This window comes from Tsukamurella strandjordii (assembly GCF_039525985.1).
Lineage (GTDB): Bacteria > Actinomycetota > Actinomycetes > Mycobacteriales > Mycobacteriaceae > Tsukamurella > Tsukamurella strandjordii.
Genome location: NZ_BAAAII010000002.1, coordinates 750719 through 862449, shown reverse-complemented (window position 1 = coordinate 862449; position 111731 = coordinate 750719). Strand labels below are relative to the sequence as shown.

General features: G+C 69.8%; 121 protein-coding genes and 1 pseudogene (2 of these 122 running past the window's edge). 82 read left to right on the top strand and 40 right to left on the bottom strand.

Annotation, left to right across the window (positions count from 1 at the left end; genetic code table 11):
* Positions 1-533: the 5' portion of a DNA repair protein RadA gene (gene radA, locus ABD108_RS05040; protein ID WP_220658477.1), read on the bottom strand. Its footprint begins 853 nt before the window's first position; only the first 533 of its 1386 coding nucleotides appear in the window; its start codon is at positions 531-533; the stop codon falls past the left edge of the window.
* Between the two features lie 53 nt (positions 534-586).
* Complete coding sequence (locus ABD108_RS05035; protein ID WP_305110208.1) at positions 587-1180, bottom strand: hypothetical protein; 594 nt, start codon at positions 1178-1180, stop codon at positions 587-589.
* A 290-nt stretch (positions 1181-1470) separates the two neighbouring features.
* On the opposite strand from ABD108_RS05035, the gene ABD108_RS05030 reads away from it, so the two are divergent.
* The 3 genes from ABD108_RS05030 to ispF are packed head-to-tail and all read left to right on the top strand — an operon-like array spanning position 1471 to position 3088.
* On the top strand, positions 1471-1959 hold the full coding sequence (locus tag ABD108_RS05030) for a CarD family transcriptional regulator (protein WP_220656670.1): 489 nt from the start codon (positions 1471-1473) through the stop codon (positions 1957-1959).
* Positions 1956-2618, top strand: coding sequence for a 2-C-methyl-D-erythritol 4-phosphate cytidylyltransferase (ispD, locus tag ABD108_RS05025; protein ID WP_343929708.1), 663 nt, complete (start codon positions 1956-1958; stop codon positions 2616-2618). The genes ABD108_RS05030 and ispD overlap by 4 nt, the downstream gene beginning before the upstream one ends.
* Positions 2615-3088, top strand: coding sequence for a 2-C-methyl-D-erythritol 2,4-cyclodiphosphate synthase (gene ispF / locus ABD108_RS05020; RefSeq protein WP_343929628.1), 474 nt, complete (start codon positions 2615-2617; stop codon positions 3086-3088). The genes ispD and ispF overlap by 4 nt, the downstream gene beginning before the upstream one ends.
* A gap of 161 nt (positions 3089-3249) precedes the next feature.
* On the opposite strand, the gene rarD is transcribed toward ispF, so the two are convergent.
* Positions 3250-4173, bottom strand: coding sequence for an EamA family transporter RarD (gene rarD, locus ABD108_RS05015; RefSeq protein ID WP_255585535.1), 924 nt, complete (start codon positions 4171-4173; stop codon positions 3250-3252).
* An 85-nt stretch (positions 4174-4258) separates the two neighbouring features.
* On the opposite strand from rarD, the gene cysS reads away from it, so the two are divergent.
* From cysS to ABD108_RS05000, 3 genes are read left to right on the top strand one after another with little or no spacing between them, the layout of a single operon-like run.
* Positions 4259-5656 carry a cysteine--tRNA ligase gene (cysS, locus tag ABD108_RS05010; protein ID WP_343929626.1) on the top strand — a complete coding sequence of 466 codons (1398 nt, stop codon included), beginning with the start codon at positions 4259-4261 and terminating at the stop codon, positions 5654-5656.
* A gap of 15 nt (positions 5657-5671) precedes the next feature.
* Complete coding sequence (rlmB, locus tag ABD108_RS05005) at positions 5672-6646, top strand: 23S rRNA (guanosine(2251)-2'-O)-methyltransferase RlmB (protein ID WP_220656667.1); 975 nt, start codon at positions 5672-5674, stop codon at positions 6644-6646.
* A gap of 55 nt (positions 6647-6701) precedes the next feature.
* Positions 6702-7289 (top strand): TetR/AcrR family transcriptional regulator, encoded by a 588-nt coding sequence (locus ABD108_RS05000; protein ID WP_343929624.1) that lies wholly within the window; start codon positions 6702-6704, stop codon positions 7287-7289.
* Here the strand turns inward: ABD108_RS05000 and ABD108_RS04995 are convergent, their stop codons facing one another.
* From ABD108_RS04995 to ABD108_RS04975, 5 genes are all read right to left on the bottom strand, one after another.
* A complete protein-coding gene (locus ABD108_RS04995) occupies positions 7290-8051 on the bottom strand; it encodes a LamB/YcsF family protein (RefSeq protein WP_305110203.1) in 762 nt (253 codons plus the stop codon).
* A 10-nt stretch (positions 8052-8061) separates the two neighbouring features.
* Positions 8062-8946, bottom strand: coding sequence for a metal ABC transporter permease (locus tag ABD108_RS04990; RefSeq protein ID WP_220658473.1), 885 nt, complete (start codon positions 8944-8946; stop codon positions 8062-8064).
* A complete protein-coding gene (locus tag ABD108_RS04985) occupies positions 8946-9689 on the bottom strand; it encodes a metal ABC transporter ATP-binding protein (RefSeq protein WP_220656664.1) in 744 nt (247 codons plus the stop codon). Before ABD108_RS04985 ends, ABD108_RS04990 begins: the two co-directional genes overlap by 1 nt.
* The gene (locus ABD108_RS04980; protein ID WP_255585534.1) at positions 9686-10582 is read right to left on the bottom strand and encodes a metal ABC transporter solute-binding protein, Zn/Mn family; all 897 of its coding nucleotides are present in this window, start codon (positions 10580-10582) and stop codon (positions 9686-9688) included. The genes ABD108_RS04985 and ABD108_RS04980 overlap by 4 nt, the downstream gene beginning before the upstream one ends.
* A 75-nt stretch (positions 10583-10657) precedes the next feature.
* Positions 10658-11098 carry a nuclear transport factor 2 family protein gene (locus ABD108_RS04975; RefSeq protein ID WP_343929622.1) on the bottom strand — a complete coding sequence of 147 codons (441 nt, stop codon included), beginning with the start codon at positions 11096-11098 and terminating at the stop codon, positions 10658-10660.
* A 98-nt stretch (positions 11099-11196) separates the two neighbouring features.
* On the opposite strand from ABD108_RS04975, the gene ABD108_RS04970 reads away from it, so the two are divergent.
* From ABD108_RS04970 to ABD108_RS04915, 12 genes are all read left to right on the top strand, one after another.
* Positions 11197-11754, top strand: a complete 558-nt coding sequence (locus tag ABD108_RS04970) for a PadR family transcriptional regulator (RefSeq protein WP_220656662.1) — start codon at positions 11197-11199, stop codon at positions 11752-11754.
* A gap of 4 nt (positions 11755-11758) precedes the next feature.
* Entirely contained in the window at positions 11759-12388 is a 630-nt protein-coding gene (locus tag ABD108_RS04965) for a LysE family translocator (protein WP_343929620.1), read from the top strand.
* An 80-nt stretch (positions 12389-12468) separates the two neighbouring features.
* On the top strand, positions 12469-13236 hold the full coding sequence (gene pcaH / locus ABD108_RS04960) for a protocatechuate 3,4-dioxygenase subunit beta (protein WP_425579760.1): 768 nt from the start codon (positions 12469-12471) through the stop codon (positions 13234-13236).
* Positions 13233-13835: a protocatechuate 3,4-dioxygenase subunit alpha gene (gene pcaG, locus ABD108_RS04955; protein WP_220656659.1), complete on the top strand. Its 603-nt coding sequence runs from the start codon at positions 13233-13235 to the stop codon at positions 13833-13835. Before pcaH ends, pcaG begins: the two co-directional genes overlap by 4 nt.
* The gene (locus ABD108_RS04950; RefSeq protein WP_343929618.1) at positions 13832-15172 is read left to right on the top strand and encodes a lyase family protein; all 1341 of its coding nucleotides are present in this window, start codon (positions 13832-13834) and stop codon (positions 15170-15172) included. Before pcaG ends, ABD108_RS04950 begins: the two co-directional genes overlap by 4 nt.
* Positions 15169-16371 (top strand): bifunctional 3-oxoadipate enol-lactonase/4-carboxymuconolactone decarboxylase PcaDC, encoded by a 1203-nt coding sequence (pcaDC, locus tag ABD108_RS04945; RefSeq protein WP_343929616.1) that lies wholly within the window; start codon positions 15169-15171, stop codon positions 16369-16371. The genes ABD108_RS04950 and pcaDC overlap by 4 nt, the downstream gene beginning before the upstream one ends.
* Positions 16364-17587, top strand: a complete 1224-nt coding sequence (locus tag ABD108_RS04940; RefSeq protein WP_343929614.1) for a thiolase family protein — start codon at positions 16364-16366, stop codon at positions 17585-17587. The genes pcaDC and ABD108_RS04940 overlap by 8 nt, the downstream gene beginning before the upstream one ends.
* Positions 17587-18249, top strand: coding sequence for a 3-oxoacid CoA-transferase subunit A (locus ABD108_RS04935; RefSeq protein ID WP_305110201.1), 663 nt, complete (start codon positions 17587-17589; stop codon positions 18247-18249). Before ABD108_RS04940 ends, ABD108_RS04935 begins: the two co-directional genes overlap by 1 nt.
* Positions 18249-18917 carry a 3-oxoacid CoA-transferase subunit B gene (locus ABD108_RS04930; protein WP_220656654.1) on the top strand — a complete coding sequence of 223 codons (669 nt, stop codon included), beginning with the start codon at positions 18249-18251 and terminating at the stop codon, positions 18915-18917. Before ABD108_RS04935 ends, ABD108_RS04930 begins: the two co-directional genes overlap by 1 nt.
* Positions 18918-18971: 54 nt before the next feature.
* Positions 18972-19778: an IclR family transcriptional regulator domain-containing protein gene (locus ABD108_RS04925; protein ID WP_343929612.1), complete on the top strand. Its 807-nt coding sequence runs from the start codon at positions 18972-18974 to the stop codon at positions 19776-19778.
* 167 nt (positions 19779-19945) lie between these two features.
* The gene (locus ABD108_RS04920; protein WP_343929610.1) at positions 19946-21223 is read left to right on the top strand and encodes an MFS transporter; all 1278 of its coding nucleotides are present in this window, start codon (positions 19946-19948) and stop codon (positions 21221-21223) included.
* Positions 21220-21366, top strand: coding sequence for a hypothetical protein (locus tag ABD108_RS04915; protein ID WP_220658614.1), 147 nt, complete (start codon positions 21220-21222; stop codon positions 21364-21366). Before ABD108_RS04920 ends, ABD108_RS04915 begins: the two co-directional genes overlap by 4 nt.
* A gap of 43 nt (positions 21367-21409) precedes the next feature.
* Here the strand turns inward: ABD108_RS04915 and ABD108_RS04910 are convergent, their stop codons facing one another.
* On the bottom strand, positions 21410-22381 hold the full coding sequence (locus tag ABD108_RS04910) for a pirin family protein (RefSeq protein ID WP_343929608.1): 972 nt from the start codon (positions 22379-22381) through the stop codon (positions 21410-21412).
* Positions 22382-22660: 279 nt separating this feature from the next.
* Between ABD108_RS04910 and ABD108_RS04905 the strand changes: the two genes are divergently transcribed.
* The 4 genes from ABD108_RS04905 to ABD108_RS04890 are packed head-to-tail and all read left to right on the top strand — an operon-like array spanning position 22661 to position 25982.
* Positions 22661-23266, top strand: coding sequence for an SMI1/KNR4 family protein (locus tag ABD108_RS04905; protein ID WP_343929606.1), 606 nt, complete (start codon positions 22661-22663; stop codon positions 23264-23266).
* 16 nt (positions 23267-23282) lie between these two features.
* On the top strand, positions 23283-24137 hold the full coding sequence (locus ABD108_RS04900) for an alpha/beta fold hydrolase (RefSeq protein WP_305110195.1): 855 nt from the start codon (positions 23283-23285) through the stop codon (positions 24135-24137).
* A gap of 10 nt (positions 24138-24147) precedes the next feature.
* Positions 24148-25464: a D-inositol-3-phosphate glycosyltransferase gene (gene mshA, locus ABD108_RS04895; RefSeq protein WP_220656648.1), complete on the top strand. Its 1317-nt coding sequence runs from the start codon at positions 24148-24150 to the stop codon at positions 25462-25464.
* A complete protein-coding gene (locus ABD108_RS04890) occupies positions 25461-25982 on the top strand; it encodes a type III secretion system chaperone family protein (protein ID WP_343929604.1) in 522 nt (173 codons plus the stop codon). The genes mshA and ABD108_RS04890 overlap by 4 nt, the downstream gene beginning before the upstream one ends.
* On the opposite strand, the gene ABD108_RS04885 is transcribed toward ABD108_RS04890, so the two are convergent.
* Positions 25927-27405 (bottom strand): MFS transporter, encoded by a 1479-nt coding sequence (locus ABD108_RS04885; protein WP_305110192.1) that lies wholly within the window; start codon positions 27403-27405, stop codon positions 25927-25929. The genes ABD108_RS04890 and ABD108_RS04885 overlap by 56 nt on opposite strands.
* Before the next feature lie 86 nt (positions 27406-27491).
* Here ABD108_RS04885 and ABD108_RS04880 point away from each other — a divergent pair, with 86 nt between their 5' ends.
* Entirely contained in the window at positions 27492-28028 is a 537-nt protein-coding gene (locus ABD108_RS04880; protein ID WP_305110191.1) for a hypothetical protein, read from the top strand.
* 59 nt (positions 28029-28087) lie between these two features.
* Positions 28088-28867, top strand: coding sequence for a glucosamine-6-phosphate deaminase (gene nagB, locus ABD108_RS04875; RefSeq protein ID WP_220656645.1), 780 nt, complete (start codon positions 28088-28090; stop codon positions 28865-28867).
* On the opposite strand, the gene ABD108_RS04870 is transcribed toward nagB, so the two are convergent.
* A complete protein-coding gene (locus ABD108_RS04870) occupies positions 28855-29517 on the bottom strand; it encodes a TetR/AcrR family transcriptional regulator (protein WP_343929602.1) in 663 nt (220 codons plus the stop codon). The two genes, nagB and ABD108_RS04870, sit on opposite strands and share 13 nt — an antisense overlap.
* A 60-nt stretch (positions 29518-29577) precedes the next feature.
* On the opposite strand from ABD108_RS04870, the gene ABD108_RS04865 reads away from it, so the two are divergent.
* Both ABD108_RS04865 and ABD108_RS04860 read left to right on the top strand, forming a co-directional pair.
* Positions 29578-31002 (top strand): MFS transporter, encoded by a 1425-nt coding sequence (locus ABD108_RS04865; RefSeq protein WP_343929600.1) that lies wholly within the window; start codon positions 29578-29580, stop codon positions 31000-31002.
* 9 nt (positions 31003-31011) lie between these two features.
* Positions 31012-32139 (top strand): YbfB/YjiJ family MFS transporter, encoded by a 1128-nt coding sequence (locus ABD108_RS04860; RefSeq protein ID WP_343929598.1) that lies wholly within the window; start codon positions 31012-31014, stop codon positions 32137-32139.
* On the opposite strand, the gene ABD108_RS04855 is transcribed toward ABD108_RS04860, so the two are convergent.
* From ABD108_RS04855 to ABD108_RS04840, 4 genes are all read right to left on the bottom strand, one after another.
* The gene (locus tag ABD108_RS04855) at positions 32136-33122 is read right to left on the bottom strand and encodes an aldo/keto reductase (protein WP_343929596.1); all 987 of its coding nucleotides are present in this window, start codon (positions 33120-33122) and stop codon (positions 32136-32138) included. The genes ABD108_RS04860 and ABD108_RS04855 overlap by 4 nt on opposite strands.
* Before the next feature lies 1 nt (position 33123).
* On the bottom strand, positions 33124-33606 hold the full coding sequence (locus ABD108_RS04850; protein ID WP_343929594.1) for a MerR family transcriptional regulator: 483 nt from the start codon (positions 33604-33606) through the stop codon (positions 33124-33126).
* A gap of 63 nt (positions 33607-33669) precedes the next feature.
* A complete protein-coding gene (locus ABD108_RS04845; RefSeq protein ID WP_220656639.1) occupies positions 33670-34257 on the bottom strand; it encodes a mycothiol transferase in 588 nt (195 codons plus the stop codon).
* A 132-nt stretch (positions 34258-34389) separates the two neighbouring features.
* Positions 34390-35181: an ABC transporter ATP-binding protein gene (locus ABD108_RS04840; RefSeq protein ID WP_343929705.1), complete on the bottom strand. Its 792-nt coding sequence runs from the start codon at positions 35179-35181 to the stop codon at positions 34390-34392.
* A 42-nt stretch (positions 35182-35223) separates the two neighbouring features.
* Between ABD108_RS04840 and ABD108_RS04835 the strand changes: the two genes are divergently transcribed.
* Entirely contained in the window at positions 35224-35982 is a 759-nt protein-coding gene (locus ABD108_RS04835) for a methyltransferase domain-containing protein (RefSeq protein ID WP_343929592.1), read from the top strand.
* Here the strand turns inward: ABD108_RS04835 and ABD108_RS04830 are convergent.
* A complete protein-coding gene (locus ABD108_RS04830) occupies positions 35972-36892 on the bottom strand; it encodes a LysR family transcriptional regulator (protein WP_343929590.1) in 921 nt (306 codons plus the stop codon). The genes ABD108_RS04835 and ABD108_RS04830 overlap by 11 nt on opposite strands.
* A gap of 29 nt (positions 36893-36921) precedes the next feature.
* Here ABD108_RS04830 and ABD108_RS04825 point away from each other — a divergent pair, with 29 nt between their 5' ends.
* The 3 genes from ABD108_RS04825 (at position 36922) to ABD108_RS04815 (ending at position 40666) form a co-directional block, all read left to right on the top strand.
* Positions 36922-38190: an MFS transporter gene (locus ABD108_RS04825; RefSeq protein ID WP_305110184.1), complete on the top strand. Its 1269-nt coding sequence runs from the start codon at positions 36922-36924 to the stop codon at positions 38188-38190.
* Between the two features lie 14 nt (positions 38191-38204).
* Positions 38205-38981 carry an LLM class F420-dependent oxidoreductase gene (locus ABD108_RS04820; RefSeq protein WP_343929588.1) on the top strand — a complete coding sequence of 259 codons (777 nt, stop codon included), beginning with the start codon at positions 38205-38207 and terminating at the stop codon, positions 38979-38981.
* Between the two features lie 209 nt (positions 38982-39190).
* Positions 39191-40666, top strand: coding sequence for a CoA transferase (locus ABD108_RS04815; RefSeq protein ID WP_343929587.1), 1476 nt, complete (start codon positions 39191-39193; stop codon positions 40664-40666).
* Positions 40667-40681: 15 nt separating this feature from the next.
* On the opposite strand, the gene ABD108_RS04810 is transcribed toward ABD108_RS04815, so the two are convergent.
* Positions 40682-41542, bottom strand: a complete 861-nt coding sequence (locus ABD108_RS04810) for a class I SAM-dependent methyltransferase (RefSeq protein ID WP_343929586.1) — start codon at positions 41540-41542, stop codon at positions 40682-40684.
* 74 nt (positions 41543-41616) lie between these two features.
* Between ABD108_RS04810 and ABD108_RS04805 the strand changes: the two genes are divergently transcribed.
* The 5 genes from ABD108_RS04805 to ABD108_RS04785 all read left to right on the top strand — a co-directional run bounded on the left by ABD108_RS04805 (position 41617) and on the right by ABD108_RS04785 (position 45315).
* On the top strand, positions 41617-42231 hold the full coding sequence (locus ABD108_RS04805; RefSeq protein WP_343929584.1) for a TetR/AcrR family transcriptional regulator: 615 nt from the start codon (positions 41617-41619) through the stop codon (positions 42229-42231).
* A 10-nt stretch (positions 42232-42241) separates the two neighbouring features.
* On the top strand, positions 42242-42988 hold the full coding sequence (locus tag ABD108_RS04800) for a phosphoglyceromutase (protein ID WP_220656634.1): 747 nt from the start codon (positions 42242-42244) through the stop codon (positions 42986-42988).
* 94 nt (positions 42989-43082) lie between these two features.
* Positions 43083-43379: a GNAT family N-acetyltransferase gene (locus ABD108_RS04795; protein ID WP_220656633.1), complete on the top strand. Its 297-nt coding sequence runs from the start codon at positions 43083-43085 to the stop codon at positions 43377-43379.
* Between the two features lie 62 nt (positions 43380-43441).
* Positions 43442-44629, top strand: coding sequence for a sensor histidine kinase (locus ABD108_RS04790; protein WP_344186860.1), 1188 nt, complete (start codon positions 43442-43444; stop codon positions 44627-44629).
* Positions 44626-45315, top strand: a complete 690-nt coding sequence (locus ABD108_RS04785; RefSeq protein ID WP_343929582.1) for a response regulator — start codon at positions 44626-44628, stop codon at positions 45313-45315. The genes ABD108_RS04790 and ABD108_RS04785 overlap by 4 nt, the downstream gene beginning before the upstream one ends.
* Positions 45316-45457: 142 nt before the next feature.
* On the opposite strand, the gene ABD108_RS04780 is transcribed toward ABD108_RS04785, so the two are convergent.
* Entirely contained in the window at positions 45458-46273 is an 816-nt protein-coding gene (locus ABD108_RS04780; RefSeq protein WP_220658467.1) for a DUF3109 family protein, read from the bottom strand.
* A gap of 48 nt (positions 46274-46321) precedes the next feature.
* Here ABD108_RS04780 and ABD108_RS04775 point away from each other — a divergent pair, with 48 nt between their 5' ends.
* The 9 genes and pseudogenes from ABD108_RS04775 to ABD108_RS04735 form a co-directional block, all read left to right on the top strand.
* On the top strand, positions 46322-47281 hold the full coding sequence (locus ABD108_RS04775) for a Ppx/GppA family phosphatase (protein ID WP_220656631.1): 960 nt from the start codon (positions 46322-46324) through the stop codon (positions 47279-47281).
* A gap of 170 nt (positions 47282-47451) precedes the next feature.
* Positions 47452-48660, top strand: a complete 1209-nt coding sequence (locus ABD108_RS04770) for a hypothetical protein (RefSeq protein ID WP_343929580.1) — start codon at positions 47452-47454, stop codon at positions 48658-48660.
* 17 nt (positions 48661-48677) lie between these two features.
* Positions 48678-49520: a sugar phosphate isomerase/epimerase family protein gene (locus tag ABD108_RS04765; RefSeq protein ID WP_343929578.1), complete on the top strand. Its 843-nt coding sequence runs from the start codon at positions 48678-48680 to the stop codon at positions 49518-49520.
* A gap of 31 nt (positions 49521-49551) precedes the next feature.
* A complete protein-coding gene (locus tag ABD108_RS04760) occupies positions 49552-50382 on the top strand; it encodes a thioesterase family protein (protein ID WP_343929576.1) in 831 nt (276 codons plus the stop codon).
* A 10-nt stretch (positions 50383-50392) separates the two neighbouring features.
* Positions 50393-51208, top strand: a complete 816-nt coding sequence (gene proC, locus ABD108_RS04755) for a pyrroline-5-carboxylate reductase (protein ID WP_220656627.1) — start codon at positions 50393-50395, stop codon at positions 51206-51208.
* Positions 51209-51336: 128 nt separating this feature from the next.
* The gene (locus ABD108_RS04750) at positions 51337-51579 is read left to right on the top strand and encodes a helix-turn-helix domain-containing protein (RefSeq protein WP_220656626.1); all 243 of its coding nucleotides are present in this window, start codon (positions 51337-51339) and stop codon (positions 51577-51579) included.
* 187 nt (positions 51580-51766) lie between these two features.
* The gene (locus ABD108_RS04745) at positions 51767-51868 is read left to right on the top strand and encodes a 30S ribosomal protein bS22 (protein WP_003402602.1); all 102 of its coding nucleotides are present in this window, start codon (positions 51767-51769) and stop codon (positions 51866-51868) included.
* A gap of 108 nt (positions 51869-51976) precedes the next feature.
* On the top strand, positions 51977-53062 hold the full coding sequence (locus ABD108_RS04740) for an NAD-dependent epimerase/dehydratase family protein (protein ID WP_220656625.1): 1086 nt from the start codon (positions 51977-51979) through the stop codon (positions 53060-53062).
* Between the two features lie 145 nt (positions 53063-53207).
* Positions 53208-53774: pseudogene (locus tag ABD108_RS04735) on the top strand (lysophospholipid acyltransferase family protein); the annotation flags it as partial.
* A 177-nt stretch (positions 53775-53951) separates the two neighbouring features.
* Here the strand turns inward: ABD108_RS04735 and ABD108_RS04730 are convergent.
* On the bottom strand, positions 53952-54839 hold the full coding sequence (locus ABD108_RS04730) for an HAD family hydrolase (RefSeq protein ID WP_220656623.1): 888 nt from the start codon (positions 54837-54839) through the stop codon (positions 53952-53954).
* 76 nt (positions 54840-54915) lie between these two features.
* Here ABD108_RS04730 and ABD108_RS04725 point away from each other — a divergent pair, with 76 nt between their 5' ends.
* The 8 genes from ABD108_RS04725 (at position 54916) to ABD108_RS04690 (ending at position 62527) form a co-directional block, all read left to right on the top strand.
* A complete protein-coding gene (locus tag ABD108_RS04725; protein WP_220656622.1) occupies positions 54916-55182 on the top strand; it encodes a glutaredoxin family protein in 267 nt (88 codons plus the stop codon).
* Between the two features lie 139 nt (positions 55183-55321).
* On the top strand, positions 55322-56659 hold the full coding sequence (locus ABD108_RS04720; protein ID WP_220656621.1) for a glutamyl-tRNA reductase: 1338 nt from the start codon (positions 55322-55324) through the stop codon (positions 56657-56659).
* Positions 56652-57596, top strand: coding sequence for a hydroxymethylbilane synthase (gene hemC, locus ABD108_RS04715; RefSeq protein WP_305110175.1), 945 nt, complete (start codon positions 56652-56654; stop codon positions 57594-57596). The genes ABD108_RS04720 and hemC overlap by 8 nt, the downstream gene beginning before the upstream one ends.
* Positions 57597-57689: 93 nt before the next feature.
* Positions 57690-59396, top strand: coding sequence for a bifunctional uroporphyrinogen-III C-methyltransferase/uroporphyrinogen-III synthase (locus ABD108_RS04710; RefSeq protein WP_305110174.1), 1707 nt, complete (start codon positions 57690-57692; stop codon positions 59394-59396).
* Positions 59397-59443: 47 nt separating this feature from the next.
* Positions 59444-60436: a porphobilinogen synthase gene (gene hemB, locus ABD108_RS04705; RefSeq protein ID WP_343929573.1), complete on the top strand. Its 993-nt coding sequence runs from the start codon at positions 59444-59446 to the stop codon at positions 60434-60436.
* Entirely contained in the window at positions 60433-61023 is a 591-nt protein-coding gene (locus ABD108_RS04700) for a hypothetical protein (protein ID WP_220656619.1), read from the top strand. Before hemB ends, ABD108_RS04700 begins: the two co-directional genes overlap by 4 nt.
* On the top strand, positions 61020-61493 hold the full coding sequence (locus ABD108_RS04695; protein ID WP_343929571.1) for a DUF3093 family protein: 474 nt from the start codon (positions 61020-61022) through the stop codon (positions 61491-61493). The genes ABD108_RS04700 and ABD108_RS04695 overlap by 4 nt, the downstream gene beginning before the upstream one ends.
* A gap of 182 nt (positions 61494-61675) precedes the next feature.
* Positions 61676-62527, top strand: a complete 852-nt coding sequence (locus ABD108_RS04690; protein ID WP_220656617.1) for an endonuclease domain-containing protein — start codon at positions 61676-61678, stop codon at positions 62525-62527.
* 57 nt (positions 62528-62584) lie between these two features.
* Here ABD108_RS04690 and ABD108_RS04685 read toward each other — a convergent pair whose 3' ends face one another.
* Positions 62585-63064, bottom strand: coding sequence for an NUDIX hydrolase (locus tag ABD108_RS04685; protein WP_220656616.1), 480 nt, complete (start codon positions 63062-63064; stop codon positions 62585-62587).
* A 94-nt stretch (positions 63065-63158) separates the two neighbouring features.
* Between ABD108_RS04685 and ABD108_RS04680 the strand changes: the two genes are divergently transcribed.
* The 6 genes from ABD108_RS04680 (at position 63159) to ABD108_RS04655 (ending at position 68050) form a co-directional block, all read left to right on the top strand.
* The gene (locus ABD108_RS04680; RefSeq protein WP_343929569.1) at positions 63159-63365 is read left to right on the top strand and encodes a heavy-metal-associated domain-containing protein; all 207 of its coding nucleotides are present in this window, start codon (positions 63159-63161) and stop codon (positions 63363-63365) included.
* Positions 63366-63407: 42 nt separating this feature from the next.
* The gene (locus ABD108_RS04675) at positions 63408-64031 is read left to right on the top strand and encodes a CYTH domain-containing protein (protein WP_343929567.1); all 624 of its coding nucleotides are present in this window, start codon (positions 63408-63410) and stop codon (positions 64029-64031) included.
* Between the two features lie 279 nt (positions 64032-64310).
* Positions 64311-66521, top strand: a complete 2211-nt coding sequence (locus ABD108_RS04670; RefSeq protein ID WP_343929565.1) for an MMPL family transporter — start codon at positions 64311-64313, stop codon at positions 66519-66521.
* Entirely contained in the window at positions 66522-67211 is a 690-nt protein-coding gene (locus ABD108_RS04665; protein ID WP_220656612.1) for a TetR/AcrR family transcriptional regulator, read from the top strand.
* 27 nt (positions 67212-67238) lie between these two features.
* A complete protein-coding gene (locus ABD108_RS04660) occupies positions 67239-67820 on the top strand; it encodes a DUF1266 domain-containing protein (protein WP_343929563.1) in 582 nt (193 codons plus the stop codon).
* Positions 67781-68050, top strand: a complete 270-nt coding sequence (locus ABD108_RS04655) for a DUF1266 domain-containing protein (protein WP_343929561.1) — start codon at positions 67781-67783, stop codon at positions 68048-68050. Before ABD108_RS04660 ends, ABD108_RS04655 begins: the two co-directional genes overlap by 40 nt.
* On the opposite strand, the gene ABD108_RS04650 is transcribed toward ABD108_RS04655, so the two are convergent.
* From ABD108_RS04650 to ABD108_RS04630, 5 genes are read right to left on the bottom strand one after another with little or no spacing between them, the layout of a single operon-like run.
* Entirely contained in the window at positions 68039-68662 is a 624-nt protein-coding gene (locus ABD108_RS04650; RefSeq protein WP_343929560.1) for a hypothetical protein, read from the bottom strand. The two genes, ABD108_RS04655 and ABD108_RS04650, sit on opposite strands and share 12 nt — an antisense overlap.
* Before the next feature lie 19 nt (positions 68663-68681).
* A complete protein-coding gene (locus ABD108_RS04645; protein ID WP_220656609.1) occupies positions 68682-70646 on the bottom strand; it encodes an acyl-CoA dehydrogenase family protein in 1965 nt (654 codons plus the stop codon).
* Between the two features lie 58 nt (positions 70647-70704).
* Entirely contained in the window at positions 70705-72216 is a 1512-nt protein-coding gene (locus tag ABD108_RS04640) for a carboxylesterase/lipase family protein (protein WP_343929558.1), read from the bottom strand.
* Positions 72217-72252: 36 nt separating this feature from the next.
* Positions 72253-73770 carry a carboxylesterase/lipase family protein gene (locus ABD108_RS04635; protein WP_343929556.1) on the bottom strand — a complete coding sequence of 506 codons (1518 nt, stop codon included), beginning with the start codon at positions 73768-73770 and terminating at the stop codon, positions 72253-72255.
* A complete protein-coding gene (locus tag ABD108_RS04630) occupies positions 73767-75236 on the bottom strand; it encodes a WS/DGAT/MGAT family O-acyltransferase (protein WP_343929554.1) in 1470 nt (489 codons plus the stop codon). Before ABD108_RS04630 ends, ABD108_RS04635 begins: the two co-directional genes overlap by 4 nt.
* Positions 75237-75411: 175 nt before the next feature.
* On the opposite strand from ABD108_RS04630, the gene hemL reads away from it, so the two are divergent.
* From hemL to ccsB, 6 genes are read left to right on the top strand one after another with little or no spacing between them, the layout of a single operon-like run.
* Positions 75412-76734: a glutamate-1-semialdehyde 2,1-aminomutase gene (gene hemL / locus ABD108_RS04625; protein ID WP_220656605.1), complete on the top strand. Its 1323-nt coding sequence runs from the start codon at positions 75412-75414 to the stop codon at positions 76732-76734.
* An 8-nt stretch (positions 76735-76742) separates the two neighbouring features.
* A complete protein-coding gene (locus ABD108_RS04620) occupies positions 76743-77390 on the top strand; it encodes a histidine phosphatase family protein (protein ID WP_343929552.1) in 648 nt (215 codons plus the stop codon).
* The gene (locus tag ABD108_RS04615) at positions 77387-77983 is read left to right on the top strand and encodes a TlpA disulfide reductase family protein (protein ID WP_255585520.1); all 597 of its coding nucleotides are present in this window, start codon (positions 77387-77389) and stop codon (positions 77981-77983) included. Before ABD108_RS04620 ends, ABD108_RS04615 begins: the two co-directional genes overlap by 4 nt.
* Positions 77983-78768, top strand: a complete 786-nt coding sequence (locus tag ABD108_RS04610; RefSeq protein WP_343929550.1) for a cytochrome c biogenesis CcdA family protein — start codon at positions 77983-77985, stop codon at positions 78766-78768. Before ABD108_RS04615 ends, ABD108_RS04610 begins: the two co-directional genes overlap by 1 nt.
* The gene (gene resB, locus ABD108_RS04605) at positions 78768-80390 is read left to right on the top strand and encodes a cytochrome c biogenesis protein ResB (protein ID WP_343929548.1); all 1623 of its coding nucleotides are present in this window, start codon (positions 78768-78770) and stop codon (positions 80388-80390) included. Before ABD108_RS04610 ends, resB begins: the two co-directional genes overlap by 1 nt.
* Positions 80391-81383, top strand: coding sequence for a c-type cytochrome biogenesis protein CcsB (ccsB, locus tag ABD108_RS04600; RefSeq protein ID WP_220656601.1), 993 nt, complete (start codon positions 80391-80393; stop codon positions 81381-81383). It begins immediately after the preceding gene.
* Positions 81384-81458: 75 nt separating this feature from the next.
* On the opposite strand, the gene ABD108_RS04595 is transcribed toward ccsB, so the two are convergent.
* Entirely contained in the window at positions 81459-81620 is a 162-nt protein-coding gene (locus ABD108_RS04595; RefSeq protein ID WP_019200932.1) for a BldC family transcriptional regulator, read from the bottom strand.
* A 177-nt stretch (positions 81621-81797) separates the two neighbouring features.
* Between ABD108_RS04595 and ABD108_RS04590 the strand changes: the two genes are divergently transcribed.
* From ABD108_RS04590 to ABD108_RS04580, 3 genes are all read left to right on the top strand, one after another.
* A complete protein-coding gene (locus ABD108_RS04590; protein ID WP_255585519.1) occupies positions 81798-82145 on the top strand; it encodes a DUF4229 domain-containing protein in 348 nt (115 codons plus the stop codon).
* Positions 82142-83236: an L-cysteine desulfhydrase Cds1 gene (cds1, locus tag ABD108_RS04585; RefSeq protein ID WP_220656599.1), complete on the top strand. Its 1095-nt coding sequence runs from the start codon at positions 82142-82144 to the stop codon at positions 83234-83236. Before ABD108_RS04590 ends, cds1 begins: the two co-directional genes overlap by 4 nt.
* Before the next feature lie 315 nt (positions 83237-83551).
* Positions 83552-84106: a helix-turn-helix domain-containing protein gene (locus ABD108_RS04580; protein ID WP_305110161.1), complete on the top strand. Its 555-nt coding sequence runs from the start codon at positions 83552-83554 to the stop codon at positions 84104-84106.
* A gap of 54 nt (positions 84107-84160) precedes the next feature.
* Here ABD108_RS04580 and ABD108_RS04575 read toward each other — a convergent pair whose 3' ends face one another.
* The 8 genes from ABD108_RS04575 to ABD108_RS04540 all read right to left on the bottom strand — a co-directional run bounded on the left by ABD108_RS04575 (position 84161) and on the right by ABD108_RS04540 (position 91692).
* Complete coding sequence (locus ABD108_RS04575; protein WP_220656596.1) at positions 84161-85036, bottom strand: 1,4-dihydroxy-2-naphthoate polyprenyltransferase; 876 nt, start codon at positions 85034-85036, stop codon at positions 84161-84163.
* A gap of 65 nt (positions 85037-85101) precedes the next feature.
* Positions 85102-86922, bottom strand: coding sequence for an acyl-CoA dehydrogenase (locus tag ABD108_RS04570; RefSeq protein ID WP_343929546.1), 1821 nt, complete (start codon positions 86920-86922; stop codon positions 85102-85104).
* 84 nt (positions 86923-87006) lie between these two features.
* Positions 87007-88152 (bottom strand): DUF3089 domain-containing protein, encoded by a 1146-nt coding sequence (locus ABD108_RS04565; RefSeq protein ID WP_343929544.1) that lies wholly within the window; start codon positions 88150-88152, stop codon positions 87007-87009.
* A 34-nt stretch (positions 88153-88186) separates the two neighbouring features.
* Positions 88187-89341, bottom strand: coding sequence for an o-succinylbenzoate--CoA ligase (gene menE, locus ABD108_RS04560; RefSeq protein ID WP_343929542.1), 1155 nt, complete (start codon positions 89339-89341; stop codon positions 88187-88189).
* A complete protein-coding gene (locus ABD108_RS04555) occupies positions 89338-89682 on the bottom strand; it encodes a DUF3349 domain-containing protein (RefSeq protein WP_220656592.1) in 345 nt (114 codons plus the stop codon). Before ABD108_RS04555 ends, menE begins: the two co-directional genes overlap by 4 nt.
* A 125-nt stretch (positions 89683-89807) precedes the next feature.
* Positions 89808-90122, bottom strand: coding sequence for a DUF3349 domain-containing protein (locus tag ABD108_RS04550; RefSeq protein WP_220656591.1), 315 nt, complete (start codon positions 90120-90122; stop codon positions 89808-89810).
* Positions 90123-90132: 10 nt separating this feature from the next.
* Positions 90133-90432: a hypothetical protein gene (locus tag ABD108_RS04545; RefSeq protein WP_220656590.1), complete on the bottom strand. Its 300-nt coding sequence runs from the start codon at positions 90430-90432 to the stop codon at positions 90133-90135.
* Between the two features lie 3 nt (positions 90433-90435).
* Positions 90436-91692 (bottom strand): inorganic phosphate transporter, encoded by a 1257-nt coding sequence (locus ABD108_RS04540; RefSeq protein ID WP_220656589.1) that lies wholly within the window; start codon positions 91690-91692, stop codon positions 90436-90438.
* Between the two features lie 207 nt (positions 91693-91899).
* Here ABD108_RS04540 and ABD108_RS04535 point away from each other — a divergent pair, with 207 nt between their 5' ends.
* On the top strand, positions 91900-93039 hold the full coding sequence (locus ABD108_RS04535; protein ID WP_220656588.1) for a BTAD domain-containing putative transcriptional regulator: 1140 nt from the start codon (positions 91900-91902) through the stop codon (positions 93037-93039).
* Between the two features lie 182 nt (positions 93040-93221).
* Entirely contained in the window at positions 93222-94307 is a 1086-nt protein-coding gene (locus ABD108_RS04530) for a YdcF family protein (protein WP_343929540.1), read from the top strand.
* On the opposite strand, the gene ABD108_RS04525 is transcribed toward ABD108_RS04530, so the two are convergent.
* Positions 94304-94723 (bottom strand): HIT family protein, encoded by a 420-nt coding sequence (locus ABD108_RS04525; RefSeq protein WP_343929538.1) that lies wholly within the window; start codon positions 94721-94723, stop codon positions 94304-94306. The two genes, ABD108_RS04530 and ABD108_RS04525, sit on opposite strands and share 4 nt — an antisense overlap.
* A 122-nt stretch (positions 94724-94845) precedes the next feature.
* Here ABD108_RS04525 and ABD108_RS04520 point away from each other — a divergent pair, with 122 nt between their 5' ends.
* The 9 genes from ABD108_RS04520 (at position 94846) to ABD108_RS04480 (ending at position 103878) form a co-directional block, all read left to right on the top strand.
* Complete coding sequence (locus tag ABD108_RS04520) at positions 94846-95421, top strand: hypothetical protein (protein WP_220656585.1); 576 nt, start codon at positions 94846-94848, stop codon at positions 95419-95421.
* A 444-nt stretch (positions 95422-95865) separates the two neighbouring features.
* Complete coding sequence (locus ABD108_RS04515; RefSeq protein WP_220656584.1) at positions 95866-96666, top strand: MspA family porin; 801 nt, start codon at positions 95866-95868, stop codon at positions 96664-96666.
* A 45-nt stretch (positions 96667-96711) separates the two neighbouring features.
* On the top strand, positions 96712-97047 hold the full coding sequence (locus tag ABD108_RS04510; protein WP_343929536.1) for a hypothetical protein: 336 nt from the start codon (positions 96712-96714) through the stop codon (positions 97045-97047).
* Positions 97048-97058: 11 nt separating this feature from the next.
* Positions 97059-98033, top strand: coding sequence for an nSTAND1 domain-containing NTPase (locus ABD108_RS04505; RefSeq protein ID WP_343929534.1), 975 nt, complete (start codon positions 97059-97061; stop codon positions 98031-98033).
* A gap of 217 nt (positions 98034-98250) precedes the next feature.
* Entirely contained in the window at positions 98251-98517 is a 267-nt protein-coding gene (locus ABD108_RS04500) for a DUF4333 domain-containing protein (protein ID WP_343929532.1), read from the top strand.
* A gap of 92 nt (positions 98518-98609) precedes the next feature.
* Positions 98610-98942 carry a hypothetical protein gene (locus ABD108_RS04495; protein WP_220656580.1) on the top strand — a complete coding sequence of 111 codons (333 nt, stop codon included), beginning with the start codon at positions 98610-98612 and terminating at the stop codon, positions 98940-98942.
* 120 nt (positions 98943-99062) lie between these two features.
* Positions 99063-99395 (top strand): hypothetical protein, encoded by a 333-nt coding sequence (locus ABD108_RS04490; protein ID WP_343929530.1) that lies wholly within the window; start codon positions 99063-99065, stop codon positions 99393-99395.
* 1581 nt (positions 99396-100976) lie between these two features.
* Entirely contained in the window at positions 100977-102758 is a 1782-nt protein-coding gene (locus tag ABD108_RS04485) for a hypothetical protein (protein ID WP_343929528.1), read from the top strand.
* A 733-nt stretch (positions 102759-103491) separates the two neighbouring features.
* Positions 103492-103878 (top strand): hypothetical protein, encoded by a 387-nt coding sequence (locus ABD108_RS04480; RefSeq protein WP_343929526.1) that lies wholly within the window; start codon positions 103492-103494, stop codon positions 103876-103878.
* A 37-nt stretch (positions 103879-103915) separates the two neighbouring features.
* Here the strand turns inward: ABD108_RS04480 and ABD108_RS04475 are convergent, their stop codons facing one another.
* Entirely contained in the window at positions 103916-104842 is a 927-nt protein-coding gene (locus ABD108_RS04475; RefSeq protein WP_343929524.1) for a 1,4-dihydroxy-2-naphthoyl-CoA synthase, read from the bottom strand.
* 164 nt (positions 104843-105006) lie between these two features.
* Here ABD108_RS04475 and ABD108_RS04470 point away from each other — a divergent pair, with 164 nt between their 5' ends.
* Together ABD108_RS04470 and ABD108_RS04465 are read left to right on the top strand one after the other, a co-directional pair.
* Positions 105007-105873, top strand: a complete 867-nt coding sequence (locus tag ABD108_RS04470) for a 3-hydroxyacyl-CoA dehydrogenase family protein (protein WP_343929522.1) — start codon at positions 105007-105009, stop codon at positions 105871-105873.
* Positions 105874-105898: 25 nt separating this feature from the next.
* Entirely contained in the window at positions 105899-106897 is a 999-nt protein-coding gene (locus ABD108_RS04465) for an o-succinylbenzoate synthase (protein ID WP_343929520.1), read from the top strand.
* On the opposite strand, the gene ABD108_RS04460 is transcribed toward ABD108_RS04465, so the two are convergent.
* Positions 106865-107329, bottom strand: a complete 465-nt coding sequence (locus tag ABD108_RS04460) for a hypothetical protein (RefSeq protein ID WP_343929518.1) — start codon at positions 107327-107329, stop codon at positions 106865-106867. The two genes, ABD108_RS04465 and ABD108_RS04460, sit on opposite strands and share 33 nt — an antisense overlap.
* 110 nt (positions 107330-107439) lie before the next feature.
* Here ABD108_RS04460 and ABD108_RS04455 point away from each other — a divergent pair, with 110 nt between their 5' ends.
* Positions 107440-107922, top strand: coding sequence for a hypothetical protein (locus tag ABD108_RS04455; RefSeq protein WP_343929516.1), 483 nt, complete (start codon positions 107440-107442; stop codon positions 107920-107922).
* Here the strand turns inward: ABD108_RS04455 and ABD108_RS04450 are convergent.
* Positions 107919-108083: a hypothetical protein gene (locus ABD108_RS04450; RefSeq protein ID WP_343929514.1), complete on the bottom strand. Its 165-nt coding sequence runs from the start codon at positions 108081-108083 to the stop codon at positions 107919-107921. The genes ABD108_RS04455 and ABD108_RS04450 overlap by 4 nt on opposite strands.
* A gap of 58 nt (positions 108084-108141) precedes the next feature.
* Positions 108142-110385 carry an MMPL family transporter gene (locus tag ABD108_RS04445; RefSeq protein WP_343929513.1) on the bottom strand — a complete coding sequence of 748 codons (2244 nt, stop codon included), beginning with the start codon at positions 110383-110385 and terminating at the stop codon, positions 108142-108144.
* Between the two features lie 124 nt (positions 110386-110509).
* On the opposite strand from ABD108_RS04445, the gene ABD108_RS04440 reads away from it, so the two are divergent.
* Positions 110510-110770 (top strand): metal-sensitive transcriptional regulator, encoded by a 261-nt coding sequence (locus ABD108_RS04440; RefSeq protein ID WP_220656570.1) that lies wholly within the window; start codon positions 110510-110512, stop codon positions 110768-110770.
* Between the two features lies 1 nt (position 110771).
* On the opposite strand, the gene ABD108_RS04435 is transcribed toward ABD108_RS04440, so the two are convergent.
* A protein-coding gene (locus ABD108_RS04435) for a saccharopine dehydrogenase family protein (RefSeq protein ID WP_220656569.1) crosses the window boundary here: on the bottom strand, positions 110772-111731 show its 3' portion. Its footprint extends 306 nt past the window's final position; 960 of the gene's 1266 nt are visible here — the last part of the coding sequence; the start codon falls outside the window, past its right edge; the stop codon is at positions 110772-110774.

The window sequence follows — 111731 nt, the reverse complement described above, 5'->3', positions numbered from 1 at the left end:
ACGGAGTCGACCACCATGAGGGTGGGGGAGATCTGCTCGACGTGGCCGAGCACGGTGCCGAGATCGGATTCCGCTGCGAGGTACAGCTTGTCGTTGAGTGCGCCGGTGCGTTCGGCGCGCAGCCGCACCTGGCCGGCGGACTCCTCGCCCGTCACGTACAGCGACTTTCCGCGGCCGGTGGACGCCCAGCGGTGCACCACCTCCAGCAGGAGGGTGGATTTGCCGACGCCGGGCTCGCCGGCCAGCAGGATCACCGAACCGGGCACGATGCCGCCGCCCAGCACGCGGTCGAGTTCGCCGATGCCCACCGGCAGCGCGCGGGTGGAGTTCGGATCGATCTTCGTGATCGGGACCGCCGGCGTCGTGGGCAATGTGAGCCCCACGTTGGCGGCGGGACCCGAAGCGCCGCCCGCGCGGACCGGGGTGCCCTCCTCCATCGTGGACCAGGCGCCGCACGACGGGCACCGGCCGACCCACTTGGCCACGGTGTGGCCGCATTCGGAGCAGGTGTACTGCACCTTCGGCTTGGCGATGGTGATCTACCTCGGGGTTCTCCGGCCGGTCGCCCGGCCTAGGAGGGCGCGGCTCAGTGGCCGCCGCCCTTGCCGCCGACCTCGGTGTCGCCGGTCACGGTGATGCCCGCGGCCGAGGCGGGAAGGGCACCGGCGTCGAGCGGCACGGCGATCTTCAGCGCGCCCGCCTTCTGCAGGTGGAAGGTGAGCTCGTTGGTGAGGCCGGGACGCCACGAGCCGTCCACCGGCAGGGTCACCTTGAGGCGGGTGATGTCGGAGCTCTCGTCGCTGTTCAGGGGCGCCGAGCCGTACAGCGAGGTACCGGCGGGCAGCGAGGTGTCGCCGCTGATGGTGGCGTTGCGGCCGTTCTGATCGGTGATCGCGACGAGGCGGTCGCCGCCGTTCTTGGCGTCGGGGTCGATGTTGCTCAGCACGAAGGCGAGCTTGCCCTGGCCGTTGGTCACCGGGTACAGCACGTGCACGTCGCTCAGGACCTTCTTCTGGTCGACGTAGTTGTGGTTGGCGCCGTTGACGGCGGCCACCTGGTTCGCGGTCTGCGAGATCTGCCCCGCACCGCAGGCGGACACCGACAGCAGGGCGCCGGTGGCGAGCAGGGCACCCGCGGCGGCGGTGAGGGTGCGTCGGGTCGAGACGGTGCGTGCGGACACGATTCCTCCAGTGTTCCCTCCGCGCGGCGGCACCCGCGTGCGGACGAGCTGAGTATGTCACCACGCAGCGTAGTAGAAGGCCGCTTGCGCCGCGCCGCCGGGCACCGGCGGCGGGTTCGCCGGGAGTCCGTCGGCCCCGGAAGGGGCGGGTTTCGGCGTTCGATGATTGCAGTGGAGAACATCCCGGACTGCGTTTGTCAAGCCCTGGATGACTCCTGACCTGCGGTGTTGCCGCGCAGCCCGATATCGCCCCGTGTTATCCTGGTCATATCGAAAGGGGCAAGGATCAGATGATTTTCAAGGTCGGAGACACCGTTGTCTACCCCCATCACGGTGCCGCACTGATCGAAGCTATCGAGATCAAGACCATCGGCGGTCGTGAGCGCGAGTACCTCGTGCTCAAGGTCGCACAGGGTGATCTGACGGTCAAGGTTCCCGCGGAGAACGCCGAGGTCGTCGGCGTTCGTGACGTGGTCGGCCAGGAGGGCCTGGACAAGGTGTTCGAGGTGCTTCGCGCGCCGCACACCGAGGAGCCCACCAACTGGTCGCGCCGGTACAAGGCCAATCTCGAGAAGCTCGCTTCGGGCGATGTGAACAAGGTGGCCGAGGTCGTTCGCGATCTCTGGCGTCGTGAGCAGGACCGCGGCCTGTCGGCGGGTGAGAAGCGCATGCTGACCAAGGCCCGTCAGATCCTCGTGGGCGAGCTCGCCCTCGCCGAGGCCACGGACGACGGCAACGCCGAGTCCCGGCTCGACGAGGCGCTGGCGGCGGCCTCCTGACGGTCGTCGCTCTCGTCCCGGCTGCGGGACAGGGGACTCGCCTCGGCCTGAATCGGCCGAAGGCGTTCGTGGAGTTGCGCGGTCGTGCGCTCCTGTCCTGGGCCGTGGACGGGCTCTTCGAGTCCGGCGCGGTCGATGAGGTGGTCGTCATGGTGCCCACCGACATGCTCTCCGATGCGCGGGCGCTCGTACCGAGCGCCCGCGTCGTCATCGGTGGGGCCGAACGCACCGATTCGGTGCGCGCGGGTCTCGCCGTGGCCGGCGCCCACGACCTCGTGCTCGTGCACGACGCCGCGCGTCCGCTCACCCCGCCCGCGATGATCGGGCGGGTGGTTCAGGCGCTGCGTGCGGGCGCCTCCGCGGTGATCCCGGTGCTGCCGGTGGCGGACACCGTCAAACAGGTCGACGCCGACGGCGCGGTGGTCGCCACCGTCGATCGCGCCCGGCTGCGCGCCGTACAGACACCGCAGGGATTCACCACCGAGGCCCTGCGCGCCGCCTACGAGGCCGCCCCGAACGAGTTGGCCACCGACGATGCGGGGCTGGTCGAGCGGGCCGGTGGCACCGTGCTCACGGTGCCGGGCGATCCGCTCGCCATGAAGATCACCACCGCCTTCGACCTGCGGGTCGCGCAGGCCCTGGCTCAGGAGCAGTCATGATCATTCCCCGCGTCGGCATCGGCACCGATGTACACCCGATCGAGCCGGGCCGCCCGTGCTGGATGCTCGGGCTGCTGTTCGACGGTGACGGCTGCTCCGGCCACTCCGACGGCGATGTGGCCGTGCACGCCCTGTGCGATGCCCTGCTCTCCGCGGGTGGCCTCGGCGACCTCGGTTCCGTCTTCGGGGTGGGTCGCAGCGACAACGTGGGCATCACCGGCGCGCAGATGCTCACCCAGGTCCGCGGGCTCCTCACCGAGGCGGGCTTCGCAGTGGGCAATGCCGCCGTGCAGTTCATCGGCAACCGGCCCAAGGTCGGGCCGCGCCGGGCCGAGGCGGAGCAGGTGCTCGGCGATCTGCTCGGAGCCCCGGTCTCGGTGTCCGCCACCACCACCGACGGTCTCGGGCTCACCGGTCGCGGCGAGGGCGTGGCGGCCGTGGCCACCGCGCTGGTCTACGCCGCCGGCTGATCACTGCCGGCCCATGCGCCGCCGCGCCCGGCCGGGCCGACCCGGTAGGGCGCATGTGTCGATCTCACGAGCCATGCGCCCCGCGCATACCCAGCAAAATCCCAGGTCACAGCAACTTTCCGCGCGCTCGGCCATGCGTGCCGCGCATCGCTCGCGGAGCGCTACCTCGCGGGCTGGCCGGACCGCGCGCGGCGCAACGTCCGCACGGTGTCGACCGTGAGCAGGATCAGCGCGATCCAGACGATCCCGAAACCGATCCAGCGTTCGGGGGAGAGGTGCTCGCCCAGGAAAAGCACCGCGCACAGCAGCTGCATGATGGGCGTCGCGAACTGGATCAATCCCACGGTCACGAGCGGGATCCGGCGCGCTGCGGCCGCGAAGAGCAGCAGCGGCACCGCGGTCGCGACACCCGCGAAGACCAGCAGCGCCGCGTGTCCGGCGCCGTGGCGCGCGAAGTCGAGACCGCCGCCCCACACGGCGATGCCCACGAGCACGGCGGCGGCGATCGGCGCCAGGATCGCCGTCTCCAGCGTCAGGCCCTGCAGCGCGTTCAGGTGCACTCCCACCTTGTTCTTCACCAGCCCGTACAAGCCGAAGGAGAAGGCCAGCGCCAGCGCCGTCACAGGGAAGGTCCCGGCCACCACCGCCAAGTAGACGAAGGCGAGCACGCCGATGCCGACCGCCACCCATTGCAGCGGCCGCAATCGCTCGCGCAGCACCACGACGCCGAGGGCCACCGTGACCAGTGGGTTGAGGAAGTAGCCGAGCGCAGCGTCCGACGTGTGGCCGGACGTGACCGCCACGATGTACACGATCCAGTTGGTGGAGATCAGCAGCGCGGCGATCGTCACCCCGGCCAGCAGTCGCGGCTGCCGCAGGACCGGGCGGATCCAGCCGAGGTCGCGGAGAATCACCAGCGCGGCGACGCAGAGCACCAGCGTCCACAGGATGCGGTGGGCCAGGATCTCCCACGCCCCGGTGGGTTTGAGCGCGTCGAAGTAGAGGGGGAACAGGCCCCACAGCAGGTAGGCGCCGATGCCCATGGCGGTGCCCCGGGTCACCTCGGAGACGTCGCGTTCGGCCACCGAATGAACCTACCCATGAGCCGCCGTGGCCGAGAAACAGCTCGTGTGCCGGTCGAGTATGCATGGCACCGTAGAATCAATCGTCGTGACGCTGCGCCTTTACGACTCCCTGACCCGCGAGGTCCGTGACTTCGTGCCCCTCATCGAGGGCAAGGCCGGCATCTACCTGTGTGGCGCAACGGTTCAGGGCGTCCCGCACATCGGCCACATTCGCAGCGGTGTGGCCTTCGACGTGCTGCGCCGCTGGTTGATCGCGAAGGGCCTCGACGTGGCCTTCGTTCGCAATGTCACCGACATCGACGACAAGATCCTGCGCAAGTCCGCCGAGGCCGGCCGCCCCTGGTGGGAATGGGCCGCCACGCACGAGCGCGAGTTCACCCGCGCCTACGACGCGCTGGGTGTGCTGCCGCCGTCGGCCGAACCGCGCGCCACCGGCTTCATCACCCAGATGGTCACCTACATGGAGCGCATGATCGAGCGTGGGCACGCCTACGCCTCCGGCGGCGACGTCTACTTCTCGGTCCGCTCGCTGCGCGAGTACGGCGCGCTGAGCCGGCAGAAGGTCGACGATGTGCACCAGGGCGAGTCGGTGGCCACCGACAAGCGCGATCCACTCGATTTCACGCTGTGGAAGGCGGCCAAGCCCGGCGAGCCGAGCTGGCCCTCGCCCTGGGGCGACGGCCGCCCCGGCTGGCACCTCGAGTGCTCCGCGATGGCCACCAGCTACCTCGGTGCGCAGTTCGACATCCACTGCGGCGGCATCGACCTGATCTTCCCGCACCACGAGAACGAGATCGCCCAGGCGCACGGCGCGGGCGATCCGTTCGCGAACTACTGGCTGCACAACGGCTGGGTCACCATGTCGGGCGAGAAGATGAGCAAGAGCCTCGGCAACGTGGTCTCGATCCCGGTGCTGCTGGAGCGGTTCCGCCCCGTCGAGCTGCGCTACTACCTGGGATCGGCGCACTACCGGTCCATGCAGGAGTACTCGGAGGGCGCCCTCGGCGAGGCCGTCACCGCGTACGGGCGGATCGAGTCGTTCGTGCAGCGCACCGTCGAGCGGGCGGGCGAGGTCCCGGTCGGCGAGTGGACCGACGGTTTCGCGGCCGCCCTCGACGACGATCTCGGCGTACCGTCGGCATTGGCCGAGGTGCACCAGACGGTCCGCGCCGGGAACGCCGCGCTGGAGGCGGGCGATCTCGACGAGGCGCGGCGGCTGGCGGGTTCGGTGCGGGCGATGACGGCGATCCTCGGCGTCGACCCGCTCGATCCGCACTGGGTGGCCGAGTCCGAGGGCGACGGTGCCGCCCTCGACGCGCTGGGCGTGCTGGTGCAGGCCGAGCTGGAACGCCGGGCGAGCGCCCGCGCGGAGAAGAATTGGGCGGAGGCCGACGCCGCGCGCGACCGGCTGCACGCCGCGGGGATCGATGTGACCGACGGTGCCGACGGGTCCAGCTGGACCCTGGCCAAGAAGACCCAGTAGATCCAGGAGACGAGCATGGCGGGCAACTCCCAGCGCCGCGGCGCAGTGCGCAAGGCCGGTACCAAGAAGGGCCAGGTCACCGGTTCGGGCGGTGTGCGACGGCGCGGCCTCGAGGGCCGGGGCGCGACGCCGGCCGCGAAGGACCGGCCGTACCACCCGGCGCACAAGAAGGCCCGGGCCGCGGCGAAGGCCGCCTCGGGTCCGCAGCGGCGGCCGCAGAAGGTGGCCGGACGCGCCGCCGAGGACGGTCCCGAGTACGTCCTCGGACGCAACCCGGTGGTCGAGTGCCTGCGCGCCGAGGTCCCGGCGACGGCGCTGTACGTGGCGCTGGGCGCGCAGAACGACGAGCGCCTCACCGAGTCGGTGCGGATGGCCGCCGATCGCGGTATCTCGATCCTCGAGGTGCAGCGCGCCGAGCTGGACCGGATGAGCGATAACGGCCTGCACCAGGGCATCGCGCTGCAGATCCCGCCGTACAGCTACGCGCATCCCGAGGACCTGCTGCGCCGGGCCGCCGATCGCGGCGAGGCGCCGCTCATCGTGGCTCTGGACAACATCACCGATCCGCGCAACCTGGGCGCGGTGATCCGCTCGGCCGCCGCCTTCGGTGGACACGGCGTGGTGATCCCGTCCCGACGGTCCGCGGCCATCACCGCCGTCACCTGGCGCACGTCCGCGGGTGCGGCGGCGCGGCTGCCCGTGGCGCAGGCACCCAATCTCAACCGCACGCTCGCCGATTACGCGGCGGCCGGCCTGCAGATCGTGGGCCTGGATGCGGGTGGCGATGTGACCCTCGACGACTACCGCGCCGACACCGGTGTGGTGGTGGTCGTGGGCTCCGAGGGCAAGGGCCTGTCGCGGTTGGTCCGCGAGAACTGCGACTCCATCCTGTCCATACCCATCGCTTCCTCGGTCGAGTCGCTGAACGCGTCGGTGGCCGCGGGTGTGGTGCTGGCTGATTTCGCACGACAGCGGCGTACGCGAAGCTGATCCGAAGCTTTCCGACTCGGGGTCTCCACGCGGTGAGCTGCGTTACGCTGACACAATGGATTCGCTCGAGCAACGACAGCATGCTCGTCGTCGCACGATGCTGGACACCGGGGTAGCGCTCCTCGGCGGTCCGGACGGCGGAGCCGTGAGCGTCCGGGCCGTGTGCCGGACCACGGGCATCACCGAGCGCTACTTCTACGAGGCCTTCGGCAACCGCGACGAGTTCGTCCGGGCGGTGTACGACGATGTGAGTGCCCGCGCCCAGGAGGTCCTGGTCGACGCGGTCCGAGGCACCCCCGAGACCAAGGATGTGGCCGCCGCGGCGGTGGCCGCCTTCGTCGATCTCGTGGTCGACCGGCCCGATCTGGGCCGGGTGCTCCTGCTCGCCCCCTATCGCGAGAGCGCTCTGGCCGAGTACGGCCTCGGCCACATGCCGGGCTTCTTCGCGGTGGTGGGGGCGGCGCTCCCGCCGCAGGTGGACGAGCAGTCCCGCAGGCTGGCGTCGGTGGGCATGGTCGGCGCGATGACCGCGCTGTTCACCGAGTACCTCTCCGGGCGTCTCGAGATCGAACGCGATGATCTGGTGCGGTTCTGCGCCACCATGCTCAGCAGCTATCTGATGCCGCCGATCGACCGGCCGTAGTCACGCGAAGGGCGTGATCGCGGCGCCCGCGCCTTCGAGCACCTGCCGCAACCGGCTCGCCACCTGGACGGCCTCGGGGTTGTCGCCGTGCACGCAGACGGACTCGGCCCGCAGCTCCACCTCGGTGCCGTCGATCGCCTCGACGGTGCCGTCGAAGACCATGCGCACCACCCGGGCCGCGATCTCGTCCGGGTCGTGCAGCACCGATCCGGGCAGTGTCCGGGACACGAGGGTGCCCTCGGCGGTGTAGGCGCGGTCGGCGAAGGCCTCCGCCACCGCGCGTAGGCCGGACCCGGCCGCGAGCCGTAGGAACGCCGACCCGGCGAGCCCGAGCACGGGCAGCTCCGGTGCGCATGCGAGCACACCGTCGATCACGGCACGCGCCTGCGTCTCGTTCCCCACGATCGTGTTGTACAGCGCCCCATGGGGTTTCACGTAGGAGACGGTGCCGCCCACGCTGCGCGCGATCGCCTGCAGTGCGCCGATCTGGTAGATCACATCGGCGGTCAGATCGGCGGCCGGGACGTCGATGAACCGGCGGCCGAAGCCGCGCAGGTCGGCGTAGCCCACCTGGGCGCCGATCCGCACGCCCTGGTCCACGGCGCGTGCGCAGGTGGCGCGCAGCGTGGTCGGATCGCCGGCGTGAAATCCACAGGCCACGTTCGCGGAGGAGACCACGCGCAGGAGGGCGTCGTCGTCGCCGAGGCGCCAGGCGCCGTAGGACTCGCCGCAGTCGGCGTTGAGGTCGATGCGCTGGCTCACGCGGTCCAGGCTAGTGCGCGTGCCGGTGGTCGTGGACGACCTCGGCCGCTTCGGTGCCCCGCCTGCCCCGCTGCCCGACGATCCTGCAGATCACGTAGATCAGGAAGGAGATCGAGGTGACGAAGACCGAGACGGGCAGCGCCGGGGCGAGCGAGAGCACGATGCCGCCGACCGCGGCGGTCATCGCGAACGCCAGCGACAGCAGCGTGGCCTTGCCCGGCGAGCTCGTGACCCGGGCGGCGGCTGCGGCGGGCGTGATGAGCAGGCTCATCACCAGGAGCGCGCCCACGATCTGCACCCCCTGGGCGGCGGCGGCACCGACGAGCATCGCGAAGACCACCGACAGCGTCTTCGTGGGGACGCCGCGGGCCGCGGCCACATCGGGGTCCGTGGAGAGGAACAGCAGCGGGCGGTAGATCACGGCGAGGATCGCCAGGACGACCACCGTGGTGATCGCCATGAGCTTCACGCCGGACATGCCGACGGCCACGATCTGGCCGGTGAGCAGCGCGAAAGCGGTGCCCTGGCGGCCCGGGTACAGCGCCAGGAACAGCACCGACAGGCCGAGGCCGAAGGACATGATCACGCCGATCACGGAGTCCCGTTCGCGGGCGTACACGCCGAGCAGGCCGAACAGCAGGCCGGCGATGAGCGCGCCGGCCAGCGCACCCGAGCCGACGCTCCATCCCATGAGCAGGGCGAAGGACGCGCCCGTCAGCGACAGCTCGGAGGTCCCGTGCACGCTGAAGGCCATCTGCCGGGACACGATGAGCGGGCCCATGATTCCGGCGAGAACCGCGAGCAGTGCGGCGGCGAGCAGGGCCTGCTGCACGAAGGGCTGGGCCAGCAGATCGGCCGTGACGGCGAAGTCGAAGAAGTGGCGCAGGCGGTCCATCATTCGCCCCCCACCACGACGAGGCGGTCGCGCACGTGCAGCACGTCCACCGGGGCCTGGTACAGCCGGCTCAGCGTCTCGGTGGTCATCACGTCGGCGGTGGCGCCGATCTCGAACCGCCCGTCCACCAGGTACAGCACCCGGTCGCAGTGCGGCAGGACGGGGTTGATCTCGTGGGTCACGAAGAGCACGGCGGTGTCGTGCTCGCGGCGGCGGCGCTCGATGAGCGCGACGGCGAGCTGTTGGTGGCCGGGGTCGAGGGAGAGCAGCGGCTCGTCGCACAGCAGGACTGCGGGGTCGGAGGCCAGGGCCTGGGCCACCCGGAGTCGTTGCTGCTCACCGCCGCTCAGTGAGCCGACGGGGGCGTCGGCGAAGGGCTGGGCGTCCACCTGGGCGAGGGCGGCGTCCACAGCGGACCGTCGCTGCGCCCGGCGGCGCAGGCCGATGCCCCAAGAGGCACCGTCGTAGCCGAGGCCCACCAGGTCCCGGCCGCGCAGGGGCACCGCGGCGTCGAGGGCGCGCTGCTGTGGGATGTAGCCGAGGCGGCCCCGCACGTCGACGGTGCCGGCCGACAGCGGGGTCTGGCCGAGCAGCACCCGGAGCAGGGAGGTCTTGCCGGCGCCGTTGGGGCCGAGCACCGCGACGAACTCGCCGGGGGCGATGTCGAGGTCGAGGCCGTCCCACAGGGTGCGGTCCTGGTAGGCCAGCGCGGCGCCGCGCAGGCTGACGACGGGCTGCGTCACGGGCGCGGCTTGAGGGCGTCGGCGAGTGTGGTCACGTTCGCGGCCTGCCAGTCGGCGTAGTCGTCGACGCCCTCGGGCAGCGACTCGGTGATCCGCACGACGGGCACCCCGGCGCTCTGCGCGGAGTTCGCGAAGGCGGTGGTCACGGGGCTCTCGGTCTGGGCGTTGAGCACCACGGCGCGCACCTGCTTGCCGGTCACCAGGGCGGTGGCGGCGGCGATGTCGGCGGGGGCCGGGTCGGTGCCCGATTCGATGGCGGCGGTGTACCGGGGCGGGGTGGCGTCGGTGAGGCCGGCCAGGGCCAGCAGGTAGCCGGCGACGGGCTCGGTGGCGGCCACCTTGGCGCCGGGGTTGGCGCGGCCGATCTCGCGGGCCCGGTCGATCACGCCGTCGAGCCGTCCGTTGAACGCGGCGGCCTTGCTCTCGTAGTCGGCCTTGTTGGCGGAGTCCTTCTCGGACAGCGCCTTCGCCACCGCGGTGGCCACCTTCTGCATGGTGGGCAGGTCGTAGAAGACGTGCTCGTTCTCGCCCTTGGGGTCCTGCTGCGAGACGGCGTCCACCTTGGTGCCCGAGGCGCCGTCGGCGGCCTTCTCGATGTAGGCGTCGTAGTGGCCGCCGTTGTAGACGATCACCGCGGCGCGCTTGACCGCGAGCGTGTCCTGCGCGGAGGGCTCGAACTCGTGGGGGTCGCCGGTGGGGTTGGAGAACAGTGAGGTGACGGTGGCGTGGTCGCCCGCGACGGCCTTGGCGATGGCGCCGTAGACGTCGGTGGAGGCCACGACCGACGGCTTACCGTCGCCGGGCTCCGACGATGCCGACCCGCACGCCGTGAGGGTCAGGGTCGCGACGGCGGTGGCGGCGACGGCCTGGGCCAGGCGGTTGCGGATGCGCACGGGTGCTCCTCTTGACAGCAATGGAAATCGTTGTCAATAGTAGTCGCGCCGGGCGCATCCGCCAAACCGGCCGGGTCAGCTCCGCGTCGCGGTGCCCTGCTGTGCGGCCTCCGCCTGCGCCGCGGCGGTGGCCTCGGCGGCGATCTGCTCGAACTGCGCGGCCATCGCGGCGGAGAGGGCCTGCGCGGCCGAGAGCGGCCGCACCATCACCACGAAGTCGTCGATCTTGCCCTCGTCGTTGAGGTGCAGGAAGTCGCAGCCGTTCACTTCTTTGCCGTCGAGCGTGGTCCGGAAGACGAGCGCGTGGTCGCGACCGTCGGGGCTGGTGATCTCGCGCTCGTAGCGGAAGTCGTCGCCGCCCATCACGCGCAGCACGCCGCGCAGGATCGCGGCGGTGATGTGCCGCCCCTCGTAGGGCTTGAAGGCCACGGGGCTGGTGAATCGCACATCGTCGGCCAGCGTGCGCTCCATCGCCTCGGGATCCTTCGCGAGCACGGCGTCGCGGAACTCCTGCATGACTCCTCCTAGTAAATTTGTTGACTAGGTCGAGTATGCGATGCGCGGCCTCCGGTGTCCAGGCTCGGATAGGCAACTCGGTGAATAAGGTGAACTGCATGGCACTGCGGCACGCGATCCTCGCGACCCTCCTCGTGGTCGAGGAGGCCTCGGGGTACGACCTGACTAAGGAGTTCGACGGTGCCCGCGCCAATTTCTGGACCGCCACACCGCAGCAGCTGTACCGCGAGCTGGACCGGATGGAATCCGACGGTGCGATCGTGGCGCGCACCGTCGAACAGGAGAAGCGGCCGAACAAGCGCGTCTTCCGGGTGACCGCCGAGGGGCGCGCCGAGCTCGCGGCTTTCAGTGAGCGGTCGCCGAAACCGATGGCGATCCGCGACGACTTCCTGGTGATGGTGCAGGGTGTCGAGGCCGGTGATGTGGCGGCCGTCTGTGCGAACCTGCGCGCGCGACGCGCGGCCGCGGCCGCGAAGCTGGCGCACTACGAACGGGTGCGGGCGCGCTGGCTGGACGGCCGCACGGAGCCGGAGCTGCTGGCGGACCAGCGGCTGGGTGGGCCCTATCTGACGCTGGTGCGGGGCCTGCGGTTCGAGCGGGAGAACCTCGACTGGTTCGATCTGGCGCTGCCGGTGCTCGAAGCGCGCCTACCCTGAGGGGGTGCCCTCGCCGCTCCTCGCCGCCGCCGGTTTCGGGCTCGCGGTGCTGCCGATCTGTCTGACGCCGGGGGTGAGCTTCGCGCTGGTCACCGACCGGGCGCTCACCTCGGGGCCGCGGGCCGCCGGCGGTGTGATCTTCGGGACGGTGCTGGGGCTGCTCACGCACGCGGCGCTCGCGGCGGCGGGACTTTCGGCGGTCGTGATGCACTCCGCCGAAGCCTTTCTCGTGGTGAAGCTGATCGGTGCCGCCTACCTGGTGGGGCTGGGACTGTGGATGATCCGGGCCGCGCTGCGGGATGCGCCGGCGGCGCCCGCGCCCACCCGGTTGCCCTGGCGCCGGGGCGGCGATGTCGTGCAGGGCTACCTGGGGAACGTGCTCAATCCGAAGGCGGCCGCGGTGTATCTCACGCTGGCGCCGCAGTTCCTCGATCCGGGGTCGCCGGTCGCTCCGCAGTTGCTGTGGCTGTGGCTGGCCCATGCCGTGGTGGCCGCGGCGTGGCTGGTGCTGTGGGGCGGCGTGGTCACCGCGATGCGCCGCCGGGTCGACGTGCAGCGGTTCCGGCGCCGGATCACCGGTCTCGGCGGTGTGGTCATGGTCGCGCTGGGGGTGCGCTCGGCCGTCACGCGCTGACCATGTTCGTAGAATGAACATTGATTCGATATGCGAACACGCGCTATGATTGCGGTCACACGACGACGGCAGGAGTGAGCGTGGGCGATGACCAGCAGGCCATCAGTGCGGAGATCGCGCAGCTGAGCGCGGCGTATCTCGCCGGTTCGGCGCCGGAGGGCACCGCGCGGCGCGACTATCCGCCCTACCGCAGCTCGCTGCTGCGGCATCCCACCAAGCGGCTGCAGCCCGCGGACCCCGAGGGCGTGGAGATGCTGTCCCCGGTGTTCGGGCAGCAGGATGTGCATCCGCTCGAGTCCGATCTCACCGTGCAGCACGGCGGCGAGCCGCTGGGCGAACGGATCACGGTGTCCGGCCGCGTGCTCGACGGTGCGGGCCGCCCGGTCGCGGGCCAGCTCGTCGAGATCTGGCAGGCCAATGCCTCGGGCCGTTACGTGCACAAGCGGGACCAGCACCCCGCACCGATCGATCCGAACTTCACCGGGGTCGGCCGCTGCCTCACCGGTCCGGACGGCTCGTACCGGTTCACCACCATCAAACCGGGCGCCTATCCCTGGCGGAATCACCGCAACGCGTGGCGGCCGGCGCACATCCACTTCAGCCTGTTCGGTACCGATTTCACGCAGCGGCTGATCACGCAGATGTACTTCCCGGGAGACCCACTGATCGCCTACGACCCCATCTGCCAGTCCATCGTCGACCCGGCCGCCCGCGACCGGCTGGTCGCGGACTACCACCACGAGTCGAGCGCGCCCGAGTGGTCGCTCGGATACCGCTGGGACATCGTGCTCGCCGGCTCCGGCCGGACCTGGACCGAGAACGAGGCCTTCGGGGGTGCGGACCGGTGACCCCGCAGTCGCGCACTCCCGACCAGACCATCGGCCCCTTCTTCGGCTACGGGCTCTCGCTCCCCGGTGCCGAACATCTCATCGCGCCCGGCCATCGCCGGGCGATCCGGCTGTGCGGCACCGTTTTCGACGGTGCCGGCGATCCCGTCCCGGACTGTCTGCTGGAGATCTGGCAGCCCGACGAGGAGGGCCGCCCCGCGCGGCCGGCGGCGCTCATCCCGCGTGACGATCACTCACTGCAGGGCTGGACCCGCGATCCACACGACTTCGCGGGGTGGGGTCGCACCGCCACCGGGCACACGGGCCGGTACTCCTTCACCACGGTGGAGCCGGGTCCGGCGCGTTCCGGTGCCGCGCCGTTCATCTCGGTCGCGGTGTTCGCCCGGGGCCTGCTCGCCGGGTTGTTCACCCGGGTCTATCCGCCGGAGGCCGCCACCGCTCTCGCGGCCGATCCGCTGCTGGCCTCGCTGCCCGCCGATCGCCGAGACACGCTGATCGCCCAGCGCGACGACGACGGCTCCCTCCGCTGGGACATCCGGTTGCAGGGCGATGGGGAAACGGTCTTCCTCGACTTCGACGGCGCGGGTGGTGCGCGATGACGGGCGACTTCGGTCTGCTGGAACCCGTTGCGGCGGGCCGTGCCTGCGCGGCCACCGATGACACCGCGGTGGTCGGGGCGCTGCTGGAGGCGGAGCTCGCGTGGATCGGCGTACTCGACGGTGTCGAATCGGAACGGGCGGCCGCGCTGGCCGTCGCGGACCGGCGGGCGGCGGGGGCCTTCGATCCCGCGCGCCTGGCGAGCGCGGCCCGCTCCGGCGGCAACCCGGTGATCCCCCTGGTCGCCGAGCTCCGGCAGCACCTCGGAACGGCGATGCCGGTGCACCGCGGGCTCACCAGCCAGGACGTCCTGGACACGGCGCTGATGATGCTCGCGCGCCGTGTGGCCGACGAGATCGCCGAGGAGCTCGATGGGGCTGCCGCGGCGCTGGCGCGGTTGGCGGAGCAGTACGCGCAGACACCCCAGGTGGGACGTACGTTGGGCCAGCACGCCGTGCCGATCACCTTCGGGGCGAAGGCCGCCGGCTGGCGGCAGGGGATCGACGGTGCGGCGCGCCGGCTGGCCTCCGCCGCGACCCCCGTGCAATTCGGCGGGGCCGCCGGGACGAACGCCGCGGTCCTGGCGATCGGCGCGGATCCCGTCCAGGCCGGCGCGGAGTGGGCGCGGCAGCTGGGGCTGTCCGCGTCCGAGCCCTGGCACACCTCGCGAGGACCCGTGGTGGAAGTGGGCGATGCGCTCGCGGCGGTGTGCGCCGCCGCCGGGCGGATCGCGAACGATGTGATCTTCGCGAGCCGTCCCGAGGTGGGCGAGTTGGCGGAGTCCGCTCTCGCCCGCGGCGGCTCATCGACGATGCCGCACAAGCGCAATCCTGTTCTCTCGGTACTGATCCGATCCGCGGCGATCTCAGCGCCCGGCCACGCGGGAGTGCTTCAACTGGCGGCGGGCCTGGCCGAGGACGAACGCTCCACCGGGGCCTGGCACGCCGAGTGGCCGGCCCTGCGGAGCCTGTTGCGGCTCGCCCTCGGCGCCGCGGTGAGCCTGCGCGAACTGTGTGAGCACCTGCGGGTGTTCCCGGAACGGATGGCCGAGCGTGTGAGCGGTGCGGCCCCGCTGCTGGTGTCCGAGCGGCTGATGATCACGCTGGCCGGCCGGGCTATGGGCGGTCGCGCCGCCGTCCAGGAGGCGATCGACGCCGCGGTGGCTGCTCCCGCGGACAGTCGTGCCGCAGTGCTGCGTGACCGGATCGCCGTCGCCGTACCCGATCTCACCGTCGGGGAGCTCGACGATCTGCTCGCCGTGGACGGCTACCTGGGCACCGCGCCGCAGCGGGCGCACGCCGCCGGGCAGCGGCCCGAGACGAACGGGGTGGGGCGATGATCCCGCAGCTGGTGGCCACGTCCTTCACGAGCCGGCCGCCGGGCCGCCGCGAGATGCTGGTGCTCGGCCCCTCGCTGGGAACGAGCGCGGTGATCTGGGAGGCGGTCGCCGAGCTGCTCGGTGACCGGTACGACGTTCTGGCCTGGGATCTTCCGGGCCACGGCGGATCACCCTCCCCCCGCGGCGGATTCGACCTGGGAGAGTTGGCCGATGCGGTGGTGGCGCTCGTCGACGCCCATGACCCCGGTGCGGCCTTCCACTACGCGGGCGATTCGGTGGGCGGCGCCGTGGGCGCCGAACTCGCCTTGCGCGCCCCCGACCGCGTGCGGTCGCTGGCCATGGTGTGCAGCGCGGCCCGGTTCGGCGACCCCGGCCCATGGCGCGACCGGGCGGCGACGGTGCGCGCACAGGGCACGGCGGCGATGGTCCCCGGGGCGAGGCAGCGCTGGCTCTCCAGCGATTTCCTCGACCGCTCACCCGGCGTCGCCGAGGATCTGTTCGCGGGATTGGTCCGCGTGAGCGACGAGGGATACGCGGCGGTCTGCGAGGCGTTGGCCGGCTACGACGTCCGGGATCGGCTGCCCTCGTTGACGGTTCCGTTCCTCGCCGTCGGCGGTGATCTCGATGTGGTGTGTCCTCCGCAGGATGTGCGGGCCCTGGCCGAGGCGGTCCCGGAGGGGCGCCACGAGGTGTTCCCCGGTGTCGCGCATCTCGCACCCGTCGAGGCGCCGCCACGGCTGGCGGATGTGCTGGCGGATCACTGCGCGGCGGCCACCGCCCGCGCGGTGCGGGCGGGCACGGTCACCTCCCGGCAGCGGTACGACGCAGGTATGGCGGTGCGCCGGCAGGTGCTCGGCGACGCCCACGTGGACCGCGCCACGGTGACGGGATTCGGCTCCGGTTTCCAGGAATTCATCACCCGGACCGCCTGGGGCGATGTGTGGACCGGTACCGAGCTGACCCGGCGCGAGCGCTCCATCGCGGTGCTCACCGCGCTGCTGGCGCTGGGGCACTGGAACGAATTCGCCATGCACGTGCGCGCCGCGCTCCGCAACGGTTTGGGCCGCGACGAGATCGAGGCGGTGCTCATGCAGAGCGCGATCTACTGCGGGGTGCCCGCGGCCAATGCCGCCTTCGGCGTGGCCCGGCGGGTGTTCGCCGAGATCGACGCCGAGGAAGGGGAGAACGCCGATGGCTGAGGCCTTCGTCTACGACGCGGTGCGGACACCCTTCGGGCGGTACGGCGGCGGACTGTCCGGCGTGCGGCCCGATGATCTCGCGGCACACGTGGTGCGGCGCATCGTCGATCGCGCACCCGGTCTCGCGGTCGGCGACGGAGCCGCGATCGACGAGGTGGTCCTCGGGAACGCCAACGGCGCCGGGGAGGAGAACCGCAACGTCGCGCGCATGGCCGCCCTGCTCGCCGGCCTCCCGGTCACGGTGCCCGGCAGCACCGTCAACCGGCTGTGCGGCTCCTCGCTGGACGCCGTGATCACCGGATCGCGGCAGATCGAGGTGGCGGACGCCGAGATCGTGCTCGCGGGCGGCGTCGAGTCCATGAGTCGCGCACCGTGGGTGCTACCGAAACCGGACCGTGCCTTCCCGTCGGGCGATCAGGCGCTGGCGTCCACCACGCTCGGCTGGCGGTTGGTCAATCCCCGCATGCCCGGGGAGTGGACCGTCTCGCTCGGGGAGGCCACCGAGCAACTGCGGCAGACGCACGGGATCACCCGGGAGCGGCAGGACGAGTTCGCGGCGCGCTCGCATCGGGCCGCCCAGCGGGCCTGGGAGGCCGGGTTCTACTCAGACCTGGTCGATCCGGTGCCCGGAACGGATCTCGTTCGCGACGAGTCGATCCGGCCCGGTACCTCCGTGGAGACGCTGTCCGCGCTGCGGCCGTCCTTCCGCCCGGCCTCGCCGGGACCGGAGGGCGGAACCGTGACCGCGGGCAATGCGTCGCCACTGTCCGACGGTGCGGCGGCGGTCCTGCTCGGATCGGCCGCCGCGGCGGAGACGATCGGCGCGGCCCCGACGGCGCGCATCGCCGGACGGGGCGCATCGGCGGGGGCACCGCAGTCCTTCGGCGCAGCGCCCATCGAGGCGGCCGACCGGGCGCTCCGCCGCGCCGGGATCGAGTGGCCGGATGTGGGGGCCGTCGAGCTCAACGAGGCCTTCGCCGCGCAGTCATTGGTGTGCCTGGACGCCTGGGGTATCGATCCGGAGATCGTCAACCGGTTCGGAGGCGCGATCGCGCTCGGACATCCGCTGGGGGCCTCGGGCGCCCGGCTGATCGGGACGCTGGCACACACCCTGCGGGTGACCCGGCAACGCTGGGGCGTCGCGGCGCTGTGCATCGGCGTGGGCCAGGGGCTGGCCGTGGTGCTCGAAAACATCGACGCGACAGGTGATCTGTGATGATGGTGGAATTCGCTCCGAGCCCGCTGGATGCGGTGGAAGGGGTGCGCGACGGCGCAACGGTGATGGTGGGCGGCTTCGGCGACGCCGGGCAGCCCTTCGAGCTGATCGACGCCCTGCTGGAGACCGGCGCCGGCGATCTGACCATCGTGAACAACAACGCCGGCCAGGGGGATCGGGGGCTGGCGCTGCTGATCCAGAAGGGCCGGGTCCGCAAGGTGATCTGCTCCTTCCCCCGGCAGAGCGATTCCTGGCACTTCGACGAGGCCTATCGCGCCGGTCGGATCGAACTGGAACTGGTGCCGCAGGGCAACCTCGCCGAACGGATCCGCGCCGCCGGCGCGGGGATCGGCGGCTTCTTCACCCCCACCGGCTACGGAACGGTGTTGGCCGAGGGGAAGGAGACGCGGATCATCGACGGCCGCGGGTACGTCTTCGAGACCCCGCTGCACGCCGATATCGCGCTGATCAAGGCGCTCAGGGCCGACCGGGTGGGGAACCTGGTGTACCGGAAGACCGCCCGCAACTTCGGCCCGATCATGGCGGCCGCCGCGCGGCACACGGTGGCCCAGGTGTCCGAGGTGGTGCCCACCGGCGGCATCGATCCGGAGGTCGTGGTGACGCCCGGCATCTACGTGAACACGATCGTGGAGGTGCAGTGATGGAGCAGACGGCGACCACCGGGACCGTGCGCGCGGCGCCCCTCACCCGCCCGGAGATGGCCGCGATGGTCGCGGGGGACATCCAGCGGGGCGCGTTCGTGAATCTGGGGATCGGCCTTCCCACCACGATCGCCGATCATCTACGGCCCGAACAGCGGGTCACCCTGCACACCGAGAACGGGATGTTGGGCATGGGCCCGGCCGCCGTGGGCGATCGGATCGACCCGGACCTGATCAACGCCGGCAAGGCGCCGGTCACGGAGCTGCCGGGGGCCTCGTACTTCCACCACGCCGATTCGTTCGCGATCATGCGTGGGGGACACCTCGACGTGTGCGTGCTGGGTGCCTTCCAGGTCTCCGCCGCGGGCGACCTCGCCAACTGGCACACGGGCGCGCAGGACGCGATTCCGGCCGTGGGCGGTGCGATGGACCTCGCGACCGGGGCCCGCGAGGTGTGGGTGATGATGACCCTGCAGGACAAGACGGGTGCCCCGAAACTGGTGCCGCAGTGCAGCTACCCCGTGACGGGGCTGTCCTGCGTGACCCGGGTCTACACCGAGCGGGCCGTGTTCCTCCTGTCCCCGGAGGGGGTGCGGGTGCGCGAGAGCTTCGGCTGCACCGTCGAGGACCTGCGCGGTGTCGTCGAAGTCGACCTGCTGGACGATTAGGCTGATCGCGGGCCTCGAACCGGGGCCCGTCGCCCCCGAATGCGAGGAGACCGCGTGAGCCCGGACCGGAGCGAGGACGTGCGGCCGCAGGCGGGCGATCAGTACGTGCAGTCGTTGGCTCGCGGCCTCGAGGTGATCCGCGCCTTCGACGCGGAGCATCAGGCGATGACACTGTCCGAGGTCGCATCCCGGACCGGCCTGACCCGGGCCACGGCGAGGCGGTTCCTGCTGACCCTGGTGGAACTGGGCTATGTGCGCTCGGACGGTCGCGATTTCGGTCTCACGCCGCTGGTGCTGCAACTGGGGTACGCCTACCTCGCCGGTCAGCCGCTGCCGGAGTTGGCGCAGCCGATCCTCGAACGCCTATCGCATCGCGAGCAGGAGTCCACCTCGCTCGCGGTGCTCGACGGCACGGACATCGTGTACCTGACGCGCGTGCACACGCGGCGCATCATGACGGTGGGTATCAGCCCGGGGACCCGGTTCCCCGCGTACGCCACGTCGATGGGGCGCGTCCTGTTGGCGGCGGCCGACGAGGACGAGCTCGAGGCGTACTTCGCGAACGCCACGCTGGCCCCGCTGACCCCGCGCACCATCACCTCCCGCGCGGCGCTGGAGGCCGAACTCGCGAAGATCCGCACGCAGGGATACGCGATGGTCGACCAGGAGCTCGAGGTGGGCCTGCGGTCGCTCGCGGTGCCCGTCCCCGGGCGGGACGGCCGTCCCCGGGCGGCGATCAACATGGCGCTGTCCGCGCGTCTCGACGGTGCCGACGAGCCGACCGTCGAGCACCGGGTCGCCGCGTTGCGTGACACCGCCGCCGATATCGCCGAGGCGGCCCGGGCCGCCGGCATCGACTGACGCGGCCTCCGAAACCGCAGTTCATCGCGCCTTTCTCAGACTCCTCCGGTAGTCGCTCACCACTCCATCGTGTTCGCATAACGAACACTTGTGCAATCAGCGAACGCGTGGTTAGTATGACGATGCGCCTATGGCGCAGGTCACATTCGATCGTCGATGGAGATCCGATGGCTTCCACACCACTGACCCCGCCCGCGGCGGACGCCGCACTGCGCTCGGTCGGTTCGCCGAGGACCTGGGGCGCACTGCTGTGCTGGATGGTCGTCGTCTTCGAGGGGTACGACCTCGTCTCGCTCGGCGCCGCCATTCCCGCGCTGCTCGACACCGGGCACCTGGGGATGACCGCATCGGATCTGCGCACCGTTGCCACGGTCTCGCTGGTCGGCGTGGGCATCGGTGCGGCGGTCACCGGTGCGATCTCGGACCGCTACGGCCGCCGCGGCCCGCTCGTGGTGTGCGTCCTGCTGTTCTCGGTGTTCACCCTGCTGGTCCCCGTCATGCCCACGGTGTGGGCGTTGGCCGGCGCCCGATTCATCGCCGGCCTCGGCATGGGCGGCTGCATGCCGGTGGCGCTCACCGCGATGCAGGAGGCCGCGCCCGAGCGGAAGTCGAACGCCAGCGCCGTCACCATGACCGGCTACCACGTGGGTGCGGTCCTGGCCTCGCTGATCGCGCTGCTGGCCGGGAACTCCTGGCAGTGGCTGTTCTACGGCGGCGGCATCCTCGGCCTGCTGCTGGTACCCGTGATCGCCCTGCGGATGCCGGAGACCGCCGCCGTGACCGGCGCCGCCGAACCGGTTGCGGCGCAGCGCGCCGCCCGCGCATCGGTGCTGCAGGCGCCGTACCTGCGGACCACGCTCATGCTGTTCGTCGCGGCCTTCCTGGGGCTGCTGGTGGTGTACGGGCTCAACACCTGGCTGCCGCAGCTGATGCGCGGCGCGGGCTACCCGGTGTCCACCGCGCTGGTGATGCTGCTCGTGCTGAACGTGGGCGCCGTGGCCGGCCTGATGATCGGCGGCCGGGTCGCGGACCGCCGTGGTGCGCAACGGGTCACGGTGCTGTGGTTCGCCATGGCCAGCCTGATGCTGGCGCTGCTGAGCATCAAGGTGGCCAATCAGGTGGTGCTCGATGTGGTGATCTTCGTGACCGGCTTCTTCGTGTTCACGGCCCAGGTTCTGCTGTACGGACTGATCGGCTACCTCTACCCCCGCACGAAGGTCGGCACCGCGATGGGCTTGGTCTCCGCGGTCGGGCGGCTCGGTGCCATCGCCGGGCCCTGGGTCACGGGCAGCCTCGTGGTGGCCGGCGTCGGATACCCCTGGGGCTTCTACTTCTTCGCCGTCGCCGCCGGACTCGGTGCGGTCGCGGTGCTGGCGGTGCCGCGGCCCGGCGCGGAGCAGTCGGCGCCGGTAGCCGAGGATGCGGCGCAGCCCGAGGCGGCATGATCCGCACCGTCAAGGACGCCGCGCACCAGCTGTTCGCCCAGCACGGCCTCACCACGGTGTTCGGCAACCCCGGTTCGAACGAATTGCCCTTCCTGGCAGGCCTTCCCGGTGGCTTCCGCTACATCCTGGGGCTTTCTTGCTGAGGCGTACACCGGCTGGGCCTGATCGGACCCAGCCGGTACCGGCTCAGCGAGCCACGTGCGGCATCAGGGCGCCGGGCGGGATGTGGCCGAACTTGCCGGCGTTGTAGTCCTCCATCGCCTGGATGAGCTCGGCCTTGGTGTTCATCACGAACGGGCCGTACTGCACCACGGGCTCGCGGATGGGCCGGCCGCCCAGGATCAGGACCTCCATGGTGGGCCGATTCGAGTCCTGGGACTCGTCGGCGCGCACCGTGATCCGGTCGCCGGGGCCGAGCTGCGCGAGCTGGCCCTCGTGGATCGGATGCCCCACGGGTCCCACGGTGCCGCGGCCGCTGAGCACGTAGACCAGCGCGTTGAAATCGCGGTTCCACGGCAGCGAGGCCTCGGCTCCGGGGGCGATCGTGGCGTGCACGAAGTTGATCGGTGTGCGGGTCGATCCCGGCCCCTGGTGCCCGTCCACCTCGCCCGCGACGATGCGGATCAGGGAGCCGCCGTCGGGTGTGGTGACGAGCGTGGTCTGGCCGCCCTCGAGGTTCTGGTAGGCGGGCGTGGTGAACTTCTCCGACTTCGGCAGGTTCACCCACAGCTGGATGCCGTGGAAGGTGCCGCCGGACTCGACCAGCTCGGCGGGCGGGGTCTCGATGTGCAGGATCCCGGAGCCGGCCGTCATCCACTGGGTGGCGCCGTCGGAGATCAATCCGCCGCCGCCGTGGCTGTCCTGGTGCTGGAACAGGCCGTCGATCATGTAGGTCACGGTCTCGAAGCCGCGGTGCGGGTGCCAGCTGGTGCCCTTGGGCTCGCCGGGCTCGTACTCGACCTCGCCCATCTGGTCCATGTGCACGAACGGGTCGAGATCGCGGGGGTGCACGCCCGCGAAGGCGCGCACCACGGGGAAGCCCTCGCCCTCGTAGCCGCGGGGGCCGGTGGTGATCTTCCGGACGGGGCGGTCCGTCTCGCCGGGTGCGGCGGCGGTGATGCGGGGGAGGGTGAGCGTATCGGCGGTCACGGCGGGCATGGTGTCCTCCTGGAAGTGGGCTGCTGAAGCTGACACTACCACCAACCGGACCACGGTCCGATTAATTCCCGCGAGGTCGCGCGGTCACCGGCCACGGCGTTCTCCGAGGGTCGGGATACCGAGAACAGGACGCTCTCCGATTCTGTCCGCCGTGGACACGGTGTCCGCCGCGGACAGAATCCGAGAGCTGTTCGGCGGCGGGTTCCGTGGTCTCCCGGCGCACGCCGAGGAATTGCGGATACCGTAGACGCGATCGCGGATTGCGCAGACGGGAGTGGAATGGGTACGGAGACGATGGTCGAGGAGTTGCAGGAGCTCATCGCGGACCTGGCCCGCGAGCGGGTGCGAGCGGGGGAGGAGGACGGGGACGGTCTCGAGATCCGCCTCGACCTCGATCCGCACGGCCCGGTGATCGCCACCGCCGCACCGGCACCACCCGCGACCGAGGCCGAGATCGCGCAGGCCGAGGCCGCCCTCGGGCGGCCCTATCCACCGGAGCTGCGCGCACTCCTCGGGGTCGCCAACGGATTCCCGGGCTTCTTCGTCGCCGACGTTCTTCTGGGAACGCACGGAGTTGGAACCGAGGGGGCTGCGGGATTTCCTAGAGAGTTCCCTGGATCAGCCTGGGGAGGTGCCAGGGAGCACATCAACATCTTCTACTCCGAAGGCGACGAGAAGCCGCAGTACAGTCCGGACGACCAGGCGGAGTGCATTCCACTGGCCACCGACCCCGGTTCGGGCCTCGGAACCGCGTACGTCGTCGCGACCTCCGGCAATGGCTGGGATGAGGGCACGGTCGTCTACATCAGCTCGGGTGGTGACGAGCTGTATCCGTCGATTCGTGCGTATCTGCGCCAGCAGCTGGAGTATCTGCGCGACATGTGACGGCTAGGGTCGAGGTGTGACTCGTGCATGTGGATTCGCCGTCGGGCCCGACGGCACGGAGATCTTCTACATCGACTACAGCACCGCGTACGCGGGCACCGTCGACCCGACGAAGCCTGCGTACCTGCTGATCCACGGGTGGTCGGCCAGTGGCGACTCGTGGGGCCTGCCGCTGATCGATGAGCTGACCGCCGCGGGACACCGCGTGGTCGCCGTGGACAACCGCGGCCACGGCCGCAGCTCGGTGCCCGCGTCGTTCACCACGCAGGAATTCGCCGACGACGTCAAGGCCGTGCGCGACCGGCTCGGCCTGGACGAGGTGTACCTGGTCGGCTGGTCGTACGGCGGCCTGATCATCGCCGACCACCTCTCCGTGCACGGCACCGACGGTGTGCTCGGCGTGGGCCTGATCGGGGCGATCACCTCGATCGGCGGCGGCAAGGAGGGGCAGTTTCCCGGCGGCGTCACCGGCCCCGCCATGAACGGTGCCCTCCCGGCGGCGTTGTCGGCGAAACCGAGCACCGCCATCCCCGCACTCGCGAGCATCCGGATGCTGCCGAAGGGCTTCGACCAGGAGACGCTCGGCCCCGTGGCCCAGCGTGTTTTCGGCCACTCGCTGTCCACGCCTCCCGCGGTGCGCGGTGGGCTGTTCCGGCGCACCGTCGACCACGACGCCGACCTGGCCGCCTGGACCTTCCCCGTCCTCATCCAGCACGGACGCGACGACGAGGTGGTGGCCCCGGTGACCGCCGAGCATCACGCCGCGGTGCTGCCGCACTCCACGCTGTCCTGGTGGGACGGCGGGGGCCACGCGCCCTTCGTGGTGGACCCCGCGCGCTGCGCCCGCGAACTCCTCGATCTGCGGGGTTAAGCTGGACGGCGTGCCTACTGGTAAGTCAGCGGCCCGCACCACGCCGCGCCGGATCGCGGTGCTGTCGGTGCACACCTCGCCGCTGGCGCAGCCCGGTACCGGCGATGCGGGCGGCATGAACGTCTACATCTGGCAGACCTCCCTCGAACTCGCCGCGCGCGGCATCGAGGTGGAGATCTTCACCCGCGCCACCAGCTCGTCGGACGCGCCGATCGTGGAGGCCGCGCCGGGGATTCGCGTCCGCAACATCGTCGCGGGCCCCTTCGAGGGGCTGGACAAGACCGATCTGCCCGCGCAGCTGTGCGCCTTCGCGGCCGGGGTGCAGCGGGCCGAGGCCCGCGAGGAACCCGGCTACTTCGATCTGATCCACTCGCACTACTGGCTCTCGGGGCAGGTCGGCTGGCTGGCCCGCGACCGCTGGGGCGTGCCGCTGGTGCACACCGCGCACACCCTGGCCGCGGTGAAGAACCGCGCGCTCGCCGAGGGTGACACCGCCGAGCCGCAGGCGCGGATCATCGGTGAACAGCAGGTCTCCGACGAGGCGGACCGGCTGATCGTGAACACCGAGGTCGAGGCGAACCAGCTCGCCGAACTGCACAGGGTGCCGCTCGACCGGATCGACGTGGTGTACCCGGGGGCCGATCTGGCCACCTACTCGCCGGGCGACGGCGCCGCCGCACGCGCCGAACTCGGTATCGCCCCCGAGGAATTGGTGCTCACCTTCGTCGGCCGGATTCAGCCGCACAAGGCTCCCGATCTGCTGCTGCGCGCGGCGGCCCCGCTCATCCACGCGCACCCCGAGCGTCGCATCCGGCTGCTGGTGGTGGGCGGACCGTCGGGCACGGGACTGGAGCGGCCGGATGCGCTGATCGCGCTGGCCCGCGAGCTCGGCATCGAGCAGGCCGTGACCTTCGGGCCCCCGCGGCCCCCGGCCGGGCTCGCCGAGGTGTATCGCGCCTCGGATCTGGTGGTGGTGCCCAGCTATTCGGAGTCCTTCGGCCTGGTCGCCGTGGAGGCGCAGGCCTGCGGCACCCCGGTGGTGGCCGCGAACGTGGGCGGTCTCTCGGTGGCGGTGGCCGACGGTGTCTCGGGCCGCCTGGTCTCGGGGCACGACCCGCAGGCATGGACCGCGGCACTCGACGAGCTCACCGCGGATAAGCGACTGCGCGCGGAACTGGCAAGCGGCGCAACCGAACACGCACAGCAGTTCTCCTGGTCCCGCACCGCGGACGGCCTGTTGGAGAGCTATTCGAAGGCGATCGAGGCGCGGCAGGAGGCGACGCAGACGGTGCGCCGCCGCCGGCGCAGGGCAGGGGCGCGGGCATGAGCGAATCGATGACACCGGACCAACTGGAAACGGCCCTGACCGAGCGCGAGCTGGAGTTCACGCGCAAGGAGGAGACCGGCAAGGACGTGGCCCACTTCATCGTGGAGCTGCCGGGCGAGAAGAAGCTCAAGACCACCACGATGATCACCCTGGGCGCGCACGGCGCGCGGGTGGAGGCCTTCGTGTGCCGGCATCCCGACGAGAACTTCGAGGGTGTCTACCGGTACCTGTTGCGGCGCAACCGCCGTCTGTACGGCGTGGCCTACACGATCGACCGCACCGGCGACATCTACCTCACCGGCCGGTTCGCCGAGTTCACCGAGGACGAGCTGGATCGCGTTCTGGGACAGGTGCTCGAAGCCGCGGACGGCGATTTCAACACCCTGCTCGAACTGGGCTTCTCGACAGCGATCCGCCGCGAGTTCGACTGGAGAGTCGCTCGCGGCGAACCGCTGTGGAACCTCAAGCCCTTCGAGCACCTGCTTCCAGAGTTTCCCGAACCTCCGGCGCAGCCGTAGCCTCGTCGTCCGACGTCCGGGCGCGCGGGATGGCCAGTGCCACCACGGCGGCGACGGCGGCCACGATGCCGGCGATCACGAATCCGGAGGTGAAGGCGTCCTCGGCCGGCAGCGTGATCTCGCGCGGCGTTCCGGCCAGCAGCGTGACCGTGGAGCGGGTGAGGATCGTGGCCATCACCGCGGAGCTGACCGCGGTACCGACCGATCGCATCAGTGAGTTCAGGCCGTTCGCGGCGGCCGATTCGGTATCCGGGACGTTCGCCATGATCAGCGCCGGCATCGCCGAATAGGCCACGCCCACACCGCCGAAGACGATCATCGAACCCAGCGACATCTTCCAGGTGGCATCGGTGAGGCCGAGCAGGGCGAAGTAGCCGATGGCCGACATGGTGGCACCGATCGCCAGGGTCAGGCGCGCGCCGATCCGCTTGGTGAGCAGCGCGGAGACGGGGGACAGGGCCATCATCACCAGGCCGCCGGGCACCATCCACAGACCCGCGTTGAGCATGCTCTGGCCCAGGCCGTAGCCGGTGGCCTCCGGGATCTGCAGCAGCTGCGGCATGGTGAGCATCAGCGAGAACATGGCGAAGCCCACCATGATCGACGCGAGGTTGGTGAGCAGGATCGGGCGGCGCGAGGAGATGCGCAGATCGACGAGGGAGTCGCGGGTGCGGATCTCCCAGAAGCCCCAGGCGATGAGCACCAGGACACCGCCCACGGCGCAACCGATCGTGGCGGCGGAGGTCCAGCCCCAGCTCTGCCCCTTGGTGATCGAGAGCAGCACGCTCACCAGGCCCACGGTGAGGCCGACGGTGCCCACCACGTCGAACTTGCCGGGATGGCGGTTCGGCGATTCCGGGACCACCACGTACACCAGGCCCAGGGTGATCACGCCGAGCGCGAGCGAGAACCAGAACAGCGTGTGGTAGTCGAAGTGCTCGGAGATGTAGGCGCCGAACGGGATTCCGATCGCGCCGCCCACGCCCAGCATCGCGGACATCAGCGCGACGGCGCCGGGGATCTTGCGGGCGTGCAGCTCGTCGCGCATGAGCGAGATGCCCACGGGTACCAGGCCCATGGCGAAGCCCTGGAAGGAGCGGCCGACCACGGTGAGCAGCAGGGTGTGCGAGAGGGCGCAGATCAGCGAGCCGGCGATCAGGCTGAGCAGGCTGGTGAGCAGCACCAGCCGCTTGCCGTACATATCGCCGAGACGGCCGGCGATCGGCATCGCGACCGAGGAGGCGAGCAGCGTGGCGGTGATCACCCACGAAGCGTTGTCGGCGCTGGTGTTCAGCAGGTGTGGCAGTTGCCCGACGATCGGCACCACCAGCGATTGCATGAGCGAAGCGAGGAGGCCGCCGAGGCAGAGGACGGCGATCAGGACGCCGTCCGCGGGACGGCTCCTGCGGAGGTTGTCTGTCATGCCGCTCGACGGTAGTTGTATATTACAACTTCGGCAACCGATTGCGGGCAGCGTCACGTTCGCAAAGCTGCACTACGGTGAAGGTCATGGAATCCCCAAATCCCTCATCCGCGAAGCCCCGGCCAGGCGCGACGGGGATCTGGGTCGGCGCGGCGATGATGCTGCTCGCCGTGATCGTGCCGGTCGTCGCGACCGTCACCGTGGTCCTCCCGCAGTTCCGGCTCGACATGCAGACCGTGCCCGCCGACGGTGCGCCGCACAGCGTCACCGTGCCCGCGGACCGGACCTACGCCGTCTTCGCGGAGACCCGGACCACGGTGGGCGCACCGTCGTGCACCCTGACCACGGCCGGCGGCGCGCCGATCGAGCAGCGCGTCACGGGTGGGAACGTGACCGTGTCCAACCGCATGGTGCTCAGCGTCTTCGAGACCGGCGCGGGCGACGTGGTCGCGACCTGTTCGCCCGGGATGCCGGAGGCGGGCGGGGCCGAGGTGGCACTCGGCCGCTATCCGGACATGGGGCTGCTGCTGGGCGGGATCTTCGGGTCCCTGGGCTTCGCGCTCGTGGTGGGCGGCCTGGGCCTGACGGTGTTGATCGTGAGCCTGGTGCGCCGCCGAAAATAGGTTATGACCAGTTCTGCTGATCTGCGGGTATTCGCGCTTCGAGGCGGTATCATGGGCCCATGGAAATCGTGATCCGCCCGACCGCTGCCGACGTTGCGACCACTGCCGCCGACATCGTGGCCGACCACGTGCGCCGTGGTCCCGCCGTGCTCGGGCTGGCCACCGGATCCACGCCGCTCGCCACGTACTCCGAGCTCATCCGCCGCCATCGCGAGGAGGGGCTCAGCTTCGCCGACTGCGTCTCCTTCAACCTGGACGAGTACGTCGGCCTGCCGAAGGGGCACCCGGAGAGCTACCGCGAGGTGATCCGCAAGGAGTTCACCTCGCACGTGGACATCCCGGACGCCAAGGTCGAGGGTCCGGACGGTACCGCCGCCGATATCGCCGCGGAGGCGAAGCGCTACGAGGACGCGATCAAGGCCGCGGGTGGTGTGGACGTACAGCTGCTGGGCATCGGCACCGACGGGCACATCGGGTTCAACGAGCCCGTCTCATCGCTGGCCTCGCGTACCCGGATCAAGACGCTCACCACGCAGACCCGTGAGGACAACGCCCGCTTCTTCTCCTCGATCGACGAGGTGCCGATCCACGTGCTGACGCAGGGGCTGGGCACCATCTCCGAGGCGGATCACCTCGTGCTGCTCGCCACCGGCGAGGGCAAGTCAGAGGCGATCGCCGCCACCGTCGAAGGCCCGGTGGCCGCGATCAATCCCGCATCCGTGCTCCAGTTCCATCCGCACGTGACCGTGGTGATCGACGAGGCGGCGGCGTCCCGGCTGCGGCTGCGCGACTACTACCGGCACGTGCTGGAGAACAAGCCCGCCGATCAGCCCTTCTGATCCGGACCGAACAGGCCCACCATCAGGCCCCGCAGGCTCGCCTCGAAATCGTCACGGCTCGAAGGGGGTACGCGCGCCTGCACCGCGGCGCGCATATCCGGTGCCGAGTTCGCCGGCAGCGTGTCGAGGAGATCGATCATCCACGCCGTGGCCTCGTCGTTCGATTCCGCCACCGCGCGCAGGTGCGTGAGCACCGTCCCGAGCGTGAGGCTCCAGCACGCGCGGTAGGCGCGTAGCGCCGACTCCCGGTCTCCCGTGATCCGGTACGCCGCACCGATCGCCGCATCGCTGATGTGTAGCGCGCCGCGGCCGGACCGCTGCGGGCCGATGAGGGCCTCGGGTACCCAGGGGTGCGCGATCAGCGAGTCGTACACCGTGGTGAGCGCGGCGACGATCCGCTCGCGCGGCTCCTCGGGAAAGGTCATGGCGGCGAAGGGTTCCGTGATCGCGTCGAGGGCCAGCGCCAGCAGCGTCTCCTTATCGTCCACGTGCCGGTACAGGGCCATCGGGCTCACCCCGATCTCGGCCGCGAGCAGCTTCATCGTGACGCCGTGCACGCCGTGCTCGTCGAGCAGGCGCACAGCCTGTTCGACGATCTCCTCGCGCGAGGTGCTCGGGGGTCGCCCGCGTCGCGGTGTGGTCTGGCGCATGCCCCCATTGTTATCCACCCCTCTTGTGTCGGAGTCATGCTAAGGCTAGCCTCAGCCATTATGTTACTCGATACACAAAAAAAGAGCCTGGGTGCGGCGATGTTCCTGGGCGGCCTCGCCCAGTTCCTCGTCGCCTTCGATGCATCGGTCACCAACGTGGCGCTGCGAGCCATCCGCGACGATGTGCACTTCACCCCGCAGGGCCTGTCCTGGGTGGTCAACGCCTATGCGATCGCCTTCGGGGGTCTGCTGCTGGTGGGCGGACGGATGTCCGACCGGTTCGGTCCGCGCGCCGTGCTGCGATTCGGCTTCGCGCTGTTCACGGTGGCCTCGCTCGGCGCCTACGCCTGCACCGAGCCCTGGCAGGTGATCCTGGTGCGGGTGCTGCAGGGCGTAGCCGCCGCCGCCATCGCTCCCGCTGCGCTCACCGCGGTGGCGATCACCTTCACCGAGCCGGCGATGCGCGCGAAGGCCTTCGGGGCCGTCGCCATCGGCGCCTCCGCCGGCGGAGCCGTGGGCGTGGTGCTCTCGGGCCTGATCACCGACGCGCTCGGGTGGCGCACCGTGATCGCCTGCGGCGCAATGGTGTCCGCGCTTGGCATGGCCCTCACGTATGCGGCGCCGGGTCCCGCGCCGGACGCGGACCGTCGCACCGACTGGCTGGGCGGCGTCCTGGCGACCGCGGGCCTGTCGGTGCTCACCTACGGGATCGTCGCGGCCACGGACAACGGCTGGGGGAGCGGCCGGACCCTCGGCTGGTTCGCGCTCGCCGTGCTGCTCCTCGCCGCTTTCGTCGTGGTCGAGACGCGGATGCCCGTGCCGCTGGTCGACTTCCGGGTGATGGCGAAGGGGTCGGTGCTGGTGCCCTGCCTGGTGCTGGCCTTCGTGGTGGCCGGACAGTTCGGCGCCTTCTACTTCGTCTCGCTGTACATGCAGATGGGGCTGGGCTACTCGGCGACCAAGACCGGGATGATGTTCCTGCCCTTCTGCTTCGGCATCGTGATCGCGATCGCGGTGGCCACGAAGCTGATGCCGAGGATCGGTGCGCGTGCCGTGGTGGTGCTCGGCGCCGCGATCGCCACCGTGGGATTCCTGCTGTTCGCGCCGCTGCCCGCCGACGGCGATTTCCTTCGTGCCGTGTTGATCCCGTCGCTCGTCACCTCGTTCGGCATCGGCATGACCTTCCTGCCGCTTCCCAACGTCGCGACCGCCGCGGTCGCCCCGAGCTCGGCGGGCATGGTCTCCGGTCTGGTGAACACCGCCCGCCAGCTCGGCGGGGCGCTCGGGCTCGCGGTCCTGGTGACCGTTGCCGCCGGTACGGGCGACGGCGGCGCACCGGCCGCGGTGCTCCCCGGCTATCGCGCGGCCCTCCTGGTCAGCGCCGGGCTGGTGGGCCTCGCGGTGCTGATCGCCCTGTTCCTGCCCGGCCGCGACGAGGAACCGGCGGCGGTGAGCCCCGTCGAGACCGACGAGGCCAGTCGTTAGAATGGCGTAGTGAATACGCGGCGAATCGGATTCGGAGCACTCGCCGGACTCGCGGCGGCCATGGGACTGGGGCGGTTCGTCTACACCCCGATCCTCCCGCTCATGCAGGAGCAGACCGGCGTCTCATCGAGCTCGACCGCCGTGGTGGCCACGGCCAACTATCTGGGCTACTTCCTCGGTGCCGTGGCGCCGGCGATCTGGCCGAGGATCTCGCGCAGCGCGCTGCTCTTCCGGATCAGCCTGGTGGTCCTGGTGGCCAGCGAGATCGCGATGATCGCCGCGGTGGACGTGCCCTGGTGGTCGGCCGTGCGACTGGTGGCGGGCATCGCCAGCGCCATCGTCTTCGTGTACTGCGCCGGGGCGGTGGCCGGAACCGCCGCCGCGGGAACCGCATTCGCCGGTGTGGGCGTGGGGATCGCGGTCTCCGGGCTCCTCGTGGTGGGGCTGGGCGAGGTGGTCGGATGGCGGTCGCTGTGGGTGATGTCCGCCCTCGCGACCGCCGCCTTCGGGCTCGCCGCGTGGCGGGTACCGCCGGGCGGCGCACCCACCGCAGCGTCGCCCCACGGTGCCCGGCCCGGCCTCGCGGGCTGGTCGCTCGGCATCAGCTACTTCCTGGAGGGGCTCGGCTACATCGTGCTCGGCACCTTCCTCGTGGCCGCCGTCGCCGTGGGCGGACAGTCCTGGGAGGGGCCCGCCGCGTGGGTGATCGTCGGCCTCGCCGCGGCCGCCTCGCCCATGCTCTGGGCGCGGCTGCGCCGCTACCGATCGGCCGAGTACCTCCTGGTGGTCGCGCTGCTCCTGCAGGTGGTGTCCGCGGTGCTGCCCGCGCTCGTCGGTGGCCCCGTCGCGGCCGGGATCTCGGCCGTGCTGTTCGGCGGCACCTTCATCGGCGCCGTGATGCTCACGATGGAGGCCGGCGCGGACATCGGCATTCCGCGCTCGGCCGCCGTCCTCACCGCCGCGTACGGCATCGGGCAGATCGTGGGCCCGCTGGTGGTCGCGCCGATGCTCGGCGACGGGTACCGGGCCGCCTTCCTCACCGCCGGCGCCGTCCTGCTCGCCTCCGCCGCGCTCGCCGCCGTGGCCGGGCGAGCGCGGCTCGCGGCTGCGGGGGCGTCGGCCCGGCGCCGCGGCTAGCTGCGCTGCCGCAGCGTGCGCTCCGGCAAGCGGCTGCCCGCCGCGGAGAGGGCGGTCAGGGCGGCGAGCTGGTCCGCCGAGAGCGCGACGTCCACCGCGCCGAGGTTGTCGGCCAGGTTCTTCCGCTTCGTGGTGCCGGGGATCGGCACCACATCGTGACCCTGCGCCAGCACCCAGGCGAGCGCGACCTGCGCCGCGGTCACCGTGCGGCCCTCGGTCGAGAGATCGGCCGCGATCGCGTCGATCCGGTCGACCAACCGCAGATTCGCCTCCAGGTTCTCGCCCTGCCAGCGGGGGATGGTGGTGCGGAAGTCGTTGCTCTGCAGGGCCGCGACGGTCGCGGCGCGGCCACCGGTCAGCATGCCGCGCCCCAGCGGGCTGAACGGCACGAGCGAGGCGCCCACCTCGCGGGCCGCCTGCAGCGGGCCGTCCTCCACATCGCGGGTGAAGATCGAGTACTCCGACTGCAGCGCCGAGATCCGGTGCACGGCGGCGGCTTTGCGGATGTCCTCGGCGGAGGCCTCGGAGAGCCCCAGGGCACGCACCTTGCCCGCGGCCACCTGCTCGGCCATCGCGCCCACCGTCTCCTCGACCGGCACCTGCGGATCGACACGGTGCAGGTAGTACAGGTCGATCACGTCGATGCCGAGGCGGCGCAGCGAAGCATCCACGCAGCCCGCGACGCGCTCCGGGCGGCCGTCGAGCCCGATCGGCCGCTGGTTCTCATCGTTGATGAAGCCGAACTTGGTGGCCAGCACCACCTCGTCGCGCCGCGCGGACAGGAAGCCCGCGAGGAACTCCTCGTTGGCGCCGTTGCCGTACATGTCGGCGGTGTCGAGGAGGGTGACGCCGGCATCGACGGCGGCGTTGAGGGTGGCGAGCGATTCGGCGTTGTCGGGGGTGCCGTAGGCGTGGCTCATGCCCATGCAGCCGAGGCCGAGCGCCGAGACGGTGAGGTCGCCGATGGTGCGGGTGGGGAGCATGTCAATCCTCCTGGGAGTCGGTGGTGGCGGCGCAGTCGCCGAGGGCGCCGCCGTAGGTGGCGATCTTGTAGTCGATCACCGCGAGCGAGTACTTCAGGTCCTCGATCTGCGCGGCGGTCCGGGCCCGGTGCGCCGTGAGTAGCGCGAGCCTGGCCGGCACCGTCTCCTCGCCGGCCTCGACCAGCCGGATGTACTCGGTGATGTCGGCGATCGGCATGCCGGACAGGCGGAGCCGGGTGAGGAAGATGACCCGCGAGATGGCGCGCGGCCCGTACCGGCGGTGCCCGGCACCGTCGCGATCGACGGTCACCAGGCCGATCCGCTCGTAGTACCGCAGGGTGTGCCCGGTGACACCGGTCAGCTCGGCCATCTCGGCGACGGTGAGCGGACCGTCGTTCACCGGACCCGCGAGCAGTTCACTCAGGTCGGGCAACGGCGCGCGGGAGCCGAGTAGGGCGGTGAGTTCTTCGGTGATTGCGACCACGTGAGCAACGCTAGGCCTTCGAGCGCACTCGAAGTCAACAGCCGTGCGCCACTCCGTCGTCGGCTACTCCGAGGGTGGGGTCCAGGGCTGGACGAAGCCCAGGTCACCCATGCCCTCGGCCCCGGCCACCAGTTCGTACATCGTGGCGCCGTCGATCTGCTCGCGGATGATGTCGCCGTGCCCGGCGTGCCGGCCCACCTCCTCGATGATGTGCAGCAGCACCCAGCGCACCGTCCAGCCCTCGAGATCGGGCGGGAACCAGGGCGCCTTCGGGGTGGGCACGATCAGGTCGAGGTCGGCGGTGTCGGCCGCGGCGAGGGCGCGGGCTGCCACGGCGTCGTACGCGGCCAGGATCGAGGCGAGGGTGTCGTCCGCGGTCACCACGAAATCGCTGCCGTAGGCGGCCTGCGCGGCCTCCACATCGAGCGGGGGCTCGCCCGGCGCGGCCTCGATCTTCTCGACCCAGCCGCCGACCGAATCGGTGACGTGCTTGAGCAGGCCGCCGATCGTCAGCTCGCTGCGGGCGGGAGAGAGGCGGATCTGCTCCTCGGTCAATCCGTACGAGGTGTGCCGCAGACCGTCGAGCTGCTGGGCGATGAAACCGCGCAGGCCTGCGCGTTCGGTATCGGCGGCGGGGGCGAGGAAGGGCATGGCGTGCTCCTGGGCGTGCGGGGGCCGGTGGTGGTGGTCCCAGTCAACCGCGAACCACCGGCACTGTCCTGCATGCCGCGAAAATTCCCACGCGGGGCATCCGGAAGCCCCGGTCCTGCGTGCTGCGGACCGTCAGCGTGAGATCGCGGTCCACCGCCCGTGCTGGCGGTCGATCGTGATCGGGTGATCGAAGGCGGCGCTGATCCGCTCGGTGGTCAGTACATCGGCCACCGGACCGGCCGCGGTGAGCACGCCGTCGCGGATGAGCACGGCGTGCGTGGTGGTCACCGGGATCTCCTCCAGGTGGTGCGTCACCAGGATGGACGCCAGCTCGGGATGCGCGCGGCGGGTGCCGTCGACGGAGGTCAACAGTCGCTCGCGGGCGGCGAGGTCGAGGCCGGTGGCCGGCTCGTCCAGCAGCAGCAGGTCCGGCTCGCCCATCAGCGCGCGGGCGATGAGGGCGCGGCCGCGTTCACCCTGGGACAGGGTGGGCCACACCGAATCCGCATGCCGCGTCATCCCCAGCGATTCGATCAGCTCGTCGGCGCGCGTCCGCTGCGCCGGCGTGGGGGCCCAGCGCGGCGGGAACTCCGGCGTGTTGGTGAGGCCGGTGATCACCACATCGCGCACCGTGAGCGGCACGTCCAGGCGGTGCCGCGGGTTCACGTGCCCGATGTGCGTGCGCAGCTCGCGCATGTCGACTCTGCCGAGCCGCTTGCCCAGCACGTCGACGGTGCCGCGGGTGGGATGGGTGACCGCGCCGCACAGACCGAGCAGCGTCGACTTGCCGGCGCCGTTCGCGCCCAGCAACACCCAGTGCTCGCCGCGGCGAACCGTGAGCGAGACGTCGTCGAGGAGCTTGCGCCCGTTGCGGACCAGATCCACGTGGTCGATGCTCAGAACATGCGGGCTGTCGGTCGAGATGCTCACGCAGTGCACCTTACAACTAAATGATTGGATGATTCTATGACTAATCACCGGTGGGATCCGTCGCAATACCTCAAGTTCGGTGACGAGCGCACGCGCCCCTTCGTGGACCTGATCGCGCGCATTCCGGGCGATGCGCGCACCGTGGTCGACCTCGGATGCGGCGCCGGGAACGACGTTGCGCCCCTGCGGGCCCGCTTCCCCGGGGCGGCGATCCACGGAGTCGACTCCAGCGCGGAGATGATCGACCGCGCCCGGTCCGACATCCAGGATCCGAACGTCACCTTCGAGGTGGCCGACGCCGCCACCTGGCGCCCCGACGGAGCGCGCCCCGACGTGATCGTCTCCAACGCCATGTTCCAGTGGATCGACCGGCACATCGAGCTGTTGCCCGGCATCGCCGACGCGGCCGCGCAGGCCTTCGCCTTCCAGGTTCCGGGCAACCAGGACGCGCCCTCGCACGCCCTGCTGGCGGAGGTCGCCGCGGAGTTCGGCATCACCGGCTACCGCACGGTGGACGTGCGCGAACCCGCGGAATACCTGGCCGCACTGCACCGTCCGGGCTGGACCGTGGACGTCTGGGAGACCACCTACCTGCACGTGCTGCAGGGCGCGGACGCGGTCTTCGAGTGGATCTCCGGCACCGGCGCGCGGCCAGTGCTCGCCCGGCTCGACGGTGCGGTCAAGGACGACTTCGTCGCCCGCTACAAGGCCGAACTGAACCGGGCCTACCCGCCGCAGGAGTACGGCACGGTGCTGCCCTTCCGGCGGATCTTCGCCGTGGCCGCTAGGAACTGATCGCCTCGTCGGACTGGGCGATCGCGTAATCGCGGAAGGACCGCACGGCCCGCGAGAGCGCCACGTCCGGCCGCCAGATGATGCCCACCTCGCGGGTGGGCGCCGGCCCCGACATCGGCACCAGCGACAGCCCCGCAGGCAGCAGGGGGTTGCGGTCCATCGGCAGTAGCGCCACCCCGAGCCCCGCCGCCACCAGTCCGGCGACGGTGAACGACTCCGACGATTCGAAGGTGATCCGCGGACGGAATCCGGCAGCGGCGCACCGCTCTTCGAGGATGCGGCGCATACCGAACTCCGGGTGCATGGTGATGAAATCGGCGTCGGACGCTTCGGACAGGTGCACCGAACTGCGCCCCGCCAACGGATGGTCGGCGGGTACCGCGAGCGCCAGCCGCTGGACCGTGAGCAGGCTCCACGCGACGGCGCCCGTGGTGGGGCGCGGCGAGACGATCGCGAGATCGGCCTCGTCGGCCAGCACCAGATCGGTGATGGTGCCCGCGGCGAACTGGGAGAGCTCGAAGGTGACCCGCGGCTCGCGCGCCCGGAAGCCGGAGACCAGCTGCGGGACCATCGCGACGCCGAAGGAATGCAGGAAGGCCAGCCGGATGGTGCCCTGCGACGGGCTGCGCAGGTCGGCGATCTGCGCCCGCGCCGCCTCCAGTTCGGCGTGCGCGCGCCGCGCGTGATCGAGGTAGATCTCGCCGCTGGCATTGAGCACGAGGCGGCCGTGCCGCCGGTCGAACAGCGGGGCGCCGAGATCGGCTTCGAGCCGCGCGAGGGTCCTCGACAGGGTCGGTTGGGTGATCCGCAGCAGGGCGGCGGCGTCGGTCATGTGCGCCGTCTCGGCCAGGGTGATGAACCTCACCAGGTCGTCCGCGGTGTTCGCCGCGGATCGCTCACCTGCAACCATGCGTCTTGTCTATCAGAGTCGTCAAAGACATGCATTTCACACATCGACGGGTCCGGGGCAATGTCGGGCCCGTGACCGCCACCGTCGACCCCGCCACCGCCGCACCGCTGCGCGCCGGGACGCCCGCGTACCGTCGCACCACCCTGGCGCTGTTCGTGGCCGGGCTCACCACCTTCGGATCGATGTACTCGACCCAGGCCGTGTTGCCCGAGCTGACGCGCGTCTTCGGCTCCGCGCCCGCGACCTCCGCCCTCGCCGTCTCGGTGACCACCGGGCTGCTCGCGCTCACCATCATCCCGGTGAGCGCGCTCTCCGAACGATTCGGCCGCACCCGCGTGATGACGGCCTCCGCCGTACTCGCCGTGCTTCTGGGGCTGGCGATTCCGCTCTCGCCCTCGCTGCCGGTGCTGCTCGGGCTGCGCGCCCTGCAGGGAGTCGCCCTGGCCGGAGTGCCCGCGGTGGCGATGGCCTACCTCGCGGAGGAGGTGGACGGCCGCGATCTCGGCGGCGCCATGGGCCGCTACGTGGCGGGCACCACGATCGGCGGGCTGCTGGGCCGCGTCGTCACCGCCGTCGGCCTCGACGTGCTGCCCTGGCGCGGCGCCATGGAGGTCTTCGCGGTGCTCGCCGCGGTGCTCACCGTGGTGATGATCCGCTCGCTCCCCGCATCCCGGTTCCACACGCCCGCACCGATTTCGGTCTCGACGACGGTGCGCGGCATGGCCGGGCACGTGCGGCGGCCCGCGCTCGCCGTGCTGTTCGTGCTGGCCTTCCTGCTGATGGGCGGCTTCGTCAGCGTGTACAACTTCCTGGGCTTCCGGCTGCTGGCCGCACCGTTCGGATTCTCCGCGGGCGTGGTGGGCCTGGTCTTCCTCATCTACCTCGCCGGAACCTGGTCGTCCGGCGCGGCCGGACGGCTCGCCGACCGGATCGGCCGGCGGCGGGTGCTGCTGGCCGCGATCGCCGCCATGGGGATCGGTCTGTTGATCACGCTCCCCGACACCGTCCCGACGGTGCTGCTCGGCGCGGTGGTGCTGACCGCCGGGTTCTTCGCCGCGCACAGCGTGGCCAGCGGCTGGGTGGGCGCGCTCGCCACCGAACACCGCGCGGAGGCCTCGTCGGGCTACCTGTTCTGCTACTACGCGGGCTCGTCGGTGCTCGGCGCCGCCGCCGGCATCGCCTTCAGCGCCGCCGGGTGGACCGGCATCGTGATCGCCGTGGGGGCCGCGCTGGTGCTGGCCGGGGCCCTCGCGGCGGCCGTGCTGCCCGGTTCGACCGGCGAACCGGCGCGGGACTGAGTAGCGTCGAAACCATGCGCATCGGAGTCCAACTTCAGCCCCAGCACTTCACCGAATACCAGCAGCTCCGCGACGCCGTCGCCAAGCTCGAGGAGCTCGGCGTGGACGTGGTCTACAACTGGGACCACTTCTTCCCACTGTCCGGCGATCCCGACGGCACGCACCTCGAATGCTGGACCATGCTCGCCGCATGGGCCGAGCAGACCTCGCGCGTGGAGATCGGCGCGCTGGTCACCTGCAACAGCTACCGCAACCCCGACCTGCTCGCCGATATGGCGCGCACCGTGGACCACATCTCGAAGGGCCGCCTGATCCTGGGCATCGGCTCGGGCTGGTTCCAGCGCGACTACGACGAGTACGGCTACGAATTCGGCACTGCCGGTTCCCGACTCGACGACCTGGCGACTGCTTTGCCGCGGATCAAGGCCCGCTGGGCCGAGCTCAACCCCGCGCCCACCCGCGACATCCCGATCCTGATCGGCGGCGGTGGGGAGAAGAAGACGCTGCCCCTGGTGGCCGAGTACGCCTCGGTGTGGCACTACTTCGTGGACCTGGAGACCTACCGGCACAAGTCCCGGGTGCTCGCGGACGCCTGCGGGGCCATCGGCCGCGATCCGAAGTCCATCGCGCACAACGTGGCCATCCCGCGCGGCTCCAGCGTGGACGAGGCCATCGCCTTCGCCGATCTGCTCGTGGCCGAGGGCGCCACCGAGTTCACCGCCGAGCTCGCCGCCCCCGATTTCGATTACACCGTGATCGAGGCGCTGCTGCGCTGGCGCGACACGCAGTAGATCGCACGGCCCCGCGGGCGGGACGCTGGCAACGTTCGTAGTCGGTTGTAGCCCGCAACGGCGGGGCCGTGTGCGCGGAATAGTGAACTGGCCATGATGAATTCGACCGCCATTCACTTTACGCGGTTAACGATCGCGTTTGTCGCAGGTTGGGTTCAGGTGCCCGCGAGTGCCGACGACGGGCGCCCCGCCTGGAGTCTGCTGGGGACATGCCCAACGAACGAGTGACCCCGAACCTGACCGCCGCCCCCGACGTCCGCACCGACTTCGCCGCCCTGCTCGCCGGCGTGGGGCTCGACGCACGCGATACCGGCGGGGAGGTGAATTTCACTGGGGCCGACCCGATCCTGCCCAGCCGCCACCGACTGGGCGCGATCATGGCGATGGGCATGATGGCGCCCGCCGTGGCCACCCAGATCCTGTACCGGATGCGGGGAGGTCCGGCCCAGGACCTCTCCGTGGACCTGAGACAGGCAGTCTCCCATATCAATCCGATGTACAACTTCACACCCACGGCCGGCGGATACCCCTACTACTCGCCCGTCGCCACCATCGGCAAGGCCCTCGGCTTCGGGATCTACCCCACCAAGGACGACCGGTGGTACCTGCCCACCGCCGTCTACCCGCACATGTACCGCGACTGGGTCGGGTTGCTGCAGACCGGAATCGACCAGAAATCGGTCGCGAAGGCGATCGCGACCTGGAACGCGCAGGAGCTGGAGGACGCCGCCGCGGAGCGCGGCATGGTGGGCACCATGATCCGGTCGCGCGAGGAATGGCTCGCCCACCCGCAGGGCGCCTACCTCGCGCAGACACCGATGATCGAGATCATCAAGATCGGCGACAGCGAGCCCGAACTCCCGCCGCTCGCCGATCCCGCGCGCCCGCTGTCCGGCTTCACGGTGGCCACCATGACGCACGTGATCGCCGGCCCCGTCGCTGCGCGCACCCTCGCGGAGCAGGGCGCGCAGGTGTTGGATCTGGCCCGCCCCGATCCCGAGATCGACCTGATCCTGCTCGACACCCACCTCGGATTCCGCTCCACCTACAGCGACCTGCAGCAGCAGTCGTACGTCGACCAGGCCCGCGACCTCATCTCGGGCGCCGATGTGGTGATCGAGAACTACCGCGGACGCAAGATCAGCGACTTCGGACTGTCGGCCGAAGCGGTCGCCGACCTGCGGCCGGGGATCGTGTACGCCTCCGTGCGCGGATTCGGCTGGGACGGGCCGTGGTCCGACCGTGGCGGCTTCGACATGGACGCCAACTGCTGCACCGGATACGCCACCTACGAGGGCGGCGACGGCGCACCCAAACTCCCGCCGACGATCATCCTCAACGACTATCTCGCCGGGTACCTCACCTCCCTCGGTGTGCTCGCCGCCCTGAAGCTGAGGGCGGAGCAGGGCGGCAGCTACCACGTGCGTACCTCGCTGTCGCGGTTCTCCATGTGGTACTCGGAACTGGGCCTGTTCGACCAGGCGTACGTGGACGAGACGATCGCGCACCCCGACCACCAGCCGATCGCCCCGGAGGCCTACGACTTCGTGAGCGGCTACGGCAAGCAGCACCGCCTGGCCCCCGGGGTCGCGTACTCGGCGACGCCGGGACGCTGGGCGATCCCGTCGAACCCGACGCTGGTGCCACTCGGCGCCTCCGACCCCGCGTGGCTCCCGCCGTACTGAGTGACAGCGCGCGTGCTAACTCCCGAGCTCCGCAGGACGCAGGGTCACCACGGCGCTGAAGGGGGCATCGCCGGGATCCCGGGGATCGGGCTGCGGTCCCGCGGCCAGACGGTGCGCCTGCGGCGTATCGAACCGGCCGAGGGCCACGGCGGCGGGGAAGATCGGTTCGATCCGCTCCGCCGCCCACCCGCGCTCCTCGAAATGCGCCACCCCGTCCGCGGGCAGGAAGCGCCACGGGGCGGACCTGAGGAGACCCCGATTGCGCTCGGCCATCAGTGATCCCACGCCCGCGGCGCTGAGGTCGAAGGACCAGCGATCGACTCCGGCTGCCAGCAGGTCCGCTGTCAGCGCGTCCGCCCCGGCGGGGGAGAGGTACATGATCAGCCCCTCCGCGAGGACCAGCGTGCGGGCCGGCCCGACCTCGTCGAGCACGGATCTGAGGCCGCCGTCCGCCAGGTCGAGCGGCACGCGCCGCAACCGGCAGCGCGGCACCTCGTCCCGGAGCGCCGCCTCCTTCTCGGCGATCAGCGCGGGCAGATCGACCTCGATCCACTCCAGGTCGGCGGGCAGGTCGAGCCGGTACGGGCGGGCGTCGAGCCCCGCGCCCAGGTTGACCACCGCCTCGAATCCCTCGGCGACCGCGGCGAGGACCGCGCGATCGAGCAGCACCGTGCGCGCCACGAGGTACCAGCCGTCGCCGCCCGCGGCGGCCGGTGCCGCGGCGGCCCGCTTCGCGATCTCGCGACCGCGACGGCTCGCGAGCCCCGCCGCGAGGTGATCGTGGAACAGCGCATCCGGCCGGGCGGATTCCACCGCGCGCTGATGGGCCACCCAGCGGGCCGTGTCGTCGACGGCGCGCACTTCGATGTCGGTCATGGTACTCCAATCCTCTATGAACGTAGAGCCTCTATGGTTATAGAGGAAGTGCAGTGGCGGCGGAAGGGGTGGGCATGGACGAACGGCGGACGGCGATCTGTGAGGCGGTGCTCGACCTCGCGGCGGACGGCGGCAATCGAGCGGCCACGCACGGCGCGGTCGACCGCGGGCTCGACCTGCCCAAGGGGTCCACGTCGTACTACTACCGGACCCGCTCCGACCTGCTGAGAGCCGCCATCGAGCACCTGGCGACCCGCTCCCGCACCGCCTTCGACCGGGCCGTGCCGAGCACCGTCGACCTCGAGACCGCCGCCGACGTGATCGCCGCCCAGCTCGACCAGCTGCTCGCCGAACGTCGACGCGACGCCCTCGCCCGCTACGCGCTCGCCCCGGACGCCGTCGCGGAGGGGCTCGCCGAGCCGCTCGCCAAGTGCCTGTTCTCGACGCCGCTCGCCACCGGACTGCTCGCCGAACTCGGCGCACCGCAGCCCGGTGTCGCGGCCCGCGACCTGATCAGCCTGCTGGAGGGACTGCTGTTCGACCGGCTGTACGGCACCCGATCGATCGGCGGACCCGCGGCGGGAACCCCGGACAGCCGCGCCGACCTCCGCGGGCCGGTGCACCGGCATCTGCTCGCCGCGTGCGGTGATCGCACCGTCGACCCGGCCGGCCGACACCGTCCCCACTAAGCTGACCGCCATGACCTACGGCACCTTGATCCTGCTCCGTCACGGCGAGAGCGAGTGGAACGCGTCCAACCAGTTCACCGGCTGGGTCGATGTGGCGCTGACGGAGAAGGGTCGCGGCGAGGCCGCCCGCGGCGGCGAGCTGCTCAAGGCGAAGGGCCTGCTCCCCGACATCGTCTACACCTCGCTGCTGCGCCGCGCCATCACCACCGCGAACCTCGCGCTGGACGCCGCCGACCGGCACTGGATTCCCGTGGTGCGCGACTGGCGCCTCAACGAGCGCCACTACGGCAAGCTGCAGGGCCTGAACAAGGCGCAGACCAAGGAGCAGTTCGGCGACGAGCAGTTCATGCTGTGGCGCCGCAGCTACGACACCCCGCCGCCCGCGATCGACCCCAACAACGAGTACAGCCAGACCGACGACGCGCGCTACGCCAAGCTGCCCAGCGTGCCGCTCACCGAGTGCCTGCTCGACGTGGTGAACCGCTTCATCCCCTACTACCAGGCCGTGATCGAGCCGCAGGTGGCCGAGGGGAAGACGGTGCTCGTGGCCGCCCACGGCAACTCGCTGCGCGCGCTGGTCAAGTACCTCGACGGCATCTCCGACGCCGATATCGCCGGCCTGAACATCCCCACCGGCATCCCGCTGGCCTACGAGTTCAACGCCGACGGCACCGTCGCCAACCCGGGCGGCACCTACCTCGACCCCGAGGCCGCCGCGGCCGGCGCCGCCGCCGTGGCGAACCAGGGCGGCAAGTAACACCAGCGAACCACCGAGGGGCGGTACCGAATTTCGGTACCGCCCCTCAGTATTTACACAGCCATCACCGCCGCCGAGGCGCTAGCGTTGATACATGGCTGACGTGACTGTGACCCACTCCCCCCAGGAGGAGCGCTACGTGCTCACCGTCGACGGCGAGCAGGCGGGCTACCTCGACTACCTCGACGAGGTGGACGTGCGCCTGCTGACCCACACCGTGGTCGATGAGGCCTACGGCGGCAACGGCTATGCGGCGCTCCTCACCAAGGCTGCTCTCGACGACGTCCGCGACTCCGACAAGCGCGCCCGCGCGGTGTGCTCGTACGTCGCGAGCTACGTGGAGAAGCACCCCGAGTACGCCACCGTTGTCGAGGTGGCCGCCGACCGGTAACCCCCGGTTCACTCGCCGTTCTCGCGAAATGCAAAGGCGGCGAACCTGGGTACACTATTCGCGTGACTTTGGCCCTCTGTGCGGTGTCCGCCCTGGCGGGCGCCCTGATCGGGTGGCTGGCGCATCGGGTCCGTGAGCGGGTGACCGCGCCGCCGGCCGCATCCCCGAGCCGGATGACGGTGGCCGAGCTCCAACGCGAGGTGCTCCAGGAGTCGCCCACCGGCCTCGTCGTGGTCGATCGCTTCCGCGACGTGATCCTGTTCAACCACCGCGCCGCCGAATTCTCATTGGTCCGCGACCAACTCCTCGACGACCGCGTCTGGGACACCGCCTGCCGGGTTCTCGACACCGGGGCGCCCGGCACCGTCGAGCTCACGGTGACCCGGCGCGCCGACCGGGCCGGCATCGCCGTCCGCTGCCGGGTGGAGCTGATCACCGGCAGCGAGCCCGACGAGCGCTACGCAGTGGTCTACGCCGACGACGACACCGAGAACAAGCGCATGGAGGCCACGCGCCGCGACTTCGTGGCCAACGTCTCGCACGAACTCAAGACCCCCGTGGGCGCGATCGGCCTGCTCGCCGAGGCGCTCCTCGAATCCGACGACGATCCGGAAGCCGTGCGGCACTTCGGCTCCCGCGTGCTCGCCGAATCCACCCGGATGGGCAACATGGTCAACGAGCTGATCGCGCTCTCCCGCCTGCAGGGCGCCGAGAAGCTGCCCGACCTCGGCACCGTCGAGGTCGACGACGTGGTCGGCGAGGCGGTGGCGCGCGCCCAGGTGGCCGCCGAGGCGAACAACATCACGCTCATCGTCGACGAGCCCTCCGGCCTCGAGATCCGCGGCGACGACACGCTACTGCTCACCGCGCTCGCGAACCTGATCTCCAATGCCATCGCCTACTCGCCGCAGGGCACGCAGGTCTCGATCAGCCGCCGCGGCCGCGTGATCGACGGCGCCGCCTCGGTGGAGATCGCGGTGACCGATCGCGGGATCGGCATCGCCCCCGAAGACCAGGAGCGCGTCTTCGAGCGCTTCTTCCGCGTCGACAAGGCGCGCTCCCGGATGACGGGCGGTACCGGACTCGGACTCGCCATCGTCAAGCACGTCGCTGCCAACCACGGCGGCACCATTAAGCTCTGGAGCAAACCGGGAATGGGATCGACGTTCACGCTGGTGTTGCCGGCGTTGACGGAGTCCGGCCCGGAGAGCTCGGAGCAGGAAGACCACAGCGAGGAAGTACTGCGGTGACACACGTACTGATTGTCGAAGACGAGGAGTCGCTGGCCGACCCTCTGGCGTTCCTGCTCCGCAAGGAGGGATTCGAGACCACCGTCGTCACGGACGGTGCCGAAGCGCTCCGTCATTTCGACTCCGCCGGCGCCGATATCGTGCTGCTCGACCTCATGCTCCCCGGCATGAGCGGCACCGATGTCTGCAAACAACTGCGCGCCCGTTCGTCGGTGCCGGTCATCATGGTGACCGCCCGCGACAGCGAGATCGACAAGGTGGTCGGCCTGGAACTGGGCGCCGACGACTACGTCACCAAGCCCTACTCGGCGCGCGAGCTGATCGCCCGCATCCGCGCGGTGCTGCGACGCGGCGCCGACACCGCGGGCGCGGACGGTCTGGACGACGGGGTGCTCGAGGGCGGCCCCGTGCGGATGGACGTCGAGCGGCACGTGGTGACCGTGTCCGGCGACCCCGTGACGCTGCCGCTCAAGGAGTTCGACCTGCTCGAGTACCTGCTGCGCAACAGCGGTCGCGTGCTCACCCGCGGGCAGCTCATCGACCGGGTGTGGGGCGCCGACTACGTGGGCGACACCAAGACCCTGGACGTGCACGTCAAGCGCCTGCGCAGCAAGATCGAGGCCGATCCGGCCAACCCGAAGCACCTGGTCACCGTCCGGGGGCTCGGCTACAAACTTGAGCCCTGAGCCCTGAGCCCGGCGGTCGCCCCACCCGGGGCACCGCCATTTCTCCACCCCCGCTGACTTAACAGCGTTATCCGTAGACGAAAGCCCAGGACGCGGTGTGGGCTAACGCTGTTAAGTCAGGTGTGGGGCTCGGGAGTGGGGGTCAGAGCTCGACGTACTTCATGTCGAAGTTCTGGCGCTCGGTGGCGGCGACGGTGGCGGGGTGCACCGCGAGCAGACGGTCGGCGCGGGCCTCGCACTCGCGGGCCAGCACCTCGTAGGCGGCCTCGCCCAACAGCTCGGTGAGCTCCGGGCCGTAGCTCTGCCACACCTGCTGCGCGCCGATGTGCGCCTCCGGCGAGCCGCTGCAGTACCACTGCAGATCCAGACCGCCGGCGCCCCAGCCGCGCCGGTCGTACTCCGTGATCACCGTCTTGAGCACCTGCTCACCGTCCGGCCGCTCCACCCACTCCTGGGTGCGGCGCACCGGAAGTTGCCAGCACACATCGGGTTTCACTGTGAGCGGTTCCACGCCGGTGCGCAGCGCCATGGCGTGCAGCGAGCAGCCCTCACCGCCCGGGAAACCCGGACGGTTGAGGAAGATGCAGGCACCGTCGACCCGGCGGGTGCGGATCGCGGGCTCATCGTCGAGCTCGTCCTCCTCGAGGTAGCCCTTCTTGCCCAGCCCCTTCTTCCGGTACTGCCAATCCGCATCGGTGAGCTTGCCGACCGCCTTCTTCAGGCGCTTGCGGTCGTCCGAATCGGAGAGGAAAGCGCCGTGGCTGCAACAGCCGTCGGTCTCGCGGCCCGGCTCGATGCCGTGGCACGCGGGCGTGCCGAAGACGCACGTCCAGTGCGAGAGCAGCCAGGTCAGGTCGGCCACGATCAGGTGCTCGGGATTCGACGGGTCCGTGAACTCGAGCCATTCACGCGGAAAGTCCAGGGGGACTTCCGGGACAGGAGTCCGCACACCCGGCATGGGAAGGTCGGTCACGGGGTCCACGGTAGTCGGGTCTAGATTGGCAGCGTGAGACTGGGAGTCCTCGATATCGGTTCGAATACCGTGCACCTGCTGGTGGTGGACGCCCATTGGGGCGCGCATCCCACCCCGATGAGTTCGACGAAGGCCACGCTGCGGCTGGCCGAGAAGATCGAACCCAGCGGCAGGCTCAGCCAGCTCGGGGAGGACTCACTGGTCTCGGCCGTGCAGGAGTTCACCACCATCGCGCGCAGCTCCGGCTGCTCCGAGGTGATGGCCTTCGCCACCTCCGCCGTCCGCGACGCCAGCAACACCGATTCGGTGCTCGCGCACGTCAAGGCCGCCAGCGGGGTCGACGTGGAGGTGCTCTCCGGCACCGACGAGTCCCGCCTCACCGCGCTCGCCGTGCGCCGCTGGTACGGCTGGAGCGTGGGCCGCGTGCTCAACATCGACATCGGCGGCGGCTCGCTGGAGATGAGCAACGGCGTCGACGAGGAGCCCGATGTCGCGCTCTCGCTGCCGCTCGGCGCCGGCCGCCTCACCCGCGAATGGCTCACCGAGGACCCGCCCGGCCGCCGCCGGGTGAACATGCTGCGCGACTGGCTCGACGCCGAGATCGCCCCGTCCGCCGCGCGCCTCGAAGCCGCCGGCACCCCCGACCTGGTGGCGGGAACGTCGAAGACGATGCGCACCCTCGCCCGCCTGACGGGTGCGGCACCGTCGTCCGCCGGACCGCGCGTCAAGCGCACCCTCACCGCCCGGGGCCTGAGCCAGCTCATCGCCTTCATCAGCCGGATGACGGTGGCCGACCGCAAGGAGCTCGACGGGCTCAGCTCCGACCGCGCGGGCCAGATCGTGGCCGGTGCGCTGGTCGCCGAGGCCGCCATGCGTGCGATGAAGGTGGAGCAGCTGGACATCTGCCCGTGGGCCCTGCGGGAGGGTGTGATCCTGCGTTACCTGGACACTCAGGCCGGTTTCACGCCCGAGAACGGCACCAAGTCGCACTGAAGCCGCGGCGACGGATCGTTGATCGCTGCGCGCGCCGCCGAAGGCCCGCGTGCACGAACACGTAGAATCTTCGGCAGACCCAGACAGGCGTGGGTGCGGATGGACAATCATCCGCGACCGCGTCGAGGTCCCCACCGGGACCCGGAACAGAGTCGAGGACGGTGACTTCAATGAGTGACGAGCAGAGCATCTCGGTTGCAGAACTGCTCGCCCGCAACGGCGGGTCCGCTGCTCCGGCCGGGGGCCGGCGGCGTCGGCACCGCGGTGGCGAGAACTCCATCACCGTCGCCGAGCTCACCGGAGAGATCCCCGTGGTGCGCGACGGTGCCCCGTCGGCTGAGGCCCCGTCGGCCGAGGCCCCGTCGGCCGAGGTCCCCTCGGCACCCGCCGCTGCGGCCCCCGCGGCCGCGGCACCGTCGGCCCCCGTCGAGCAGCCTGCGCCCCAGGCCCCGGAGCCCCAGGCGCCGGAGCCCCAGGCCCCGGCCGCCGAGCCGGTGCAGGCCCAGCCGCAGTGGCAGGCGCCGCGCGCGCCGCAGGCGCCGGCGGCATCGGGTGAGGCCACCGACACCTTCGAGGCCGTCCACGACGAGCCCGAGGAGGAGCCCGCCAGCTCCGCCTCCCTCGCGCAGGCCGTCGCCGACACCGGCCGCTTCGAGGCGATCGACCCCGGCAACGTCGACGAGTACCCGATCGCGGCTCCCTCCGAGTCCGCTCCGGCAGCGTCGGCCGCACCCGTCGAGGAGGTGCAGGCCGAGGTCGTCGAGACCGTGCACACCACCGAGGGACACGCCGAGGTGAACCACGCCTGGTCGCAGTGGAGCGACGGGACCGCCCCCGGGATGGCCACCGCCGACTTCAACACCGCCCAGGTCCGCGAGCGCCAGGCGCGCCTGCAGGCCGAGGCCGCCGAGGCCCCGGCCGTCGAGACCCCCGAGGTGCCGACCGTCGCGCAGGCCGCCGCGGTGCCGGTGCCCGACACCGCCTCGCTGAGCGTGCAGCAGATCGGCGACGCCAAGGACGACACCCCCGACTTCCTCGCCGACGAGCCCGCACAGGACGTCGCCGAGAAGGACGGCGCCGATGTCGACGACGACGCCCCGCGCACGGGCCGCAGCTGGGCCCTGCTCATCGCCGAGGTGCTCGGCGGCGTGATCGCCGGCGCGGCCCTGTTCTACGGCTTCTACCAGCTGTGGAACTGGGGCGGTGGCACGTGGACGATCGCGCTCACGGTGGTGCTGGCCTTCGTGGTGATCATCGCGATCGTCACCTTCACGCACTACCTGCGCAAGACCACCGACTACGTGACCCTCGGCCTATCCCTGTTCGTGGGCCTGGTGATCACCTTCGGCCCGCTGCTGATGAGCCTGTCCCAGAGCTGACGCGTACCGTCGACGCTGTGAGCGGCATCGAGGTCGGCCTGTCGACGGCCTCGGTGTACCCCGAGAAGCTCGAAGCCGCGTTCCGGTACGCCGCCGAGACCGGGTACGACGGTGTCGAGCTCATGGTCTGGCACGAATCGGCCAGCCAGGACATCGCCCACGTCGCCGGGCTGTCCATGCGCTACGACGTGCCCGTGCTGTCGGTGCACGCCCCCTGCCTGCTGATCAGCCAGCGGGTGTGGGGGAGCGACCCGATGGCCAAGCTCGGCCGCGCGGTGACCGCCGCGGAGGACCTGGGCGCGCGCACCGTGGTGGTGCATCCCCCGTTCCGCTGGCAGCGGCGCTACGCCGAGCACTTCACCGATCTGGTGAACGAGCTCGAATCCGACAGTCACATCGAGATCGCCGTGGAGAACATGTTCCCGCTGCGGTTCGACGCCTTCTTCGCCAGCCGCGGCGAGACCGCCGAGCGACTGATGCGCCGCGCCAAGCCGGTGTCGGCGTTCGCGCCGTCGATCGACCCCACCGATGTCGGCTTCGCGCACTACACGCTCGACCTCTCGCACACCGCGACCGCGGGCGTCGACGCGCTGGAGATGCTGGACCGGATGGGCGGCGGCCTGAGCCACCTGCACCTCGCCGACGGCCTCGGCGCCCCCACCGACGAGCACCTGCTTCCCGGGCGGGGGAGCCAGCCCTGCGCCGAGGTGTGCCGTCGGCTGGCGGCCTCCGGGTTCGACGGGCACGTGATCCTGGAGATCGCGACGGGTTCGGCGAAGACCCCCGACGAGCGTCGTGCGATGCTCACGGAGGCGCTGGAGTTCGCGCGGGAGCACCTGCGCGTCGACTCCGTCGCCTGACGTCCAGTCGCATCGCCGAAGGAGCTTGACAATGGCATTGTTCGCCGACCTCGTCGCGGTGGAGCCCGCGCCCGGCGGATTCACCGCGGACATCGACCGCACCTGGTCGGTGGGGCGCAAGGTGCACGGCGGCGCACTGCTCGCGGTCCTCGCCTCCGCGGGACGGGCCGCCTACCTCGCCGACGGTGGCGAGGCCGGCGTGGAGCCGGTGGTGGTCTCGGCCGAGTACCTCGGCGCACCCGACCCCGGCACCGTCGACCTGCGGACCGAGGTGATCAAGCGCGGGCGCACCACCTCGGTCGTGAACGTCCGCGCGGTGCAGGGCGATCGGACCTACGTGCAGGCCGCGGTGACTCTGGCCCGCCGGGACACGGGTGATGAGCGGTACGCCGAGCCCACGCCGCTCGACGGTATGCCGGCGACGCCGCCGTCGGACGCGCTGGCCTGGGACCCCGAGCACCCGGCGGCGAAGGTCTTCAAGGTGGGCCGGGTCGCCGAGGTGCGCTACGACCCCGCGACGCTGCCCGTGCTGCACGGCAAGACCGGCGCCGCCGAGACCCGCGGCTGGGTGCGGCTGCGCGAGGAGCCCGTCTCGGCGCTGTTCGCGCTGCTGGCGACCGATATCTCGCTCCCGGTGGTGGCGAACATCGGCCCCATCGGCTGGGCGCCCACGCTGACGCTCACCGCCGCGGTCCGCCGCGAACCCGTCCCGGGCTGGCTGCGGTTCCGCGCGTCCGCGCCGGTGGTGGGGCAGCAGTGGTTCGAGGAGGACCATCTCCTCGTGGACGAAGCGGGGCGCGTGGTGGCCTCGTCGCGCCAGCTGGCGATGGTGCCCGCGGCCGATCCCGGCCCGACGGCGTAAGGAGAAGGACATGACGGAGAACGTGACGATCGCGCTGATCGGCGGCGGCCGGATCGGCGAGGCCCTGCTCGGCGGCCTGGTGGCCGCGGGCCACGAGCCCGGCCGCCTGGTGGTGGCGGAACCGCACGCCGGGCGCGGCGCCGAACTGACCGAGCGCTACGGGGTGCGGACGGTGACCGGGATCGCCGATGCGGTCGACGGTGCCGGCCTCGTGGTGATCGCCGTGAAGCCCGACGTGGTGGCGGCGGTCCTGCCCGAGGTGAAGGGTGCGCTGGCTCCCGGCGCGGTGGTGGCGTCGGTGGCGGCCGGGGTGCCGACCGCCGCCTACGAGGCGGCGCTGCCCCCGGGCACGCCGGTGGTGCGGGTGATGCCGAACACGGCGATGCTCGTCGGACGGTCGATGAGCGGGATCTCCGGCGGACGGGACGCCACGGAGGCCGACGTGGCCCTCGTGCGCGGCGTCATGGAGGCCGTGGGCCAGACCCTCGTGCTGCCCGAATCGAAGCTGGACGCGCTCACCGCACTGTCCGGGTCCGGACCCGCGTACGTCTTCCTCGTGGCCGAGGCGATGATCGACGCGGGGGTGGATCTGGGCCTCACCCGAGACCAGGCCACCATCCTCGCGACACAGACGATCGCGGGCGCAGGTGCACTAATGGTTGAGACTTCTACGTCGCCGGTCGAGCTTCGGGCGGCGGTGACCTCTCCGGGGGGTACAACGGCCGCCGCGATCCGGACTCTGGAGAAAAATGGCCTCCGACCTGCGTTTTACGATGCGACGAGGGCCTGTGCGGAGCGTTCGGCGGAGCTCGGGAAGCTCTCCTAGAAGCTTCGGTTAGCTCACTCCCGTCGCATTATTCCCATTGGTACCGCTAAGCTGCTCGAAGCACGTGCGTGTCAGGTCCGCCGGAGGGGAAGCCGGCGGCGCGACATGTGCCGGAGGTTAGGGATTACATGGCGTCTGCAAACAAGAACAGCAAGCCCGCCGAGATCGGCGCAACGGCTCAGCCCGCTGCTGCCGGTTCCTCGTTCCTGACGGTGGCCGAAGTGGCCACCTTGATGCGGGTCTCGAAGATGACGGTGTACCGCCTGGTGCACAACGGTGAGCTCCCGGCGGTCCGCGTCGGCCGCTCGTTCCGCGTGCACGAGAAGGCCGTGCACGATTACCTTCAGACCTCGTTCTTCGACGCCGGATAGCCCGTCGCGGGCCCTGAGCCCGTGCGGTGGCCTCGCGGGCGGATCGACGCCCGAGTCCCGGGTGGATTTCGCGTGCGTCGAGGCTACGGGTAGAGTGGAAGCCTGTTGCGTGTAACGCGGGCGTGTCCGTCCGCCCGCCGCGCCGAAGAAAACTTCAGTCACATCGATAGAGAGACGTGAGGAACCCATGGGTTCAGTGATCAAGAAGCGCCGCAAGCGCATGTCGAAGAAGAAGCACCGCAAGCTGCTCCGCCGCACCCGCGTGCAGCGTAGGAAACTCGGCAAATAAGCGCCACGGCGGCTTGGGATCGACTGTTCCACGGCCTCCGCGTCACAATCTCGAAAGAACCCGTCCGGTACCGGGCGGGTTCTTTCGTGTTCCGGTTACCCTTCAGTAATGAGTGATTCGGCCACCGCAGGACCCACGGGGCCGCGTGTCGTCATGGTGACGGGCGCGTCCACGTTCCTCGGTGGGTATTTGGTGCGCCGGCTCGCCCAGCGTCCGGACATCGAGCGCGTGATCGGTGTGGACGCCGTGCCGCCCACCAAGGCGATGCACCGCCGGATGGAACCCGCCGAGTTCATCCGCGTCGACTACCGCAGCCACATCTTCGGCAAGATCATGGCCACCAACGAGGTGGACACGGTGGTGCACGGCGCCACCTCGGTGATCGACAACCACTTCCCGTCGGCCTCCACCAAGGACGCGATCGTCTTCGGGTCGATGCGGGTGTTCGCCGCCTGCCAGAAGTCCGAGACCGTCAAACGGGTGGTCATGCGGTCGTCCACGCAGGTCTACGGCTCGCGGCCGCGCAACGCCGCGCTGCTCACCGAGGACCTGGTGAGCGGGATGGCCGCCAACGGGCACCCGCGCGATCTGCTGGACGCCGAGGCCTACGCCCGCAGCATGGCCCGCCGCCGTTCCGATCTGGACCTCACGATCCTGCGCATGGCACCCATCCTGGGGCCGAACATCGAGACGCTGCTGCGCTCGCTGTTCGAGCGGCCCATGGTGCCCTCGATCCTGGGCCGCGACGCCCGGCTCCAACTGCTGCACCAGGACGACGCCCTCGGCGCCCTGGAGCACGCCGTGGTGGCCGGCCGTCCCGGCACGTTCAACATCGCCGGCGACGGTGCCATCTCGATGTCGCAGGCCATCCGGCTGGCCGGGCGAGTGCCGATCCCGGTGCTGCGATCGACCTTCGGGCCCACCGTCTCCGCCATCCGCGGCCGCGGCGGCGCCAACGACAACCGGGTGCAGTTGGACTTCCTGACCTACGGGAACGCCTTCGACACCGCGCGGATGCGCGACGAACTCGGCTTCACTCCGCGCTTCACCACCCGGCAGGCAATGGAAGACATCACGCGCCACGGGCCGATAGAACCTACAATCGGGGTGGACTCGATCCTGGCGGTGGAACAGCGGGTGGCCTCACTGGCCCGGCGGTTCGCCGGCATCGATGCACGAGTACGGCACGGCTAGGCGGTAGGGAAGCAGATGACGAACGCTTCAGGCTCACAGCACGCGAAGGTGCTGCAGTTGCCCGTGTCCATCGACACCCAGCGCGCCGGCCGCGAGCGGGCGCAGCAGCGGCACCCGTCGTCGCTCACCGGCGGACCGGCCCGACGACCGGCACCTGCGGCTGCTGGCCGCCGATCTGGCCTTCGAGTACCCGGTGATCGGTGAGGTGGCGCGCAAGCTGGGCGCCACCGTCGCCTGCAACGCCGACGCCGAATCCCTGCTCACCCAGGGCGAACTGGTGGCCGTGTGGCCCGAGGGTTTCAAGGGCATCGGCAAGCTGTACCGGGACCGGTACAAGCTGCAGCGGTTCGGCCGCGGCGGCTTCGTGACCGCTGCGATCAAGGCGCAGGTCCCGATCATCCCGGTGTCCATCGTGGGCGCCGAGGAGACCTACCCGATGCTGGCCGATGTGAAGCCGATCGCCCGGCTGCTGGGCCTGCCCTACGCGCCGATCACGCCGCTGTTCCCGTGGCTCGGCCCGCTGGGCATGGTGCCGCTGCCGTCCAAGTGGCACATCGAGTTCGGCGAGCCCATCCCCACAGACACCTACGCCGAGGCGGATGCCGACGATCCGATGGTGGTCTTCGAGCTCACCGACAACGTGCGCGAGACCATCCAGCAGTCGCTGTACCGCATCCTCGCCCGCCGGAAGAACATCTTCCAGGACTTCTGATCCCGCGGCTGCTCCCGGAGAGGAGCAGATTCAACGGCAGGTGCACCGTCGAGACTGCGGAAATATCCGCGACAGCAGCCCTCGGCGTACCGAATTGCAGTTTCGACGGCAGGACCGGGCGGGTATGCAGAACCTGCATAACGCGCGAGAACGGCCACACCCCTCGGCGGGGCGGAATCAGTTGTCGCTGAAGTGCTTGATCAGCGCGGCGGCGCCGCCGACGGCCACACCGACACCGAGGGCGGTGGGAACGCCGATCTTCGCGGCCTTGCGGCCGGTGCGGTAGTCGCGGATCTCCCAGCCCCGCACCCGCGCCACCTCACGCAGATCCGAATCGGGGTTGATGGCCACGGCCGTGCCGCACAGCGAGAGCATCGGCACGTCGTTGTGGGAATCGCTGTAGGCGGTGCAGCGCTTGAGGTTCAGGCCCTCCCGGATCGCCAGCGACCGGACGGCGTGCGCCTTGCCCAGGCCGTGCAGGATGTCGCCCACGAGCTTGCCGGTGAACACCCCGTCCTGCGATTCGGCGACGGTGCCGAGCGCGCCGGTGAGCCCCAGCCGGTCGGCGATGGTCTGCGCCAGCTCCACCGGGGTGGCCGTCACCAGCCACACCTGCTGGCCGGCATCGAGGTGCATCTGCGCCAGCGCGCGAGTGCCGGGCCAGATCTTGTCGGCGATGATCTCGTCGTAGATCTCCTCACCGACGGCCTTGAGCTCCTCGGTGGACCGGCCGGCGATGAAGGACAGCGCCTTCTCGCGGCCGGCGGCCACGTCGTCGCTGTTCTCCTTGCCGGTGAGCCGGAACTTGGCCTGCGCCCAGATCGCCGACGCCAGATCGGAGTAGCTGAAGTAGTTGCGTGCCGCGAGGCCGCGAGCGAAGTGCACGATGGACGCGCCCTGGACCATGGTGTTGTCCACGTCGAAGAACGCCGCCGCGGTGAGATCGGGTGGAACCGCCCCCTCTTCGCGGCCCTCCTTCTCGAGCAGCAGGGAATGGGCGGCGTCGGCACTCGCCTCGCCCGCCTCGCTCTGCCGAATCTCTTCGGCGCTGGCCTGGTCTGACACTGGCCACCTCCCACTCGCGACTGATGTCTCTCAACCTTAGCGGCGCGCGCCGAGCGCCGGGTGGGACACTCGACACATGGCAGCGTTTCCCACCGTCACCCTGCTCACCCGCGAGGGCTGCGGCATGTGCGCCCGCGCCCACGAGGAGCTCACCGAGCTCCTCGCGGAGCTCGCGCGCGATCAGCGCACCGTCGAATACCTGCAGGTGGACGTCGACGCCCCCGGTAACAACGAGCTGCGCGCCGAATACGGCGACATGCTGCCGGTGGTGCTGCTCGACGGTGAGCAGCACAGCTACTGGGAGGTCGACGCGGCGCGGCTGCGCGCCGATCTCGCGGCGTGAACGCCCGTTAACACCGGGCGTGGGGGATAGGTAAGCCTGCGCGCGTTTTCCCTCAGCGGCCGATCGGGGGTACCGTGCAGGTAACGGGACAAACTACGTTCTGTAGTTCCCGCGTGAGTTCTGCGAAGGAGCAGTCAGGGTGTCGGTTCTGCTGTTCGGCGCGTCGCACCGCAGCGCGCCGGTGTCGGTCCTTGAGCGATTGGCTATCACCGAGACCGATCGCCCCAAGGTGCTGGCGCAGCTCATGGAGTCGCCCCACATCGACGAGGTCATGGTGGTCACCACCTGCAACCGCGTGGAGATCTACGCCGTCGTCGAGGCCTTCCACCCCGCGCTCGAGGCCGTCTCCGACGTCCTCTCGCAGCGCTCCGGGCTCACCATCAACGATCTGAGCAAGCACGCCTTCGTCCGGTACTCCGAGGCGGCCGTGCAGCACCTGTTCTCGGTGGCCAGCGGCCTCGACTCGATGGTCGTGGGGGAGCAGCAGATCCTCGGCCAGATCCGCGGCGCCTATGCAGCCTCCGACGAGCATCAGGTGGCCGGCCGCGTCATCCACGACCTGGCCCAGCGGGCCCTGCACGTGGGCAAGCGGGTGCACACCGACACCGGCATCGACAAGGCCGGCGCCTCGGTGGTCTCCGTGGCCCTGGACCGCGCTCGCGCCGTGCTCGCCCCGCAGGGCGCCGACATCGGCCGCGCCCTCGTCGTGGGCGCCGGGGCGATGGGCGGCCTCGCCGTGGCGCACCTGGCCCGCGCGGGAGCCGCCGACGTCACCGTCGCCAACCGCACGCAGGACAAGGCCGACCGCCTCGCCCAGGCCGCCCTCGACGGTGGCGTCGCCGCCGCCCGCGGCGTGGCCATGGACGACCTCGTGGTGGCCCTCGCCGACGCCGACGTGCTGATCGCGTGCACCGGCGCCGTCGGCAGCGTCGTGAGCCTCGCGGACGTGCACTCCGCGCTGGCGCAGCGCACCGTCGACACCGATCTCGTGGTGTGCGATCTGGGCCTGCCCCGCGATGTGGATCCCGCCGTGGCCGGGCTGCCCGGCGTCACCGTGATCGACATCGACGCGCTCTCCCGCGAGCCCGATACCCAGGCCGCCGAGGAGGACGCCGAGAAGGCGCGCCGGATCGTCCTCGACGAGCTGGCCGAGTACCTCTCGGCGCAACGCTCGGCCGAGGTGACCCCCACCGTCACGGCGCTGCGTCGCCGCGCGGCCGAGGTGGTGGAAGCCGAACTGCTGCGCCTGGATTCGCGTCTGCCGGGCCTCGAGGGAACCGACCGTGACGAGGTGGCGCAGACGGTGCGCCGCGTCGTCGACAAGCTCCTGCACGCCCCCACGGTGCGCGTGAAGCAGCTCGCCGCCACCCCGGGCGGCGACTCGTACGCCGAGGCGCTGCGCGAGCTGTTCGAACTCAAGCCGGGCGCCACGGGCGCCGTCTCCGCAACCGAAGGATCCGACGAGCGAAGTGTCTGACTCCGACACCCTGCCGAACCCGCTCCGCATCGGTACGCGTGGCTCGCTGCTGGCCACCACGCAGGCCGGTACCGTGCGCGACGCCCTGATCGCCGCCGGGCACCCCGCCGAGCTGGTCATCGTGACCACGCCGGGCGACCTCAGCTCCGACCCCGTGGAGAAGATCGGCGTCGGCGTCTTCACCTCCGCGCTGCGCGATGCGCTGGCGAACGACGAGGTCGACGTGGCCGTGCACTCCTACAAGGACCTGCCGACGGCCCCCGACGATCGGCTCGTGCTGGCCGCCGTGCCACCCCGTGAGGACTCCCGCGACGCCCTCGTGGCCCGCGACGGCATGGTCCTCGGTGAGCTGCCCGCGGGCGCCGTGATCGGCACCTCCAGCCCACGCCGGGCGACGCAGCTTACAGCACTGGGTCTGGGTTTGGAAATCCGCCCCCTACGAGGCAATCTTGATTCTCGGTTACGCAAAGTCGCGGATGGCGAACTCGACGCGATCGTGGTCGCACTCGCCGGACTCAAGCGAATCGGTCGCCATAACGAGGTGACGGAGGCGCTCGACCCGGTGCAGATGCTTCCGGCGCCCGCCCAGGGCGCGCTCGCCGTGGAGTGCCGCCGAGGCGATGCGAAGCTGCAGTCCGTGCTCTCGGAGCTCGACGATCACTGGACTCGCGCGGCGGTCACCGCCGAACGAGCCCTGCTCGCCGAACTGGAAGCCGGCTGCACCGCGCCCGTCGGTGCGATCGCGGAAGTCGTCGAGTCCCTCGACGACGACGGTCGGATCTTCGAGGAGCTGTCACTGCGCGGCATCGCGCTCGCGGCAGACGGCTCCGATTCGGTCCGAGCCTCCGCTGTCGGTCCGGTGGGCGACGCCGGCGCGCTGGGCATCGCGCTGGCACGGGAGCTGCTCGACCTGGGCGCACGCGACCTGCTCGCGTAGCACCTCGAACGAGCGCCCTGCCCGCAGCGCGCACGCGGTCTTAGGTCACGGCCGCGCGCACGCACCGCTAACAGGACTACTGGGAGCCGATACATGAGCCGCACTGCACAGTCCGCGAAGGCAGCCGACGCCGACACGGTGTCCAGCCGCCCCGCCGCCGCGAAGGCGAGCAAGCCCGCGCGGGGTAAGGCCGCCGCGCCGGGACGCATCACCTTCGTGGGTTCCGGCCCGGGCGACCCCGGACTGCTCACCCTGCGTGCACAGCAGACTATCGCGCAGGCGCGCACCGTCTACACGGACCCCGACGTTCCGGCCGCCGTGCTGGAACTGGTGGGCGTGGAGCTGCCGGTCGAGCCCGTCGAGGCCGACGGTGACGCCGCCGACGCCGATACCGCGAAGGGCCGCAAGGCCGAGCCTGCCTTCCGCAACCCCGCCACCGTCGCGCCCGCGCTGGGCGAGCCGGCCGAGGTCGCCAAGACCCTGCTCACGCAGGCCCGGCACGGCCAGGACGTGGTGCGGCTGGTGGCCGGCGATCCGATGTCCTCGGACGCCGTGCTCGCCGAGATCCACGCCGTGGCCCGCACCCAGATCGCCTTCGAGGTGATCCCGGGCCTGTCGACCGCCACCGCCGTGCCCGCCTACGCCGGTATGGCGCTGGGGTCGGCGCACACCGTCGCCGATGTGCGCGGTGAGGTGGACTGGGCGGCGCTCGCCGCGGCCCCGTCGCCCCTGGTGCTGGGCGCGACCGCCGAGCACCTCGCCGACGCCGCCTCCGCGCTGGTGGAGAACGGCCTGGCCCCGCAGACCCCGGTCGCGGTCACCACCCAGGGCTCGACCTGCAAGCAGAAGACCCTGGACGCCACCCTGGCCACGCTCAACGAGGTCGCCGCCGGCCTGCCGGGCGCGCTGGTGGTCACCGTGGGCAAGGTCGTCGGAACCCGCAACAAGCTCTCCTGGTGGGAGTCGCGCGCCCTGTACGGCTGGACCGTGCTGGTGCCCCGCACCAAGGATCAGGCCGCCGACATGTCGAACCGCCTGCGCGGTCACGGCGCCATCCCGATGGAGGTCCCGACCATCGCGGTCGAGCCCCCGCGCAGCCCCGCCCAGATGGAGCGGGCCGTGAAGGGCCTCGTCGACGGCCGCTACCAGTGGGTGGTCTTCACCTCCACGAACGCCGTGCGCGCCGTGTGGGAGAAGTTCATCGAGTTCGGCCTGGACGCCCGCGCCTTCTCCGGTGTGAAGATCGCCTGCGTGGGCGAGCAGACCGCCGCCAAGGTGCGCGCCTTCGGCATCGAGCCCGAGCTGCTGCCCACGGGCGAGCAGTCGAGCCTCGGCATGCTCGAGGTCTTCCCGCCCTTCGACGACGTCTTCGACCCGGTCAACCGGGTGCTGTTGCCGCGCGCCGATATCGCCACCGAAACCCTCGCCGAGGGCCTGCGCGACCGCGGCTGGGAGATCGACGATGTGACCGCGTACCGCACGGTGCGCGCCGCGCCGCCCCCGGCCTCGACCCGCGAGATGATCAAGACCGGCGATTTCGACGCGGTCTGCTTCACCTCGAGCTCCACGGTGCGCAACCTGGTGGGCATCGCGGGCAAGCCCCACTCGCGCACCATCGTGGCGTGCATCGGCCCGAAGACGGCCGAGACCGCGATCGAGTTCGGCCTGCGCGTGGACGTGCAGCCGGAGACCGCGTCGGTGGAGGACCTCGTCGAGGCCCTGGCCGCGCACGCCTCCCGGCTCCGCGCCGAGGGCACGCTGCCCCCGCCGCGCAAGAAGCCGCGTCGCTCGCGGTCCTAGCTGCGGCCCGCGCACTCCGCTTCCCGCGCCGAACGTAGGCTGGTGGCATGAGTTTCCCGCAGGTGCGGCCGCGACGGCTGCGCACCACGCCCGCCGTCCGCAGGTTGGTCGCCGAGGTCTCGCTGGAGCCCCGGCAGCTGGTGTTGCCGATGTTCGTCCGGGACGGGATCGACGCCGCGGTGCCGATCTCGTCGATGCCGGGCGTGCTCCAGCACACCACGGATTCGCTGCGCGCCGCGGCCGAGGAGGCCGTCCGCGCCGGTGTGGGCGGGCTGATGCTGTTCGGTGTGCCCGACGATGCCGATAAGGACGCCGAGGGCAGCGCCTCCTGGGATCCCGACGGTGTGCTCAACCGGGCGCTGCGGGTGCTCCGCGAGGACCTGGGCGATGCGACGGTGCTGATGGCCGACACCTGCCTGGACGAGTTCACCGATCACGGCCACTGCGGCGTGCTCGATGAGCGGGGCCGGGTGGACAACGACGCCACGCTGGAGCGGTACGCCCTGATGGGGGTCGCGCAGGCCGAGGCCGGCGCCCACACGCTCGGACCGTCGGGGATGATGGACGGCCAGATCGGCGTGCTCCGCGAATCGCTCGATGCCGCCGGGCACGAGGACGTCTCGCTGTTCGCGTACACCGCGAAGTACGCCTCCGCGTTCTACGGCCCGTTCCGCGAGGCCGTCGGCTCGTCGCTGGAGGGCGATCGCCGCACCTATCAGCAGGACGCCGCGAACCGCCGGGAATCGCTGCGCGAGTTGGAACTCGACCTGGCGGAGGGCGCCGACCTGGTGATGGTCAAGCCCGCCATGAGCTACCTGGACGTGCTCTCCGATGTGGCCGCCGCTTCGCCCGTTCCCGTTGCCGCCTACCAGATCTCGGGCGAGTACGCGATGATCACCGCGGCCGCGCAGAACGGCTGGATCGACCGTGACGCCGCGGTCCGCGAGTCGCTGCTGTCGATCCGCCGCGCCGGCGCCGACATCGTGCTCAGCTACTGGGCCGTCGAGGCGGCCCAGCGGATCGCGCGGGGTCAGTGGTGACGGGGCCGCAGCAGGGTCCGCAGCAGGGCGGCTGGCCCGGCCCGGTGTGGCCCGGTCCCGGCCCGCAGCCGCCGAGCTGGCCCGGTCCGCCGCCCGCGCCGAAGCCCGAGCGCGGCCCGCGGCCCGACGATGTGACGCTGTCGGTGCAGCTGTGGATCTTCGTGATCATCGCCTCCGTGGTGGCCCGCGTCGCCGAGGCCTTCTCCGTGCGCGGCTCCACCGAACTGCGCCGGGCCTACGACGAGGCCCGCAAGACCGAGGGCTTCAACCTGGACAAGTCGCCGGGGCTGGAGACCTTCGAGAAGTTCGACACCACGCTGTTCGTCATGGCGCTGGTGATCACCGCGCTGGTCGCGATCGGCGTGGCGGTCCTGGTGTACCTGAACTGGCTCGGCCAGTCCTGGACGCGGGTGGCGCTCCAGCTGGTCGCGGGATTCGTGGTGATGCTGGGGATCTGGGCCTTCCAGACCGATCAGGCGACGGTGGCGGTGCCGTCGATCCTGGCCGCCGTCGCCGTGGTGGGCGCGGTGATCGCAGGCAACTCCCGGGAGGCGCTGGCCTACTTCAAGCCCGGGACCGCCGCGTGAGCGAGCTGTACTCCGAGCGCGGACTGTCCCGCGTGTGGCTGTTCATCGCGCCCGTCTTCACCGTCGCGATGATCCTGACGCAGGGCATGCTCATCGGCCGCTGGGGTGACTGGTGGATGTGGCTGCTGCTGGGCGCGCTGGCCCAGCTGTTCGTCTGGCTGCAGGTGACGGCGGGGCGCACCCACATCAGCGTCGCCCTGACCGCGGAGGAACTGCGCTGCGGCGACGAGACGATCCCGGTCGCGGAGATCGCCGAGATCCTTCCCGGGAAGACGCCCGATCACCCCAAGAAGGCCACGCCGGAGGACTTCCCGGCCTGGAGCTCGGCCCGCACCATGGGCAAACTGGCGGCGGTCCCGCGGCGCCGCTACGGCGTGGGCCTGAAGCTGACCGACGGGTCCACCGTGCAGGCCTGGGCGCGCAACGATTACGCCCTGCGGGCGGCGCTCGAACCGCTGCTCACGCGATAGCGTTCCGGCGCTTCACGAATTCGGCTTCAGCTCGATGACGCGGCCGAATACGGGTGTGTGACCTCGTAGAACACGACATCGTGAGCGGTGCCCGTCCACAGCGATGGGTATGAAACCGCCTTCTCTCCACAGCGGAGTTCCAGGGACGAGGTACGCGGAGGAGCGGGCGGCACGATCGGGGCATGGACACTCTCGATCTGATCGCCCGGCACGCGGATGGCGGCGTCATCTCCCGCCGGCGGCTGCTCGGACTCGGGGCCGATCCGGTCGAGATCAGCAGGCTGCGCCATGCCGGAGCTTTCACCGTGATCCGTCCCGGGTGGTACGCGACATCGACTGCTCGCCCGCAGGTGGTCGCCGCTGTTCGTGCGTTCGCGACGGTGACGTGTGTCTCGGCGCTGGCCTTCACGCCGGTGTGGGTGCCACCCGATCGGCGTGTGCATCTGCGGTGGCCGGCGCATCGGGTCGCTCGCGGGGCGCCGTGCCGCGCGCACCGTCCGCTCGCCACTCCCGTTCGGGCGGTCGACCCGTTGCCCCTTGCGCTGCAGTGCGCCGCGAACTGTCTTGCGCCGGACTACCTGGTCGCCGTCCTCGACTCCACGCTCAGGATGCCCCGGCCCTACTCGATCGGTGATCTGCGGCAGTGTTTCGACGGTGCCCCACGCCGGGTGTCCGCGCTTCTGGATGCGCTCGATCCGATGGCGGGATCCGGCACCGAGTCCATCGTGCGGTTCCGGCTGCGACGCGCGCACATGGGCGTGCGGACTCAGGTGCAGATCGCTCACGTGGGGCGGGTCGACCTGCTGGTCGGCGACAAGCTGATCATCGAGTGCGACAGCCGGGCCCACCACAACGACGAGCAGCGCCGGGCGGACAATCGCCGGGACCGGGCAGCGACCCTGGGCGACTACCGCGTGCTGCGGATCGACTACGCCGATGTGATGTTCGATTGGGACGCGGTGTTCGCGGAGATCACCGCGATCGTGCGCACGGGGAGGCACCGGGGCCGGACTCGCTTCACGAATTCGGGCTGAGCGGGGCGACGGCGGCAGATGTGGCTGCGTGCGGCTTCAGAACCCGAATTCGTGAGGTCAGGGCTGCCAGGTGGGGTGAGTGTCGCCGCGCAGGGCGGAGAGGCCGCGGCGGATGCGCTCGGTCTGCCGGACGGACATCGGCGGCAGCGCCTCGGGGGAGAACCAGGCGATCTCCAGCGACTCGTCGTCGGCGACGTGCGCCTCGCCGGAGCGGTAGCGGCACAGGTACAGCAGCGTGAGGTACTGCGCCACATCGCCGTTGGGATAGGTGACCGGCTCGTCGGTGCGCACCGACAGCAGGTCGAGGACCTCGGCCTCCACCCCGGCCTCCTCGCGGATCTCCCGCACGATGGCCTCGGCGGGCTGCTCGCCGGGTTCGAGGATGCCGGCGATCGACGCCCACTCGCCGGTATCGGCGCGGCGGCCCAGCAGGACTTCGCCGGCCTCGTTGACCACCACGGCCGCGACGCCGGGGAGCCAGAGCAGGTCGGTGCCGATCTTGGTGCGGATGCTGCGGACGTACTCGGGGATGGGCATGGCCCCAGCCTAGTTGCTAGATACCCCTAGGGGGTATACCGTCGAGGGTGGAGCGCGCGACGATGGAGGTTCGCGGCCGACGAAGGAGACAACCATGGCAGTCGAGACCACCTACACCGTGACCGGCATGACCTGCGGGCACTGCGCGTCCTCGGTGCGCGAGGAGATCTCGGAGATCGGCGGCGTCACGGGCGTCGACGTGAACGTCGAGACCGGCGCCGTCACCGTCGCCAGCGAGGCGGAGCTGACCCGCGACCAGGTGGAGGCGGCCGTCACGGAGGCCGGCTACACGCTGGTCTGAGCGGTGCACGGAAACCGCCGCCGCACCCTTTACGGTTGAGACATGTCTGAGCAGGGTTTCGGGGACTTCGAGTTCGAGCGCAAGTTCTTCGTGTCCGAGGTCCCCGAGGCCGCTGCGCTCGACCCCTCTCCCACGCTGATCGTGCAGGCCTACCTCTTCGCCGCCGACGGCTACGCCGTGCGCGTGCGAGTGCAGGGACCCGCGCCGGTGGAACTGACCGACGATCCGGGCGTGCTGGTCGACGCGCTGGGCGCGGTGACCACCGGGACGATGGCCGCGAAGGGGCCCGCCGTGGCCGGCACCCGGTACGAGGCCGAGCGCGAGCTGGATCCGATGGTGGCCGGTCAGATCGTGCGCCGCGCCGAGCACGTGGTCGCCAAGGTCCGCTATTCCATGTGGCTCGGCGAGGACGGTTGGATCGTCGACGATTTCCTCGGCGCCAATGCGCCGCTGGTGATGGCCGAGGTGGAGCGCGGCGGCCCCGTGACCGATCTCGCCATCCCGGACTTCTGCGTGACCGAGGTGTCGGAGGACGACCGGTTCCGCAACGAGTACCTCGCCCACGTCCCGTTCGGCGACTGGGCGGAGCCCTACCGCCGCGAACTCGCGCTGCTGGGGCCCCGATTCATGCATTCGCTCGGCGAGAACCGGCTCGGCGGGGTCTGAGGGCGTCGTACCCGGTGAACCGCTCACCCCATTCCAGCAAGCGGGTCACCGGGCTCCTTCCGCGTACCGCGCGGGGTGCGAGGAGTTTGCCCGGTTGAACCATCGCATATCAACTGCGGCTCCTGTAGATGGGAAGCCGAGTTGTGATGAAACAGTGACCGTGCTAGCCCGCCCGGTGTGAACTGCCTCTCATTCCCGATGTCGGGCGGTTGACGGCCTAGACTTATCGACGTTAACTTAATGGCGATAACACACCTGGTTCGTCGAAGGAGCCGACCCATGATCGACGCCGTCACGCGGTTCGTCGCCCGCCGGGCCCGCCTCGTGCTCGTCCTGGCCATCGTCATCCTCGCGGGCCTCGGACTCGCGGGCGCGGGCGTGGCCGATCGGCTGCAGGCCGGCGGCTACGTCGACCCGCAGGCCGAGGCCATGCGGACCTACGACCGGATGAGCGGCGACTTCCATCGCGGCGGACTGCCCCTGGTGCTCGCCGTCGCCGTTCCCGAGGGCCAGACCCTCACCGACGGTGCCGCCGCCGGGCCCGCCACCGCGCACGCCCGCGCGGTGATCGACACGCTCCGGAGCGACGACCGGGTGGAGAGCGTGGTCGACGGATTCTCCACACCCACCCCCATGCTGCTCAGCGAGGACAAGCGCACCGCCCTGATCGTGGCCTCCATCGCCGGCGGTGAATCGAAGGCGCCGAAGAACTCGAAGGAGATCGTCGATTCGCTTCCTGCCCCGCCGGATTCGGTGACCGTCACCGCGGGCGGCCAGGGCTACAGCTACAACCAGATCAACGAGCAGTCCTCGCGCGACCTGCTGATCGCGGAGGCCGTGGCCATCCCGATCACCTTCCTCGTGCTGGTCTGGGTGTTCGGCGGCCTCATCGCCGCCGCGATCCCGGTGCTGATCGGCATCGCCGCGATCATCGCCACCACCGGAATCCTGCGCGCCTTCACCGATTTCACCGATGTCTCGATCTTCGCGCTGAACCTCACCACCGCCATGGGTCTCGCGCTGGCCATCGACTACACGCTGCTCGTGCTCAGCCGCTACCGCGAGGAGGTGATCGCCGGACGGCTGCGCGGCGACGATCCGGACACCCTGCGCGCGCAAGCCCTGCGCCGCACCATGAACACCGCGGGACGCACCGTGATCTTCTCCGCCGTGATCGTGGGTCTCTCGCTGGCCGCGATGGCGATCTTCCCGATGTACTTCCTGCGGTCCTTCGCCTACGCCGGTGTGGCGGTGGTGCTCTTCGCGGCACTGGCGACGCTGATCCTCACGCCCGCGATCCTCACCGTGCTCGGCGACCGCGTGGACGCCCTGCGGATCGGCCGCACCCGCACCGAACCGGATCCGCAGGCCAGCCTCTTCTACCGGATCACCCGCCTCGTGCTGAGCCGGGCCATCCCCGTCGGCGTGGCCCTCACCGCACTCCTCGTCCTCCTCGGAACCCCCTTCCTCAGCATCCATTTCGGATTCCCCGACGATCGGGTGCTGCCGACATCGGCGTCCTCGCACCAGGTGGGCGACACCATCCGCTCGGACTTCGCCGAGGACGCGGCCGGCCAGGTCACGGTGGTGCTCACCAGCCCCGTGGACGACGGTGCCGTCTCCGACTACGCCACCCGGCTCTCGCGGGTCGAGGCCACCGGCGCCGTCGTCGCGCCGACCGGCACGTACCTGCGCGGCGATCGCGTGGCCGACGGTGACCCCACCGCCCGCGCCGCGAACGGCACCACCCTGTTCACGGTGTCGTCCACGCTGGACCCGCTGTCCGCGGACGCATCCGACCAGCTCGACCGGCTGCACGAGGTCCCGGCGCCCACCGAAGCCTCGTTCGGCGGCTCCGCCCAGCTCAATCGCGACTCGGTGCAGTCCATCCTGGACACGCTGCCCACGGTGCTGTTGGTGATCGCCGCGACCACGTTCATCCTGCTGTTCCTGCTCACCGGCAGCGTGATCCTGCCGCTCAAGGCGCTGGTGATGAACGTGATCTCGCTGGCCGCCGTGTTCGGCGCGCTCGTGGCGATCTTCCAGTGGGGCTGGATCGGTGGTCTCGGCACCACCGTGACCGGGGCGATCATCGCCAACATGCCGGTGCTCATGTTCTGCATCGCCTTCGGCCTGTCCATGGACTACGAGGTCTTCCTGCTCTCGCGGATCAAGGAGTTCTGGGACCACTCGCCGGTCCAGGACCGGGACGCCAACGACGAGGCCGTCGCCATGGGGATCGCGCGCACGGGGCGGGTGGTGACCGCCGCGGCGCTGCTCATGGCGATCGTCTTCGCGGCCATCGGCTTCGCCGGTGTCTCCTTCATGAAGATGTTCGGCGTGGGCATGATGATCGCGGTACTGTTGGACGCCACCATCATCCGCATGCTTCTGGTACCCGCGTTCATGAGAGTGGCGGGAACGTGGAACTGGTGGGCACCGGCGCCGCTGCGGCGCCTGCACGATCGAATCGGCTTGCGGGAGTCCTAGATGACGGCGGAGAAGCGACGGCGTTCCAAGCGCGGTGACGGTGAGCGTCTGGGCACCGATATCCTCGACGCCGCAACGGATCTGCTGATCGAGACGGGCAACGCCGAGGCGGTGTCCATCCGCGCGGTCGCGAACCGCGTGGGCGTGACTCCACCGTCCATCTATCTGCACTACGCCGATAAAGAGGCGCTGCTCACCGCCGTGGTCGCCCGGTACCTCGGGCAACTCGACGAGGAGATGACCGCCGCCGAGGCGGATGCCGCGACGCCGCTCGACGCCGCCCGCGCCCAGGGCCTCGCCTTCGTGCGGTTCGCGCTCGCCACGCCCGAGCTGTACCGGCTCGCGGCGATGACACCCTCGGACTCCGCCTCCGACGTGGACACCGTGCTCAACGCCGCCGCGTTCAGCCATCTCGAGGACACCGTGCGCCGGCTGCAGGACGAGGGCTACTACCCGCCCGGCGATCCGCGACCCATCGCACTGCAGATGCTCACGATCGTGCACGGCGTGGCCTCGCTCCTCGTGGCCAAACCCTTCCTGCCCTGGGGCGACCCGATCGAGTACGCCGACCGGCTGATCGGCGGCGCCTGCCTCGGCATCGCGCTCACCACCGGCCTGGACGAGCTGCCCGCCGGCGCCGATGCGCTCGCGACCGTGCGCGCCCTGCGCGCCCACATCGACGAGCGATAGCGCCACCTGGATCGCTACCCTGAGTCCATGACCGAGCGTCCCGCGGTGAGCCTGTGGCCGAGCACCGACAAACGCGCCGAGTACCGCTGGATCGGCGAACCGATCGCCGACGACCGGCTGCGTGCACTCGCCCTCGGCGCCTACGTCGACCGCGATGCGCACTACGTCGACAGCATCCGCCGCGACTGCCTGCACCACCCGAGCGACCCCACCGGATGCGCCGCGGCGGCGCTGTCGGACTCCTGGGGGATCACCAGCGCGGTCGACCTGCGGCGCACCGTCGCCCGGCTGCTGGACGGGATGCACACCGCCGAGTACGAGGAGGTCTTCCCGCTCGCCGAGAAGGCCGGCGCCGCCGTGCGCGACGGGCGACAGCTCCCGGCGCCGCACTCCCGCGACGACCACCGCCGCTTCCTCGCGGTGCGCGAGACGGTCCTCGGGCGCACCCCCGGATCGCTGCTCACCGCCTACGAGGCCGTGTACCGGCTGTTCGCGATGAACCTGGTCACGCACCTCACCGCCGATAAGTACCTGCCGCGGCACATCCGGTCCTGGGACCTGGCCCCCGCGTGCCGATCGTGGTCCGCTCGGCCGTCACCGTGGGGATGATCGCCGAGGACGAGGGCTGGGAGCTGCTGTCCGCCGCGCTGCGCCGGGCGCAGGACGAGTACCACGACTGGGAGATGTTCTCCGACGGGATCCTGGCCGGCCGCGCCTACTGGCTGGCGCTCGGCGATATCGCCGAGGTCGAACCGGAGGAGAAGCGGCTCTCCCGGGTGATCCACGACCTGTTCGAGGCACCGTCGAGCCCGTGGCGCAGGGTGTCGCTACATCCCTGACCAGCCGGGCTCCGCCGGCGGATCGGCGGCGGCCACACCGAAGACGGCGGCCATCCGCGCGCCCATCTCGGACTCCGGCACCGTGCCCGCGTCGATCTGCGCGCGCAGCGCGGTGTAGGCCTCGAACTGTCCCTCGATCTCGCTGCCGCGCACCGGTTCCGGCGACGGGGCGGGGGAGAGCGGCAGCCTGCTGCGCGCCCACCAGAGCATGTCCAGGAAGCGGTAGTACCAGACGTCCGAGCGCACCCACACCGAGTAGTGGCCGGTGCGATCGACGATCTTCACCCGCACCAGATCGTCCTTGGTCTCCTGCTTCGAGACCCCGATCACCGTGCCCAGCGGCATCTCGTACACCGCGGGCTCCGGCTTGCCGACGGCGCGCAGCAGCCGCCGGTCGGTGACGATCAGCGTGTGCCAGCCCGCATCGGCCTCCAGCCAGATGTCGAACGCGCCGAGCACCAGCTCGTCCTCGCCGATCACCGCGAGCAGCCGACGGTCACCGTCGGGCAGCTCCGGCATCTGCCGGAACCAGTGGAAGGCCGCCTTGATGTCCGGACGGTCCCGCGTGGCCGGGCCGTAGCTCGGCCGCGCGGGCACCTCGGGCTCGGTCATACCGACAGGATAGTGCCGGTCAGGGCGCAGCGACGCTGTTGGCCGGGTTGAGCATCGGCACGTCCAGCGCCACGGCGGGGATGCCGAAGGCGTCCACGAGCGACTCCGCGATCGGACGCGCCTTGCCGCACAGCTCGTTGACGCCGCGGCGGATGGCCTTGGCCCGCTCCACCGAGACCTGGCGGTGCATCAGGTACCAGCCCAGATCGCGCTCCAGCAGCGAGTACACGTACAGGTTGCGCATCAGCTTGAGCGCATCGCGGGTCTCGCGGTCGGTCACATCGGTGATCACGTCCACGAAGGTCTCCAGCACGATCCGCTCGATGTGCGCCTCGCCCACCTTGATCAGGTGGTCCTGGGTCTCGGTGAACACCTCGAGCGGGTCCTCGTCGGGGTCCTTCGCGCGGCGCATCCGGTCGGCGGCGGTGCGCAGCAGGTGGTTCTCCCGGTTGCGCAGCAGGCGCAACTGGGTGCCCGGGTGCGTGAGGTCGCTCTCCTCGGTGTCCTCGTTCGAATCGTCGAGCAGCGTTTGCACCACCTGGCGCGCGGCGGTCTTCTCCAGCACCACATCGCGGGCCATCTCGGCGACGAAACGCACCCAGCCCACGGCGTCGAGGCCCTGGACATCCGCGGCGTACGCGGTGAGCTGCTCCTTGGCCACCAGCTGGGTGAGCACCAGGTTGTCGCCCTCGAAGGTGGTGAAGACGTCGATATCGCCGCGCAGCAGGGGAAGCCGGTTCTCCGACATGTAGCCGGCGCCGCCGCAGGCCTCGCGGGCCGCGCTGATGGCGTCCGAGGCCAGGCGCGTGTGCCCGGCCTTGATCCCGGCGGCCTTGCCCTCGATCTCGCGGCTGTAATCCGGGTCGATCGTCGCGGGATCGGCGGTCTGCAACTCGTGCAGCTCGGCGGTCAGCTCGTTCTGCGCCAACGCGAAGGCGTAGGCCCGCGCCACCAGCGGCAGCAGGCGGCGCTGATGGGTGCGGTAGTCGAGCAGCAGCAGCTCGCCCTCGCCGCCCGGCGCGTCGAACTGGCGCCGCACCAGCGCGTACTTGGTGGCCAGCGTGATGCCCAGGCGGCCGGCGGCACCCGCCGCCGCACCCACCGTGACCCGGCCGCGGATCAGCGTTCCGAGCATCGTGAAGAACCGGCGGTTATCGGATTCGATGGGGCTGGAATAGGTTCCGTCCTCAGCGACGTCCGCGTAGCGGTTCAGCAGATCGGCGCGCGGGATCCGGACGCGATCGAAGACGATGCGGCCGTTGTCCACGCCCGGCAGGCCGCCCTTGTAGCCGCAGTCGGAGGTGGTGACGCCGGGCAGGTCCTCGCCGTTCTCGTCGCGGATCGGCACCACGAAGCAGTGCACGCCGCGGCCCACCGGCTCCTCGCCCGGACCGCCCGTGATCAGCTGTGCGAACACGGAGGCGTACCGGGCGTGCTTGCCCGCGCCGCCGATATAGTCCTTGCGGGCGCTGGAGGTGGGGGAGTGGATCTCGAACTCGCCGGTCTCGGGCAGGTAGGTGGCGGTGGTCTCCAGCTCCTGCACGTTCGAGCCGTGCCCCGTCTCCGTCATGGCGAAACAGCCGAGGACGTCCAGGTCGATCAGCCCGCGCACGTACTTGTCGTGGTGGTACTGGGTGCCCAGGTTCTCCACGGCGCCGCCGAACAGGCCCCACTGCACGCCCGCCTTGACCATGAGCGACAGATCGCCGTAGCCCAGCGTCTCGATCGCGGTGACCGCGGCGCCCACATCGCCGGTACCGCCGTGTTCGGGGCGGAAACCGTCGGCCGGGAAGCCCAGCGGCACCATTTCTTTCATCTGTCCGAGCACCAGTTCGCGGTACTCGTCCAGGCTCAGGCCCGCGCGGGGGACCACGCCCTGGTCCTGGATCTGTCGCCGGACCACGTCCCTCGTCTCGGCCCACCGGCCGTCGAGGATCGCGCGCAGCGCTGCGGTCAGTTCGGGAGACGGTGCCGGATTCGTCATGTTTCCGACACTACCGGCCGGTAACCGGCCTGGCGAGGTCGTCGTCGGGCGAGACCGGTCACTCCGCGGGATCGAGGCGGTCCTGCGCGGGCACCGTGGTGCCGCGCAGCCCCGAGGCCTCCCAGGCGCGGCGCCGCGCACCGTCGGGGTCGTCCTCGATCCGGGACGTCGGGGCGAAGACCATCGTGCGGCGGGCGGCGGCGTCGTACGCGGGCCAGGCCGCGCCCGGGCGGCCCGATCGCGCGAAACTCAGCCAGTGGTCCTGCACCTGCGTCTCGATCCGGCGGGCGGTGGCTCGATCGCCCAGGGCGAGCACTCCGGCCCGGCCGCTGTAGGCGCCGAACACCGCCAGCAGCTCGGTCGCGTGGGTGGCGCCCAGGCGGGCCAGGCGCATCGCGGTGGGCACGTAGTCGTAGCGGTACATGAAGGTGGGCGCGAACCGGCTGTGCGCCTGCGCGATCGGCACCGACGGTGCCCAGAAGATCTGATCGCCGAACAGTCGCCGCCAGGCGGCGCGGCCGGGGAAACCCGCGTAGGCGGCGCCCACGGCCCGCAGTTGTTCGACCGTCGACTCGATGGCCCGCGCCATCGTCTCCTCGTCCGGCTTCGCGAGATCCCCACTGCGCGTGAACATCGTGCCCTCGTCGCGGTTCGTGCCGATGATGAGCGGCACGCGGGCGCCGCGACCCGCCGCGATCGCGGCGAGCGGATCCTCGGGGAGGTAGTCACCGTCGATCACCGGCCCGAAGGGCACCACACCGGGCTGCTGCCGTTCCGACTCACGCACCAGCCGGTGTGCGGTACGCGAGAGGGTGGTCGCATCCGTGCCGAGCCGGGACGGGCCGCCCAGCAGGTCGACGAAGGCGCGGCCCCGCGACCGCGCGAGCTCGCGGTCCACGGTGAGCAGCGGCGCGGAACTCTGCGCGATCGCGCGGTGGAACAGTCCGTGCGCGGCGGGTGTCGCGAGCAGCGTGGTGACGGCGTTGGCGCCCGCGCTTTCGCCGAAGACGGTGACATTGCCGGGGTCGCCGCCGAAGGCCGCGATGGTGCGCTGCACCCACTGCAGTGCCGCCACCTGATCGCGCAGCGCCAGGTTGCCGTCGATCGGCCGCTCGGCGGTGGAGAACTCGGTGAGGTCCAGGCAGCCGAGCGCGGCCAGCCGGTAGTTGATCGACACGAAGACGGTATCGCCGCGTTCGACGAGTGAATTCCCCAGGTACAGAGGAGTTCCCGAGCTTCCCATGAGGTACGCGCCGCCATGGATGAAGACCATCACCGGGCGCGGTGCGGCCGCCGGAGCCGCCGGGGTCACCACGTTCAGCGTCAGGCAGTCCTCGTCCACCGGTTGGAACTCGCGCAGGCCCACCGGCGTCTGCTTCGGATGTTGGATGGCCGCATTGCGGAAGTCGTCGGCCTCGCGCACCCCGGACCACGACGGTGCGGGGCGCGGCGCCCGCCAGCGCAGGGCACCCACCGGCGGCGCCGCGAAGGGGATGCCCCGCCACGACAGCACCCCGCCGCGCAGCACACCGCGAACGGCACCCGACTCGGTCTCCACCACGGTGTTCACGCCGCCGATTATGCCCGCGATCGGCTCGGCCCGGTTCTACGCGTGGAACTTCTCCCACGCCCGCCGCACCTCCGGAGCCGGGTCGTATTCGACCCGGCTGCGGTCGTCGATCACCAGCGTGGCGCGCGAGGTGCCGTTGTACGTGGGCCACTCGCCGGCCGGACGGCCGGTGCGCGCGAAGGTGATCCAGTCCCGCTGCATCCCGTCGGAGACCCGCATCGCCACCCGCCGGTCGCCCAGCGCACCCATCACCCAGCCGGTGATCCCGTGGTACACGCCGAACACCGCCATCAGCTCCGTGGCGTGAGTGGCGCCGTAGCCCAACAGGTCCAGCATCTTCGGGGCGAAGTCGTACCGGTAGAAGTAGGTGGGCTGATGCTTCGAATGCGCCTGGCCGATCCGTACCGAGGGTGCCCAGAACATGTAATCGCCGATCATCCGGTTCAGCGCGTTCACGCCCGGGTAGCCGGGATAGGACTTCGCCAGCTCGTCCGCCGTGGCCTGGTCCACGCCGAGCGTGTGCGCCACCCGGTCCGCGGACGGCTTGCCCATCCCCGGCATCTTCGTGAACAGCGTGGCCTCGGTGCGATTGGTGCCGATGATGAGCGGGACCTGCGCGCCCCGTCCGGCCGCGATCGCCGCCTCCGGATCCTCCGGGAGGTAGTCACCGTCGACCGTGGGACCGAAGGGCACCACGCCGAGCTGTTCCTGGTTCAACGCGGCCATCAGCCGATTGCCGGCCCGGCCCAGCTCCTCCGTCGAGGCGGAGTCGAGATTCTCCGCGCCGCCCAGTAATTCGACGAACTGCTGACCGCGGCCGCGGGCGAGGGCCGCGTCCACCGTGAGCCCCGGCGCGGAACTCTGCGCGATCGCCCGGTGGAACAGCCCGTGCGCGGCGGGCGTCGCGAGCAGCGTGGTGACGGCGTTGCCGCCCGCGCTCTCGCCGAAAACGGTCACGTTGTCCGGATCGCCGCCGAACTCGGAGATGTTGCGGCGCACCCATTCCAGCGCGGCCACCTGATCGCGCAGGCCCAGATTCCCGTCGATCGGACGCTCATCGGTGGAGAAGTCGGTGAGGTCCAGGTAGCCCAGCGAGCCCAGCCGGTAATTGATCGAGACGAAGACCACGTCGCCCCGCGTGACCAGGGAGTTGCCGTAGTACAGCGGCGTCGCCGAACTGCCCATCAGGTACGCGCCGCCGTGGATGAAGACCATCACCGGGCGAGGCGTGGTGGTGGGCCGCGCGGGCGTGACCACGTTGAGGGTCAGGCAGTCCTCGTCGGTCGGCTGGTACTCGCGGAAACCGATCAGCGTGTACTTCTTGTTCTGCGGCGCCGCCGCGGAGAACTCGGTGGCCGCGCGCACGCCGTCCCAGGGCTGCACCGGCTGCGGGGCGCGGTAGCGCAGCGGACCCACCGGCGGCTGCGCGTAGGGGATGCCGCGGTAGGTGTGCACGGCGCCCAGATCGAGGCCGCGCAGGGCGCCCGCGTCGATGCGGACCTGCGGGCCGTCGGCCTCGGCGCGGGTGGGATCGTCGGTGGCGGCGCTGGTCATGCGGAGTCTCCGTCGGTCGGGGACGCGGAACCGCCGGCGGCCGCCACGAGCGCCGCGATGTCCTCCTCGAAGGCGCGCACGATCGGCCACGGGTCGGGCACCTGCTTCTTGCAGGCGATCACGCCCACGTTCAGTGTGCCCTCCTGCGAGAAGACGGTGATGTTCAGGCCTGCCCCGTGGAAGACCGGGCCCAGCGGGTACATCGCCTGGATCCGCGCACCCAGGAAGTACAGCGGGAAATCGGGGCCCGGCACATTGGAGATCACCAGGTTGTAGATCGCCGGGTGCAGATCGGGCAGGTTGTTCTCGCCGTACAGCTTCGCGCCCACCCGCATGATCGTCGGCGGGGCGAACTGGGCCCACGAACGCAGCAGGTTGTCGTCGAGTTCGCCGTGATGCTCCTTCGACGTGGCCACCCGGTCGCGGATCGCCTGCAGCCGCCCGACCGGATCGTCGACATCGGTGGTGAGCCGGGTGAACATGCCCGTCACCTTGTTGGTGCCCTCGGTGAGGGTGGCGCCGATCTCCGCCTCGTGCACGGACACCGGGATCATCGCCACCAGCGGCTGCTCCGGCAGCTCGCCCCGGTCGTGCAGGAACCGCCGCAGGGCGCCCGAACAGGCCGAGAGCACCACGTCGTTGACCTTGGTGCCGAAGTGCTCCTTGATCCGCTTCACATCGTCGAGCGGGACCTGGGTGAAGGCGATCGACCGGTGCCCGGTGATCGCGCTGTTGAGCGACGTGCGGGGCGCGCTGAACGGCGCCGGCATCGCCTCGCCGCGGCGGGCCCGGGTGAACCACTTCACCGGCACCGGCAGCGTGCGGGGGAGCAGCGAGACCAGCGATAGCGGCCGCATCAGCACGTTCTTCGCACCGGAGGTGGCGAGTTCGAGCAGCGGGGCGCCGCCGGTGGAGCGGCCCACCATCTCCGGGTCCAGTGGGGGCGGCTCGGGGGTCAGCGAGCACAGCTGCGCCATCAGGCCCGCGCCCGTGACCCCGTCGACGCCCGCATGGTGCATGCGCAACATGATGGCGATCCGGCCGCCGGACGCCGGGAGCGGAGCGAGCGGGTCCGATTCAGTGCCGGCCAGGCCCTCCATCACCCACATCTCCCACAGCGGCTTGCTGCGGTCCAGGGGGAGGCCGGCGATGTGCGCACACAGCTCCGCCAGTTCCTCGCGGCCACCCGGCGCCGGCACGGCCACGCGGTGCACGTGCGCCTCGATGTCGAAGTTCTCGTCCTCGATCCACACCGGGTGATCGACGTTCATCATCGAATCGTGCAGCCGCCGACGGAAGGCGGGCATCGCGGTGATCCGCCGGGCCAGCTCCGAACGCAGGTCCTCGAACCGGTACCCGCCGTCCACCGTGCTCGGGTCGAGCTCGAGGATCCCCGAGACGTGCATGAGCTGTGACCTGGACTCCAGGTACAGGAAGGACGCGTCCAACCCGCTCAGGCGCTCCATCGAGACTCCCCTCACTCGCAGGTTCCCCCGATGGAACCTGTTCCAGCATAGTGGCGGCTTCGGCGGTGCCGAACCGATTGCGGTTCCCCGTCCGGATGGCGCAGGTCGGTCGCAATCGGGCGTTCTCCTACACCCTGTAGTTGACGACTTGCTTCGGTTTGGGACACTGGAGGTCGTGAGTTCTCCCCATACCCCCGAAGCGGTCCCGGCCAGCGCCGCGCTCTTCGCGCGCGCCGCACGTTCGATCCCCGGGGGCGTGAACTCTCCGGTGCGCGCGTTCTCCGCGGTCGGCGGCACCCCGCGGTTCATCGCCTCCGCGTCCGGATCGACCCTCGTCGACGCCGACGGCAACCGCTACGTGGACCTCGTCGCCAGCTGGGGACCGATGATCCTGGGCCACGCCCACCCCGCCGTCGTCGAGGCCGTGCAGCGCGCGGCCACGTCCGGCCTGAGCTTCGGCGCCCCCACCGAGGCCGAGGTCGCGCTGGCCGAGGAGCTCATCGCCCGGGTGGCCCCCGTCGAGCGCGTGCGCCTGGTGAACTCCGGCACCGAGGCCACCATGAGCGCGGTGCGCCTGGCCCGCGGCGTCACCGGCCGCAGCAAGATCATCAAGTTCTCCGGCTGCTACCACGGCCACGTGGACGCCCTGCTCGCCGACGCCGGCTCCGGCGTCGCCACGCTGGGCCTGCCGACGAGCCCCGGCGTGACCGGCGCGCAGGCCGCCGACACCCTGGTGCTGCCCTACAACGACCTCGACGCCGTGCGCGAGGCCTTCGCGAAGTACCCCGGCGAGATCGCGGCCGTGATCACCGAGGCCGCCGCCGGCAACATGGGCGCCGTGCCGCCGGTGCCCGGCTTCAACATCGGCCTGCGCGAGATCACCCGCGCCGACGGTGCGCTGCTCATCCTCGACGAGGTCATGACGGGCTTCCGCGTGAGCCGCGCGGGCTGGTACGGCCTCGACCCCGTGGACGCCGACCTGTTCACCTTCGGCAAGGTCATGTCCGGCGGTCTGCCCGCCGCGGCCTTCGGCGGCAGCGAGCACGTGATGAACCACCTCGCGCCGCTCGGCCCCGTCTACCAGGCCGGAACCCTCTCCGGGAACCCCGTCGCCGTGGCCGCCGGACTCGCCACCCTCCGTCACGCCACCGACGACGTGTACGCCACGCTCGACGCCAACTCGCAGCGCCTGGGCGGCCTGCTCGGCGATGCGCTCACCGCCGAGGGCGTGCGCCACCACGTGCAGTACGCGGGCAACCTGGTCTCGGTGTTCTTCGCCGACGGCCCCGTCACGAACTACGACCAGGCCAAGGCCGCGGAGACCTTCCGCTTCGCGCCCTTCTTCCACTCCCTGCTGGCGCAGGGCGTGTACCCGCCGCCCAGCGCCTTCGAGGCCTGGTTCGTCTCCGCCGCCCTCACCGACACCGATTTCGAGACCATCGCGGCGGCCCTGCCCGCCGCCGCCCGCGCGGCCGCCGCCGCCCAGCCGCAGAGGTAGAGGCCCCCATGACTGCGCAGCCCCAGACGAACCAGACGATCGTGCACGTGATGCGGCACGGCGACGTGTACAACCCGGAGGGCATCCTCTACGGCCGCCTCCCCGGCTTCCACCTCTCCGAACGCGGCCGCGAGCAGGCCCAGACAGTGGCCGACGCCCTCGCCGACCACGACATCACGCAGGTCTTCGCCTCCCCGCTGCAGCGCGCGCAGGAGACCGCCACCCCGATCGCCGAGAGCCACGGCCTCACGATCATCACCGACGACGAGCTGATCGAGGCCGGGAACCAGTTCGAGGGCCTCAAGGTGTCCGTCGGCGACGGTGCCCTGCGCCAGCCCAAGCACTGGGCCAAGCTGCGCGACCCGTTCACCCCGTCGTGGGGCGAGCCCTACCTGCAGATCGCGCACCGCATGCTGGGCGTGGTCGACATCGCCCGCGAACGCGCCGAGGGCCACGAGGCCGTGATCGTGAGCCACCAGCTGCCCGTGGTCACTCTGCGCCGCTACCTCGAGGGCAAGCGGCTGTGGCACGACCCGCGCAAGCGGCAGTGCTCGCTCGCCTCGCTCACCAGCCTGATCTACGAGGGCGAGGCGCTGGTCGACCTCGTCTACTCCGAGCCGGCCGGCGCGTCCGACCCGAAGGTGACCGGAGCGTGACGCCCGGCCGCCGAGCGGGCCGGCGGGTAGCGGCCGCCCTGCTGGTGGGGATGCTCGCGCTGTCCGGCTGCACGCAGTACAGCGACCGGTCCGCCGAGGGCGGCGTGATCGCGCCCGGCGGCAAGCTCGAACAGTTCTACGAGCCCGCCAAGCGCAGCACCGTCGGCGATCTGTCCGGCCGCAGCGTGACCGATCCGAACACCACGCTGTCGCTCAAGGACTACGAGGGCAAGGTCGTGGTCATCAATGTGTGGGGATCGTGGTGTGCGCCCTGCCGGATCGAGGCGCCCGAGCTGGAGAAGGTGTACGTGGCCTCCAAGCCGCGCGGCGTGGAGTTCCTCGGCATCAACGTGCGCGAGACCGCCGGCGACGACGCGGCCCGCGATTTCATCGACTCGTTCAAGCTCACCTACCCCTCGATCTACGATCCGCCGGGCAAGACACTGCTCGCGATCGGCGAGCAGTACCCCACCACCGTGGTACCGATGACCTTCGTCCTCGACAAGCAGCACCGGGTGGCCGCGGTGTACCTCACCACCGTCGGTGAGAAGGAACTCACCGGCACCCTCGACAAAGTGCTCGGGGAGCAGTGATGGGGCAGGCCTTCGCGGACGCGGCCGTCTCCGGCCCGCTGCTCATCGCGCTCGCGGCGTGCGCGCTGGCCGGGCTGGTCTCCTTCGCGTCCCCGTGCATCGTGCCGCTGGTGCCCGGCTACCTGTCCTACCTCGCCGGGCTGGTCGGCGCCGAGGCGCCCGCCGCCACCATTGACGAGGCGAAGGCGGGTGCCCGCGCCGGACGGTGGCGGGTGATGGGCGCCGCGATGCTGTTCGTGGGCGGATTCACCACCGTCTTCCTGTTGATGACGATGTCGGTGTTCGGGCTCGCCACGTCGATCCGGCTCAACGCCGATGTGCTGATGCGGATCGGCGGCGTGGTCACGATCATCATGGGCCTCGCCTTCATCGGCCTGGTCCCGATGCTCGAACGCGATGTGCGGTTCGCGCCGAAGCAGTGGACCACCCTCGCGGGCGCGCCGCTGCTCGGCGGCGTCTTCGCGCTCGGCTGGACCCCGTGCATCGGCCCCACGCTCGCCGGTGTGATGTCGGTGGTGGTGGGCACCGACGCCGAGCCCCTGCGCGGCGCCGTGCTGATCATCGCCTACTGCGCCGGTCTCGGCCTGCCCTTCGTGATCCTCGCCCTCGGGTCCACGGTGGCCGTGCGCGCCGTCGGCTGGCTGCGCCGTAACTCCCGGCGGATCCAGGTCTTCGGCGGCGTGCTCATGATCGCGGTGGGCGTCCTGCTCGTCACGGGCTACTGGGCCGACCTCGTCGACCTGGTACGCCGCCTGTTCGTCTCCAACACGGTGATGCCGATCTGATGACCACACCCACGAAGCAATCCCTGCCCGGACGGATCGTCGCGACGGTCCGCAACACCTGGCGCTCGCTCACGTCGATGAAGACGGCGCTGGTGCTGCTGTTCCTGCTGGCGCTCGCCGCGATCCCCGGCGCGCTGCTGCCGCAGCGCGACATCAGCCAGTTCAACACCAACGAGTACATCAAGCGGCACGGCTCGCTGGGCCAGCTGATGGACAAGCTGCAGCTGTTCGACGTCTTCAAATCGGTGTGGTTCACGTCGATCTACGTCCTGCTGTTCGTGTCCCTCGTCGGGTGCATCCTGCCCCGCATCCTGGAGCACTTCCGGGCCCTGCGCACCGCGCCGGTGGCCACGCCGCGCAACCTCGGACGGCTGCCGCGGCACACCGTCCGCGAGACCGATCAGGATCCGGAGCAGGCCGCGCAGACGGTGCTCACGAACCTCCGCGGGTGGCGCAAGATCAGCCGCCCCGGCGGGGCGAGCGATCCCGACGGCACCGTGACCGTGTCCGCCGAGAAGGGCTACCTCCGCGAGGCCGGCAACCTGGTCTTCCACGCCAGCCTGCTGGGCGTGCTGCTGGCCATCGCCATCGGACACCAGTTCGGCTACGAGGGCTCGCGCATCGTGATCCAGGGCGACGGCGGTTTCTGCAACAGCCCGTCGAACTACGACACCTTCCGCGCCGGGCCCCTCGTGGACGGCACCGGCCTGACCCCGTTCTGCCTGCAGGCCGATCAGGTCGAGGCCACCTTCCTGCCGAACGCGCAGCCCGACATGTTCCGCACCAAGGCCTCGTACCTCGATAAGGCGAGCATCGACACCAACGCCTGGAAGCAGTACGAGATCGAGGTGAACAAGCCGCTGCGGATGGACGGTGTGCGGGTCTACATGACCGGCCACGGCTACGCCGGCACCTTCACCGTGACCTACCCGAACGGCCAGACCCGCACGCAGACCATGCAGTTCGCGCCGCAGGACAAGATCTACTTCCTGTCGTCCGGCGCGCTGCGGTTCGATCCGCCCGGCGGGATGTACGGCACCGAGGACGAGCGCCGCACCAAGCAGCTCGGGATCGAGGGCCTGCTGGCCCCCACCAAGCAGCTCGACGGGACGCTGCTCACCTCGCGGTTCCCCGCCGCGAACGATCCCGCCGTGGCCATCGACATCTACCAGGGCGACACCGGCCTCGATACCGGTAAGCCGCAGAACATCTTCTCGCTCAGCCGCGATCAGATCGACTCGGGCCGCCTGGTGAAGAAGGCGCGCGTGAACCTGGACGCGGGCCAATCGACCACGCTGGAGGACGGCACGCAGGTGCGGTTCGACGGGGTGAAGAACTTCGCGGCCCTGCAGGTGAGCCGCGATCCGGCGCAGATGTGGATCCTGTTCTTCGCGATCGGGATGCTCGGCGGGCTGATCGTCTCGCTCACGGTGAAGCGGCGGCGGGTGTTCGCCCGGCTGACCCCGCGCGACGGCGGCGGTACCGTGGTGGAGATCGCCGGGCTCGCCCGCACCGATCTGGCCGGGTGGAATGAGGACTTCGATGCCCTGGCCGACCGGGTCGTGGGCAGCACGGCGAGGCCGGTCCCCGCGCGGGAGCCGGACGTGGAAAGGGCGAAGTAAATGGGACCCGTTATCGACGAGACCATGGCCGGATACTCCGACGTCATGTTCACCAGCGCCGCCGCGATCTACGCGTTCGCGATGGTGCTGCTGGTGATCGAGCTGGCGACCTCACGGGTGGACAGCAGCGCCGCGCGTGATCGCAGCCGGGAGCTGGTGGCCGCGGGCGGCGCACCGATCGCCACCGCCTCGACCCCGGGCGTGGTGGTCGACGACGGTGCGCGGCGCAGCAAGTCCGAGCGGTTCGGCCGGATGGGCTACGCGGTGGCCGCGGTGGGGCTCGTGCTGCAGCTGGCGTCGATCGTCACGCGCGGTATGGCCACGGGCCGCCTGCCCTGGGGCAACATGTACGAGTTCGTCTCGATCACGTGCGCCGGTGCGGTCCTGGTGGGCCTGGTGATGCTGCGGAGCAAGGAGACCCGGCCGATCCTGGTGTTCGTCCTGTTCCCCGTGCTCATCCTGATGTTCGTGGCCGAGGGCGCGCTGTACACGGACGCGGGGCCCGTGGTGCCCGCCCTGAAGTCGTACTGGCTCGCGATCCACGTCACGATCGTTTCGATCGGCTCCGGGATCTTCCTCGTGTCCGGCGTGGCGAGCCTGCTGTATCTGATGCGCCGCCGGTACGAGCGGCCCGACGGTTCGCTGGACGCCCCGGACAACGCCTACGGCCGGCTGCTCGCGGCGCTGCCGTCCTCGCAGGTGCTCGACCGCGTGGCCTACGGCACCGTGATCGTGGCCTTCCCGCTGTTCAGTGCCGGCGTGATCTGCGGCGCCATCTGGGCCGAGGCGGCCTGGGGCCGGGCCTGGGGCTGGGATCCCAAGGAGACCGTCTCGTTCGTCTCCTGGGTGGTGTACGCCGCGTATCTGCACGCCCGCGCGACGTCGGTGTGGCGCAAGGCTGCGCCGTACATCAACATCTTCGGTTTCATCACCATGATGTTCAACCTGTTCTTCATCAACTACGTCGTCTCGGGCCTGCACTCGTACGCCTGACGCCGCCCGGCCGAGAAACCGGAAAGGGCGCCGCCTCCCCGTGGGGGAGCGGCGCCCTTTTCCGTAGCTGTACGACTACTGGGTTGTGTTTTGATTCAGAAGAGCAAAGACCTCGGAGGCGCGGAAGCGACGGTGCCCGCCGGGGGTTCGGACGGAGCCGAGCAGGCCCGCGCCGGCCCATCGGGTGACCGTTTTGGGGTTCACGTTGAACAGCGCGGCCACCTGGCCAGGCGTCATGAGTCGTTCGGCCTGACGCGGCGCAGCAGCACGGGGATCGCCGGGGCGCTGGACGGTGTTCGGGTGTGCGATGGTCATGGTGCCCAGTATGCAGCGATTTGCCCGAGTACTCGAACCTCTATGCAAGTGTCAAGAATTGGTAAAATCGTATTTCGGACCTGGCGTATCCTGAGGGACGTGACTGACACCCCTGACGCCGCCGGCGCACCGTCGAAGGCGACGACCGACGCCGATGTGCGCAACGCCAAGCGCGCCCTTGCCCGCGACATGGTTCTGTACACGCTGTTCCGGCTCGGCCTGGTGGCGGTGATCGCGGCGGTCTTCTACGGGATCGGCACCCTGGTCACCGACGAGGTGCCTCTGATCCCGGTGTTCCTGTTCGCGCTCGTGGTGGCGATGCCGCTGTCGATGGTGGTGGGCAAGGGCCTGCGCAACCGTGTGGCGCAGAGCGCCGCGGTGATCGACGACCGGCGCCGCGAGCGGCGCGACGACTTCCGGCGGCGACTGCAGGGCGTCGACGAGTGAGCACCGCGGTCTGCGACCGGAGTGAGGACCGCACCTGGGTGCACAACGCGATCCGGCTGATCGAGGCCGATGCGCGGCGCAGCGCCGATACCCATCTGCTCCGATTCCCGTTGGGGGAGTGGGCGCGTGGCGTGCAGCTGTACCTCAAGGACGAGACCACGCACATCACCGGGAGCCTCAAGCACCGGCTGGCGCGGTCGCTGTTCCTGTACGCGCTGTGCAACGGCTGCCTGCGCGAGGGCACCACGGTGATCGAGGCCTCGTCGGGATCGACGGCCGTCTCCGAGGCCTACTTCGCCAAGCTGCTGGGGCTGCCCTTCGTGGCGGTGATGACGCGGTCCACGAGCGCGGCGAAGGTGGCGCTGATCGAGCGCGAGGGTGGCACCTGCCATTTCGTGGATCGGGCCGATCAGGTGTACCTGGAGGCCGCCCGGCTCGCCACGGAGACCGGCGGGCACTACCTGGACCAGTTCACGCACGCGGAGGCCGCCACCGATTGGCGCGGCAACAACAACATCGCCGAGTCGATCTTCTCCCAGTTGGCACTGGAGGATCACCCCGAGCCCGCGTGGATCGTGGTGGGCGCGGGTACCGGCGGCACCTCGGCCACGATCGGCCGCTACATCCGGTACCGCCGGCACGCGACGCGGCTGTGCGTGGTGGACCCGGAGAACTCCAGTTTCTTCCCGGCCTACGACAGCGGCGATTTCTCGGTGGAGACGGGGAAGTCCTCGCGCATCGAGGGCATCGGCCGCCCGCGGGTGGAGCCCTCGTTCATCCCGGCGATCGTGGACCGCATGGTGGCGGTGCCGGACGCCGGTTCGATCGCCGCCGCGCGCGTCGGTTCCGCGATGCTGGGCCGGCACCTCGGCGGGTCGACGGGCACGAATCTGTGGGGTGCGTTCGGTGTGATCGCCGAGATGGTGGCCGCGGGCGTTTCCGGCAGCGTGGTCACCTTGCTGGCCGACGACGGTGACCGCTACCTGGACACCTACTTCGACGATGCGTGGGTCGCGTCGAGCGGTTTCGACCTGATCCCGCCCACGCTCACCATCGAGCGCTTCCTCGCGGACGGCACCTGGCGCGAGTAGTCGTGGGCCCGCGGGCCGGGTGGGGCAGTATTGCTCTCCGGAAGTCATGCGTGGCGCGCATGGCTGAGATATCGCAGGCCAGAAGCTGTTTCGAGCGTCGATGTCATGCGTGGGACGCATGGGCTGGTATCGAGCCCGCGCGATGCTCGTCGGGTGGGCTCACGCCACCCATGCGTCCCACGCATGGGCATCGGGCCGAAAACAGCCGCTGAGCTGGTGTTTCCCTTCCATGCGTCGGGCGCATGACCTGTGGGTGGAACAGGTCCCTTGGAGGAGCGATCGAAACTCGTCGGTGGGCGGCGGTACCGTCTCGCCATGTCCGATATCGAACGTTTGCGGGTGGTGGCGACGGTGGCAGGCACCCACAGCATCACCGAGGCCGCGCGGGTGCACGGCATCGCCCAATCGACGGTGTCCCGGTCGGTGGCGGCGGCGGAGCGGCTCGTGGGCTTCCCGCTGTTCCGGCGGGACGGGGTCGGCGTGCAGCTCGCCGCGGGCGCGCGCCCGGCGATCGTTCTCATCGAACGGATCGTCGCGGAATTCGATGCGCTGCGCGGTATGAACGAGACGCGAGCGGCGGCGATCAGGATCGCGCACCGGGAGGAGATCACGCTTCCGGGCGTGCTCGACTCCGCGGTCGTGCGATGGAACAGGGAGAGCAGCATTCTCGCTCTTCCGGTGGTGCACACCGATCCGATCGCGGCGCTCCGTGCCGGCGATGCGGAGTTCGCCGCGGTGTGGAACTCGGCCGGACTGGTCGAGGGCGTCGCCACCGACGTCCTCACGCTCACGCGCGCAGGGAGGCTCGAGCTCCTCAGCCCGATGGACCCCTCGCCGGAGGGACGCGCATTCCTGCGGTTCGTGCGATGACCGGCTCCGCGAGCCGGGCCTAGCGGTTCCGGGCGCCGGATCTAAGCGCCGGATCTAAGCGCCGAGGAACAGCCCCACCGCATCGCCGATCGACCACACCAGCATCGCCAGGCCGGTCTGCGCGAGGGCGGGGATCAGAGCGGGACCCTGGCCGCCGCGCAGCACCGGCAGCGCTGCGCGCACGGCGAGGGGGAGCGAGAGCAGGCTGAGCAGCGCCCACGGGGTGGCGACGGCGGCGATCGCGAGCCCCAGCGCCGTGGGCACCGCGACCAGGATCCCGAACAGCACACGGGTCTTCGAGTCGCCGAGACGCACGGCGAGCGTGATCTTGCCCGATTCGGTGTCGGTGGGGATATCGCGCAGGTTGTTCGCGACCAGCACGGCGGAGCTGTACGAGCCGATCGCGCACGCCGACAGCACGCCGGTCACGTCGATCCTGCCGGCCTGCACGAACTCGGTGCCGAGCACCGCGACCAGGCCGAAGAAGACGAACACGGCGACCTCGCCGAACCCCTGATAGCCGTAGGGATTCTTACCGCCGGTGTAGAACCAGGCGCCGGCCACGCAGGCCAGGCCCACCAGGATCAGCCACCACGCCGAGGTGAGGCTGAGGATCAGGCCCGCCACTCCCGCGACGCCGAAGCACGCGAACGCGGCCCGCTTCACCGCCTCTGGCGAGGCCAGCCCCGAACCGACCAGCCGCAGCGGGCCCACCCGGTCATCGTCGGTCCCGCGGATGCCGTCGGAGTAGTCGTTGGCGAAGTTCACGCCCAGGATCAGCGACAACGAGACCACCAGCGCCAGCAGCGCCTTCCACCAGACGGCCTCGCCGAGGTACCCCGCCGCTCCCGTACCCGCGATCACCGGGGCGATCGCGTTGGGGAGCGTGCGGGGTCGTGCTCCTTCGAGCCACTGCGCCGGGGTTGCCATGCTTGCAACCCTATAGCGGGGCGGTGCCCCGTCGGCCTCGGGGCGGGCCGGTCAGAGGACCCCGGTCAGAGGACCTCGGTGTCCAAGTCCAGCGTGGTGCGGTCCAGCTTCGCGAGCAGGTCGAACTCGGTGAGCGCCTTGGGCAGCTCGTACGCGAAGAAGTACTGCGCCGCGGTCCGCTTGCCACGGTAGAAGGCATCGTCCTTGGCGGTGCCGTCCTCGTCGATCGTGGCCAGCGCCTGGTCCAGCCACAGCCACGCCACCACCACGTGGCCGAGCCCGTCGAGATAGGACGTGGCGTTCGCCAGCGACAGCGCGGGATCGCCGGCGCCGCCCACGGTCATCGTGACCTCCAGTGCCCGGCCCGACGCGGCCCGCAGCTGCGTGGCGAGATCGGCCAGCTCCGGCACCGCGGCGGCGCGGGCGGCGGTGGCCTCGATCCGGCCCAGCAGCGCGCCGAAGGAGGCGCCGCCGTGCTGCGCGACCTTGCGGCCGAGTAGGTCGAGGCCGTGAATCGCCTTGGCGCCCTCGTGGATCGCGTTGAGCCGGTTGTCCCGGTACAGCTGCTCCACGTTGTAATCGCGGGTGTAGCCGTAGCCGCCGTGGATCTGGATGGCGTACTCGTTGGCCTTGAGGCCGAACTCCGACGGCCAGCTCTTGATGATGGGCGTGAGGAAGTCCAGGAGCCGTTCGGCGGCCTCGCGGCTGGCATCGTCGGGCGCGGTGTTGGCCTCGTCGATCAGGCGCGCGGCGTACAGCGTGAGGGCGAGCCCGCCCTCGGCGAAGCTCTTCTGCGCCAGCAGCATCCGCCGCACGTCGGGGTGATCGATGATCGGCACCTGCGGACCGTCGAAGGCGGTCACGGGACGCCCCTGCACGCGCGACTTGGCGTACTCGAGCGACTGAAGGTACGCGGTGTACGCGATCGAGGAAGCGGTGTAGCCCACCGCGATCCGCGCCTCGTTCATCATCTGGAACATCTGGATCAGGCCGCGGTTCTCCGCGCCCACCAGGTAGCCGGTGGCGCCGCCGCCCGGCTGCGGATGGGTGCCGTCACCGAAGGCGAGCAGGCAGTTGGTGGTGCCCTTGTTGCCCATCTTGTGGTTCAGGCCCACCAGGGTCACGTCGTTGCGCTCGCCCACGGAACCGTCGTCGTTCACCAGGTACTTGGGCACGATGAACAGGGAGATGCCCTTCACCCCGTCGGGCGAGCCCGGGACCTTGGCCAGCACGAGATGCACGATGTTCTCGGTCATCTCGTGATCGCCGCCGGTGATCCACATCTTGGTGCCGGTGATGCCGTAGGTGCCGTCCTCGCGGCGCTCGGCGCGCGCGGTGATATCGGCGAGCGCCGAACCGGCCTCGGGCTCGGACAGGCACATGGTGCCGGTGAACCGGCCCTCCATCATCGGCTCCACGTACAGCCGCTTCTGCTCATCGGTGCCGAACGAGCGGATCACGTTCGCATTGCCCATGGTGAGGCCGGTGTACACGGCGGTGGGCAGGTTGGCGGCGTTGAGCCAGGCGAAGGTGGCCTTCGCGACCACCGAGGGCAGGCCGATGCCGCCCTCCTCGGCGGGGATCTCACCGGTCAGCAGGCCCGAGTCGAAGATGGCCTTGATGCCCTCGGCGGTCTCGGACAGCGTCACGACCTTGCCGTCGGGTCCCACGGTGGGCTCGTGGGCGTCGGCCTCGCGGTAGTGGTTGGAGAGCTTCTTCACCGAGACCTCGGCGGCGAGGTCCAGGGCGGCGTCGAAGGTCTCGCGGGAGTGCTCCGCGTACCGCTCGTGCTTGGTGAGTTCTTCGGCGCCGAGCCACTCGTAGACCAGGAAGTCGATGTCACGGGGGTTGAGCAGCGGGGTCTGCGCTGCGATGTTCTGCTTCAACTCGGGGCTCCTGTGGGTGAGTGGACGCCAGCAATTCTACACATTTGTAGATTCCTGTTCCGCCCAGCCGGAGCGCGTGATCTGCTACCGCCGGAGCCAGGCCTGCGACTGCTGCTTCGCGAGCGACACCAGCCGGTCGAGCCCGAAGTTCATGTCGAGCAGGTGGGTGCCGAACAACGGTAGCTCGTTGATCGACTGCGGCACCGTCATGGTGATCCGATACATGCTGTGCCGGTTCACGTATTCGCACGCGCCGGTCCCGCGGCCGCGGCTCACCGTCCACGTGCTCGCCGAGGTGGGTGTGCCGTCGGGGAAGGTGGTGTAGCCCATGAGGGTCGAGATGATCCCGAAGGCGTAGGGCTCGCTGGGGACCGTGACCCCCACGGGCCCCGTCTCCCCGGACAGTGGCCCGGGGTCGGTGCACGCCACCCGGTACCCCGGACCGCGCGGCAGGTCCATGGTCTGCGAGAGCAGATCGATGTCGGTGTTGCCGAACAGTGAGATCACCGGTGGCACCAGATCCGTGGAATAGCCCACCACGCAGCCGAACTGGCCGCGGCGCGTGCACAGGGGCAGGTTCTGGAAGTCGCCGCCGGTGGTCGATCCCTCGGCGGTGGTCACGTTCCCGCCGATCAGGAATGCGCCCACCACGCGATCCCGCACGGCGGGCGTGCGATCGACCTCCTCGCGCAACAGTTTGCGCAGCATCATCGTGCCCTGTGAGTGCCCGAGGAAGACCACGCCGCGGCCCTTGTTGTCGCGCGCCAGGTACTCGCGCCAGGCATCGCGCACCGCGGTGTACGCGGTCTGCACGGGCTGCTTGAGCTGCAGCAGCATGGCGGGCGAGAGGCCCGTGATCGTCATCTGCGGATAGATCGGGGCGAACACGCGGCACATGCTCGAGAAGCGCGCCGCCTGGAAGCGCGCGATCGAGTCGACCTCGGGCATGCGCACCGGATTCGCGTTGGGGGCCACCTGATTCGTGACCGTGGGATACACGTAGAAGCAGTCCACCTGCTGGTCCGCGGCGCTCGGCTTGGGCGGCGCGGTCACCCTGCCGGTGCCGAGGTCGGTGGTGTCCGTGGGCAGGGTGCACGGGTTCGCGGTGCCCGGGCGGCACATCCACACGGTCGACGGTGCGCCCTCCGCGACTCCGGCGGCGAGGCTCGTCGCCAGCGCGCAGGTGAGCAGTGCCGCCGCGATTCGCCGTCCGATACGTGTGAGGGACATGGGTTGATCGTATTCCGGCAGTATCCCGATTCTCTCAGTCTTCGGAGAATCGCGCCGCGAGCGCCCGGCGGTCGATCTTCCCCGGCCCGCGCCGGGGGAGCTCGTCCACCAGGTACACGGCCCGCGGAGCCGCCGTGCGGTCCAGCTCGGCCTCGACCGCCGCGCGCAGCAGTTCGACGGTGAGCGTCGCGCCGGGCGCCCCGGGCGCGGCGACCACGGCCGCGGCCACGCGCTGGCCCAGCCGCGGATCGGGTTGCGCGAAGACGGCGACCTCGGCCACGCCCGGCACCCGGGCGAGGACCGCCTCGACCACCTGGGGGAGCACCGTCAGGCCGCCGGTCGAGATGGCCTCGTCGAGCCGTCCGGTCACGGAAAGCGCACCGTCGGAGAGGGTTCCGGCGTCATCGGTGCGGAACCAGCCCGGCTCGGCGAACGCGGGGTGCTCGGGTGCGTTGCGGTAGCCGAGGGCCACCGTGGGGCCGCCGAGGACGATGCGTCCCTCGGGGCCGTCGAGCCGCACCCGCACGCCGGGGAGGGGCGCACCGTCGTACACGCAGCCGCCGGCGGTCTCGCTCATCCCGTACGTGCGCACCATCCGCACGCCCGCGGCGAGGGCGGCCTCCCGCACCGGCGGCGGGCAGGCGGCGCCGCCGATCAGGACGCCGTCGAACCGGGCCAGGGCCCGCGTCGCGGCGGGGTCGGCGAGGGTCTTGACCAGCTGCGTGGGGACCAGCGAGACGTACCGGCGGGGCGCGGTCATCGCCGCGTATCCACCGGCGAGATCCGACGGTGCGAAGCCCTGGGACACATCGAGTCCCACCGGCGTCCAGCCGGCGGCGAGCGAGCGGAGCATCACCTGGACCCCGGCCACGTGGTGCGGCGGCATCGCCAGCAGCCACTGTCCGGGCCCGCCGAGCCGCTCGGCGGTGCCCGCGGCGCTGGCGGCCAGGTTCTCGCGGGTCAGCATGGCGCCCTTGGGGGTTCCCGTGCTGCCCGATGTGGCCACCACCAGCGCGGCGCGCTCGTCGATGGCGCCGCCCGCGTCGAGCGCCGTGGTCAGCCGTTCGGCCTCACGCGGATCGCGTGCGGGCACGGGCAGCCATGCCGGGGCGGTGCCGTCGAGGAGTGCCGTCAGGTGCGGCACCGCGGATTCGACGGTGTCGATGGGCAGGGCCCGGAGGCGGTTCACTCCTGGGGCGGCGCGTCGGTCCGCAGCGGATCGTCGTCGAAGGGCCAGCCCTTGCGCTCCAGGCGCTCGCGCACGCGCGCGATGTCCTTCTCCAGCGGCAGCTCGTGGGTGTGCCCGCTGATCGCGACGCCGGCGTCGATCCTGGTGATGGGTTCGACGCCCTCGGGGGTCAATTGCACCTCGTCGATGAGCTCGCGGGTGACCTCCTTGACCTCCTCCTTGGTGAGCTGTCGATCGAGCAGCGCGAGCAGGGGCTGATAGTCGGTGCTGGGCACCCCGTCGGGGTAACCGGCGCGCAGCCAATCGACGATCTTCGCGATGAAGCCCTGACCGGAACTCATCTGCGGATCACCTCCGAAGTCGTACGGCACCATCGGGCGGCCCGGTACGGAAAGGGCCCCCTATCCTGCGACCAGGATAGGGGGCGCCTCGCCGACGATGGTGAACAGAAGGAAAGCGGTCTGTTTCAGTTGCTGGTGAAACCCGTCAGCGGCCAGCCGCCGGCGGCGAGCTTCGAGGCCACCTGGTTGAGGTCCTCGTCGCTGGGCTGAGACTGGGTGACCTTGGCGATGGCCGCCTCGATCTCGTCCTTGTGCACCTCGTCGGGACGGGCCGCAAGCAGGCGCCCCAGCACCGCGTTGACCTCGTCCTCGGACAGCGACCGCTGCAACAGCGCGAGCAGCGGGAAGTAGTCCTTCGGCGGCACGCCCTCGGGGTACCCGGCGCGCAGCCAGTCGAGCACCTGCGTGAGGACGCCGTCCTGGGTGTTCTCGGTGGTCATCGCGCTACTCCTACTTCTTGGTGAACGTGGGGTAGATGTTCTCGAAGCTCATCTTGTAGCCGTAGCCGGACGAGACGACCATGGCCACGGCGAGCACGATCGCGACGATCACGATGAGGAAGGCGATGGCGGCGATCACGTTGCCGAGCGGGTTCGGCTTGTGGACGGTGCCGTCCTCCTGCTCGTGGCCGTTGCCGATGGCGAGGCCGCGGACACCCACGGCGAACAGGGCGGGCAGGCCGGCGCCGAGGATGAGGCCCACGAGGAGGACCTTCCACACCGCATTGAGGGCGAGGGAGATGGTTTCCATGTCTTAGACCTTCGCAATCTTCTCGTCGGCGGGGACGACCGAGTTGCTGTCGTCGTCCCACTCGGCGTTGACGTTGTTGGAGTCGACCTTCTGCTGCTGTGCGCGCCAGTACATGTAGCCGGACAGGGCGCAGAGGATGAGGAAGGCGACCACCGGGCCGGCCAGGCCGGGGATCTTCGCGGCGACGACCCACATGATCGCGCCGACGAGGGCGGCGGCGGGGAGGGTGATGAACCAGGCGGCCACCATCCGGACGGCCACGTTCCAGCGCACCTTGGCGCCGGGCTTGCCCACGCCGGAGCCGAGGATCGAGCCGGTGGCCACGTGGGTGGTGGAGAGCGCGAAGCCCAGGTGGCTGGACACCAGGATGACGGTGGCCGAGGAGGCCTCGGCGGCCATGCCCTGCGGCGCGCTGATCTCGATGAGGCCCTTGCCCAGGGTGCGGATGATGCGCCAGCCGCCGAGGAAGGTGCCGAGCGCGATGGCGGCGGCGGCCGAGACCTTCACCCACAGCGGGACGCCGTGCGTGTTGTCCCAGAACAGCAGGCCGCCGCGGGCCTCGGGGGTGCCGGCGCTGTAGCCGATGAGGGCCAGGGTGATCACGCCCATGGTCTTCTGCGCGTCGTTGGTGCCGTGCGCCAGCGAGACCAGCGAGGCGGTGCCGATCTGGCCCCAGCGGAAGCCCTCCTCGGTGAACCGCTCGGCCACACCGGCGACGATCTTGAAGATCAGGTAGGTGCCGACCGCGGCCACGAGGCCCGCGACCACGGGGGCGAACAGCGCGGGGAGCACGACCTTGCCGATGACACCGTCGAGCTTGCCCTGGCCGATCCACACCACACCACCGGTGCCGAGGGCGGCCATCGCGGCGCCGATCATGCCGCCGAACAGCGCGTGCGAGCTGGAGCTGGGCAGGCCCAGCAGCCAGGTCAGCAGGTTCCAGACGATGCCGCCGATGAGGCCGGCGAGCACGATGATGAGCAGCGCGCGGCCGTGGTTGGCGGTGAACTCCGCCTTCGGCGAGCCGTCCTTGTTCTGGATCTTGATCACGGCGTTGGTGACGGTGAGCGCCACCTCGACCGACAGGAAGGCGCCGACCAGGTTCAGGATCGCCGAGAGCGAGACGGCGGTCTTGGGCTTGAGGGCGCCGGTGGCGATGGAGGTGGCCATCGCGTTGCCGGTGTCGTGGAAGCCATTGGTGAAGTCGAAGGCGAGGGCCGTCACGATCACCAACAGCAAGATGATCAGTTCGCTGTTCATGGTGAGAATCTTGCGGTCCGAGTGCCGATTCCACCAAACGGGTGAGACGGGGCTGACATCCTCCTGACCTGCAGTTTTCGTACGCCGTGTCCACAGTTCATCGAATGTTCATTCAGGCGGCTCTCAGAATAGGCTCAGCATGTCCGATCTGTCCGATTCACGCGCGTGTCGGTGAACTGGAAGTGGCACCGGATTAGGATTCCCCGCATGGCGTCGTTGGATATCCGAGTGCTGGGCCAGGTCTCGCTGTCGGTGGACGGCGCCGCGAACGAGGTGTCGGGCGTCAAGCCGCGGTCGGTGCTCGCGCTGCTGGTGATGAACCGGGGCCGCGCGGTCACGGTGGACTCGCTCAGCGAGCAGGTGTGGGACGGCAATCCGCCGGCGTCGGCACGCGCGAGCCTGCAGGTGTTCGTGAGCGGCCTGCGCAAGGCGCTGCGCGGGCCCGGTGCCGGTTCCGGTTTGGACGCGCTGCTGGTGACCTCGGGGTCGACCTACCGGCTCGATCTCGAGCCCGAACAATCCGATGTGGGGCGCTTCGACGCGGCCCGCCGCCGCGGCGCGGAACTGGCCGCCGCGGGCCGCTACGACCAGGCCTCGTTGATGTTCGCCTCCGCGCTCGCCGAGTTCCGTGGCGACGCCGTCGCCGATCTGCGCGGCCTGCAGTTCGCCGACAACTTCGCGATCGGGATGGCGGAGGAGCGCGCCGCGGTGCAGTCCGCGATGTACGACGCGGAGATCGCCGCGGGGCGTGCGGGTTCGGTGATCGGCGACCTGCGGCGCCTCGTCTCGGAGCATCCGCTCCAGGAGCCGCTGTGGGGCCAGCTGATCACGGCGTTGTACGTGACCGGCCGCCAGGCCGACGCCCTGGAGGCAGCGCGCGATCTGCGGCGCACACTGGCCGACGAGCTCGGCGCGGATCCCACGCCCGCGCTGGTGGAGTTGGAGGGCAAGGTGCTGCGGCAGGAGCAGCTCGCCTTCGCCCAGGCACGTCCCGCGCAGCCCGGGGGCGGCCGCGCCTTCGAGAAGACCGAGACCGATGCCGTGGTGGAGCCCGGCGGGCCCAAGGGGCTGCTCATCGCGCCCGACGGCACCGAGTACCCGGTGCACGGCGAGGTGCGCCTGGGGCGCCTGCCCGACAACGACATCAGCCTCGACGACACCAAGGTCTCGCGCGAGCACGCCGTGATCACGGGGGCCGTCAGCGGTTTCGCCGTGCGTGACCTGATGTCCTCGAACGGTACTTATGTCGGGGAGCGTCGGGTGGCCGGGCAACTGCCGCTGTCCGACGGTGACGAGCTCACGCTGGGCCGCACGACCTTCACCTTCCGTGTGATCGACGACGAGTAGCCGGCGCGGGGAGTCTCCGGCGCGGGGAGTCTCCGGGGGTGGGGTAGTCGTTCTCGGGAGTCATGCGCCGCGCGCATACCCATCCGTTCGGACCGGAGGATCATCCGTTCGGCCGGTCCGGCCGCCGCGCCCGCTCCGTACGCTGGTCCCATGATTGCGATGGTGAACTTCGGATGGTGATCGTGGCCTGGACCGCCGTGGTGATCACGGCCCTCGTCGTGGCGGAGTCGCTGCGCAGAGTCGTCACGGACCGCCGCCGGGTGACGAACGGGTTGTGGCTGATCGCGGCCACGATGTGCCTGTGGATCACGTGCGCAGTGTTGTTGTACGTGACGGGCCACCCGACGGGCGCCACCGTGCTCGTGCTCGGCCCCATCGCGCTCGGTGTGTTCGGGTTGGTGGTGATCGGTGTGGCCCTGCTCGTCAACAGCCTGGTGGTGATTCGGCGCGAGGGGCTCAGCCTGGCCACCCTGGTGCCGGCGGCGATGGGGGCGGCGCTGCTCACCGAGGTGGTCATCGGCGGCTACGTGCTGGTGACCGTGACCTCCGTCGATCCCGGAAGCCCGGTCCGTCTCGTGCTGCTCGTCGCGCTCCTCATTCCCGGGGGCATGGTGGTCTTCCAACTGGCCGCCTACACCGGCTACACCGTGGTGCACCGCCGGCTGCCCGGCACCCGCGACGGCGATGTGGTGGTGGTGCTCGGGTCCGGCCTGAACGGCGATCAGCTGACGCCGCTGTTGCGGTCGCGAATGGACCTGGGGATCACGGAGTTCCGGCGTCTGGTGGCCGAGGGCGGCGATCCGGTGCTGGTGTGCTCCGGAGGCAAGGGGGAGGACGAGCAGATCGCCGAGGGCGAGGCGATGGCGCGGTACGCCGAGGCGCAGGGGGTGCCACCGGCGCGGCTGCTGCGGGAGGTCCGGTCGACGACCACCGAGGAGAACCTGCGCTTCACCGCCGATCTGCTCGATGAGCGGGGTATCGAGTGGACCCGGATGCTGGTGACCACCAGCAGCTTCCACGCGCTGCGTGCCGGATCACTGACCCGCAAGCTGGGCCTGCCCGCGACCGCCCTCGGGTCACCGACCGCTCTGTACTTCCGTCCGGCGGCTTTCCTCCGCGAGTTCGTGGCCGTGGTGGTGCACTACCGGCGCGCGAACCTCGTCGTGTGCGGCATGCTCGTCGGGCTGTGGCTGTTGACGGTGGTCGCCGTCCTGATCGCCTCGTATCAGGTGGAACCGGAGTTCAGGGATCTGCTGATACCGGACTAGGCGGTGATGCCTCGGCGCAGCAGCTCCGCGGCATCGTCGGAGGAGCGGGGCTTGCGCCGCACGATCCGCCCGAGGATCGCTCCGCGATCGCCTGCATAGCGCGGAATCATGTGCAGGTGAACGTGATCGACGGTCTGGAACGCGGCGCGCCCGTCGTTGAGGACGAGGTTCGCCCCGTCGGCGGCGAGGGCTCCCTCGCGGGCCGCCCGGGCCAGACGGTGCCCCAGCCCGAACATGCGCTCGCCGAGCGCACCGTCGAGATCGCGGAGGCCGGCGGCGTGCCGCCTGGGTACCACGAGGGTGTGGCCGCGGCTCATCGGCCGCGCATCGAGGAAGGCGATCAGATCGTCCGTCTCGCAGACCACCGCCGCCGGTGCCTCGCCCGCGATGATGGCGCAGAAGATACATCGCTCCATGGCGTCAGAGTAGACCGCGGAGAAAGAGTGACGATCCCCACTTCCGCATGCGGTTCCGTACTGAAGGTGCGACAAACACAATAGATAGTGCGACAAAGCGCACACGGAGCGGGAGAACAGATGTGACGAAGGACAGCGGGATCGCGGGTCGGCGGGCCGTCGGGGGCGCCGTGGGCGCACTGTCGATGCTGGTAGCAGGGTTGGTGATGGCGGCGCCGGCCGCCGCGGCGCCCTCGTCCGTGCTCGGCGCCGACGAGCTGCCCGGGGGCTACGCGGGGTATCAGAGTCGCGAACAATCGGGGGAGATCGCGATGGTCCCGTCGGGGGATCTGTCGACCGCGTGCCTGAACGCGACCGCGGCCGCCGCGACCGCCACCCGCGGCGCGCGCAGCCAGGAGGCGTTCGCCTCGCGCGGGAGGTACACGCTCACCGTCGCCGTGCTGTCCAAGCCCGCCGCGGTCCAGCTCGGGAATCTGCTGGAGCGGTGTGCGCCAGGGGATTCGGAGCAGGCCTTCGCCGCGGTCGGCGTGCCCGCCGACCTCGTACGCTTCGCCCCTCGTCTGTACTGGAACGCGTCCGGTGAGCAGCGCGTGGCCTACGTGAACGTGCGGCAGGTGACCGTGGTGGTGCGCACTGTCGGGCCGGCGGAGCCGTTTTGGGAGACCCTGCGCAAGCAGGTTGCCAAAGCTGATCGCTGACCTCCGCCGCGAGCCGCGGTTGTGACAGTTTCGTGAAGGTATCTAGTGACCGGTGGTGGTGGTTGTTACCGTGACTCGAGAGGTCGCGAGCGTGGACAACGAGCGCCTGTCTCTAATCAGTAAATCTAACATTTGCAGTACTCATAAGAATCCGGTACTTGCAAAGTTGTACGAATTCACTTAACCTCCTCTTAGGTAAAGCAAGTTTCAACGCGACATCGTCGGGGTCGATCCCGGGGTGGTTACGCGGGGGAGCTCGCATACCCCGCCGGGTTCTCACGGGAGGTGAGGCCCGGTGTCGGCAGCCCCGCCGGTCATCGGCCTGCGGAAGACGGACCGCGCTCGCAGCGCTTGCACGTCGGGCTTCGTTCCACGGGGGGACGCGCCAGTGCAGCGGGCCGAGCCCGTGGGTTGCCGCGTCCGACAACCTGGAGGAAGCAGCACATGCCGTCTCGCACAACACATGCCCTGATCGGTGCGGCCGCGGCCGTCGCCGCGGCGCTCACCATGGCGCCGATCGCGACCGCGGCTCCCAACCCGGCGCCGAAGCCGGCCGCCGATACCAAGCCCAAGCCCGACGACGAGTTCGCCGACAGCTCGCGCACGGTGGTGACCCGCGACGGCTGGAAGATGGTGGTCACGAAGACCTCCGAGGCGTTGCGCTCGGTGCCGCCTCTGAACCGTTCCCCGCAGTCCTTCGAGGCCTTCTCGACCATCGGCGGCGAGGCCACGGTGTCCGTCGCCGATCCCAAGAAGCCGCCGAAGTCCAAGGTGAAGTCCGCGGTTCTCACCACGGGGCTCCAGGTGGGCTGCGCCGTGACCGCGGACAGCCTCACGGTGGGCGGCAGCATCTCGAACGCCACCAACGTGGGCGTGACGCCGTCGGTGACCGCGAACCTCACGGGCACCGCGACGGGGCAGGGCGGCACCACCGGTGGCAGTGGCGGCGGCAGCGTGTCCGCCGGTGTGACGCCGGGGATCTCGGCCACCGTGGGCAACACGCTCACCGAGACCGGGTCGATCTCGGGCGTGATCAAGCCAGGCACCAGCAAGGACATCCCGTACGCCAAGAAGAACCTCGAGGGCCCCGACGCCGCGACGTACACCCGCGAGGTGCGCGTGGCCGTCGACAACTGCATCGGCGGCGTTCAGGTGCGCTCGTACGCGACCATCGCGCTGCAGACCGACCGTACGGACGACTCGATCACCACGTACGGCAAGCCGATCTTCATCACCCGCCCGTAACGCGTGCCATGACGACGATCAACATCTGTGGAGGGGTGGACCGCAATGACTGACATCAATACGGCAGATACACAACAGATTCCGGTGCAGCGGAGTCAGGGTGCGGCGGGGGCGCAGGCCGATCCGCAAGCGGCGCAGCAACCGGGCAACGACGAAGCCGAGGCGATGCGGACCCTGGCGCTCAAGGCCCTCGGTTTCGTGATCGGGCTCGCCATGCTGGTGGGCTGCGGATTCGCGGTCGAGCACCTGAACGAATGGGGCGAGCGCTGGACGATGCCGGCCGTCTTCGTCGTGTTCGTCCTGGTGATGCTGGTTGCGAGCCAGCTCGTGGTCGGGGGATTCTCGGCCATCTGGGCAGCGGTTCGCGGCGGCCGCACCTAGTCCAGCCGGTCATGGTGGGCAAGCGCGACCGCAGCGCGGACGAGGAGGTCTTCGCGGCATCGCTGCGGCAGTTGTTCGTGGCGGCGGGCTCCCCGACGGTCGCGCAGGTCGCGCGTCAGGTGGGCGTCAGTGCGGGAACGATCTCGCACTGGCGCACAGGAAGGCATTTCCCCAGCGAGTTCGCGACGATCGAGCCGCTGCTCGTGCAGCTGACCGACCGTGCGCACCAACGCATCCGGACCGGTGCGAGCACCGCGCACGAAGCCGGTGTGCTGACGGTGCGCCAGTGGCAGGGCCTGTTCGATGCCGCCGCCGGCGAGGAGGTCAAGGCGCCCGCGCTCGAACAGATCGCCGCGTCCGGCGAGCGCTGGGCGCAGGCCTCTGATGCCGGGGCGGTCGAGGCGGCGAGGACCGTGCTCGTCGGTTGCCTGGAGACCTCCGTCGACGGGGCCGTGGTGCCCCGGGCGTGGGCGCCCGCGCACTCCGGAACCGGCGGCGTGGGCGACGTCGTGGCGGAGCTGATCGACCTGGGCGTCCTCGTGGAGCCCGTTGTTCGTTCGGTCGAGGACGAGGCCCGATCGGGGCACGTCGCGGTGGTGGACTCCGGCCTGATCGAGACGTGGCCGCGATTGTCCCGGTGGGTTGCGGACGCGTATCCGGCCCTCATCGTTCGGACCGGCCTGGAGCACGATGCGCAGCGCTGGAGCGCGGCCGATCGTCCGCGCGCGTGGCTGTACGACCACACGCGTCTCGAACTGACTGCGGATGCGCTCACAACCTTGGCTAGCGCGGATTCCGGTGATGCGGGCTTCCGATTCGGTGTGGCGACCGGGTCGCAGATCCCGGCGTCGGCGATCGAGTTCTGGGAGGCGTCGCAGTCCGCCGCGGTGTCGGAACTGCGGGTGCATCAGATCGTGATGGCCGTGATCGTGGTGCTGTCAGTGATGGTGCTCGGGCTCGGGGTTGCCCTGGGGGTGGTGGCGTGAGGTCCGGGCGGGTTCAGCAGCGTCGCGGCCAGTGGTCTTGCCCGCGACCTGGGAACGTTGGGATTGATGTAGGAAAGGGAGGGCTCGAATGTGGCTCGTTTCTTTTGATGCAAAATGCTCGGGGCGGATTCTACGACGTTCTGTTGCGGCCTCTGTGGTAACCGCGCTTGCAGGGTGCTCGTTCTCGGTTGGAGACACCCGGTCTGTCGGGCCGTCAGTGGGCGTAACCGTGAAGGCTTCGACTTCGGAAATTTCAAAGGAAAAACTGGAAAGTCGATCTTCTGAAATTCTCGCCAAAGAGGTCGGGGTTACACCAGATTCTGTTGTCTGCGACGGCCCATTGAAGGCCGAGATCGGCAGGTCGCAGAGGTGTGTTATCAACAAAGGTGGAGGTAGTATCGGCATGACTGCAACCATCACAAACGTCCAAGGCGATGAAGCGAAATGGGATGTAAAGGTCGACGATATTCCTGCCGGCAAGTAGTTCGACGATCATCAAGCCGTGCAAGACGACGAGAACCCTATTGGCCGACTCCGAATCGAAAAAGCCTTCTTTATCCGATGAGGTGAAGCTGAGTGTACGAAGACATCGCTAGCTCAAGAGTTGATGACTTAGGGAAGCTCCTGGATGAACCTGTCGACTTTCGGATAAGCGAGCAATTCCCTGGATGGTTGACGGCAGCTGTTGATTCGGGCAGTCGGATCTATGTGCGATGGGGAAGTTCATTTCCGGCTGAAGATCATTGGTCGCTGTGGCTCGGTGACGAATGGTTTGACTTCAACGAGGTTCCACAGAATTGGAGTATCTCCATGGGTGACTCGATATATCCATGGGGAGGAGTTCCTTTGGGCTTCAGGTTTCCTGACAAAGAGGAAGCTACCGAAATCTTGCTCAAAGGAGATGGCTAGTTTCGCGATTGATCAGCCTGTGTTCGGTGAATCGCAAACGTGAGTCACTTCGCGGCTTTCAGTCGGAGCGGGGTCCGAAAGCGTTGGAAGAGATGCTTCGGTCCCGGGAGAGTTGAGGTCGTGATGTTGATTGTGGTCCTGATCGCGGTGTTGGTGTGTGGGGCGATAGTCTTCGCGCTGGGATTCCCCTGGCCGAGGCCTGGGGTGCTCTTGCTGTCGGTCGTCGTGCTTCTCCTGGGGGCGTACCTCACCTACTTCGGTGTGGAGAAGGTGGAGCCGGGCAATGGTCGTGCAACCGCATTTTCTTATGTCGAGTTCGTTTTGGTGGCGGTCTTCAGGTACAAGGTCGGTGTCGAGGAGCCGTCCGCGCGGTTCGAGGAGTGGAGGGACGAGCGCAGACGGCGCCGGGAAGACCGGGCCTCTGAGTCGGGGAATTCTGATCGTGATCGCTGATTCCTGGCGGAGATGATCGATCGGTAGTACTGAGGGGATGGCGACTAGTCGGGGCGCGCTTCTCCTGGCAGGAATCCCGGTCTCGGCTGGGTGCTCTGGTGCCCGCGATTCTTTCTGACATACAAGACGGAAACAGTGACAGCGAGGCAATCGTGTGCGAAACAGTCGCTACGGCAGTTGGAATCGGATCCAGTGTCGCTGATCACTGTGATCGGTGCGGTTGGAGGGGCTATCGTCGGGATGGAGGAACGTCTTGGATTACGGCGAAGGGGATGGACTGGCTTTGGCAGAAGGAAACGAGTCACATTTCGTGTGGACCAACTATTCGAATCAGTGGAAGCCTCTCGCGGGACCGCTTTTAGGTGCGGCGCTCGGAACTCTTGGGCTGATCATCGGCATAGCTGGATCGATGCCGGGAGTGGTGATCTGTAGTATTGGAATGATTCTACTGTTTGTTGGTATGCTTTCTCCCCAGGTTGGATCACGCAACAGCACAATTTGTGTTCATGGGAGCGGTGTTCGAATAGGCCAGGCACCGTGGTGGAGAAACTCCGCTACCTATCTTGTCGCAAGCATTGCTGTGCTCGCAGTAGGACTGAGTGTCGGCGCAACTGACGGCACTCAAAGATCTGGGATGGTGCTGCCTGTGGCGCTACTCGGAACTGTAGTTGCGACGGTGATCGCATACATAATTTTTCGGAATCGAGGGGCATTCGTAATCGAGTCGCAGCACGTGATCACCGCGCGCGGTGTAACGATCCCATTCGAGAAACTCAATTACGGACTATTTGAGCCTCCACGAGGCGCCCCATCAGTTCGATTCTCGAGCGAAGATATTGGGAGTGCTTCTGAGTACATGACGGCGTTTGGATATCTCATCGATACCAACAATGTTCTCTCAACCCTAGATGCACTCACTTCCCTACCTGAAGCAGCTTCTCCGCAGCGGATATATTCAATGTTGACCGTGCGTCCGCCCGAAGATATCCCAATTGGATCGAGTGTATCCGTGACGATCTATTCGTGCGCTTGAAGGAAGTTGAGGGATTGAAAGTGGTCGCTGATTCCTGGCGGAGATGATCGATCGGTAGTACCAGGGGGATGGCGGCCAGTCGGGGCGCGCTTCTCCAGGCAGAAGCCCCGGCTTCGGCTGGGTGCTGCGGCCGCGGTGCGCTGGCGCCAAGTGGGGGATCGAGTTCTGGACGAGGCCGGGGCGTCTGGCTGCCGAGTAGCGCGACATGGCGTGTTGTCAGCGATGACCTGGGCATATAGGGGACCGCTATATGCCGTTGAACGGGCTGATGCCGTTCAACCGGGGCGCTATATGAATTGCTCGGATATGTCCCGTGAGCAGCGAATATGCGCGGATCGGAGCGCCAATGCCGGTTGACCCGGTTGTGGATCGGTGGCGAACTGGGTCTATCAGTGCCCGCGTCGGGCGCAATCCCTCTTTCCGGCCTCATGGTCGATGGGGCTGGTGTTCGTGAAGATGGAAGGTGAGTGAGGTCTGTGGCAGCGCATGCTCGGGGGAAGCCCGTTGGTGCCGCGAACGGCGGCACCCGCGACGGTAATGACGGCTCGGTGGCGCAGCAGCGCTTGCAGGGTGCGTTCCTGACGGTGATCGGGTTGGCGGGGATGGTCGGTGGGGTGATGTTCTCCATCGAGGCGCCGCGGTTCACGCCGGTGCCGGTGGTGTTTCTGACGTTCTGGTTGATCATGGTGATCGTCGGGCGGATCTTCTTCACCGGTCTGAGCAAGCTCCGCTCGGCGGGGGTGGGAGCGCCCGCGCCGGAGCAGGTGCGTGCCGCGGCTGCGGTGGCTGGGATCGTGGTGGCGGTCGGGATGATGGGCTTCGCCGCGACCGGTCCGGGTGCGGGGGTTGCTTCGGCGGCGCCGTGTCCGGGTGGTGGTCCGGCGACCTGTGGTCCGGGGCCGGGTCCGGATTTAACGATCACTCCGCCGGCGCAGCAGACGACCGCGCCGGGTGGTCAGCAGGGCAATCAGGGCAGCGGTCAGGACAACAATGGGATCGCGACCTCGCCTGCGGGCAGCGGCGGCAATAGCGGTGACGGTATTCAGGCGCAGACTCCGCAGTTCGGTACGCCGGGTCAGCAGGCGCCGAACATTCCGGGGAACCCGACCGGTCAGGGCCAGCAACCCGGCCAGGGACAGGGGAATCAGCAGCAGAGTCCGGTGCGCACCACCGCGCCCGGTCAGCCCACGCAGTCGGGGCAGCCCACGCAGTCCGGTCAGCAGACGTCGGGTCAGCCGACGGTGACGGTGACCCAGACCCAGTCGCAGTGCCCGGCTCCCGGCGCCGCGGGTAGCGGAGCTGCCCCGGGGAGCGGCGGTTCGGGCTCCGACCATGGCGGTACCGGCCCCGGCGGCGGAGACAGCAAAGGCGGTGCCCCGTCGTGGGCCTACCTAGTTGGTGAGGCGGCCGCCATCGCTGCCGGCCGCCGCAAGCCGGGTGCGGCACCGGGAGTCAACGGAACAGGCGGAGAAGCCGGTCGGGCTGAGCCTGGTGATCACGGTGGTGTTGCTGTCGGGCGACAAGCGACTCCGGCATCTCAGCGAGACGTCGATGGAGTGCCGAGGGCGCAGACATCGCAGCGCGGTTCAGAAGGGGGACAAGATTCGTATGACGATGCGCCTTCTGACGGAATCAATCGTCAGGACGTCTCACTTATGTCAGACACCAGTATGTTTGCGTCCGGCAACAAGGTGACCGACAAGGGGAAAGAAGCCGTGGAAAATGCGGTCAACTTCGCAGTTGACTCAGCTAAGAACATCGGAGCGGATGGCAATCCTATGTCCATTGCCAATTCTGCCCTCACTGCTGCTGCGCCGGCAGCTAAGAAGCTGACCCCGCAAGTGATTGCGGCAGAGCGCGCGGCGAGCCAGAAGGCAACGATGGCGGCGGAAAGGGCTGCACAGAAACCGTGGTACAACCCGACCAAGATCGCCGATCGAGCGTCATCGGCTGTCAACGGCGTTAAGGCCAATGCGCTAGGCAAGGCAGGAAATCTGCTCTCCTCTGCATCTAAGCGTCTGCCTGGAATTGGTGCGGCGACGACCATGTATCAGTCGTATCAAGAGGCCAAAAGCGGCGCGCCGGCAGACAAGGCGTTCGCAAAGGGGCTGGGAAGTCTAGGCGGAGCGGCCGCGGGTGCGGCGATCGGGACGATGCTATTTCCAGGGGTAGGGACTTTGGCCGGCGCGGGAATTGGCGCGGTAGGCGCCGTTATCGGATCTGGCGTTGGTACGGAAATTGTCAATAGAGGGTATGATGGGACGAAGAAGGCTGTCCTGTCGGCAGCGAGTGGAATTGGAAAAGCTGCGTCGAAACTGAAATTCTGGTGAGCCATGATCTCAAGGTCTGAAGCGATTGATTCGAGCTGGCCCGTTGAGTGGCCGGTTTGGAAGATTCGATTGTGTTGGTTCGTTGCAGCAGTTCTGGCGACATTTCTATTGCTAGGTGTTGTGGGATTGACCGTCGAAATCGTCGGGCCAAATGGGTCGCTCGACGACCTAAATGATTGGTTTGCGCTCTCACTCATGGTGACAGGTTTCACGATCGCATTGGCTGGCGTGTGCAATATTCGGGTGCGACGTAACGCGCCCCCGCTAGTTGATTGGACTGCAGCATCTCCGGACCGAGGTCCGGAGATTGCGATACGATCGGCGATCTCGGTTACAAAACTCTTTCCTATGGCAGTCGCAACACTAGTTATCTTAGACGGTTTTCTCGGGGTTGCCACACTCGGAGGCGTAGAAAGCCTAGGAAGCATATTCCTTACGCTATTCTGGTTTTCGTGGATTGTTGGTGGAATGTTGGGTCTATGGAATACTAGCAGAATAACAGACCCTGAATTTATGTTCACAAAGCAGAACCTGTGGGTGCGTAATACAATGGTTCGATGGAGTGAAATAGAAGATATCAGACCCATCCTCCGAGGCGCATATCCGATAGTCGAACTGTTGGTTGATCGAGAGTCTGGCTCAAATTGCGGCACGCAAATCAGGGTTGAAGTGCATCCTGTTCGCTATCACGTAGACAGTGAAGCGATGCTGGTCGCAATTGAGAATTTGTGCGATGACGAAGATACGCGAATTGCCGCGCTTAGTTCACCCGTTGTGGCAACGGAGCTTTTCGCAAGATTCGGAAGGTTTACCTTTGGAGAAAATGAGAACGGGAGTGACAGATGATTTACCAGGAGGCGGGTTTATGAGTGAATCGATCGGTGATGTGCAACCTGCGGCGGATGCGAATGGAGAGACCTCCGGGCCTGTATTGGCAGTCCTCATGATCGTCTCGGGCGCACTCACGCTGACTATGGTTACTATGGCGTACGTAAACTTTGGGAGCATCCCTCAGCGATGGCAATTTGGGTTCGTTGTCCCGGTTTCATTTTTTGCGATTTACTACGGAGTTGTGTGGGTTGTGCGAGGTGTGAAGATGGCGCGATCGCAGCTCATGTGATCGATCTGCACTAGCTTTAACTCTGCACTAGCGTCGGCTAGTAGTAGTAGGGGAACGGTGACCAGTCGGGGGCGCGCTTCTCTAGGAAGGAATCCCGGCCCTCCACAGCCTCGTCGGTCATGTAGGCCAGGCGGGTCGCCTCACCGGCGAAGAGCTGTTGCCCCACGAGGCCGTCGTCGGGAAGATTGAAGGCGTACTTCAGCATTCGCTGCGCCTGCGGGCTCTTGCCGAGGATCTTCGCGGTCCACTCCAGCGCCACGTTCTCCAGTTCGTCGTGATCCACGACGCGGTTCACAGCGCCCATGCGGTGCATGTCTTCGGCGCTGTACACATCGCCCAGGAAGAAGATCTCGCGCGCGAACTTGTTGCCCACCTGCTTGGCGAGATAGGCGCTGCCGTAGCCGGCGTCGAAGCTGCCCACATCGGCATCGGTCTGCTTGAACTTCGCGTGCTCCCGCGAGGCCAGCGTCAGATCGCACGTCACGTGCAGCGAATGCCCGCCGCCGGCGGCCCAGCCGTTCACCAGCGCGATCACCACCTTCGGCATGAACCGGATCAGCCGCTGCACCTCCAGGATGTGCAGCCGGCCGCCCTCGGCCTTCACCCTGGCCTCGTCGACGCCGTCCGCGGTCGCCCCCGCGACATCGGAGTCGTGGCTCGTCGCGTACTGGTACCCGCTGCGCCCACGAATCCGCTGATCGCCACCGGAGCAGAAGGCCCACACCCCGTCTTTCGGTGCCGGACCGTTACCGGTCAGCAGCACCGCGCCCACATCGGCCGACCGCCGCGCGTGGTCCATCACCGAGTACAGCTCATCCACGGTGTGCGGTCGGAAGGCGTTGCGCACCTCCGGGCGGTCGAACGCGACGCGCACCGTGCCCTGGCTGATGTGCCGGTGGTAGGTGATGTCCGTCAGGTCCTCGAAGCCCGGGACGGGCTTCCACAGCTCGGGATTGAAAGTCACCCGTCCGACTCTACTGTCGGCCGCCACCGGGTGGCGTGAACCGGGGCCGTCCACCCGGAGTACGATTACTTAAGTGATCGAATCAACTTCGATGATCGGCAGCCCGGCCACCGCGACCCGCGGTGCAGCCCGCGCCTGACTTCCCTCACCCATCAGGAGTAGCCATGAACTACGCGTACACCTTCGACGCGATCAAGAACCGCCCCGTCGCCGTGATCGGCGCCGGAACACTGGGCCGTCGCATCGCCCTCATGTTCTGCAGCCGCGGTGGCGAGGCCCGCGTCTACGACCCCGACGCCACGCAGGCACAGGCCGCCGTCGACTATGTGGCGCAGACCCTTCCGGGCATCATCACCGAGCGCGGAACCGGTGCTGTGGGGCGCGCCGTGGCCCACGACGATCTGGCCGCCGCCGTCCGGGACGCCTGGCTGATCATTGAGGCGGTCCCCGAGCGGCTCGACATCAAGATCCCGTTGTGGGGCCAGATCGACGAGGCCGCACCCGCCGACGCGATCTTCGCCACCAACTCCAGCTCCTACGCCTCGCGGCTCATGGACGAGCGGATCACCGACAAGACCCGCTTCCTCAACATGCACTTCTACATGCCGCCCACCGCGAACGCGGTCGACCTCATGTCCGACGGCGAGACCTCCCGTGAGCTGATCGACTCGCTCCTGCAGATCCTCCCCGAATTCGGCGTGATCCCGTTCGAGGCCAAGAAGGAGAGTACCGGCTTCATCTTCAACCGGGTGTGGGCCGCCATCAAGCGCGAATCCCTCGCCGTGGTGGCCGAGGGCGTCGCCACCGCCGAAGACGTGGACGGCATGTTCAAGGTCAACTGGCACATGCCCGTGGGCCCCTTCCAGATGATGGACAACGTGGGCCTCGACGTGGTGCTCGACATCGAGAACCACTACGCCGCCGAGAATCCGAACCTGCCCGAGGGGCCGCGCCGCCTGCTGCACGAGTACGTCGATTCGGGCCGGCTCGGTCGCAAGACGGGCGCAGGCTTCTACGACTACAGCGCCTAGCACTCGCGCCCCCTACCCTGGGGGCATGGTCGACGTCGACGAACTCCTCGCCTCCGCCCGCGTGGTCCGGCTGCCGATGCGGGTCCGCTTCCGCGGCATCACTGCTCGCGAAGCCGTTGTCTTCCGCGGCCCCGCCGGCTGGGGCGAATTCGCCCCGTTCGCGGAGTACGACGACATCGAATCGGCCAACTGGCTGCGGGCCGGCATCGAGGCGGCGTACGAGGGCTTCCCGGACCCGGTGCGCACCGTCGTGCCCATCAACGCGACCGTGCCCGCCGTGACCGCCGCGCAGGTCCCCGAGGTGCTGTCCCGGTTCCCCGGCTGCCGGGTGGCCAAGGTGAAGGTGGCCGAGAAGGGGCAGAGCGCCGAGGACGACGTGGCCCGCGTGGCCGCCGTGCGCGCCGCCCTCGGGCCGGACGGTGCCGTCCGCATCGACGCCAACGGCGGCTGGACGGTGCCCGAGGCGTACGCCGTGATCAGCCGGATCCTGGAGCAGGGGCCGCTGGACTACGCCGAACAGCCCTGCCGCACCGTCGAGGAACTGGCCGAACTGCGCGCCCTCCTCGCCGGCGCCTGTGATGTGGCCGCCGACGAATCCATCCGCCGCGCAGACGATCCCATGCGCGTCGCCGAGCTGGGTGCCGCCGACGTCGCGGTGGTCAAGGTGCCGCCGTTGGGCGGGGTCCGGGCGGTGCTCGACGTGGCGGCCAAGCTCCGCGCCGCCGCCGGCGTGCGCGTGACCGTCTCCTCCGCGCTCGACACCGCTGTCGGCCTCACCGCCGGTATCGCCGCGGCCGCAGCGATTCCCGAGGGGAACGCGGCGGGGCTGGGCACCGGCGGCTTCTTCACGGCCGACCTCGGCACGCACCCTGTGGTCGACGGTGCGCTGCGCGTGGCCGCGGTCGACCCCGACGAGGCCACCATCGCCGCCGTCGAGGAGACGGGTGAGCGCCGCGACTGGTGGCTCGACCGCCTGCGACGCTGCGCCGCACTACTTCCAGGGAGCGTGGGCCCAGCCCAGTAGCCGGTGCGGCCGCGGATTCGGCGCATCGATGATCTGGATCTGACTGCCGTCCCCGAGCCCGCGGGCCAGGCCCTGCACGGCGCCGCTGAGATAGGTGCCGTCGCCGAGCGAGATATCGACGTGGAAGCCGTAATCGCTCTCGGTGAAGACCAGCGCGCCGCGCGGTGCCGGAAGCTCGGGATGGCCCAGCCCCTTGGCGGCGAGGGCCTCGTAGAACGACCGCGCATGATCGCGGGGGATGCCGTTGGCGGTGGTGCGGCCGTAGGCGAAATCGACGAAGTCCTCGCAGCCGTACTCGCCGAAGGTATCGGTACCCACCAGTGTCATTCCGCGCGCGATCGCGGCCTCGACGTCCGCGGCGTACGCGGCCGGGACGGTCCCGACGGACAGGGTGAGCAGCACGAGGAGGGCCGATGCCAGAATTCGTCTCACCTCCCCTTTGTAGCGGTGCCGGTGCCCCGCCACACCCGGAACGGCCGACGAATCCGCCCGCGCTGAGATTGTCGGTGGCGTGGTCTAGGGTCCGGAGCGTGGAGAACCTGATGACCGAACTGAACGCCGCCCTCACCGCGGAGCCGGATTCCCGGAAGCCGAAGCTGGACGCGCTCTGGGCGGAGATCGACCCCGCCGATCACGCCTCCCGCTGCATCGCCGCGCACTTCATCGCCGATCTGCAGGAGGACCTCGACGATGAGGTGGCGTGGGACGAGGTCTCGCTGCGGGAATCGGTGAACGTCTCCGACGCCGATCTCCAGGCCATCCACCCCACCCTCACGGTCGCCGGGTTCATGCCCTCGCTGCATCTGAACCTGGCCGACGGTTACCGCAGGCAGGGCCGCTTCGCCGAGGCCGCCGACCGGTTGGGCACCAGCCGTGAGTTCGACTTCGTGCTCACCGACGGCACCGCCGACGAGAAGCTCTACGCCGATGGAATCCGCGAGGCGCAGGAACGGGTGCAGCGGCTGATCGCCGCCGAGGACCGCACCAAGCTGGCGCCGCCCACGCCCACCGACGACCGCGGCTAGCGGAACCAGGGGAGCCTGCGGCGCGTGGCGGTCGGCTCCTCGGCGGTGTGACCGGCGCACCAGTCCTGCGGCGCGACCATCGCCCGCACCGCGTCGACGTGCGAGCCGCACCCGGCCCAGGTGGTCTTGCCGCACGTACGGCAGGGGACGGCGTGGCACATGGTCTCTCCTCTGGCTCCGGGGCGCCGGCGAACTCGCGGAACTCCTCGAAAGCGCGCGCTAGTGAATGGTATCCGCCGCCGGGGCCGGATCGCCCGCGTCGTGCGCGAAGCTGATGTCCGGGAGCACCCGCGCCAGGGGAGCGGGGCAGGCCCACGCACGGCGCCCGGTGAGGCGCAGCAGCACCGGCAGCAGGATCAGCCGCACCAGGAAGGTGTCGAGCAGCACCGCGACGCCGAGGATCACGCCCATCTCCTTCGGCGGCAGCGGCCCCGACAGCGCGAAGGTGAAGAACACCGCCACCATCACGCCGCCCGCGGCGAAGATCACCCGACCCGATTGCGCGACCGCGCCCACCATCGCCTGCTCGGGATCGCCCGTGCGTTCCCAATGCTCCTTCGCCGACGACAACAGGAACACCGTGTAGTCCATGGCGATGGCGAAGATCATCGCGAAGAAGAAGACCGGTGCCCACGCGTCGAGGAATCCCTGCGATTCGAAACCCAGGAACGACGAACCGAATCCGTTCTGGAAGATCAGCCGGGCCACACCGAAGGCCGCAGCCGTGGACAGCAGGCTCACCCCGGTTCCGAGCAGCGCGATGAGCGGTGCCCGCAGCGCCACCACCAGCAGTACGAATCCCAGGATCAGGATGATGCCGATCACCAGCGGTGTCGACCTGTCGAGCTGCTTCTTCAGATCGATGTTCTCGACCGCGGCGCCGCCGACCAGCGCACCGTCGGGCAGGGTGGTGCGCAGCCGGTCGACGGTGCCCGCGAGCGCCGGATCGGACGGGTCGACGCCCGGCACCGCGGAGATCAGGCTCAGCCCGCTGCCGTCGGCTGCGGGCATCGCGGGCATCGCGCCGGCGATCCCGGGGTCGGTGCCGAGCACCTGTGCGGCGGCGGGAGCCTCGGCGGTGGGCACCACGATCTGCAGGGTGCCCGGAGCGCCCGGCCCGAAGGCGCGTTGCACCTCGTTGTAACCGATTCGCGCATCGGCGCTCTCGGGAAGCACCGTGATCGAGGGCATCGCGGTGCGGAGTCCGATCACGGGCACGGCCAGTGCGATCAGGACGGCCAGTGCCCCGCCGCCCCACGCCAGCGGATTGCGCCACAACCGCGCGCCCCAGCGCTCGAATCGCGGCGACCGGTGGGTGGCGGCCTGCGCCCACGGAATCGGCAGGTTGTTGATCCGCATGTCGAGGACGAACAGCACCACCGGCAGCAGCGTGAGCGTGGCGGCCAGGATGAACACCACCGACACCATGATTCCGCCCGCCATGGAGCGGAACGACGGGGAGGGCACCAGCATCACCGCCGACAGCGAGACGAGCACCGTGATGCCGGACAGGAGTACCGCCTTGCCCGCGGTATCCATCATCTGTGCGATCGAATCCCGCCGGGACAGGCCCTGTTCCATTCGCGCGGCGCGGTAACGCACCACCAGGAACAGGGCGTAGTCGATGCCCAGGGCCAGGGAGAACATCATCGCGAAGTTCATGGCCCAGATCGACACCGGGACGATCTCGTTGATCAGCACCAGCGAACCGGCCGACGCGACCAGGCCCGCCAGGGTCAGCGCGAGTGGCAGGCCCGCCGCCACCAGCGTGCCGAAGGCGAGTACCAGGATCGCGAGTGTCACCGGCCAGGAGAGCATCTCGGACGTGAGCATGGCGGAGAGGTTGGCAGCGTTGAAATCCGACCACAGCATCGACGAGCCGGTCGGGTTCACGGAGATGTCCGCCGTGGACGCCGCACCCAGCGACTCCGTGAGATCCGTGGCGGTACGCACCATCTCGTTGGTGTCGGCCCCGGCGCCGCCGAGCACGACGGCGGTGCGGCCGTCGGCGCTCAGTCCGGCACCCGGCTGCGGCGCCACGACCTCGGCGATCCGCGCATCGGCGCGCAGGATCTCGGTGACCCGCGCGAGCACCCGCGGACCGTCGCCCTGGTCGAGCGGGGCGCCCGCGCTGCTGACCACCACCTGGATCGCATGACTGGCGTTGCCCCCGAAGTGCGCCTGCGCCAGCTCTCTGGCCTGCACCGATTCCGATCCGTTCGCCTGCCAGCCGGCACCGGACAGGTTCTTCTCCACGAACGGTGCGAACAGCCCCAGCGCGATGATCGCGAGCAGCCAGGTGACGGCGACCGAACGACGATGGTCGATCACCCAGCCGCCGAGGCGCCCGAGCGGGCCCGGGCGCGGCGTTCGCGGAGTGGTGGACGGTGCGGCCCCGTCGGCGGTGTGCGACACGGAAGACTCCTCTCGTATCCCCCCGGGGGGATATGAGGAACGTAACATCCCCCTAGGGGGTTGTACAATGGAACCGATCTCCGGCCGACCGGCGGCGGGAAGAGGGGAACGGCATGGCGCAGCACGCCCGCACGGTCGCGAACATCAAGATCCGCACCGCGGCGGTGACGCGATGAGGATCCCCGACGAGGGTGCGAAACCCATTGTGACCCGGCTCAAGCGGGCCCACGGCCACCTCGCCACCGTGATCCGGATGCTCGAGGAGGGCGAGGAGTGCGAGGACGTACTCACCCAGCTCGCCGCCGTCAACAAGGCGCTCGGCCGCAGCGGCTACGCCCTCGTGGCCACCGGCCTGCAGCACTGCATCGCCACCGAGGGCCCCGAGAACGTGGACCAGCAGAAGCTCGAGAAGCTCTTCCTGGCCCTGGCCTGAGCTACGACAGCTCGTCGACCTTCACGGTGAAGCCCTGCGCGCGAAGGCGATCCGCCAGCGCATCGCCCAGCGCGACCGCGGGAGTGAGCACGCCGCCGCGGTCCGGCAGCTTCGCGCCGCCGCGGGCCGCGTCACCGTCGAGGGCGAGCGCGAGGCTGGACTCGCCCAGCATCACGGCCGTGCCGCTGTAGCCGGGGTCCAGATCGGCGCCGATCGTCGACCGGTAGCGCCGCCCACCCGTGGTGCGCGAGTAGACATCGGCGATGAAATTGCCCTTCGCCTGCGACTTCTCGCTGGGCCCCTGGCCCGGCTGCGGCAGGATGCGATCGAGCACGGGGCGCAGCGGCTTGATCGCCAACGCGCCCATCCCCACCGCGAGCGCACCCTGCACCAGATGCGAACCGACCTTCGAGACCACCGAGGGGCCCGGCACCGCCATCGTCTCGCGGTAGCTGAAATCGGGGCCGTACGCGAAGTCCAGCAAACCGTTCGAACGCCGCACCACACGAGTGTTGTAGCTGGCCATGAAGAACGGCGCCAGCGTGCCCGACAGTGACGGATCGACCGAGGCGGCGTTCACCACCGACAGGTCGCCCGGCTGCTGCGGCGCCTCGCGCGTGGGATCCACGCTGAGCGAATGCGGCCGGCCCGCCACCCGCCGCGCCTCGCGGTCCGCGGTCACCTCGTCCGCCAGGCCGATCGCCGAGGCGATGGTGCCGCCGCTCGCACCGCCGCGGATCGAGCGGATCACCAGCGTGGTGGGGCCGAGCGTGCCGGCACCGTCGGACTTGGCGCGCTCGTACACCAGGTACGTGCCCAGATCCGAAGGGATCGAGTCGAATCCGCAGGAATGCACGATCTTCGTTCCGTTCGCGGCGGCCTGCTCATGGAACTTGTCGATGGAGCGGCGCGCGAACAGCACCTCGCCCGTGAGATCGGTGTAATGCGTTCCCGCGTTCAC

Coding starts and splice junctions, on each gene's coding strand:
- ABD108_RS04550 (WP_220656591.1), bottom strand. CDS start 90,122: ATGACCACCGAGAACACCCAGGACGGCGTCCTCACGCAGGTGCTCGAC.
- ABD108_RS04665 (WP_220656612.1), top strand. CDS start 66,522: ATGACGGCGGAGAAGCGACGGCGTTCCAAGCGCGGTGACGGTGAGCGT.
- ABD108_RS04930 (WP_220656654.1), top strand. CDS start 18,249: ATGGAGCAGACGGCGACCACCGGGACCGTGCGCGCGGCGCCCCTCACC.
- ABD108_RS04455 (WP_343929516.1), top strand. CDS start 107,440: ATGACCGAACTGAACGCCGCCCTCACCGCGGAGCCGGATTCCCGGAAG.
- ABD108_RS04510 (WP_343929536.1), top strand. CDS start 96,712: ATGACTGACATCAATACGGCAGATACACAACAGATTCCGGTGCAGCGG.
- ABD108_RS04800 (WP_220656634.1), top strand. CDS start 42,242: ATGACCTACGGCACCTTGATCCTGCTCCGTCACGGCGAGAGCGAGTGG.
- ABD108_RS04865 (WP_343929600.1), top strand. CDS start 29,578: ATGTTACTCGATACACAAAAAAAGAGCCTGGGTGCGGCGATGTTCCTG.
- ABD108_RS05030 (WP_220656670.1), top strand. CDS start 1,471: ATGATTTTCAAGGTCGGAGACACCGTTGTCTACCCCCATCACGGTGCC.
- ABD108_RS04650 (WP_343929560.1), bottom strand. CDS start 68,662: ATGACCGAGCCCGAGGTGCCCGCGCGGCCGAGCTACGGCCCGGCCACG.
- ABD108_RS04630 (WP_343929554.1), bottom strand. CDS start 75,236: ATGGAGCGCCTGAGCGGGTTGGACGCGTCCTTCCTGTACCTGGAGTCC.
- ABD108_RS04825 (WP_305110184.1), top strand. CDS start 36,922: ATGCATTTCACACATCGACGGGTCCGGGGCAATGTCGGGCCCGTGACC.
- ABD108_RS04610 (WP_343929550.1), top strand. CDS start 77,983: ATGGGGCAGGCCTTCGCGGACGCGGCCGTCTCCGGCCCGCTGCTCATC.
- ABD108_RS04745 (WP_003402602.1), top strand. CDS start 51,767: ATGGGTTCAGTGATCAAGAAGCGCCGCAAGCGCATGTCGAAGAAGAAG.
- ABD108_RS04795 (WP_220656633.1), top strand. CDS start 43,083: ATGGCTGACGTGACTGTGACCCACTCCCCCCAGGAGGAGCGCTACGTG.
- ABD108_RS04915 (WP_220658614.1), top strand. CDS start 21,220: ATGATCCGCACCGTCAAGGACGCCGCGCACCAGCTGTTCGCCCAGCAC.
- ABD108_RS04950 (WP_343929618.1), top strand. CDS start 13,832: ATGACGGGCGACTTCGGTCTGCTGGAACCCGTTGCGGCGGGCCGTGCC.
- ABD108_RS04725 (WP_220656622.1), top strand. CDS start 54,916: ATGGCAGCGTTTCCCACCGTCACCCTGCTCACCCGCGAGGGCTGCGGC.
- ABD108_RS04470 (WP_343929522.1), top strand. CDS start 105,007: ATGAACTACGCGTACACCTTCGACGCGATCAAGAACCGCCCCGTCGCC.
- ABD108_RS04710 (WP_305110174.1), top strand. CDS start 57,690: ATGAGCCGCACTGCACAGTCCGCGAAGGCAGCCGACGCCGACACGGTG.
- ABD108_RS04680 (WP_343929569.1), top strand. CDS start 63,159: ATGGCAGTCGAGACCACCTACACCGTGACCGGCATGACCTGCGGGCAC.
- ABD108_RS04940 (WP_343929614.1), top strand. CDS start 16,364: ATGGCTGAGGCCTTCGTCTACGACGCGGTGCGGACACCCTTCGGGCGG.
- ABD108_RS04440 (WP_220656570.1), top strand. CDS start 110,510: ATGAGGATCCCCGACGAGGGTGCGAAACCCATTGTGACCCGGCTCAAG.
- ABD108_RS04845 (WP_220656639.1), bottom strand. CDS start 34,257: ATGCCCTTCCTCGCCCCCGCCGCCGATACCGAACGCGCAGGCCTGCGC.
- ABD108_RS04910 (WP_343929608.1), bottom strand. CDS start 22,381: ATGCCCGCCGTGACCGCCGATACGCTCACCCTCCCCCGCATCACCGCC.
- ABD108_RS04545 (WP_220656590.1), bottom strand. CDS start 90,432: ATGGAAACCATCTCCCTCGCCCTCAATGCGGTGTGGAAGGTCCTCCTC.
- ABD108_RS04450 (WP_343929514.1), bottom strand. CDS start 108,083: ATGTGCCACGCCGTCCCCTGCCGTACGTGCGGCAAGACCACCTGGGCC.
- ABD108_RS04555 (WP_220656592.1), bottom strand. CDS start 89,682: ATGAGTTCCGGTCAGGGCTTCATCGCGAAGATCGTCGATTGGCTGCGC.
- ABD108_RS04830 (WP_343929590.1), bottom strand. CDS start 36,892: ATGGTTGCAGGTGAGCGATCCGCGGCGAACACCGCGGACGACCTGGTG.
- proC (WP_220656627.1), top strand. CDS start 50,393: ATGACGGAGAACGTGACGATCGCGCTGATCGGCGGCGGCCGGATCGGC.
- nagB (WP_220656645.1), top strand. CDS start 28,088: ATGGAAATCGTGATCCGCCCGACCGCTGCCGACGTTGCGACCACTGCC.
- ABD108_RS04525 (WP_343929538.1), bottom strand. CDS start 94,723: ATGGAGCGATGTATCTTCTGCGCCATCATCGCGGGCGAGGCACCGGCG.
- ABD108_RS04750 (WP_220656626.1), top strand. CDS start 51,337: ATGGCGTCTGCAAACAAGAACAGCAAGCCCGCCGAGATCGGCGCAACG.
- ABD108_RS04815 (WP_343929587.1), top strand. CDS start 39,191: ATGCCCAACGAACGAGTGACCCCGAACCTGACCGCCGCCCCCGACGTC.
- ABD108_RS04855 (WP_343929596.1), bottom strand. CDS start 33,122: ATGCTCCCCACCCGCACCATCGGCGACCTCACCGTCTCGGCGCTCGGC.
- ABD108_RS04920 (WP_343929610.1), top strand. CDS start 19,946: ATGGCTTCCACACCACTGACCCCGCCCGCGGCGGACGCCGCACTGCGC.
- ABD108_RS04580 (WP_305110161.1), top strand. CDS start 83,552: ATGTCCGATATCGAACGTTTGCGGGTGGTGGCGACGGTGGCAGGCACC.
- ABD108_RS04540 (WP_220656589.1), bottom strand. CDS start 91,692: ATGAACAGCGAACTGATCATCTTGCTGTTGGTGATCGTGACGGCCCTC.
- ABD108_RS04835 (WP_343929592.1), top strand. CDS start 35,224: ATGACTAATCACCGGTGGGATCCGTCGCAATACCTCAAGTTCGGTGAC.
- ABD108_RS04780 (WP_220658467.1), bottom strand. CDS start 46,273: ATGCCGGGTGTGCGGACTCCTGTCCCGGAAGTCCCCCTGGACTTTCCG.
- ABD108_RS04620 (WP_343929552.1), top strand. CDS start 76,743: ATGACTGCGCAGCCCCAGACGAACCAGACGATCGTGCACGTGATGCGG.
- ABD108_RS04885 (WP_305110192.1), bottom strand. CDS start 27,405: ATGACAGACAACCTCCGCAGGAGCCGTCCCGCGGACGGCGTCCTGATC.
- pcaDC (WP_343929616.1), top strand. CDS start 15,169: ATGATCCCGCAGCTGGTGGCCACGTCCTTCACGAGCCGGCCGCCGGGC.
- ABD108_RS04760 (WP_343929576.1), top strand. CDS start 49,552: ATGGCATTGTTCGCCGACCTCGTCGCGGTGGAGCCCGCGCCCGGCGGA.
- ABD108_RS04970 (WP_220656662.1), top strand. CDS start 11,197: ATGGCACTGCGGCACGCGATCCTCGCGACCCTCCTCGTGGTCGAGGAG.
- ABD108_RS04465 (WP_343929520.1), top strand. CDS start 105,899: ATGGTCGACGTCGACGAACTCCTCGCCTCCGCCCGCGTGGTCCGGCTG.
- ABD108_RS05000 (WP_343929624.1), top strand. CDS start 6,702: ATGGATTCGCTCGAGCAACGACAGCATGCTCGTCGTCGCACGATGCTG.
- ABD108_RS04880 (WP_305110191.1), top strand. CDS start 27,492: ATGGAATCCCCAAATCCCTCATCCGCGAAGCCCCGGCCAGGCGCGACG.
- ABD108_RS04515 (WP_220656584.1), top strand. CDS start 95,866: ATGCCGTCTCGCACAACACATGCCCTGATCGGTGCGGCCGCGGCCGTC.
- hemB (WP_343929573.1), top strand. CDS start 59,444: ATGAGTTTCCCGCAGGTGCGGCCGCGACGGCTGCGCACCACGCCCGCC.
- ABD108_RS04890 (WP_343929604.1), top strand. CDS start 25,461: ATGAGCGAATCGATGACACCGGACCAACTGGAAACGGCCCTGACCGAG.
- ABD108_RS04975 (WP_343929622.1), bottom strand. CDS start 11,098: ATGCAGGAGTTCCGCGACGCCGTGCTCGCGAAGGATCCCGAGGCGATG.
- ABD108_RS04820 (WP_343929588.1), top strand. CDS start 38,205: ATGCGCATCGGAGTCCAACTTCAGCCCCAGCACTTCACCGAATACCAG.
- ABD108_RS04635 (WP_343929556.1), bottom strand. CDS start 73,770: ATGACCAGCGCCGCCACCGACGATCCCACCCGCGCCGAGGCCGACGGC.
- ABD108_RS04565 (WP_343929544.1), bottom strand. CDS start 88,152: ATGTCCCTCACACGTATCGGACGGCGAATCGCGGCGGCACTGCTCACC.
- ABD108_RS04870 (WP_343929602.1), bottom strand. CDS start 29,517: ATGCGCCAGACCACACCGCGACGCGGGCGACCCCCGAGCACCTCGCGC.
- ABD108_RS04690 (WP_220656617.1), top strand. CDS start 61,676: ATGGACACTCTCGATCTGATCGCCCGGCACGCGGATGGCGGCGTCATC.
- ABD108_RS04660 (WP_343929563.1), top strand. CDS start 67,239: ATGACCGAGCGTCCCGCGGTGAGCCTGTGGCCGAGCACCGACAAACGC.
- ABD108_RS04505 (WP_343929534.1), top strand. CDS start 97,059: ATGGTGGGCAAGCGCGACCGCAGCGCGGACGAGGAGGTCTTCGCGGCA.
- ABD108_RS04480 (WP_343929526.1), top strand. CDS start 103,492: ATGACGAAGATACGCGAATTGCCGCGCTTAGTTCACCCGTTGTGGCAA.
- ABD108_RS04535 (WP_220656588.1), top strand. CDS start 91,900: ATGGCGTCGTTGGATATCCGAGTGCTGGGCCAGGTCTCGCTGTCGGTG.
- ispF (WP_343929628.1), top strand. CDS start 2,615: ATGATCATTCCCCGCGTCGGCATCGGCACCGATGTACACCCGATCGAG.
- ABD108_RS04670 (WP_343929565.1), top strand. CDS start 64,311: ATGATCGACGCCGTCACGCGGTTCGTCGCCCGCCGGGCCCGCCTCGTG.
- ccsB (WP_220656601.1), top strand. CDS start 80,391: ATGGGACCCGTTATCGACGAGACCATGGCCGGATACTCCGACGTCATG.
- ABD108_RS04905 (WP_343929606.1), top strand. CDS start 22,661: ATGGGTACGGAGACGATGGTCGAGGAGTTGCAGGAGCTCATCGCGGAC.
- ABD108_RS04575 (WP_220656596.1), bottom strand. CDS start 85,036: ATGGCAACCCCGGCGCAGTGGCTCGAAGGAGCACGACCCCGCACGCTC.
- ABD108_RS04990 (WP_220658473.1), bottom strand. CDS start 8,946: ATGGACCGCCTGCGCCACTTCTTCGACTTCGCCGTCACGGCCGATCTG.
- ABD108_RS04810 (WP_343929586.1), bottom strand. CDS start 41,542: ATGACCGACATCGAAGTGCGCGCCGTCGACGACACGGCCCGCTGGGTG.
- ABD108_RS04935 (WP_305110201.1), top strand. CDS start 17,587: ATGATGGTGGAATTCGCTCCGAGCCCGCTGGATGCGGTGGAAGGGGTG.
- ABD108_RS04595 (WP_019200932.1), bottom strand. CDS start 81,620: ATGACGCCTGGCCAGGTGGCCGCGCTGTTCAACGTGAACCCCAAAACG.
- ABD108_RS04740 (WP_220656625.1), top strand. CDS start 51,977: ATGAGTGATTCGGCCACCGCAGGACCCACGGGGCCGCGTGTCGTCATG.
- rlmB (WP_220656667.1), top strand. CDS start 5,672: ATGGCGGGCAACTCCCAGCGCCGCGGCGCAGTGCGCAAGGCCGGTACC.
- resB (WP_343929548.1), top strand. CDS start 78,768: ATGACCACACCCACGAAGCAATCCCTGCCCGGACGGATCGTCGCGACG.
- ABD108_RS04770 (WP_343929580.1), top strand. CDS start 47,452: ATGAGTGACGAGCAGAGCATCTCGGTTGCAGAACTGCTCGCCCGCAAC.
- ABD108_RS04675 (WP_343929567.1), top strand. CDS start 63,408: ATGTCTGAGCAGGGTTTCGGGGACTTCGAGTTCGAGCGCAAGTTCTTC.
- ABD108_RS04645 (WP_220656609.1), bottom strand. CDS start 70,646: ATGACGAATCCGGCACCGTCTCCCGAACTGACCGCAGCGCTGCGCGCG.
- ABD108_RS04445 (WP_343929513.1), bottom strand. CDS start 110,385: ATGTTACGTTCCTCATATCCCCCCGGGGGGATACGAGAGGAGTCTTCC.
- ABD108_RS04685 (WP_220656616.1), bottom strand. CDS start 63,064: ATGCCCATCCCCGAGTACGTCCGCAGCATCCGCACCAAGATCGGCACC.
- ABD108_RS04805 (WP_343929584.1), top strand. CDS start 41,617: ATGGACGAACGGCGGACGGCGATCTGTGAGGCGGTGCTCGACCTCGCG.